Here is a 115343-nt window from a genome sequence, read left to right on the forward strand (position 1 = left end):
GCACCCGGGAGGGTGTGGGAGAGTAGGTCACCGCCGGAACATCATTCAGGTCGAGAGCCTCCAACCACCAGGTTGGAGGCTCTCCCACTTTAACCACCCAACCACTTCTGAGCGAGCACGGGGTGGGAATGCGCCGGAGGTGGGGGAGCGTCAGGGCTGCGGAACAGTTGGCGCGCCGCCGGCGTTGATTACCCTTGAGTAGTTTGACCGAAGAGCGTGAACCCCACCGGCCCAGGGAGGCCCTTATGACTGCACGGACCATCATCATCACCGGCGCCAGCGACGGGATCGGCGCCTCCGCTGCCCGGACCCTGGCCGCGCGAGGTGAGCGCGTCGTCGTCGTCGGGCGATCCGCGGAGAAAACCGAACGCATCGCCAAGGAGACAGGCGCCGACTTCTTTGTGGCCGACTTTGCCGACCTTTCGCAGGTACGGCGTCTGGCCGCTCAGTTGAAGGAGCAGTACCCGCGGATCGATGTGCTGGCGAACAACGCCGGCGGGATCATGGGTGCCCGCGAGCTCACGGTCGACGGCCACGAGAAGACCTTCCAGGTCAACCACCTTGCACCTTTCCTGCTGACGAACGAGCTGCTGGATGTCCTGACAGCCAGCAACGCGACGGTCATCAATACCTCCAGCGTCGCCAACTCGATCTTCGCGAAGTTCGACATCAGCGACCTCGACGCGGAGCAGGGCTATTCCACAAACCGCGCCTACGGGAACGCCAAGCTGGCGAACATCCTGTTTACGGCTGAGCTGCACCACCGCTTCCACGCCGCCGGCATCTCGACCGCGGCCTTCCACCCGGGCGGTGTGGCCACCAACTTCGCCGCAGAGTCGACCAGCCCCATGCGGCTGGCCTACAAGTCGTTCCTCAAACGCTTCATGCTGACCCCGGAGCAGGGCGCCGACACCCTCGTGTGGCTCGCTACGGCCGTCCCGGGGCAGGGCTGGACCTCCGGGGGCTACTACGCGAAACGGAAGCTCTCCAAGGCCAACAAGCAGGCCTACGACGCTGCCCTGGCCCGCGAGCTGTGGGAGCGCAGCGCCGAAATGGTGGCGCAGGACTCCGACAGGCTCGACCCGCACGCCTGATCGTCGTCAGGTAAGGGGCGCAGTGACCGGCGGCCAAGGAGCCAGTTGGGACGCTCCTGCCCAGTTACTCGGCAGGGAAGTATGGGTAATCCGCGCCAGTCCGGGGATTATTGACCGAACCAGGGCTGCGAAGGGGCGGTAACTGGGCGGGAGCGTCCGCGGCGGGTTGCCGGATGTGAGGGAGCGTCCGGGGCGGGTTGCCGGATGTGAGGGAGCGTCCGGGGGGTTAGCCGGCGGCTTCGACCTTGTCGATGGCGTTCAGGGCGCTCTCCATGGTCCCGGCGAGGTCACTGGCCGGGGCGGGCTTGGCGAAGAGGTAGCCCTGCAGCGAATCGCAGCCGAGGTCCATCAGGTACTTGGCCTGAGCCGGGGTCTCAATGCCTTCCGCCGTGACCCTCAGGCCCAGGTCTTGCGCGGCGCGGATCATCGTGCGGAAGAACGGCAGGTGTTCCTTGCCGGTCTTGATCATCGCCACGAAGGACCGGTCGATCTTGACCTTATCCAGCGGCAGCTCCTTGAGCCGGCCCAGCGTCGAGTACCCGGTCCCGAAGTCGTCCATCGCGATCCGCACCCCCGCCTCGCGCAGCTGCGCCAGCTGCCGGAGCACGTCCGAGTCGGCGTCGAAGAACACGCTCTCGGTCAGCTCGAGCATGAGCTGGCGCGGGTCCACCCCGGTGGAGGCGACGATCCCGAGCACGTCCGTGGCGAAGTCGCGGTGCTGGAACTGCAAGCCAGAGACATTCACGGCCACGCTGTACGCGGCGTCGCCGGCCAGCCACGGGCGGATTTCGGCGCAGGCGCGGCGCATCACCTCGTCGCCGATCTCACGGATCAGGCCGCTCTGTTCGGCCACCGGCAGGAACTGGTTCGGCGGGACGAGCTTGCCGTACCGCTCCCAGCGGGCAAAGGCCTCGAACTGGACGACGGCGCCCAGGCCGGGGGAGACCACGGGCTGGTAGTGCACGGAGATCTGACCCAGTTCCACGGCCTGCCGCAGGCCAGTCTCGCCCTGCGGGGTGTTGACGGCGACGCTGAGCATCTCCGGCCGGAACTCCAGCCAGGTGTTCTTCCCGGCCGCCTTGGCCGCCGACATGGCCGAATCCGCCTGCCGCAGCAGTTCCGCGCCGTCCTGCGTGGCCGCGGTCCGGGCCGCCAGGCCCATGCTCACCCCGGGCCGGACCAGCGACCCGCCGATCCGCGCGGGCACGTACAGCGAATCGGAGATCCGCTTCGCAACCGCCCCGGCGTTGAGGCATTCGGTCAGCAGGACAGCGAATTCATCCCCGCCCAGCCGGGCGACCGTGTCGTGCGGCCGGACGCAGTTCCGCAGCCGGCTGGCCACCTCCACCAACAGTTCGTCCGCGGCGGAGCGGCCCAGCATGTCGTTGTAGCTCTTGAAATCGTCCACATTCAGCAGCAGCACATCGACCGGGTCCGGCCGGCGCAGCGCCGCGGCGAGCCGCTCGTTGAACAGCGTCCCGTTCGGCAGCCCGGTCAGCGTGTCCCGCAGCACGGCCGCCTTGAGCTGGTCGTCATGTTCGGCCGGGCTCAGGCGGGGGAGGACGCCGGTGGTGCCGGGCACCAGGTCCGCCTCCAGTGCGCTGAATGTACGACGCCGGGCGGTCGCCGTCGTGCCCGCGGTGCCGGCCGCCGGGCTGCCTGGTGCAGCGGGCAGGGTGTCAGTCGCGGCGCCGCCGTCGTGCGGGGCAACTCTGGGCGGGGCCGGCCGCACAGCGACAGCGACGCTGCCGGCACCGCCGGACGCCGGCGGCAGGGCCGCGCAGGTGATCTCCAGCGGAATCTCCGAGGCGTCTCCGCGCCGGCCGACGCCGGTGAAGGGGCGCCGCGCAGGCCCGGCGGCAGGCCCGGCGGCAGGCCCGGCCGCGCGGGGAGTGCCAGCCGGGGCGGCGAAGCTGGAGAGGAACTGGTGGAACGCTTCCCGGGAGGACTCGGCGAGCAGCAGGCTGTAGTCCGCGCCAAGCAGTTGCGCCCGTGGGTAGCCGAAGAGCTGTTCGGCGGCGGCGTTTAGGAATGAAACGGACCAGTCCGGTCCGAGCAGCACGAGTGCGTCGGGGCTGTGCTCCAGCACGAGCTGAGCGAATGCTGCGTCCATAACGTGTACTGCCCCCAAAGCGGTGAATCGGTGGAAAGAAAGACCTGTACCGTCCGGCCCGTGCAGGGGGACTCGCGGCGCACGGCGCGGGCCGTGTGTTCTGAAATCATATGTGTTCGGCCGCACAGTTCCGTTCCGTGCGGGCACCGGACACGAAAGCGTCGAAACACGTCGGCGGCTGGACCTGCAGGCGTGCCACAAAGGGCCCTGCGCTGCGGTGCCCGGTCCTGCCAGGAACCCAAGCGCCGGGACCGCCTACAGCACCCCCACCGGCTCCTGCAGCGCCTCGATGGCTTCCGCCGACTGGACCTCGGCGGCGGCCCGGCCGGCCTCCGGGACCGGGCGGGAGAAGAAGTAGCCCTGCAGGGCGTCGCACTCGTGGTCCATCAGGTAGCGGGCCTGCACCGGCGTCTCGATCCCCTCGGCCGTCACGCGCAGGCCGAGGCTGTGCGCCATGTGGATCATCGAGGTGAGGATCGGCAGGCGTTCCTCGCCGGTGTGCAGCATCGACACGAACGACTTGTCGATCTTCACCGCATCCACCGGCAGCTCCTGCAGCCGGCCCAGCGAGGAGTAGCCGGTGCCGAAGTCGTCCAGCGCCACCCGGATGCCGGCCGCGCGCAGCGTGATCAGCTGCTGGATTACGTGCGAGTCGGCGTCGAAGAACACGCTCTCGGTGACCTCCAGTACCAGCTGGTGCGGGTCCACCCGGCTCCACGCCGCGATATCCAGCACCCGCTCGGCGAAGTCCTTGTGCTGCAGCTGCACCCCGGAGACGTTCACCGCGAGGGTCCGGCCCGGGTCCTCAGCCAGCCAGGACTGCAGGGCGGCGCAGCTCTGCCGCAGCACCTCGGCGCCGATCTCGCGGATCAGGCCGCTGCGTTCGGCGGTCTGGATGAACGCATCCGGCGCCATCAGCAGGCCGTCGCGCTCCCAGCGGGCCAGCGCCTCGTACTGCACCACTTCGCGCCGGTTGGTGGAGACCACGGGCTGGTAGAAGACGGTGATCTGGCCGAGTTCGACGGCGCGGCGCAGCCCCGCGGTCAGCTGGGTGCGTTCCAGCAGGCTCGCCAGCATCTCCGGCTGGAAGTGCACGTAGCAGTTCTTCCCGGCCTCCTTGGCCGCGTACATGGCCACGTCCGCCTGCCGGAGCAGCTCGGAGGAGGACATCCCGGCCGTGTCGCGGGTCGCGACGCCCAGGCTCAGGCCCGGCCGCATCAGGGTTCCCTCGATCGAGACCGGGGCGTTCAGGGTGGACACGATCCGCTGCGCCACGCCGTCGGAGTCGTTGCAGCCCACCAGCAGCACCACGAACTCGTCGCCGCCGAGCCGGGCGACGGTGCCGTGCGGGCCCACGCAGTTTTGCAGCCGGCGCGAGATCTCCACCAGCATCTGGTCCCCGGCGTGGTGGCCGAGGATGTCGTTGACTTCCTTGAAGTCGTCCAGGTCCAGCAGCAGCACCGCCACCGGGCCGGGGTTCTCCAGCGCGGCCGTGGCGCGGTCGTTAAAGAACATCCGGTTGGCCAGCCCGGTCAACGGATCCTGGAAGGCCAGGGCCTTCAGCTGCTCGGCCTGCTGGGCGAGCTCATCGAGCGCGCGCCTCGCTTGGTCCTGCGCCACGGTGCGGGAGGTGACGTCACGGAAGTTCCAGATCCGGCCCACCACTTCATCCGCGACCTTCTGCGGCCGTGAATACAGTTCCACCGTGCGGCCGTCCTGGAACTCGAGCAGGTCGTGGCTGTGCAGCTCGCGGTTGGCGTACAGCTCGGCGACTTTGGCCTTGAAGCAGTCCGGGGCAACCAGTTGCTTGGCGATGAACTTCACCAGCGCGTAGGCGTCGTCCTCAGCCAGGATCTCCCGGGGCATGCCCCAGAGCCGGAGGTACTGATCGTTGACCCCCGTGATCTGCCCGGTATTGGACACCACCAAAATGCCGTCCGCCGTCGTCTCCAGTGTTGCGTCGAGGAGCGAAGCAGCGTGGCGGCGGCCGGCGTCGTCGTCCTGGCGGTGGGTGGTGTCCCGCACCGCGACCGCCATGGACGTCTGGGCGCCGGTGCTCACCAGCGAGCAGGTGAGTTCCAGCGGGATTTCACTGCCGTTCCGGTGCAGCCCGACGGCGGGGAACGGCCTGGTGCCGAAGGTCCCGGCCCGGCCCAGGCGGCTCAGGACGCGCAGGAAGCCGCCGCGGTCATCCTCGACCAGCAGCCGGTGGTGCGAGGCGCCGAGCAGCTGCTCGCGCGGGTACCCGAAGAGGCGCTCGGCGGCCGGGTTGAGGTAGGAGATGGTCCCCTCGATGGTGAGCAGCAGCAACGCGTCAGGACCCTGTGACAGCAGGGTTTCCGCCAATCCTTGTTCCACGTCGATGCCAGCCCCCAGGCGCTCGGTACTCGAAGCCACCGGCAGGGCGGTGGTCACTGAACTTCAAGAATCATAGGGCCATGAGACCCAAATCACAGCACCGGCTGCGTTTGGGCCTCGGTGTCGGCGCGTAGGCCCCCGATCATGCGGCCGGACGCGGCGACAGCCTCGGGCAGGGCGGCCGCCGGCTGGGGCCGGGAGAAGAGGTAGCCCTGGAGCGAATCGCAGCCGTGCTCGATCAGGTATTCGGCCTGCTCCAAGGTCTCGACGCCCTCGGCGGTGACGGTCAGGCCCAGCCCGTGGGCCATGGCGATCATGCAGTTCAGGATGGGCAGGTGCTCGGCGCCGCTGCGGATCATGCCCACAAACGACTGGTCGATCTTGAGTGTGTCCACTGGCAGGTCCTGCAGCCGGCCCAGCGAGGAGTAGCCGGTCCCGAAGTCGTCCAGCGCGACCCGGACGCCGGCGCTGCGAAGCTGCACCAGCTGGCGCCGGATCTGGCAGTCGTCGTCGAAGAAGACGCTTTCGGTGACCTCGACGACCAGCTGGTGCGGATCGACGCCGCAGGCCTCGGCGGTCGCGAAGAGCAGCTCCGGGAAATTCCCCTGCTGCAGCTGCACGCCGGAGACGTTCACCGCCAGCGACCGCACCGGGTCGGCGGCGAGCCAGGGTGCCAGTTCGGTGCAGCCACGCAGCAGGACCTCGGTGCCGATCTCCACGATGAGGCCGCTGCGTTCGGCCGCGGGAATGAAGTGCTGCGGCGCCACCAGGACTCCGTCGCGTTCCCAGCGGGCCAGCGCCTCGACCTTAACCACCCTGCCCAGCGAGGCGGAGACGATCGGCTGGTAGTGCACGGTGATCTCGCCGTTGTCGACGGCGGCGCGGAGCCCGGCGTCGAGGTCGGTGCGCTCCAGCAGGGCGCGCATCATTTCCGGCTGGAAGCGCAGGTAGCGGTTTTTGCCCGCCGCCTTCGCCGCGTACATGGCGATGTCGGCCCGGCGGAGCAACTCGGAGGCGTCGACGGCGTCCTCGCTGATGGAGGCCAGGCCCAGGCTGAGGCTGGGCCGCAGCATGGTGCCGTCGATCCACACGGGAGCCTTGAGCGATTCGACGATCCGTTCGGCGGCGGCGTCGGCGTCGAGGGAGCCGACCAGAAGCACCACGAACTCGTCACCGCCCAGGCGTGCTACAACGTCCCCGGGCCGCACGCAGGCGCGCAGCCGGCGGCCCACCTCGATCAGCATCTGGTCGCCGGCGTGGTGGCCGTGGATGTCGTTGACTTCCTTGAAGTCGTCCAAATCCAGCAGCAGCACGTCGACGGCGGTCCCGCAGGGCCCTGCCAGTGCGTAGGCCAGCCGGTCGTTGAAAAGCTGCCGGTTGGATAGTCCGGTCAGCGGGTCCTGGAAGGCGAGGGTCTTGAGCTGGTTCGCCTGCTGGGCCAGGTCCGCCATCGCCCGGCTGATCTGGTCCTGGGCGAGCCTGGCCTCGGTCACGTCGCGGAAACTCCAGACCCGGCCCACCACGTGCTCGTCCACCGTCTGCGGGCGTGAATACCGTTCAAAGGTCCGGCCGTCGCGGAAGTGCAGCACGTCGTGGCTTTCGGCGTCCGGGTCCGCGTAGAGGGCGGTGACCTTCTCGAGGAACTGCCCCGGGTCCGCCAGCTGGTCCAGGACGGAATTCATCACGGCCTCATCGTCCCCGGTGTCCACGAGGTCGCGCGGGATGCCCCACATGGAAAGGAACTGGTTGTTCACCAGGGCGATGCGGCCCTCGGCGCTGACCACCAGGATCCCGTCGGCGGTTGATTCGAGGGTGGCCGAGAGCAGGGACGTGGCTTCGCGGAGCCGTGCATCCTCGTCGGCGCGCGCTGAAGTGCTCACGCGGCCGGAACCGGATGAAGCTGAGACCTGTGTCGGTGCATGATGAATCCTCCCCTCAGGAATCATAGGGTGCGCGTCCGGCCCCGGCCGCCACCGGCGCGCGCCGTGCGGGCTGGTCTGCCGACGGTGACCGGTCAGCTCGCCGGACCTGCCGGTCAGCCGGCGGTGGCCGGTCCGCGCGCCGGGGATGGCCGCGGGGCCGGCGCGTGCGGGACGGCCGGGGAACTCGGCCGGCCGGGTCCGTGTACCGTCCAGCCGGCCGCGGACCAGGCCGCGGCGTCGACCGCGTTCCGGGCATCGAGCATGACCCGGCGCCGGACCAGGTCCCCGGCTGCCGTGGGGGAGAGTGTGCGGTAGGCGTCCCATTCGGTCAGCAGCAGCACCAGTTCGGCGCCCTCGAGCGCCTGCTCGGTGCAGGCCTCAAAGCGCAGCTGCGGGTACCGCAGCCAGGCGTTGTTGATCGCGGCAGGGTCCGTGACGGTGACGTGCGCACCGGCGGCGGCCAGCTGAGCGGCCACATCCAGGGCGGGGGAATCCCGGATGTCGTCGGTGTCGGGTTTGAACGCCGCGCCCAGCACGGTCACCCGCCGTCCGCCGAGCCTGCCGCCGCAGAGCTGCCGCGCGGCGTCGACTGTGCGGGAGCGCCGGCCCTGGTTGATGCTGTCCACCGTGGCCATCCAGGTCTCGACGGAGTCCACCCCCAGCGCGGCTGCCTGCACCCGGAGGGAACGGATGTCCTTGGGCAGGCAGCCACCGCCGAAGCCGAGACCCGCGTGCAGGTAGCGGCCGCCGATCCGCGGGTCCAGGCCCATCGCCTCGCCCAGTTCGGTGATGTCGGCACCGGAGGCTTCGCACAGTTCGGCCACCGCGTTGATGAAGCTCAGCTTGGTGGCCAGGTACGCGTTCGACGCCGACTTGATCAGCTCCGCCGTCGCGAAGTTGCACACCAGCCGGGGAATGCCGGCGGCCAGCAGCGGCGCGTAGGCCGCGTCGAGGACGGCGGTGACCGCCGCGCCGTCGGCCTCCGCCCCGGAGCCGCCGCCGGGGGTGCTGCCCGAGTTCTTGCCGGCGGGCGCGCCGCTGGCGCGGCCGCCGGGCACGCCGTAGACCAGCCGGTCGGGGACCAGGGAATCCTTGACCGCCGTGCCCTGCCGCAGGAACTCCGGGTTCCAGCCCAGCAGCACATCGGGCCGGTCCGCGAGTATCCCACGGAGCATGTCCACCGTTCCCACCGGCACGGTCGACTTGCCCACGACGGCGGCGCCCGGCGCCAGGAAGGGGAGCAGGGCCTCGATCGCGGCAACCAGGTAGCTGAGGTCGGCGTCGTTCGATGTCTTGGACTGCGGCGTGCCGACGCAAAGGAAGTGCAGCTGAGCCCCGGCGGCGTCGGCGAAGTTCGTGGTGAAGCTGAGCCGGCCGCCGGCGCGGCCGTCGCGGAGCAGCTCGTCGAGACCGGGTTCGTGGAACGGTGCGGCACCGCGGTCCAGGTGCGCGACCTTGGCGGCGTCGACGTCGATCCCCACGACGGTGTGGCCCATCGAGGCCAGAGTGGCGGCGTGGACCGCGCCGAGGTAGCCGCAGCCGATGACCGAAATCTTCACAGCGCCGCTCCCCGTGCGGCGACGGTGCCTACCGCTTCGTAGTGCCGGACCAGCTCCTCGCCGAGGGCGTGCCAGGTCCGGCCCTGGACCGAGGCGTGGGCGGCGGCGGCGAAGGCGCGGCGCTTGGCGTCGTCGCCGGTCAGGTCCATCACCCGGGACCGCAGCGCGCCGAGGTCCCCCGGTTCATAGAGCCAGCCGGTCCGGGAGTTCTCCACCAGATCCAGCGGGCCGCCGCGGCCGGTGGCGACGACCGGGACTCCGGACGCCATGGCTTCCTGGATCGTCTGGCAGAAGGTTTCGAACTCGCCGGGGTGGACGAACAGGTCGAAGGATGCGACGGCGCGGGCCAGGTCCTCGCCGCCGAGGAACCCGGTGAACACCGCCGTCGGGAGCGCTGCCTCGAGGGCCCCACGCTGCGGGCCGTCGCCGACAATCACCAGCCTCGTGCCCGGCACGTCAGCGAGGACGGCCAGGTCCTCGACCTGCTTTTCCACGGCGAGCCGGCCGACGTAGCCGATGATGCGCTCGCCGCCCGGGGCCACCGTGGCCCGCCACGCGTCGTCGCGCTTTGCCGGGTTGAACCGCAGGGTGTCCACACCGCGCCGCCACATCCGCACCCGCGGAATGCCCCGGCCGCGGAACTGGTGCAGGGCGAAACTGGACGGGACCAGGGTGCGCGAGGCCAGCAGGTGGATCTGCTCCACCCGGTTCCACGCCCAGTTTTCGAGGAAGGGGACGCCGTACCGCGCGGCGTAGCCGGGGACCTCGGTCTGGTAGACGGCGACGGTCGGGATGCCCAGCTGGTGCGCCGCCTGCGCCGCCCGCCAGCCGAGTACGAACGGCGAGGCAAGGTGGACGACGTCGGGGGCGTAGCCGGCAAGGATGCGCTTGACCCGGGCCACACCTCCCAGCGCCACCCGCACGTTGGTGTAGCCGGCGAGCGGTACGGACGGCAGCCGGTGGACCCGCGCACCGTGGACCTCGTCCGGGACACCGGTGTCCTGGGTGGATGGGGCGATTACGAGCACCTCGTCGCCGCGGCCCTGCAAATGCTCCAGGACCCGCAGGATGGAGTGCGTGACCCCGTTCATCTGGGGAAGGAATGATTCGGCGACTAGTGCGATCCTCACGCCTCCACCGTGGCCGCGGCGACTGACGGGCCGGCGTCACGGATGTGGCGGCCGGGGGAAGCGTAGGTGAACAGGCGGGGCCCCGGGTGCGGGGAGTGGGGCCGAGGCGCGGGAGCTGGGCTGCCTTCGCCGCCGTGCTGGCGGATGCCCATTTGCCGCAGATGGTCGCTAAGCCGGGTCTCGAAACAGCCACCTACGGCAAACCGACGACTAAACGAACGACCCCGCCGGTTGGAGTGGGCCGCAGCGGCGGGTCTGGCCGGGCATGCCCAGCGGCCAGCCCGAGGGCTGGGCATAATCCGTTATGCCCAGCCTTCGGCGGCACGAATGAGCATGTCCAAGTCCGCCGGGCGACGCGCCCCCACGGCGGGGCGAGCCGCCGTCGTCGTGCAGGCCTAAGAAGCCCGGGCAAAAGGAAGCTGGCGCGGAGCCCGCAAGCAGGCGCCCGCACCAGCAGGTAGTACGAATTGTTGGATTGCTATGAAACGTTCCTCATTCGCGGCTCCCTTTTCCCGGTGTTCGCTTACCGGGTTTGTGCGTCATCGGCCAGGTGCCTCGATAGCAGCCAGCCGGCGCCAATCATGGCCACGCCCAGCACCATGTGCGTCCAGTTGTCCATGGTGTTGAACGCCAGGAAATTGGCCGCCGACCCCACGCCGACGATCAGCCCGTAAACGCTAAAGACGATGTACAACAGGCCGAAGCCCATCAAGAAGTTCCGGGCCCCCATGCCGCTGCGGGACATGGTCAGGCCGGTCGCGCCGATGGCCAGCTGAACAATGTTCAGCAGCATGGACACCTGGAACAGGCCGAGGAACAGGGCTCCGGAATCAGGTCCGAAGAACCTCAGTTCGCTGTACTGCGTGGTGATGCCCGGAATGAATCCCAGGACGCCCACGACAATTAGGACGATACCCACACCCATGCCGACGTTTTGGACATCAGTCCGTCCGAAATGTACGCCGTGCGCATGTGGGGATGCGGTAGTCATTTTCTGCCTCCAACCACTGATTGCGGACACTTAAAATTTTACGGCGGGGCGGGCCAAAAAGCGCCGCCGCGGAGCCTCCGGACGCCCGGCTGGTCCGGGGTCAAAACGCGGGGCCAAGCCTGTCGGAACCCGGCAGCCGCCCCGGCCCGTGGCACGATGGAAGGCGATGAAACTGCGCGCTGATCAGACCGGAAACCGTGGCCTCCCCATGCCCTTGTGGCTGCAGGGGGCCCTCGAGTCCGCTCAGGCCGCCGTGATCTCCGCGCTCGCGGTGATCGTCCCGATCGTCGCAGTCTGGGCGACGGCGGGCTTCGGGGAGGGCGGCTTTGAATTCCTGGCCCGGCTGGCCGGCCAAGCGTGGCTGCTGATTCACGGTGTCCCGCTGCTGCTCGAGACCGTCGGCCCCGGCGGCGCGGGCCGGGCCGAATCCGGCACCTTGTCGTTGATCCCGCTCGGACTGACCCTCATCCCGTTTCTGCTCGCTTGGCGGGCCGGCCGCCGGCTGGCACGCGCGTCCTACACGGACCAGCTCTGGCAGGCGCTCCTGGGCTCCTGGCTGATGTACGGCGCCTTCGGGCTCGCCACCGGGTTCGTCTGCCGCACCTCCGACGTCGGGGTCAGCCTCTGGGCCGCCTCCTTCATCCCGCTGATTCCCTTCGCCCTGGGGATGGTCATCGGCGCCCGCCGCGAGGCCGGTTCCTGGAGCCGGCTGATCGGGGTCGACGCCGTCGCCTGGCTCTCGCGCACCAGCCAGCATTCGCGCTGGGCCGGGTCCTACCTCGGCTCCGCCGCCAAGGCCGGCTTCGTCGCCGCGATGGCCAGCCTTGCCATGGCCTCGGGCCTGCTCGCGGTGGACCTGATCATCCACTGGAACCTCATCATCGCCGTCTATGAGGCGCTCGACGCCGGTCCGGTCGGCGGTGCGGCGCTCACCCTGGCCCAGCTGGGCTACCTTCCCAACCTTGTCGTCTTCGCGCTGGCCTGGACCTCCGGGGCCGGCGTCGCGCTCGGCGTCGGGTCGCAGGCGGGGGCGCTCGGCACCGCCGTCGGACCGCTGCCTTCCATCCCGGTGTTTGCCGCGCTGCCGTCCGGGGTTCTGGACTACGGGTTCGTGGCGCTCGTGGTGCCGGTGCTCGCCGGGCTCCTGGCCGGCTGGTGGTTCCTGCGCGAGGGCGAGAACCACTTCGACGAATGGCTCTCCATCAAGGTCAAGGCCCGCTGGTTCACCGCCGCCGTCTCCACCCTGGTCCTTGGGGCGATGGTCGGCGCCGTCGCCGGGCTGCTCGCGGCGGGGCTGGCGTGGCTGGCGCGGGGCTCAGCGGGCATCGGCCGGCTGACGGACATCGGTCCTGACCCGCTGCGGACCGCGGTGTTCGTCGCGGTGGAGACGGGCATCGGCGTCGTGATCGGCTACGCCGCAGGGCCGTGGCTGGAACGCCGGCAGAAGCTGCACGAGGTGCAGCTGGAAACCGCCGCCGACGCCGACTAACGCCCCGGCAGGCCCGCGTGAAGCGAGCCGGCGTCGAGAGGCCTACCGCAGCTGAGCGGGCAGCGACCTTTCCAGCTGCGTCCGGCAGGCTGAGGAGGCCTGCTCGGTGAGCGCGTGCCGGGAGCACTGCTGGTAGTCCCGGATCTGGGTGAAGAAGGCGGTAGAGGCGAGGATCATCAGGACCATCACCGCCGAGACGACCAGGCCGGAGATGGTCCCGAACAGCACCAGGCGGGATTCCTTGAGCCTGATGGCGCGCACCAGCAGCGTGACGCCCAGCGCCACCCCGGCCGCGGTGAGGATGGCGGCGAGCCAGAGGTAGTTGACGTCCAGCTGGAACACGAAGAATGCCCCGAGGACGGCCACGATGAAGGCCCGGAACAGAATGTGTGTCCGGAGCAGCGACGCTTTGGCCGCTTCGCTGCGCGGATTCTGCTGCCGCGGGCTGCCGCCGGGGTCCTGGGGGGAGTTCATGTTTTCCAGCGTACGCGAGCCGCACCTTAAGCTAGGGCAATGCGCATCGTTGTCCTCGTCTCCGGCACCGGCTCCAACCTCCAAGCCGTCATCGACGCCGTCCGGGCCGGCGAGCTCGACGTGGAACTGGCCGCGGTCGGCGCCGACCGGCCCGACACCTACGGCGTGGAGCGCGCCGCGGCCGCCGGCATCCCGACCTTCGTGGTCGACTTCAAGGCCTACCCGGACCGGACAGCCTGGAACGCAGCCCTCACCGACGCCGTCGCCGCGTACCGGCCCGACGTCGTCGTATCCTCAGGGTTCATGCGGATCGTCAGCGCGGACTTCATCGACGCGTTCGGCGGCAGGTACCTGAACACCCACCCGGCCCTGTTGCCGGCCTTCCCCGGTGCGCACGGGGTCCGCGATGCCCTGGCCTACGGCGTCAAGGTCACGGGCTGCACGGTGCACTGGGCCGACGCCGGGGTGGACACCGGGCCGATCATCGCCCAGGAAGCCGTGACTGTGGCCGACGACGACACCGAGGAGACCCTGCACGAACGGATCAAGACCGTTGAACGCCGCCTGCTGGTCGCCACATTGGCCTCCCTCGCCGCTGCCGACTCCCGCGCCGCAGCAACCACACCCAACTGACTCCCGTCGGCTGCCTCGCGGAGGCCGCTGACGGTGACAAGTGCCAGATGATCCGGAACGGGTCCGCCCCCGTGGGAGACCGGGTCGTCCGGGACATTCCGGGGGACCAAGTAGTCCGTTCGGCGAAACTGAGTACTCGACCGAAAAGTCGGGTACTCGAGGGCCAAAGTCGAGTATTCCGGCGCCGGTTTTACAGGCTCTGGGGGCCATAGTCTGGCGCAGTCTCATTCGTCTCATGCGCCCCGGGGGGTCCAACGTGTCTCACTTCAGCTTTGCCAAAACCAGTCCCAAGATCCTCGGCCTGACCGCCGCCCTGGTTCTCGGTACCGGAGCCATCTCCGCCGCCTACGCCGTCTCGGCCACGTCCGGCACCGGAGAAATCAACGGCTGCTACAACATCAACAACGGCGGTCAACTGAGGGTCCTCGCCGCCGGCGGATCGTGCGATTCCAAGAAGGAAACGGCGATCTCGTGGAACATGCAGGGTATCCAGGGGCTGCAGGGCATCGCCGGCCCGCAGGGCATCCAGGGCATCCAGGGGGAGAAGGGTGACACCGGGGAGACCGGTGCGACCGGCGCCCAGGGCGAGAAGGGCGATACCGGGGAGACCGGTGCGACCGGTGCCCAGGGGGAGAAGGGTGACACCGGGGAGACCGGTGCGACCGGTGCCCAGGGCGAGAAGGGCGATACCGGGGAGACCGGTGCGACGGGCGCCCAGGGCGAGACTGGAGCAACCGGTGCGGCCGGTGCCCAAGGCGAGAAGGGCGAGACCGGAGCCACCGGTGCGGCCGGACCGCAGGGTGAGAAGGGCGAAAGGGGCGCCACCGGAGCCACCGGCCCGGTTGGACCGGCCGGAGCCACCGGGGCAACCGGCGCCACAGGAGCTCCCGGTGCGGCTGCGTCCACGAGCGTGACCGTAGCCTCCGCCAGCGGAACGACGGCACTGACCGTCTCGGCGTCGTGCCCCGCGGGCAAGACGGCCGTTTCCGGCGGCTACTCGCTGGGCTCGACCACGGCCAACAACGCAGCAACGGCGAGCCAGCCGATCACGGACGCCAACGGCACACCCACCGGCTGGACCGTCACCCAGAAGACCGCGACGGCCATGACGGTCTACGTCACCTGCATCCAGTAGCGAACGCCCGGATGCTCTCTCACTTATGGCGCTATTGAGGACCTCAAAGCAGCCATAGGTGAGAGAGCATTTTGGGGTGGCCGGGGCGCCGGCGGGCTGGACCGGGCGGACCGGGCTGAGCGGCGGGAACGGTGGCACGGCCCACGGAAGCCCGCGCGGCACTACTCCAGGCGGCGCTGTTTGGTCTCCGGGGCGAAGAACGCCATCCACAGGACCGAGACCAGCACGAGGCCGCCGGCCAGGGCGAACGACGTCGCCAGCCCGAGCTCGGGCCACAGGAACGCGGCGAAGACCAGCGGCCCGAAACCGGCGCCCAGCCGGGAGAACGTGGAGGCCCAGCCGAAGCCCGAGCCGCGCAGCTCCGTGGGGTACAGCTCCGAGACGTACGCGTAAAGCACCGGGATGGCCACCTGGACCACAAAGCCGAACACCAGCAGCCAGAACACGGCCGCCGTCGGGATATCCACGACGACGGCGACAATCACCAGCGTCAGCGCCGACAGCGGCCCGGTGACGGCCAGGATCCATTTCCGGCCGGTGCGCTCCACCAGCAGCGCCGCGACCACCACGCCGAGCAGCCCGACGGCGGCCATCGACGCCGTCGTCAGGAATGCCTTGTACTCGGCAAAGCCGGCCCCGATCAGGATCCGCGGCATCCAGGTCAGCGACAGGTAGTAGACCAGCAGGATGCTGAAGAACAGGGCCCAGGCCGCCGTCGTAATCTTCCAGTCGAACTGCCAGAGCGCGCGCAGCTGCGTCCACGCGCTGCCGGCGGAGAGCCTTGGTGCGTCCTTGGGCTCGGGCAGGCTGTAGACCCGGGGTTCGGCGCCGGTGGCCGCGACCAGATCATCGATCACCTTCGCGGCCTCCTCGCGGCGGCCCTTGCGGATCAGGAACAGCGGCGACTCCGGGACGCTGCGGCGGACCCAGAACACCAGCAGCGCGGGCAGCACCATGACCAGCATGGTCAGCTGCCAGTCCGCGAAGGCAGCAACCAGCCCGGCGGAGACAAAGCCGCACAGTGCCGCGCCGATCGGCCACCAGCCGTCCATCGCGGTGAGGACCTTGCCGCGCTGGCGCCGCGGGGTGAATTCGCCGACCAGCGCGTAGTCCACCGGGATGCAGCCGCCCAGCCCGAAGCCGGCCAGGAAGCGGAAGACCACGAACCAGCCGAAGTCGGGGGAGACCGCACCGAGGACGGTGAAGATGGAGAAGATCAGCAGCGTGGCGGTGAACGCCTTCTTGCGCCCGATCGTGTCCGCGATGGTGCCCCAGATGAAGGCACCCAGGGCCATGCCGATCAGGTTCGACGTGCCGATCCAGGCGGCGTCGGCCGGGGTCAGGGACCAATGCTTGGACAGCAGCGGAATGAGGATGCCGTTGAGCGTGACATCCCAGGCATCGAACATGAAGCCCAGCCCGCCGATCAGGAAGATCCTGCCCTGGACCTTCCACCGCCACGGCAGTTCCTGGACCACCTGTTCGCCGCTGGGCACAGTGGTGTACGTATTCATGTCGGCCTCCTGTGGCAACTCTACGTGCCGGGCGGCCGCGCGGGGACGCTTCACACTCCGGGGCGCTGGAACCGCTGACGGTGTGACGCGATAAACTGACCGCATCCCCACCACCCGCGGCCGCGCCGCGATATAAGACGGAGACTTTTGTGAGCTTTACGCAGCTTGACCGTGTATCCATCGACCGTGTTCCCATCCGCCGGGCCCTGATCTCGGTCTACGACAAGACCGGTCTGGAGGAGCTCGCGCAGGGCCTGCATGCAGCCGGCGTCAAGATCGTCTCCACCGGCTCCACGGCCAAGAAGATCGCCGCCGCGGGCATTCCGGTGCAGGAAGTCGAGGAAGTCACCGGTTCCCCGGAGATGCTGGATGGCCGCGTCAAGACCCTGCACCCGCGTGTTCACGGCGGCATCCTCGCCGACCGCCGCGTCCCGGCCCACATGAAGACCCTCGAGGACATGGAGATCGAGCCGTTCGATCTCGTCGTCGTGAACCTGTACCCCTTCGTGGAGACCGTGAAGTCGGGCGCCGCGCAGGACGACGTCGTCGAGCAGATCGACATCGGAGGCCCCGCCATGGTCCGCTCGGCCGCGAAGAACCACGCCGCCGTCGCGATCGTCGTGGACCCGGCGTCCTACGATTCGGTGGTGGAGGCCGCCTCCTCCGGCGGTTTTGACCTGAAGACCCGACGCCGGCTGGCCGCCAAGGCGTTCGCGCACACCGCCTCCTACGACACCGCGGTGGCGACCTGGACCGCCAGCCAGTTCCTCGACGAGGACGGCGACGGCGTCATCGACTGGCCCGCCTACGCCGGCCTGGCCCTGGAGCGCTCCGAGGTGCTGCGCTACGGCGAAAACCCGCACCAGCAGGCCGCCCTCTACGTGGACAAGGCCGCCCCGGCCGGCATCGCGCAGGCCGACCAGCTGCACGGCAAGGCGATGAGTTACAACAACTTCGTCGACGCCGACGCCGCCCTGCGCGCCGCCTTCGACTTCGCCGAGCCCGCCGTCGCGATCATCAAGCACGCCAACCCGTGCGGCGTAGCCGTCGGATCCGCCGACGCCGCGGACCCGATCGCCGACGCGCACGCCAAGGCCCACGCCTGCGACCCGGTCTCCGCCTTCGGCGGCGTCATCGCGGCCAACCGCACCGTCACCGCCGGCATGGCCCGGACCGTGGCGGGAATCTTCACCGAGGTCGTCATCGCCCCCGGATTCGAGGACGAGGCGGTGGAGATCCTGTCCAAGAAGAAGAACATCCGCCTCCTGACCCTGCCCGAGGGCTACGGCCGGTACCCGACCGAGTTCCGCCAGGTCTCCGGCGGCATGCTGGTCCAGGCCACGGACAAGGTCGACGCCGAGGGCGACAACCCGGCCAACTGGACCCTCGCCGCGGGTCAGGCCGCTGATGCCGGCACCCTGGCGGACCTGGCCTTCGCGTGGACGGCGTGCCGCGCGGCCAAGTCCAACGCCATCCTGCTGGCCGCCGACGGTGCGGCTGTGGGCATCGGCATGGGCCAGGTCAACCGGCTCGACTCGTGCCGGCTCGCCGTCGAACGGGCCAACACCCTTGGTGTGAGCGTGGAGTCCGGCAGTGCTAATGGGGGCGATGCCCCCGGCGGGGCGTCCAACGCTTCGGACGTCTCCGGGGCGCCGGAGCGTGCCCGCGGCGCCGTCGCGGCCTCGGACGCGTTCTTCCCGTTCGCCGACGGCCTGCAGATCCTGATCGACGCCGGTGTCCGTGCCGTCGTCCAGCCCGGCGGTTCCGTCCGGGACGACGAGGTCATTGCCGCAGCCAACGCCGCGGGGATCACGATGTACTTCACCGGCGCCCGGCACTTCTTCCACTAATCCACGCGGTAGCTGAAACCAAGAATGGACATGCCCACCCATGGGGGAGGGCATGTCCATTCTTGTGTGGTGTCCGGGGCTGTCCTCGGGCTGAACAGATCAGCCTCAACCGGACATGCTCATTCTTTGGTGCGAGGAGTGGGCATCACGGGTTATGCCCAGCCGCCGGGCTTCAGGACGGGCATGTCCGGTCCAGCCCGGGCTTGGGGGATAGCCAGGAAGAGTCCCACCGGCGGGCATGCTCAGTGCTTGGTGTGAGGAGTGGGCATAGCGGGTTATGCCCACCCGTCAGGCCGCAGGACGGGCATGTCCATTTGCGAGCCGGGCACGCGGAAACGCGGGGTCGCTGGGCCGCCCTGTCGAGGGGTTGGGCGGCCAGCGGCCCCGCGTTTTGTTCCTTCGGGGATGGGTTTCCTTTCTGGAGTGGGGATTCTTTTGGTGGGGTTCTGAAACCGGGGATCCTCGTCGGGGGGTGCCGAGGATCCCCGGGCGGGGAAGCCTAGGAGGCTGCGGCGGTGGTGTACGTCTGCTGGATGACCGAGCCCCAGTAGGGTCCGTACATCACGGTGGAGCGGGTGCCGTAGCCGTAGCTGTTGATCGAGTTCTGGTAGCCGGAGGAGCTGGTACCGATGAACCAGGGGCCGCCCGAGGAGCCGCCGGTCATGTCGCAGGGGATGCCCTGGGAGTTGAACTGCGGGTTGTTGGGGTCATTGGAGGCCGGACCGGTGCAGCTGATCAGCGACTGCCCGTCGAACGGGGATGCTGCCGGGTAGCCGTAGGACTTGTAGGTCAGGCCGCGGGCGGCGTTGAACTGGACGCCGGAAGCACCGACGACGTCGGACAGGTTCTGGCCGTTCAGCGGGGACACCACGGCGAAGCCCGTGTCGTACTGCATGTCGCCGGCGGAGCTCCACTGGGTCGGGGTGTAGAGGGCGTTGGCCGCCCACTTCCCGTACGGCGCGGTGCCGTTAAGGTAGGCCGGGACGAAGACGAAGTTGGTGGCGAACGCTCCCGGGCCCTCGTTGACGCAGTGGCCCGCGGTGGAGACGGTGCTCTTGTTGGTCGAGCTGACCGAGTTGCCGGAGCAGACGTAGTTGCTGCCGCCCATCGTGAAGAAGACCTTGCCGATATGGGACACCGGCGACTCCGAGGCGTGCAGGGTGGTCTTACCCTTGGCCGCCTTGCCGGAGATCTGGGTGTTCGCGCCCTTCTCGACGGCGGCCGCCGGCGACTTGTTCCCGCGGGCCAGGGCACGGTCGGCCAGCACGTCGCCGGGGATCGCGGCCTTCATGCGCTCGGGGGTCCAGTAGTCGGCGGCCCGGGAGCCGTCGACTGCCTGGCTGGCCACCTGCGGAGACTCCTTGCCCTGGGCGGCGGCGGGCGAGGCGGTGGCCCCGCCGGCCGCGGTGACCGCCAAAAGCGCGGCGGCCGACAGGCTAAGGAAGCTGGTAACCAGAGTCTTGGGTGTTCTCATGGGTGTCCTAACCGGAAGATGCGGAGCGGCGGAACGGCCGCTGTGATGGAAAGAAACTACGTCAAGTTGACGGACGTGTAAAGACTTCTGTCAAAACCTGTCACGAGGCGTGATGACTGCCCGGCGGCCAGGCGTCGGGAACCCCCGCAGTGCCCGACGTCGGTCGGGTGCAGGCGCCGACGCCGGCCCGGCGCAGGCGGCGGCGATGTCGCACAGCGGCCTTTGGAGGTCCCGGATAGGCGCCGGGGCGGCCACCTCGGGTAAGTTAGAGCCGTTGAGATAACACAAGATTTCCGGATATCCGCAGACTTTCAGGGAGACGCCCGAGCAATGGCCAAGATTATCTATACCCACACCGACGAAGCGCCGATGCTGGCCACCTATTCGTTCTTGCCGATTATCGAAGCGTTCGCCTCGACGGCCGGTGTGGAAGTGGAGACCCGCGACATCTCGCTGGCCGGCCGCATCATCGCCGCTTTCGGCGACTACCTCACCGAAGAGCAGCACATCAGCGACGCCCTGGCCGAACTGGGCGAGCTGGCCAAGACGCCCGAGGCGAACATCATCAAGCTGCCCAACATCAGCGCCTCCGTGCCGCAGCTGAAGGCCGCCATCGCCGAACTCCAGGGCCAGGGCTACGCCCTGCCGGACTACCCGGACAACCCGGCCTCGGACGAGGAAACGGACATCCGCTCCCGTTACGACAAGATCAAGGGCTCCGCCGTCAACCCGGTGCTGCGCGAAGGCAACTCGGACCGCCGTGCGCCGCTGTCGGTGAAGAACTACGCCCGCCAGAACCCGCACAGCATGGGTGCCTGGACCCCGGAGTCCAAGACCAACGTCGCTCACATGGACGCCGATGACTTCCGCTCCAACGAGAAGTCCGTGGTGATCCCCGCAGACACCAACCTCAAGATCCAGCTGGTCAAGGAAGACGGCACGGTCAAGGTCCTCAAGCGCGCCTTCCCGGTCCTCGCCGGCGAGGTCATCGACGGCACCGTGATGCGTGCCGCTGCCCTCGATGAGTTCCTGAAGGCCCAGGTCGCCCGCGCGAAGGAAGAGGGCGTGCTCTTCTCCGCCCACCTGAAGGCCACCATGATGAAGGTCTCCGACCCGATCATCTTCGGCCACGTGGTCAAGGCCTACTTCGCCGACCTCTTCGCCACCTACGGCGAGCAGATCGCCGCGGCCGGCCTAAGCCCGAACAACGGCCTCGCCTCCATCCTCAACGGCCTGGAAGACCTGCCGGAGGAGATCCGCGGCGACGTCGAAGCCGCGATCCAGAAGGGCCTCAACGAGGGCCCCGAGCTGGCCATGGTCGATTCGGACAAGGGCATCACCAACCTCCACGTCCCCTCCGATGTGATCGTGGATGCCTCCATGCCGGCCATGATCCGCAGCTCCGGCCACATGTGGGGCCGCGACGGGCAGGAAGCCGACACCCTGGCGGTCCTCCCGGACAGCAGCTACGCCGGCATCTACCAGGTCGTCATCGACGATTGCCGCGCCAACGGCGCCTACGATCCGACCACCATGGGCACCGTCCCGAACGTCGGCCTGATGGCCCAGGCGGCTGAGGAATACGGCAGTCACGACAAGACCTTCGAGATCGCCTCCGCCGGCACCGTCCAGGTGGTCGACGACGAGGGCACCGTGCTGATCGAACACCAGGTCTCCCCGGGTGACATCTGGCGCGCCTGCCAGACCAAGGACGTACCGATTCGCGACTGGGTCAAGCTGGCCGTCACCCGCGCCCGTGCCTCCGCCACCCCGGCCGTCTTCTGGCTGGACAAGACCCGCGCCCACGACGCCCGGATGATCGCCAAGGTCGAGGAATACCTCAAGGACCACGACACCGAGGGCCTGCAGCTCGAAATCATGTCCCCGGAGGAGGCCACGGCCTTCACCCTGGAACGGATCCGCAAGGGCGAGGACACGATTTCCGTCACCGGCAACGTGCTCCGCGACTACCTCACGGACCTGTTCCCGATCCTCGAGCTGGGCACCAGCGCCAAGATGCTCTCGATCGTTCCGCTGATCAACGGCGGCGGCCTGTTCGAGACCGGCGCCGGCGGCTCCGCCCCGAAGCACGTCCAGCAGCTGCTGAAGGAAAACCACCTGCGCTGGGACAGCCTGGGTGAATTCCTGGCCCTCGCCGTGAGCTTCGAGCACCTCGCCACCTCCACCGGCAACGCCCGCGCGCAGGTCCTCGCGGACACGCTGGACCGCGCCACCGGCACCTTCCTGCTCGAGGACAAGTCCCCGAAGCGCAAGGCTGGCGAGCTGGACAACCGCGGCAGCCACTTCTACCTGGCCAAGTTCTGGGCCGACGAACTGGCCCGCCAGAGCGAGGACGCCGAGCTGGCCAAGGCCTTCACGGCCGTCTCCGAGGCCCTGTCCGCCAACGAGGAGACCATCACCGGCGAACTGCTGTCCGTCCAGGGCTCCCCGGCCGACATCGGCGGCTACTACCGCCCGGACGAGGCCAAGGCCTCCGCTGTAATGCGCCCCTCCGCCAAGTTCAGCGAAGTGCTGTCCCTGCTGGGCTAGCCTGCACAACGCGAACGCCGCACCGGGATCTCCCGGTGCGGCGTTCGTTGGTTAAGGCCCCGCAGTGCAGGGCAGCGGCGGCGGGACGACGACGGCGGCAGGGGAGCGCCGCCGTCGGACCCCGGCGGGTCAGCGGTCGGAGACCGGGAGACCCTCCGGCGCGTCCGCGCTGCCGGCTTCGCTGGCCGGCTCGGTAGCCAGGTCCGGGTCCGCGTTCACCGGCGCACCGGTTCCCACGACGTCGTACTCCGGATCCGAGACCGGCGTCAGGCCCCCGGACGCGGCGGCGCCGGACGCGGCGCCGGCCGCGGTGGCAGCCCCCGGCCCGGCGGCCTGCCCGCCGGTGACGCGGTCGCGCCACGCTCCGGTCTCAAAGTCCCGGCCCTCAATGAAGTCCTTGAAACGCTTCAGGTCGGCCGCGACCTGGCGCGAGTCCAGGCCCACGGCGGCGCCGATCTTCTCGGTTGCCGATCCCGGCTCCCAGCTGAGTTCGACGTCGACCCTGGTCTCCGCCGGGCCGAGCTCCGCGAAGCGCACGGTGCCGGCGTTGCGCGGGGCGTCCAGGCTCTCCCAAGAGACCTGCCGGTCCGGCTCCTGGCTGGTGATCCGGGCGTCGTAGTCGCGTTTGACCCCGCCGACGCTGGTCTGGAAGTGGACGGTGGTGTCATCGAGCTGCCGGACGGCGTCGACACCGCTCATGAACTGCGGGAAGTCCTCGAACTGGGTCCACTGGTTGTAGGCCTGGCTCAGGGGGACGTTCACGGCAATGGATTCCTGGACTGTTGCCATCGTGCATTTACTCCTTCGGCCGGCAGACGGACCTGCGCATCGCGGACGGGACAGGGCGGTACAAGCTCGGACAACGTTTCGTGCCGAGGCACAAAACGCCAGACCGTTTCCGGCCTGACTGACCAAGCTAGCCCGAACGCCGGGATAGTGAAAGCCGGTGGACCCCGGTTGCCCGCCGCCGGTATCTCCCCTAGGGTGCTAAGCAAGCTTAGTTTCGGTCTCGGGAGGCCGCCTTGCCCCCGGACGGCCGGGCCAAGACTGCCTATCCCAAGGAGTAATCCCATGCGCGAAGACAAGATCAGCATTCCGGGCGCCGCCGCCGTCGAGCCTCCGGAGGTTAAAGAACCCACGGTCCCGCGCGAACCATTGCCGCCCAAGCCGGACCAGCAGGGACCCGAGGCCGTATCCCCGACCGGCACCCCCACCGGCGCCCCGGTCCACTCGCGCGCCCAGTCCGGTCCCTACCTGACCACCGCCCAGGGGCTCCGGCTCTCCGACACGGACCACTCGCTCAAGGCCGGCCGCCGCGGGCCCGTGCTGCTGCAGGACCACCACCTGCGCGAGAAGATCACGCACTTTGACCACGAGCGGATCCCGGAACGCGTCGTGCACGCCCGCGGTGCCGGCGCACACGGCGTCTTCCGCTCCTATGGCACGGCCGCGGACATCAGCCGCGCCGGGTTCCTCGCCAAGGACGTCGAAACCCCCGTATTCGTCCGCTTCTCCACCGTGCTCGGCTCGCGCGGGTCGGCGGACACCGTCCGGGACACCCGGGGGTTTGCCACAAAGTTCTACACCGACGAGGGAACCTTCGATCTGGTCGGGAACAACATCCCGGTCTTCTTCATCCAGGACGGGATCAAGTTCCCCGACATCATCCACGCCGGAAAACCCCACCCGGACCGCGAGATCCCGCAGGCCCAAAGCGCCCACGACACCTTCTGGGACTTCGTCTCGCTGCACACCGAGGCGCAGGCTCACACCATGTGGAACATGTCGGACCGCGCACTGCCCCGCTCCTACCGCACCATGGAGGGCTTCGGCGTCCACACCTTCCGGTTCGTCAATGCCGAGGGCAAGACCAGCCTGGTGAAATTCCACTGGAAGCCCAAGCAGGGCGTCCACTCGCTGGTCTGGGAAGAGGCGCAGCTGATCAACGGTATGGACCCGGACTTCCACCGGCGCGACCTGGCGGACGCGATCGAGGCCGGCGCGTTCCCGGAATGGGAACTGGGTGTGCAGGTCTTCCCCGACACCGAGGAGGAGTTCTTCGAGGGGATCGACCTGCTGGATCCCACCAAGTTCATCCCCGAAGAGCTCGCCCCGGTGCAGCCGATCGGCCTGATGACCCTCAACGCCAACCCGGTGAACTATTTCGCCGAAACCGAGCAGGTGGCCTTCCACCCCGGCCACCTGGTGCCCGGCATCGACGTCACCAACGACCCGCTGCTGCAGGTGCGGCTGTTCTCCTACATCGACACGCAGATCTCCCGGCTGGGCGGCCCGAACTTCAGCCAGCTGCCGATCAACCGCCCGCACGCGCCGGTGAATGACATGCTCCGGGACGGCATGCACCAGACCGCCGTGCACGGCGGCACCGCCCCGTACCACCCGAACTCGCTCGACGGCGGCTGCCCCTTCATGGCCGGCGCCGACGTCGGAGCCCTCATCGACGTGCCGGAAGAACTTGCCGCGGCCGTGAAGGAGCGGAAGTCCCCGGCGTCCTTCGACGACCACTACAGCCAGGCGCGGCTGTTCTTCCGCAGCCTGGCCCCGGTGGAGCAGGACCACGTCATCCAGGCCTACACCTTCGAACTCGGCAAATGCCGCGAGCAGGCGATCCGGGAACGCCAGCTGCAGGCCCTGGCGAACATCGACGCCGGACTCTGCGCCGCCGTCGCCGCCGGACTGGGCATGGCGGCCCCGGAAGCGGCCGAGGAGGTGTCCAACGCGGCCCCGAGCCCCGCCGTTTCGCAGCTCGGCGGGACCTGGCCGGTGGCGGGCCGGGTCGTGGGCATCGTCGCGGATGCGGACAGTGATCTGGCCGCGGTCCAGGCCGCGCGGGAGGCTTTGGATGCGGCTGGCATCGTCCCGCTGGTGATCGCCCCCGCGGGCGGCACCCTCGGTGGGCCCGACGGCGGCATCCCGGTCCAGCGCACCTACCTCAACGCGCGCTCCACCGAGTTCGACGCCGTGCTGGTGGCGGGCTCCGGAGCGCCGGCACCCGACGCGCAGCCCGGCCGAGACGCGAAGGCGGGCCAGCCCGGCTCCGCCGTCGATCCCCGCCTGGTACTGCTCCTGACCGAACTGTTCCGGCATGCCAAGGCCATCGGCGGCTGGGACGCGGCGGCCGGGTGCCTCGAAGCCGCAGGCATCCCGCAGGACGCCGCCGGCCTCGCGCTGGGCGATGCGCCGGCGAACGTGGTGCCCAAACTGACCGAGTTCCTCGCCGCGCACCGGGCCTGGGACCGCTTTCCGGCCACCGGCGCGTAGGCAGGCGGCCGGCCGGGCAGCTGGGCAGGCGCCGGGCTGACCCCGCGCCCGGCCGGCTAGGCCGGCTGGCTGGGCCGCCGGCCTAGCCGGGAGTTAGCAACAACACCTGCGGCAGGGGCGGGGGCGCTTAGCCCCCGCCCTTACCCTTGCCCTTGGGCTTCTTGGCCGGTTCGGACTTGGCTGCCGCGGCCGCAGCGGCGGCAGCGGCCGCCTGGGCCGCGGCCTGGTCGGCCGCCGCTTTGTCGGCGGCAGCTTTGTCGGCGGCTGCCTTCTCGGCGGCCGCCTTGTCCGCCGCGGCCTTGTCGGCGGCGGCCTTCTTCGCGGCGGCGTCGCGGGCAGCCTTTGCGGCCGCGGCCGCCTTGGCCACGAGGTCGGCGCGGACGGCGTCGATGGCGGTTTTGATGCTTTGGTGCCGCCGGAATGAGACCTTGCCGTCCGCCGCGGCGGCATCGAGCTTGGGAACCAACTCATCGAGCAGTTTCAGGGCGCCGGCGGTGTCGTTCGCGGCAGCGGCGCGGGTGACGGCAAGGACCTGCGCCTGAAGTTGCTGCGCTGCGGCTCCGTCCAGTTCCGGGGCCGGTGAGGCGCATGCGGACAGGCTGCCCACGGCCAGGGCGGCGCTGAGGGCGGCGCCGGCCAAGGTCCGGCGCCAGCGGCGGGTCACGGTGGCGATCATGGCTGGACGCTCTTCTGGAGTTGCTGCAGGTGCTCGCCCAGGTCACCGCTCACGGCCGGATAGGGAACGGCAGGGGAAGGCTGCGGGACGGCGAGGGTTGCGACGACGGCGACTGCCGCCAGGAGCGCCACGACGGTGAGCGCGAGGGCGATCTTGGTGCCGCGCCGGGCCGCGCGGAACCGTGCGGCGGCACGGTTGGTTGTCCCGGCCAGCCCCCGGCCCTGGCCTGTGGTCCGGCCGTGGCCGCGGCCTCTCCGGCCGGCGTTCCGGCGGGGCCGGCGCGGGTCCATGCCTGCCGCGGTGCCTGGGGCCATGGCCGCCGCCGTGCCCGATGGGGCGCCGGGCTGCGGCGCCGGGTTCACGCCGGGGGCGTGGTCCTCGGCGGTGTTTTGGGCGGTATTCCGCAGCGGTTCCTGCCCGGTATCGAGGTCGCCGGCCAGCGCTGAGCGCGGCGGGCGCGCCGGGGGAGCCGGCAGCACCCGGGTCCGTTCCTCGGCGAGGGCGCCCGGCAACGAGTCGGGGGAGACCAGCGCCTGGCGCAGCGCGGCTTCCACATCGGCAGCGGCGGGGCGGTCAAGCGGGTCCAAAGCGGTCATGGCCCTGATCACGGCGGCCCATTCGGTCGGGACGTGGTCGGGGATGGCGGGCGCACGGTGTAGGCGGGCTACGGCGGACTCGACCGCGCTGCCCGGGTACTCGACGCTGCCCTTGATGCACTCGAGCAGGACCAGCCCCAGGGAGTAAATGTCGCTGGCCGGGCCCATGTCGGCGCCGCGGGCCTGCTCCGGGCTCAGGTAGGCGGCGGTGCCCACCATGGTTCCGGTAGCGGTGAGCCTGGTTCCATCGACGATCCGGGCGATCCCGAAGTCGGTCAGCTTTGGCCGCAGCGGCTCACCAGGCCGGACCCGGACCAGCAGGACGTTGGCCGGCTTGATGTCGCGGTGGATGATGCCCAGGGAATGGACGTAGGCGAGGGCGTCGGCCAGCCCCGCGCCGATGACGGCCAGCTCGTCGAGCGGCACCGGGCTGTGCCGGATCCGGCTGCGCAGGTCCTGGCCGTCCACCAGTTCCATGGTCAGGAACGGGCGGGGTTCGGACGGCACCCGGGTGTCGGTGCCGGCGTCGAACAGCGTCACCAGGCTCGGGTGGTTCAGGGTGGCCAGCAGCTCGATCTCGGCCTGCTGGCGCTTCAGTTCGTCGGCGTCAGCGGACTGCGGGGCGAAGAGCTTCAGCGCCACATCCCGGCCGAGGTTTTCGTCCCGGGCACAGTACACGGAGGCCATGCCGCCCCGGCCGATGACCTCGCCCAGGCGGTAACGGCCGCTCAGGAGCTCGGTCGTGACCCCACTTGGCGAAGCGTCCACGATGTTCCCCATCTATTGTCGGCGCCGCGGTGGCACCCCCTAGAGAATAATACGGGCATGGGTATCCGCTTCCCGCATGGAGTACCCCGGGCTAGGTGTAGATGAAGTGGCTGACCGCCTTTCGGTCGTGCGGACGGGCGGCCGCCGGAGCCGGCGGAGCCGTTGAATCCCCCAGCGGACCCAACGACTTCGCTCCGGCGGTGAATGGACCTGGACGGAGCGGCCGCGCGTTACGGCGGCCGTTCCGTGGGCGCCGCCCCCGGCGCGGTGGGGCGCCGGCGTGGCGTGCTCCGGCGCGCAGGCCGCCGGCAGGCAGTCAGTACTGCCGGGGAAGGGGTTTCGGGTGGAGTAGTCGGGCCGGAGTGCCGGGCGGGGACGGGGGTGTCCATGGTGAAATCTCCTGATTGACTGGCGACGGGCGCCGAGGGCAGCCCGGAGGACCGTGCTCTGCGCAGCAAAGTGGCAGAGGACGGCCCTGCTAGTCAGGGGAAGACCCGGGGTCCGCGGATACAGCGGGGTGGACGCGCTGCAGCGGGCCGCTGATCGGGTCGGTGCCCATCAGGGGAATGAAGAGGTAGTTGGATGGCGCCCAGGCTGCGGCCCCGGAGGGGCCGCCGGGCGCTGAACCGTTGCCGGACCCCGAACCGGGGGTGGGCGGCAGGGCGCTGGGGGCCGGGAGGCCAGTGTCTCCGCCGCGCGGACGGGGGGTCTCGTTGCCGCCGGCAGGTGCGGCAGGGCTTCCCGCTCCGCCGGGACCGGCGCCGCCGCGCACCGGAGCGGTGGCCGGAACAGCCGGCGCGTTTCCGGAGACCTGGGGCTGGGGCATGGAGTTGAACAGTTCGGGCACGAAAGCGCCCGAGGATGGTGCAAACGTGGCAGGCGCGTCGCCGCGGACGGCGGGACTGGTCAGCGCCGCCAACGGGCGGCCCTGAACCGCGGCCGCCGCTTGGCGCGCCTGGGCGTGGCCGGTCGTGGAGGACGCGGCAGGGGCGGGTATGGGTGTCCCGGCGAGTGTGCCGTGGCCGGCCTGGATCGGCGCCGACGACGCCGGGGTCCCGGGGGGCAGGACCGGCGCCGGTACCGCAGGCGGGACGGTGGCGGGCGCGGGTCCGCCGGCCGGGACCTGCGGCGCAGTGCCGGGCACGGCATCCGCACCCGTACCCGTACCCGGAGCCTGGCCGGTGAGGGGCGGCGCGGGATCGATGGCCGGGGGCGCCGGATCGGCGTCCGTGGCCGGCGGAAGTGCGCCCGGGTCGGCGGCCTCGACCGCAGGCTCAGTCGGATCGGTCGGCGCCGGGACGGACGACGGCGCGGGGTCGGAGGGCGTCGCGGTGACGGGGACGGGGGCCGGGCTGGGCGCCGGAACCGTGGCCGGTGGGATGAGGGGGAGAGGGGCAGTCACAGCCACGACGGGCTCCAGCGCCACGGGCGTCGCCGGCTCGGGGGCCGGTGCCGGCAGCGGCGCCGGTTCGGGATCGGGAGCCGGCGCGGGGACGGGAACCGGTGCCGGTTGCGGCGGGGGTGACGGAAGCAGCGCATCCGGATAGGGGTCGGGGGCGGGAGCGGCGGGGGCCGGAACAACGGTTGCCGGGGCCTCCGGTGCGACGCTTTCGGAGCCCACCGGGTCATCGGCCCGGGGCAGCTGGATCATGGTTTCCACGGACGATCCGACGGCGGTCGTTCCGACGCCGGATGTCCCGAGGGCGGAGCGTCCGGCCTCGGCGACCGTGACGGACGGGATCGCCTGGACCACCCTGACTTCCTCGGCGCTGGCGCCCGCCGCAGAGAGTGTCAGCCACGCCACGCCGGCCCCGAAGGCCAGGAGCCCGCGCCGAAGAAGGCCGCGCACGCGGGGAGAGAGGGTTGCAGATTCCATGCGCAACACACCTCCCCGAAAGACTTCGACGATTGGCCTACAGGGTACTTCCGTGCGCCGCGGTGAGTCCAGAGTTTACGGCTTCTTCAGCCCGGTCCGGCCCGGAAATCCGGGGTTAAATAGGCCGCCGGCGGCGCACGGTCAGTGCACGTCGTTCGGGTAGCTCACGCCCAACTGGGCGCGGACGCCGTCGAACAACCGCATGGTGTCCAGGGAGGCTTCCAGCGGCATCACCGGGCTTTCGGTGAGGCCCTGCTGGATGCACCGGGTGACCTCCCGCAGCTCGTAGCAGTAGCCCCGGCCGACCACGCTGAACTGCTCGGTGCGCGGCTCGTCGAAGCCGATCCGCACCACGAGTTCCTTGGGGTTGTTGATCGAGCCCACGCTCTGCAGGAACCCCGCGCTGCCGGCCACCGTGGCGATCCGGGGGCCGTGCGCCAGCAGCGAGGAGGTCAGTTGCGCCTGGGCGCCGTGGTGGTAGCCCAGGGTGAGCGCATTCTGGGCGTCCACGCCGTCGTCGTTGATCGAACCGGTGGCACTGACGGTCTGCGGGAAGCCCAGCGTGCCGAGCGCCCAGAGCAGGGGGTAGATGGTGATGTCGAGCAGCGCGCCGCCGCCGTCCTTCGGGGCCCAGAGCCGGGAGGTGGGGGAGTAGGGGGCCGGGAAGCCCAGGTCGGCGCCCACCCATTTGACCTCGCCCAGCTCTCCGGAGGCGGCGATCTCGAAGGCCCGCTGCATGCTGGGCAGGAACCGGCTCCACATGGCTTCCATCAGGAACAGGCCCTTGTCCCGAGCCAGCGCCACGAGGTCGGCGGCCTCCCGGGCGTTGACCGTGAGGGCCTTCTCGCACAGGACGTGCTTGCCGGCCAGCAGCGCCGCGCGCGCAATCGCGTGGTGCTGGGCGTGCGGGGTCGCGACGTAGACGACGTCCACGGCGTCGTCGGCCAGCAGCCGCTCATAGCCGGCGTCGCCGTCGAGGTCCCCGTAGGCCCGGCTGAAACCGTAGTCGGCCGCGAACGCGTCGGCCGCCGCCTGGGTGCGGGAGCTGACCGCGTACAGCTGCGCGTCCGGCAGCAGTTCCAGGTCGCGGGTCACGGCGGCGGCGATGGCTCCGGTCGCGATCACGCCCCACCGCAGCCTGGTGCCGGTGGCCGTCCGAGGGTCCTGGTCGGGTTGGCTGGACAGCCAGGGCCTGGCGATGGGTGTACTCATGCTGCCATCCTCTCACCCGGGCCGCCGCCGTCGAGCCTTCCCGCTGCCGTCCCGGACCAGCGCTGCGCTCCCGGACCAGCGCACCACTTCCGGACCAGCGCGCCCCGGGCCCGGGCCGCCGTCGTCCGTAACCGCCGCGGAAATCCGTAACCGCCGCGGAGCCCCGAACCCGCCGCGGAAATCCGGACCAGCGCTGCGGTTCCGGACCAGCGCTGCCGTTCCGGACCAGCGCGCCCCGGGCCCGGGCCGCCGTCGTCCGAAACCGCCGCGGAAATCCGGAACCGCCGCGGAAGTCCGGACCAGCGCTGCGCTCCCGGACCAGGGCTGCGGTTCCGGACCAGCGCTGCGGTTCCGGACCAGCGCACCCCGGGCCCGGGCCGCCGTCGTCCGAAACCGCCGCGGAAATCCGGACGCGCCGCGGGAACAACGCAAAAAAGAGCTCCGGCCCTCCCGCGAGAACAAGTTCATGCGGGAGGACCGGAGCCAAGGTGAAGCGCGAAGGCTACTTCGTCAGCGGTCCGAGTACCGGATCGTCGACGTAAGCGGTCTTGACGTTCTCCTTGGTCACGATGACCGGCTCCAGCAGGTAGGCCGGGACGGTCTTGACCTTGTTGTTGTAGGACTTGTCGTCGTTGATCTCAGGCTTCTTGCCGGCCTGGATGTCCTTGACCATGGTGATCGCGTGCTCAACGAGCTTGCGGGTGTCCTTGTTGATGGTGGAGTACTGCTCGCCAGCCATGATCGACTTGACGGACTCAACCTCGGAGTCCTGGCCGGTGATGACGGGCAGCGGCTTGCCGGCAGCCTTGACCGAGGTCAGGACCGCGCGGGCCAGGGTGTCGTTCGGGGACAGCACGCCGTCGAGGGGTGCGCTGCCGTAGCTGCCGGTCAGCAGGGTGTCGGCACGACGCTGGGCGTTCTCTGCCTTCCAGCCCTGGGTGACAGCCTGTTCGAAGGACTTCTGGCCGGACTTGACCACGAGCGTGCCGTCGTCGATCTTCGGCTGCAGCACCTTCATGGCGCCGTCGAAGAAGACCTTGGCGTTGGCGTCGTCGGGGGAACCGGCGAACAGCTCGATGTTGTACGGGCCTTCGGGCTTCTTGGCCTTCATGCCGTCCAGCAGGGCCTGGCCCTGCAGCTCGCCGACCTTGAAGTTGTCGTAGGCGACGTAGTAGTCGACGTTCTCGGTGTTCAGCAGCAGACGGTCGTACGCGATGATGGTCGCGCCGGCGTCCTTGGCCTGCTTGAGCTGGGTGCCCAGCTGGGCGCCATCGATGGCACCGACGATGATGACCTTGGCACCCTTGGTGACCATGGCGCTGATCTGGTTCTGCTGCTCCGAGACGCCGCCGTTGGCGAACTGCACGTCAGCCTTGAAGCCGGCGCCCTTGAGGCCGTCGTTGAACAGCTTCTCTGCCAGCACCCAGTTTTCACTGGTCTTCTGCGGGAGCGCGACGCCGATCGAGGAGTCCTTGGGGAACGCCTCGCCGCCGCCGCTCGCGCCGCCGGAAGTGCCGCTGTCGGAACGGCCGCAGGCTGTCAGCGCCAGTGCCGCAATAGCAGCGATTGCTGCTGCCTTTCCTGCTTTACCAATCATTTGCATTGCTTGGTTCACTTTCTATAGATGGTGTTCGGAGAAAGATGGAGTGGGGAGCATCAGGAGCTTGTGGCGCCGTGGGGCGGTCAGGACTCCTTGGCAATGACCTCTTTGGTCGACGTCGTCTCGTCCGGCTTGTTCTCGCTGCTGCGGCCGAAGTTCTTCATCATCATGCCGATGATCGACTTCTTGCCCTGGGACTTGTTGTAGACATCGAAGGCGACGGCAATCAGGAGCACCAGGCCCTTGATGATCTGGGTCAGGTCGGCGCCGACGCCGAGCAGCTGCAGGCCGTTGTTCAGCACGGCCATCACGAGACCGCCGACGATCGAGCCGATCACGGTGCCGACGCCGCCGGTCACCGCGGCGCCGCCGATGAAGACGGCCGCGATCGCGTCCAGTTCCCAGCCGACGCCGTCGAACGGGCCCGAAGCGGTGGAACGGCCGACGAAGATCATGCCGGCCAGGCCAGCGAGGATGGACATGTTCATCATCACCAGGAAGTTGACCTTCTTGGACTGAACCCCGGAGAGTTCGGCCGCGTGGCGGTTGCCGCCGACGGCGTAGACGTGGCGGCCGACGATGGTCTTGGAGGAGATGAAGCCGTAGACCAGGACCAGGACGGCCAGGATCAGGCCCGGGATCGGGAACGAGGTGCCGGGGCGGCCGGTGGCGAACAGGTACGTCGCGTACAGGATGGCGGCGCAGATCAGGACCAGCTTGGTGACGGTCACCCAGGTCTCAGGCACCTCGGCGCCCAGTTCCTTGGCCTTGCGGCGGGAACGGAGTTCGCTGACGACGACGAAGGCGACGCCGGCCAGGCCGAGCAGCAGGGTCAGGTTGTTGTAGCCGGTGTTCGGGCCGAACTCGGGCAGGTAGCCGGAACCGATGTACTGGAAGTCGTTGGGCACCGGGATGGTGTTGGACTTACCGACGAACTGGTTGAAGCCGCGGAAGAGGAGCATGCCGGCCAGGGTCACGATGAAGGCCGGGATGCCCACGTAGGCGGTCCAGAAGCCCTGCCAGGCTCCGATCACGGCGCCGAGCAGCAGGCCGAACAGGATGCCGAGGTACCAGGGGATGCCCCAGTCCTGGATCATCAGCGCCACGCTGACGCCGACGAACGCCGCGACCGAGCCGACGGAGAGGTCGATGTGGCCGGCGATGATGACCAGCACCATGCCGATCGCGAGGATCAGGATGTAGGAGTTGCCGTTGAAGAGGTTGATGACGTTGCCCGGGGTGAGCGTGCGGCCCTCGGTGAAAATCTGGAAGAAGATAATCAGTGCAACCAGGGCGAAGATCATGCCGAATTGGCGGGTATTGCCGCCAAAGAGCTTCTTGAGCGCGTTCATTGTGTCAGTCCTTGTTGTCCGGAATGTTCTGGATGGCCCGGCCGTCAGGCCGTCTTGCGGGCGGAAGTCATGAGCTTCATCAGGCTCTCCTGGCTGGCTTCCTCTTTGTTCAGCACGCCCGTGATGGCGCCTTCGAAGATGGTGTAGATGCGGTCGGACAGGCCCAGCAGCTCGGGCAGCTCGGAGGAAATCACGATCACGCCCTTGCCCTGGTTGGCCAGCTGCTGGATGATGCCGTAGATCTCGTACTTGGCGCCGACGTCGATGCCGCGGGTGGGCTCGTCCAGGATCAGCAGGTCCGGGTCGGTGAACATCCACTTCGCCAGCACCACCTTCTGCTGGTTGCCGCCGGAGAGCTTGGCGACGCCCTCCTCCACGGACGGGGTCTTGGTGCGCAGCGACTTCCGGTACTGCTCTGCGACCGTGAACTCCTTGTCGGCGTCGACGACGTTGTGCTTACTGATCTTCTTCAGGGCCGCGGAGACCGTGGTGGCCTTGATGTCGTCCAGCAGGTTCAGGCCGAGGGACTTACGGTCCTCGGTGACGTAGCCCAGGCCGGCGTCGATGGCCTGCTTGACCGTCTTCAGCTGCAGCGGCTTGCCGTCCTTGTAGACCTCGCCGGAGATGAACCGGCCATAGGAGCGGCCGAAGAGGGAGCGGGCGAGTTCGGTGCGGCCGGCGCCCATCAGCCCGGCGAAGCCGACGATCTCGCCGCGACGGACGAAGAAGCTGGAGTTCTTGCAGACCATGCGGTCCTGGATCTGCGGGTGGCCTACGGTCCAGTTCTTGACCTCGAAGAACGTCTCGCCGATCTTGGGCTCGTGGTCCGGGAACCGGGATTCGAGCGTCCGGCCGACCATGCCCTTGATGATGCGGTCCTCGTCGACGCCGTCGGCCTTGACGTCGAGCGTCTCGATTGACTTGCCGTCGCGGATGATGGTGATCGAGTCGGCGATCTGCTCGATCTCGTTGAGCTTGTGCGAAATGATGATCGAGGTGATGCCGCGGCCCTTCAGGCCCAGGATCAGGTCCAGCAGGTGCTGGGAGTCGGATTCGTTCAGGGCGGCGGTCGGCTCGTCCAGGATGAGCAGCTTGACCTTCTTGTTCAGCGCCTTGGCGATTTCCACCAGCTGCTGCTTGCCGACGCCGATCTCCTTGACCGGGGTGTCGGGGTCCTCGCGGAGGCCCACGCGGGCCAGCAGCTCGGTGGAGCGGATCCGGGCCTCGGCCCAGTCGATCACGCCGCGCCTGGTCGGTTCGTTGCCCAGGAAGATGTTCTCCATGATGGACAGTTCCGGGATCAGCGCCAATTCCTGGTGGATGATCACGATGCCCGCGTGCTCGCTGGCCCGGATGTCCTTGAACTGCTGGACCTCGCTCTGGTAGACGATGTCGCCGGTGTAGCTCCCGTAGGGGTACACGCCCGAGAGGACCTTCATGAGGGTGGATTTCCCTGCGCCGTTTTCACCGCAGATGGCGTGGATCTCGCCGGCCTTCACCCGCAGGTTCACCTCGGCCAATGCTTTAACGCCGGGGAACTCTTTGGTGATGGAGCGCATCTCGAGAATTATCGGATCGCTGTGCGTGTTGAGGGACGTCATCTGCCCTTACGCCTCCAATGCATGACTTCGTTGTCCGCCCCTGCAAACCGCAGGGCCGTCTGATGGAAAAGTAAACTGGATCACGCCATTGTCGTCAAGTCTTTAACGCAACGGCCTGATAACGGCTGACTTAGTTACGCCGGATTCCGGCGTGCTGGAAGACCAGCGCGGTGGCGCCCAGCGCCTCGGCCCGGTCGCCCAGCGAGGACATGGTCAGGGTCGTGGTTTCGCCGATGACCGGGACGGCGTGGCGTACCAGGCCGCGCCGGATGGGGTCCAGGAGCAGCTCGCCCAGGCCGGCCAGCGGTCCGCCGACGACGATCACCTCGGGATTGATCAGGTTCGCGACATTGCCCAGCGCGCGGCCCGCGGCGAGCCCGGCGTCGTCAATCACCCGCAGGGTTGCCGAGTCCCGGGCAAGGGCCTTGCGGACGATGTCCTCGGGGGTCAGCGGCCGGTCGTCCCCACGGCTGAGCAGCTCGATCATGGTGGTGGTGGAGGCGATCGTTTCCAGGCAGCCGCGGTTGCCGCAGCGGCAGACCAGGCCGTGTTCGTGGATGGTCGCGTGGCCGATTTCGCCGGTGATGCCGACGTTGCCGTAGTAGGGCATGCCGTTGAGGATCAGCCCGGCGCCGATGCCGGAGCCGATCTTCAGGAACAGTAGGTTGCTGATACCGGTGTGCGGGCCCCAGGTCACCTCGGACAGGGCGCCGAGATTGGCGTCGTTGTCGACCCAGACCGGCAGATCAAGGGCCTCCTCGAGGCGCTGGAGGATGTTGATGCCCACCCACTCGGGCAGGATCGCGCCCTGCGCCACGGTGCCCGTGCGGCGGTCAATCGGCCCCGGGATGCCGACGCCGGCGCCCACCAGGGCGCTGCGTTCGACGCCGCTGTCGGCCAGCAGCCGGTCCAACACGCCGACGGCGGCGGTGATGCCTTCCTCGGCGTGGTGGCCCAGCGGCAGGAGGACGGATTCCTCTGCGACCACGTGGTAGCTGAGCGAGGCGAGAACCACCCTGAGGTGGCGGCGGCCGAAGTCGATGCCGACCGCGACGGCGCCGTTGCTGTTGAGCCGGACGTTGAGGGCGCGCCGGCCGGAGCTGGTGGTCGGTTCGGTGGAGGCCAGCCCGGCGTCCTGCATGATCCTGACGATGTTTGAGACCGTCGCGGTCGAGAGCCCGGTCTGCCGGGCCAGTTCCGCCTGGGTGGACGGGCCGGCCAGCAGGCATTCGATGATGCGTTGCTGGTTCAGGTGCCGGAGGGCGGACTGCGATCCGGGGTTTTTGGTGCGGCTCCTCGTTGAGCGCGTTGGTGAGGGCATGCAATGAAGAGTGCCCCATCAACGTCTTGTAGTCAAGAAGTTAACGCAACCGCTCCTCGGCGCCGTCGGCGGTCAGCCGTGCAGTTCGCGGTGGGCGCGGGCCAGCTCCCGGTAGTGGGCGGCGTTGTGCTTGACGCTCTCGAACTCCTCGTCGCTCAGTTCACGGCGGACCTTGGCCGGAACCCCGGCCACCAGCGAGCGGGGCGGGATCACGGTGCCCTCGAGGACGACGGCGCCCGCGGCCACGAGGGAGCCGCTGCCGATCACCGCGCCGTTGAGGATGGTGGCGCTCATGCCGATCAGGCAGTCGTCCTCGACGGTGCAGCCGTGGACGACGGCACTGTGCCCGACGCTGACCCGGGCGCCGATGGTGCAAGGGAAATCCGGGTCGGCGTGCAGCACCACGTTGTCCTGCAGGTTGGTGCCGGCCCCCACGCTGATGGCCGCGGTATCGGCCCGGACGGAGACGCCGTAGAAGGCGCTGGAGTCTTCCGCAAGCGTGGCCTGCCCGATGATCGAGGCGGTGGGAGCGACGAAAGCGGTCTCATGGACGGCCGGGCTGTCGCCGGCGAAAGCGTAAACGGGAGTCATGCAACCAGCCTAGGACACCGGCCTCTTGCGGGTCCCGGGGCGCTGAGTAGGATCATGGCCATTCCCACGCACATCCCGGAGGCGGCCGATATGTTCCTGGATCTGATGAAACGGCTGGAACGGGCGGAGGCACTCGACCCCGCCGCCCGCGCCGCGGCGCCCGTGGCGGAACGGCTGATCGCCCGGCCCGGCCCCCGGCGCTTTTTCCACGGCGATGCCACGGGCATCCCGCCGCACGTAATCCTCACCGATGTGCCGTTCGGGGCATGGTTCATGGCGATCTTCCTGGACTTCTTTCCGGATGAAAGCAGCCGGATCGCCGCCCGTCGGCTGGTAGGCCTGGGCCTGCTCGCGGCGGCGCCCACCGGACTCAGCGGCTGGGCGGAGTGGGCCCGGGCCGACCGCGCGACCCGCCGCGTCGGCGTCGTGCACGCCTGCGCCAACCTCGCCGCGACGCTGGTCTTCCTGGCCTCGTGGCGCGCTCGCCGCAAGGAACGCCACCGGCTGGGCGCGAACCTGGCGCGGGCCGGCGCCGTGCTGCTGATCGTGGGCGGATTCCTCGGCGGCTACATGCGCGCCGCCCGCCGCCCCTGACCCGATGCTGCACCCCGATGCCCTATCACTTTTGGCTGCTTTGGGTCCCGGATGGCAACCAGAAGTGATAGGGCATCCGGGGGTAGTTGGGGTGGCGGGTCTTCAGCCCGGGGAGCGGAGGACCGTGTAGCCCGGCCCCGGGTCGGGGAGGACGACGGCGATCGGGGCGCCGGGCGCGGCCACGCGCCTGAGTTCACGCACGACGGCGTCGGCCGCCCGAGGCCCGAGCCCCGCCAGCGCGTCCACCGCCCAGACGGCGGCGAACGCGCCGTCGGCAAACGGCAGGGACGCGCCCGTGGCCACCGACGCGGACAGGCCCCGCGCCCTGGCGGCGTGGATGTTCTCCTCCGACGGGTCGACCCCCGTGAAGTGGATGCCGGCCCGGACGAAGGCCAGCCCGTCCTCGCCGGTGCCGCAGTCCAGGCCCAGCACCCCGTGCCGGCCCTCGGCCTTGAGCAGGGCGAGGAAGCCGGCCAGCTGCGCCGTCCGCGTGGTTGCCATGGGACCAGTTAAGGACCGGAGGATGCCGAAGACAAGCCCCCGGCCCGCGGGGCCCTAGCTGAAGACGACCGTCCGGTTTCCGTCCAGCAGTACCCGGTGCTCGGCGTGCCACTGCACGGCCTGGGCGAGCGTGCGGCCCTCGACGTCGCGGCCCATCTGGACGAACTGTTCGGCGGTACGCCGGTGGTCCACCCGGATGACTTCCTGCTCGATGATCGGGCCCTCGTCCAGGGCCGCGGTGACGTAGTGCGCGGTGGCGCCGATGAGCTTCACGCCGCGGGCGTGCGCCTGGTGGTACGGCTTGGCGCCCTTGAAGGAGGGCAGGAAGGAGTGGTGGATGTTGATCGCCTTGCCGGCCAGGTCCGTACACAGCTCGTCGGAGAGGATCTGCATGTAGCGGGCCAGCACGGTCAGCTCGATGTCGTGTTCGGCCATGAGGCCGCGCAGCGCGTCCTCCGCCTCGGTCTTGGTGTCCTTCGTGACCGGAATGTGGTGGAAGGGGATGCCGTAGAACTCGGCCAGCCCGGCGAGGTCGCGGTGGTTGGAAACGATGGCCGGGATCTCAATCGGCAGGGTGCCGGAGCGCTGCAGGAACAGCAGGTCGTTGAGGCAGTGCGCGGAGGTGCTCGCCATCAGCAGGGTGCGGACCTTCCGGCCTGCCGGGTTAAGGCTCCACTGCATGCCGAAGGCCTGGGCCACCGGCTCCAGCGCCGCCTGCAGTTCCGCCGCCGGAGCCGCCGTCGTGGCTTCGACCCGCATGAAGAACGTCCCCGTCCCCTGGCTGCCGTATTGCTGGGAATCCGTAATGTTGCAGCCGGCCACCAGGAGGGCGCCGGCCACGGCGTGCACGATTCCGGGCCGGTCCGGGCAGGAAAGGGTGAGGATATAGGAGGCAGTCAGCTGGTCGTCAGTCACGAAAGAACAGCCTACCCGCGGCTGGGATAGTCTTGATCTGTCGCAACTGGCGTTGGGTGGCTAACCACCAGGGAGCGGCACGCACGCAGACCACGGATCGTACGCCTGGGCCGAGGGTCACGTTTTTCCGGTCGGCAGCCCCCGCTGCCGTCCCGCCGTCGGCCCCCTCGCGGGTGCCGCGCCGCGCTACGGATCCCCGCTTCGGGGTGCCGTAATTTAGCGGCGCCGCGGCGGGCCAGCCGGTAACCTGACCTTAAAGCAGTGACCGTTGCCAAGCCAGGAGTTCTTCGTGACTACTTCCCTTCGCCTTTCCTCAGCAGCCGTAAGCAACCAGCCGCTCGCTGAACTCGATCCCGAAATCGCCGCCGTCCTGGACCAGGAGCTCGGCCGCCAGCGCGGCACCCTGGAAATGATCGCCTCCGAAAACTTCGCGCCGCGCGCCGTGATGGAAGCCCAGGGTTCGGTCCTGACCAACAAGTACGCCGAGGGCTACCCCGGACGCCGCTACTACGGCGGCTGCGAGTACGTCGACGTCGCCGAGCAGCTCGCGATCGACCGGGTCAAGGCCCTCTTCGGCGCCGAGTTCGCCAACGTCCAGCCGCACTCCGGGGCGCAGGCCAACGCCGCCGCACTGTCGGCGATGATCACCCCGGGGGACAAGATCCTGGGCCTCTCGCTCGCGCACGGCGGCCACCTCACCCACGGCATGAAGCTGAACTTCTCCGGCAAGCTCTACGACGTCGCCGCCTACCAGGTCGAGGAAGACAACTTCCGGATCGACATGGACAAGCTGCGCGAGCAGGCGCTCGCCGAGAAGCCGCAGGTCATCATCGCTGGCTGGTCCGCGTACCCCCGCCACCTGGACTTCGCCGCCTTCCGCTCGATCGCCGACGAGGTCGGCGCGCTGCTGTGGACCGACATGGCGCACTTCGCCGGGCTCGTCGCCGCCGGGCTGCACCCCTCCCCGGTCCCGCACTCCGACGTCGTCACCTCCACCGTGCACAAGACGCTCGCCGGCCCCCGCTCCGGCGTGATCCTGGCCAAGCAGGAGTGGGCCAAGAAGATCAACTCCAACGTGTTCCCCGGCCAGCAGGGCGGCCCGCTGATGCACGTCATCGCCGCGAAGGCCGTCGCGTTCAAGATTGCCGGCACCGAGGAATTCAAGGAGCGCCAGGAGCGCGTGCTGGAAGGCGCCCGGATCATCGCCGACCGGCTCAACCAGTCGGACCTCTCCGACGCCGGTGTCTCCGTCCTGACCGGCGGCACCGATGTGCACCTGGTCCTGGTGGACCTCCGCAACTCCCAGCTGGACGGCCAGCAGGCCGAAGACCTGCTGCACTCGGTCGGCATCACGGTCAACCGCAACGCCGTCCCGTTCGACCCGCGCCCGCCGATGGTCACCTCCGGCCTGCGGATCGGCACCCCGGCCCTGGCCACCCGGGGCTTCGGCGCCGAGGAGTTCACCGAGGTCGCGGAGATCATCGCCACCGCCCTGAAGGCGGGCACCGCCGCCGACGTCGAGTCGCTCCAGGCCCGCGTGGACAAGCTCGCCGCCGACTTCCCGCTGTACCCGCAGCACGAGCAGTGGTGATTCGATGACTGCCACTGACTCCGTAACCTCCCACACCGCACGGATCCTCGACGGCAAGGCCACCGCGGCCACCATCAAGGCCGAACTGACCGAACGCGTCGCCGCGCTCAAGGCCCGCGGCATCGTCCCGGGCCTGGGCACCATCCTCGTCGGCTCCGACCCGGGCAGCACCTGGTACGTCGGCGGCAAGCACAAGGACTGCGCCGAGGTCGGCATCACCTCGATCCGCCGCGACCTCCCGGAGGAGACCACCCAGGAGGAACTGCTGGCCGTGGTCCGGGAACTGAACGAGAACCCGGAGTGCACCGGCTACATCGTCCAGCTGCCGCTGCCGAAGCACATCGACCAGGACGTCATCCTGGAGGCGATGGATCCGGAGAAGGACGCCGACGGCCTGCACCCGATGAACCTCGGCCGGCTGGTGGCCAACGTCAGCGGACCGATGAAGTCCCCGCTGCCCTGCACGCCCAAGGGCTGCGTGGAACTGCTGACCCGGCACGGGATCGACCTCAAGGGCAAGCGCGTCCTGGTGGTCGGCCGCGGCGTCACCATCGGCCGCCCGGTCGGCCTGCTGCTGACCCGCAAGGACGTCAACGCCACGGTGATCCTGGCGCACACCGGAACGGTGGACCTGCCCGCCGAACTCCGGCAGGCCGACGTCGTGATCGCCGCGGCCGGACAGCCGCACATGATCAAGGCCGCGGACCTCAAGCCGGGCGCCGTCGTGCTCGACGTCGGCGTCAGCCGCGTCGACGACGGCTCGGGCAAGGCCGTGGTCACCGGCGACGTCGAACCCGCTGCGGCCGACGTCGCGGCCTGGCTCTCGCCGAACCCCGGGGGAGTAGGCCCGATGACCCGCGCCATGCTGCTGGCGAACGTGGTGGAAACCGCCGAGCGCCAGCTCGAAAACGCGCACCCCGCCTAGTCCGCGAACCCCTTCGGGGCGCCCCTCCCTCCGGAGCGGGCGCCCTTGGTGGTTAACCGGCCAACCAGTGCCCCGCGGCCCCGGCCCTGCGCGCGGGAAAGGTGGATTGGCAAATGACTGGAATTTTTTACGAAAAGACTCTTTCATAGTTTGCCGGGATCGAGTACCGTGTTCCGGGTGTCTGAACTTGTCTCGAAAGAATCTCCTGTGAGCAGCCCCGCCGGAACCGGCGAACCGCAGTACGTCATCACCGCCGAAAACCTGACCAAAAGCTACGGCGAGGTCACCGCCGTCGACGGCATTTCCTTCCGCGTGCCCGCCGGCGAGGCCTTCGGCCTGCTGGGCCCGAACGGCGCCGGAAAATCCACCACCATGAAGATGATCGGCGGGGTCTCCCAGCGCACCTCCGGCAGCCTGAGCATCATGGGGCTCGACCCGGAGCAGCACGGCCCCGAGGTCCGCGCCCACCTGGGCGTCGTCCCGCAGCAGGACAACCTGGACGAAGAGCTCAAGGTCCGCGACAACCTGCTGGTCTACGGCCGCTACTTCGGCCTGCCGATGAGCTACCTGAAACCCAAGGCCGACGAGCTGCTGGAGTTCGCGCAGCTGACCGACAAGGCCAAGTCCAAGGTGGACGCGCTCTCCGGCGGCATGAAGCGCCGCCTGACGATCGCCCGCTCGCTGATCAACGAACCGCGGATCCTGCTGCTGGACGAACCCACCACGGGCCTGGACCCGCAGGCCCGGCACATCCTCTGGGACCGGCTCTTCCGGCTCAAGGAACAGGGAGTCACCCTGATCCTCACCACCCACTACATGGACGAGGCCGAGCAGCTCTGCGATCGGCTGATTGTGGTGGACAAGGGCAAGATCATGGCCGAGGGTTCCCCAGCGAGCCTGATCCGCGATTACTCCACCCGCGAGGTCCTGGAGCTGCGCTTCGGGTCCGAGCGCAACGCCACCGTCGGCACCGAACTCGAGGGGATCGGCGAGCGGATCGAAACGCTCCCGGACCGGGTGCTCATCTACGCCCACGACGGCGAGGCCGCCCTGGAGCAGGTCTCCGCCCGCGGGCTGCACCCGCTCACCTCGCTGGTGCGCCGCTCCTCGCTGGAGGACGTCTTCCTGCGCCTGACCGGTAGGAGCCTTGTTGACTAAGGAAGCAGCGTTGACCGGGTCGGCACCGACGACGGCGGCGGCCGCCCCGCGCGCCCACTCGCCGGCCGTCTCGGCCGCCCGCGCCCGCCGCTGGGGGGCGTTCTACTACGCCGAACAGGTCCTGCGGGTGATGAAGGGCTACGGCTGGACCATCGTCATGTACGGCGTCGGCCAGCCTGTCGCCTACCTCTTCGCCATGGGCGTCGGCCTGGCCACCCTGGTGGACACCGGTTCCAATGCGGCCTTCGGCGGGGTCAGCTACCTGGCCTTCATCGCCCCCGCGCTGCTGATCTCCGCCGCGGTGATGACCGCCGCCAACGAGTTCACCTTCCCGGTGATGGACGGCTTCAAATGGCGCCGGGTCTACTACGGCCCGCACGCCTCGCCGCTGACCCCGGAGCAGATCGCGGCCGGGCAGATCATCGCCGTCACGGTCCGGTTCGTGCTGCAGTCCGCCATCTACTTCGGCGTCGTCGCGCTCTTCGGCGCCTCCCCGAGCGGCTGGGGCTGGGTCTCGATCCTGGTGGCCACGCTGGCCGGCCTGGCCTTCGGCCTGCCGCTGATGGCCTACGCCGCGACCATCAAGGACGACAGGGGCCAGTTCGCCATGGTGATGCGCTTCATCGTCATGCCGCTGTTCCTGTTCTCCGGAACCTTCTTCCCGCTGGACACCCTGCCCCTGGCGGTCCGCTGGATCGGCTGGATCTCGCCGATCTGGCACGGCACCGAACTGGGCCGGGTCTTCAGCTACGGCTACGAGGAAGCGCCGCTGCTCACCGTGGTCCACATCGTCTTCCTGCTTGGCCTCGCCGTCTTCGGCTGGGTCCTCACCCGGCGCCTGTTCGCCAAAAGGATGGCATCATGAGCGTGCTCGCCGGCCACCACGGTTCGGGAAACCAGGCAGCCGGCCTGAGCGTCGCCGACGCCGCCCGGAACCGCCGCTTCGGCCCGCTCTACTCGCGCAACGTGCGCGCCGTCGTCGCCCGCGGGCTGATGGCCACCAAGAGCAGCAACTGGATGGTCATGGTCTCCGGCTTCTTCGAACCCGTGCTGTACCTGATCTCGATGGGCGTGGGCCTGGGCGCGATCGTCGGAGCCGTGCAGGGCCCCGGCGGGCAGGAGATCTCCTACGCCGCCTACATCGCCCCGGCGCTGCTGGCGGTTTCTGCGATGAACGGCGCCGTGTACGACTCCACCTGGAACGTCTTCTTCAAGATGAACTTCGCCAAGCTCTACCAGGGCATGCTCTACACCTCGCTGGGCCCGATCGACGTCGCGATGGGCGAGATCTTCCTCGCCCTGCTCCGCGGGCTCATGTACGCCACAGGCTTCACCGCGGTGATGGGCGTGATGGGCCTGATCACCACGCCGTGGGCCATCCTGATGATCCCGGCCTCGGTGCTGATCGCGTTCGGGTTCGCCAGCTTCGGCATGGGCATCACCAGCTTCATGAAAACCTTCCAGCAGATGGACTGGATCAACTTCGTGATGCTGCCGATGTTCCTCTTCAGCGCCACGTTCTACCCGCTGAGCGTCTACCCGCAGTGGATCCAGTGGCTGATCCAGGCGATGCCGCTCTGGCACGGGGTGGAGCTGCTGCGCCAGATCAGCGTCGGGGTCTTCACGCCCGCCACCGCGGTGCACATCGGCTACTACCTGGTCATGATCGTGCTCGGCGTCGCCCTCACCACCGGCCGGCTGCGCCGCCTGTTCCTGAAGTAAAGTCCCGCACCCCGACGCCCTGAAGGAGCACCCCCATGATCGGTAAATGGCACGCCCTCGTCCTCGACTGCGAGGACCCGGACCGGCTGGCCGGCTTCTACCAGGAGTTGCTGGGCATGATCCGGGTGGAGGAGGATCCGGACTGGATCACCATCGGCGACGCCGCCGACCGCCCGGCCGTCGCGTTCCAGCGCGTTGACCGGCTGGTGAAGCCGCAGTGGCCGGACGCGGAGCACCCGCAGCAGATGCACGTCGACGTCATGGTTCCGGACCTCGACGCCGCCGAAGCCCGGGTGCTGGCGCTCGGCGCCGCCAGCCTTGGCGCCGGAACCGGGTCCTTCCGGGTCTACACCGACCCCGCCGGCCACCCGTTCTGCCTGGTGCTGTCCTAGCGCCGGCTAGCGCCGGCCGCGCCGTTCGCCGGGGGTGGAAGCGCCGCCGGCGCCCCGGACCGTTTGCGATAATGGGTCCATGCGATCCCTGGGTACCTCCTCGACCAAGCCGTCCGCGTTCAACGCCGCCACCGGAAAGTTCTCGATGTTCCGCATCGGCGGACTCGGGATGACGGTGTTCATCATCGCCTTCCTGGTGGCCGTCATCTTCGCGGCCAACCAGAACGACGTCGTGGGCTGGGTCGTCGCGGTGATCGCCGCCTTCTGGCTGGCGCTGGCGACGTTCGTGGTGTTCAGCATCCAGCGCGCCGCCAAGAAGGCCGGCGCCAAGCTGAACGAGGCCCAGAACGCGTTCAACTCCGCCGTCGGCCGGGCGCCGTCCGCCGGCAGCGCCGACCACGGCGGCACCCGGCTGGTCGCCGAACGCCGGGAGGGTGCGGAGATCCGCGACATGAAGCTGGACCACTCCTTCAAGATCGTCCAGGTGCAGGTCCGCGTCGTCGAGCAGGAGCGGGCCAAGGGCGAGGCGCAGGACCAGGACACCATCCGCCGCGCACTGGAAACCATCGAAATCACCGCCACCAACGCGCGGGACATGATCAAGTCCTCCGGCGGGACCGACGAGCCCGTCAGCGGAACCATCATCGACTAGAGTGGAACGGGTGAGCTTGGCATTGGAGAAGGACCACCTTCGCATCGCATCGGTCAACGTCAACGGCCTCCGCGCCGCCTACAAAAAGGGCATGGCGGAATGGCTGGCGCCCCGCGAAGTGGACATCCTCTGCCTGCAGGAAGTGCGCGCACCGGACGCGATCGTCCGCCAGCTGCTCGGCGAGGGCTGGCACATCCTCCACGCCGAGGCCGAGGCCAAGGGCCGCGCCGGCGTCGCCATCGCCTCCCGCGCCGAACCGCTGGCCACCCGCAACGGCATCGGCGACGACTATTTCGCCACGGCCGGCCGCTGGGTCGAAGCCGACTACCGGATTTACGACGCCGCGGGCCAGGCCTCCACGCTGACCGTGGCGAGCGCGTACGTGCACTCCGGCGAGGCCGGCACCCCGAAGCAGGACGACAAGTTCCGCTTCCTGGACGTGATGGCCACCCGGCTGCCGGAACTGGCGAAGCACAGCGACCACGCCCTGGTGGTGGGCGACCTCAACGTCGGCCACACCGAGCTGGACATCAAGAACTGGAAGGGCAACGTCAAACGTGCCGGCTTCCTGCCCGAGGAGCGCGCCTACTTTGACCGCTTCTTCGGGACGGAGATCGGCTGGAAGGATGTTCACAGGGGCCTGGCGGGTACCGTCAACGGCCCCTACACTTGGTGGTCGCAGAGGGGACAGGCGTTCGACAACGACACCGGCTGGCGCATTGACTACCACATGGCCACGCCCGCCTTCGCCGCAACCGCGGTCCAGGCAGTTGTCGACCGGGCGCCGTCCTGGGACACCCGCTTCTCCGACCATGCCCCGCTGGTAGTGGACTACCGGCTCTAGTTTTAAGGCTTCTCCCATGACCTCACCTTCCACCGCGTCCACCATGGCCGACGCCGGCGTGCCCACCGGCACTGCCCTCGCACCGGCCGCCCAGGCGCCGGCCGCGGCCGGCACCCGGAACCGCATCCTCTCCGGCATGCAGCCCTCCGCCGACTCGCTGCACCTGGGCAACTACCTCGGCGCGCTCGTGAACTGGGTCCGCATGCAGGACGAGTACGACGCCGTGTTCTTCATCCCGGACCTGCATGCCATCACCGTGCCCCAGGACCCGGCCGAGCTGGCCCACCGCACCCGCGTCACCGCCGCGCAGTACATCGCCGGCGGCGTCGACGTCGACAAGTGCACGCTGTTCGTCCAGTCCCAGGTCCCCGAGCACGCCCAGCTGGCCTGGGTGCTGAACTGCATCACCGGGTTCGGCGAAGCGTCCCGGATGACGCAGTTCAAGGACAAGGCCCTCAAGCAGGGGTCCGAGCAGGCCAGCGTCGGGCTGTTCACCTACCCGATCCTGCAGGCCGCGGACATCCTGCTGTACCAGCCGCACGGCGTGCCGGTCGGCGAGGACCAGCGGCAGCACGTGGAGCTGAGCCGGGACCTCGCCCAGCGCTTCAACTCCCGGTTCGGCGAGACCTTCACGGTGCCGCAGCCCTTCATCCAGAAGGAATCGGCCAAGATCTACGACCTGCAGAACCCGACGGCGAAGATGTCCAAGTCCGCCGAGTCCCCGGCCGGCCTGATCAACCTGCTGGACGAGCCGAAGGTCATCGCCAAGCGGATCAAGTCGGCCGTGACCGACGCCGAGACGGAGATCCGCTTCGACCGTGAGAACAAGCCCGGCGTTTCGAACCTGCTGACGATCTACTCGGCTATCACCGGACAGTCCGTGCAGCAGCTGGTCGCAGCCTACGAGGGCAAGATGTACGGCCACCTCAAAGTTGACCTGGCCGAGGTCGTGACGGCGCACCTGTCGCCGATCCGGGACCGCGCCAACGAACTGCTGGACGACCCGGCCGAGCTGGACCGGCTGCTGGCCCTGGGGGCGGATAAGGCCCGCGACATGGCCTCCGTGACGCTCCGGGACGTCTATTCGAAGGTCGGCTTCCTGCCCTACGCCGGAACGCGGGGGGTCCACTAGCGCGATGTCCTCCGCCAGCCGAGTCACCGCAAGCGGACGCGGGCATGCCGTCCGGAACGGTACCCGCCCCGGTCCGGGCGCCGCACCCCGCCAGGGTGCGGCACCCGGACCCGGGCAGACCCCGGAGGAGGGCATCAGCATCGGGGTCATCCTGCGGTTCCCGGCGGAGATCGCCACGGAACTGCGGCGCTGGCGGGCCTCGTTCGGTGACCCCATGGCCGCGACCGTCCCGGCTCACATCACCCTGGTGACCACCACCATGACCCAGGACTGGGAAGCGACGCTCGACCATGTCCGCGGGGTGGCCCGCAGCCAGGAGCCCTTCACGGTCACGATCGCCGGCACCGGGTCCTTCCGGCCAGTGTCGCCGGTGGTGTTCCTGAACGTCGAGGACGGCTTCGGTGAATGTGTCAGCCTGCACCGCCGGCTGCAGGCCGGCCCGCTGGAACGTGAACTGCCGTTCGCCTACCACCCGCACGTCACCGTGGCCCACGACGTGGCCCCGGAAAGCCTCGATGAAGCCGAAACGGCGCTGAAGGATTACAGGGCAAGTTTCCCGGTCGCTAGCATGGGACTTTACGAGCACGACGACAACGGCATCTGGCAGCTACGGGAAGAGCTTGACTTTGGCACCGAACCTGACGAACGGCGAGGCCCGGCAGCCCGCTGACCCTCCGCTTCCCACCGAACTGGCCCTGCTGCGGCGCGAAGCCATCCGCAAGCGCGTCGACTGGGGCAAGGCCCGCCGCTCCGCCGGCGGCCCCGCCGCGCTGGCGGCCCTGGTCCAGTGGCTGGTCGCCCGGCTGAACGTCGTCCGGCCGATGCGCGCCTTCCAGCACTACAACCTGCAGCACGGCCCGCTGATGAGCGCCGGCATCGGCTTCAACATGTTCTTCTCCATCACCGGCCTGCTCACCACCGGTTTCTCCGTCGCCGGCCTGCTGCTGCGCGGCCAGCCGGCCCTGCTGGACCGGGTGGTCCGCAGCGTCGCCACGAGCGCCCCGGGCCTGCTGAAGGTCGACGGCCGCGAGGGCCTGGTGGACCCGCAGGAGCTGTTGAACCCCAACGGCCTCGGCTGGACCGCCGCCGTCGCCGCCGTCGTCACAGTGGTGACCTCGCTGGGCTGGATCGCCGGGCTGCGCGACGGGCTGCGCGGCGTGCTGCGGCTCGGCCCGCTGAAGGTCAACCCGGTGCTGTTGAAGCTGCGTGACGCCGGGACGCTGCTGCTGCTCGGCGCCGCCCTGGTCATCAGCGCCGGCGCCTCCCTGGTGTTCGGCACCGCCGCGGGCTGGGTCGCCGAGCAACTCAAGCTGGATCCGCTGGTCGCCGGCCCGCTGACCACGTCCGTGAAGATCGCCGTGCCCCTGGTGCTCGGCTGGGTCACCGCGGTGGTGATGTTCCGGCTGGCCGGCGGCCTGAAGCTGCGGCGCCGGGCCCTGCTGGAGGGCACCATCCTGGCCGCCGTGGGCACCAGCGTGCTGCAGATCTTCAGCGCCGAGCTGCTCGCCAGCGCCGGCCGGAACCCCATCCTCGCGCCGTTCGCCATCATCATCGGCCTGCTGATCTGGTTCAACCTGGTCAGCCAGGTCTACCTGGTCTCGGCGGCCTGGTCCGCGGTGCGGGAAGCGGACCTCAAGGTCGCGCCGGCCGCCACCACGGCCGGCTGGGGCTCCCGCCAGGTGCAGCCGGGCCGGACTCCGGTGGATCAGCCGGAGGCGGCGGACCGCCGCCCGGTCAGTGTCCGGCGTCGAGGTATTGGTCGGCCCACGCCGAGATAATCTTCGCGGCCCGGGCGGCCTGGCCCTTGCCCGTGAGCAGGTGGTCCGAGCCCTCCAGCGAGACGAAGCTGCGCGGATGCCTGGCGGTCTGGAAGATGGTGCTGGCGTTCTCGATGCCGACCGTGTTGTCGGTGGGGGAGTGGAGCACCATCAGCGGCTTGTGGAGCCGCCGGATGCAATCGGTCAGGTCCGCGTGTTCAAGGTCCTCGACGAAATGCCGGCGGATCTCCACGCGTTTGCCGCCCAGGTCCACCTCGGCGCTGCCCTCGTTCAGGATGCGGTCCAGCGCGGCGTCGAAGACGTGCGCGACATGCTTGGGCGAAAACGGCGCGCCCACGGTGGCGACGGCGTCGAGCTCCGGGATGCTCGCGGCCGCCGCCAGCACCGCGGCGCCGCCGAAGGAGTGCCCCACGAGCAGCGACACCGGGCGGCCGGAGTCCCGCATGTATTCCGCCGCCTTGACCGTGTCCGCCACCTTGTGGCTGAACGACCCCTCGGACCACAGGCCCGCGGATTCGCCCAGGCCGAGGTTGTCGAAGCGGAGCATGCCCACGCCGTTGTCCGCCAGCGCCTTGCACATCCGTGACGCCGACGGGCTGTCCTTGCCCAGCGTGAAGCCGTGCGAGAACACGCCCCAGCCCTTCACCGGGCCTTCGGGCAGGTCGATGACGCCGGAGAGCAGCTCACCGGTGGATCCTTCGAAGGAGACTTTCTCGGAGCGGGACACGGGATCTTCTTTCGGTTGGTGGCAGATACGACGGCGGCGCCCCCACCAAGGGTGGGAGGCGCCGTCGTCGTTGGAGCGGAGGGGCGAAGCCGGTTAGACCTTGCGGGCCAGGATGGCCTGCTTGACCTCGGCGATGGCCTGCGTGACCTGGATGCCGCGGGGGCACGCCTCGGTGCAGTTGAAGGTGGTGCGGCAGCGCCACACGCCTTCCTTGTCGTTGAGGATCTCCAGGCGCATGTCGCCGGCGTCATCACGGGAATCGAAGATGAAGCGGTGCGCGTTGACGATCGCGGCCGGGCCGAAGTACTGCCCGTCGGTCCAGAACACCGGGCAGGACGAGGTGCACGCGGCGCAGAGGATGCACTTGGTGGTGTCGTCGAACCGCTCGCGGTCCTCGGCGGACTGCAGGCGTTCCTTGGTGGGCTCGTGGCCGCGGTTGATCAGGAAGGGCATGACTTCGCGGAAGGACTGGAAGAACGGCTCCATGTCCACGATCAGGTCCTTCTCGACCGGCAGGCCCTTGATCGGCTCGACCGTGATGGGCTTGGTGGTGTCCAGGTCCTTCAGCAGGGTCTTGCAGGCCAGGCGGTTGCGGCCGTTGATGCGCATGGCGTCGGAGCCGCATACACCGTGGGCGCAGGACCGGCGGAAGGAGACGCTGCCGTCGATTTCCCACTTGATCTTGTGCAGGGCGTCCAGGACACGGTCGGTGCCGTACATGGTGACCTTGAAGTCGTCCCAGGTGGCGTCCTCGGAGACCTCCGGGTTGTAGCGGCGCACGCGGAGCGTCACGTCGAAGGAGGGGATTTCCCCGCCCCCGCCGACGCCGGCGGGCAGTTCGATCTTGGAGGCTGGCTCAGCGAGTTCAGCGGTCATCTTAGTACTTCCTCACCATCGGCTCGTAGCGCGTGAAGACCACCGGTTTGGTAGCCAGCCGGATGCCGGCAATCGACTCGGCGGAACCATCCGCCGGTGCGTGCTCATCCTTGTACGCCATGGAGTGCTTCATGAATTTTTCGTCGTCGCGTTCGGGGAAGTCCTCGCGGAAGTGTCCGCCGCGGGATTCCTCGCGGTGCAGGGCCGCCACGGTCATGACCTTGGCGAGTTCGAGCAGGAAGCCCAGTTCCACGGCTTCGAGCAGGTCCAGGTTGAAGCGCTTGCCCTTGTCCTGGACGCTGATCCGCTGGTACCGCTCCTCGAAGGAGGCGATGTCCTTGAGGACTTGGTTCAGGGTCTCGGCGGTGCGGAACACCTGCATGTTGGCGTCCATGGTGTCCTGCAGTTCCTTGCGGATCTGGGCCACCTTCTCGGTGCCGTTGGCCGTGCGCACGTGCTCGAGCAGGTTCAGCGTGTAGGCCTCCGGATCCGCGGGCAGTTCCACGAAGTCGGCGGTCTTGGCGTATTCGGCCGCGGCGATGCCGGCGCGCTTGCCGAAGACGTTGATGTCCAGCAGCGAGTTGGTGCCCAGGCGGTTGGAACCGTGGACCGAGACGCAGGCGACCTCACCGGCGGCGTAGAGGCCCGGGACGACGGTGTCGTTGTCCTGCAGGACCTCGGCGCTGATGTTGGTGGGGATGCCGCCCATGGCGTAGTGCGCCGTCGGGAAGACCGGGACCGGCTCCGTGTACGGCTCCACACCCAGGTAGGTGCGGGCGAACTCGGTGATGTCCGGGAGCTTGGCGTCGATGTGCGCCGGCTCCAGGTGGGTCAGGTCCAGCAGGACGTAGTCCTTATTCGGGCCGCAGCCGCGGCCTTCACGGACTTCGTTGGCCATCGAGCGGGCCACGATGTCGCGCGGGGCGAGGTCCTTGATGGTGGGGGCGTAGCGCTCCATGAAGCGTTCACCCTCGGAGTTGCGCAGGATCGCGCCTTCGCCGCGGGCGGCCTCGGAGAGCAGGATGCCCAGGCCGGCCAGGCCGGTCGGGTGGAACTGGAAGAACTCCATGTCCTCCAGCGGGATGCCGCGGCGGAACGCGATGCCCATGCCGTCACCGGTCAGGGTGTGGGCGTTGGAGGTGGTCTTGAAGACCTTGCCGGCGCCGCCGGAGGCGAACACCACGGACTTGGCCTGGAAGACGTGCAGTTCACCGGAGGCAAGGTCGTAGGAGACGACGCCGGCGACGCGCTTCTGCTTGTACGGGGTGCCGTCCTCGCGGACCGCGTCTTCCTCGACGGTCAGCAGGTCCAGGACGTAGTACTCGTTGTAGAACTCCACGTTGTGCTTGACGCAGTTTTGGTAGAGCGTCTGCAGGATCATGTGGCCGGTGCGGTCCGCGGCGTAGCAGGCCCGGCGGACCGGGGCCTTGCCGTGGTCGCGGGTGTGGCCGCCGAAGCGGCGCTGGTCGATCCGGCCCTCGGGCGTGCGGTTGAACGGCAGGCCCATCTTCTCAAGGTCCAGGACGGCGTCGATCGCTTCCTTCGCCATGACCTCAGCGGCGTCCTGGTCCACCAGGTAGTCGCCGCCCTTGATCGTGTCGAAGGTGTGCCATTCCCAGTTGTCTTCCTCGACGTTGGCCAGGGCTGCGCACATGCCGCCCTGGGCCGCGCCGGTGTGGGAGCGCGTGGGGTAAAGCTTGGTCAGTACCGCTGTTCGCGCGCGCTGACCGGATTCGATCGCGGCGCGCATGCCAGCGCCACCGGCACCGACGATGACGACGTCGTACTTATGGACCTGCATACCAGATGCTCTTTCTCTCAAAATTCACTGTTTACCACCGCCGGCGGGGCCGGTGCGGTGAAATCTCGGGACCCGGGCCCGCGCGGGCAGGCAGGGATCAACGCCCTGGGGCGTGTGCCGCTACGGGGCGGGGCAGAACCCGCCGGGGAGCTGGACGCCGTCGACGACGGGGCACGGGTTGAAGGTGAAGATCACCAGCGTGCCGAGGATGATGATGGCCGCGGCGGCCGCGTACAGCACGATCTTGAGCCACATCCGCGTGGCGTCCTTCTCGGCGTAGTCGTTGATGATCGTGCGGACGCCGTTGGTGCCGTGCAGCATGGCCAGCCACAGCATGGCCAGGTCCCAGACCTGCCAGAACGGGTCGGCCCACTTGCCGGCGACGAAACCGAAGTCGATGGCGTGGATGCCTTCGCCGACCAGCAGGTTCACGGTCAGGTGGCCGAAGATCAGGACGACCAGGACGACGCCGGAAAGCCGCATGAACAGCCAGGCGAGCATTTCGAAGTTGCCCTTGGAGGAACCGCTGCGGCGGTACTGCGGGGAGATCCGTCCGCTGCGCGGGGGCTGAATCGTTGCAGTCATGGCTTAGTGACCTCCGAGGGCGAGGGACAGGTGGCGGATGGAGAAGCCGACCATGACGACGACCCAGAGGGCCAAGACCGTCCACAGCATCTGGCGCTGGTACTTCGCGCCCTTCTTCCAGAAGTCGACGGCGATGATCCGCAGGCCGTTGAAGGCGTGGAACACGATCGCTGCGACGAGGCCCGTTTCACCCAGGGCCATGAGGGGGTTCTTGTAGGCACCGATCACGGCGGTGTAAGCCTCGGGCGACACACGCACCAGTGAGGTGTCCAGCACGTGGACCAACAAGAAGAAAAAGATCACTACACCGGTAACGCGGTGTCCAACCCAGGACCACATGCCTTCACGGCCGCGGTACAAGGTGCCAGCTGGTTTTGTCGGCACTGAATAAACCTCCCTGCAACACAGCGGCGCTGGCATGGGATCCACGCGGGGGGAACGCCTGCTGCGAGAGCACTCGTAAGCTCAAGCCTAAATCTAGGCTTCGCTCTTAGCTTATTCAATTCAGCGGAGCGTCGGTGACGGCGCCCTGCTGGGTTTTTGGGCAGTTTTGAGACGAACGCCACATTCGCGTGGTGCCGGGACCCGCGCCGCGCGCCCGCTCCGGGGCGCCAGGCCGCGGACCGGCTAAAGTAAGCCCTGATGACTACAGACGATATGACCAGCCTCGATTCCCCCCTCGGCACCGCGGCGGGCTCCCCGCTGGACCGCTTTATTGCGGTCATCCCGGCCGGCGGCGTGGGGACCAGGCTCTGGCCGCTCTCCCGGGCGGCGGCGCCCAAGTTCCTGCACGACCTCACCGGGTCCGGCAGTACCTTGCTGCGTGCCACCTACGACCGGCTCGAACCGCTGGCCGGCAGCAGGGTGCTGGTCGTGACCGGCACCGCGCACCGTGAAGCCGTCTGCGGGCAGCTGCCCGAGGTGAGCGAAGCGGACCTGGTGCTGGAGAGCGAACCGAAGGACTCCGGCGCGGCCATCGGCCTCGCCGCGGCCATCCTGCACGAGCGCGATCCGGAGACCATCATGGGCTCCTTCGCCGCGGACCAGGTCATCAGCCCCGACTCGCTGTTCCAGGACGCCGTCCGCGAGGCCATCCACACCGCGGCCGCCGGCAAGATCGTCACCATCGGCATCCGCCCCACGCACCCGTCGACCGGCTTCGGCTACATCCGGGCCGGCGAGGCGCTCAGCGTCCCGGGCGCCCCCAGCGCGCACACCGTCGTGGAATTCGTCGAAAAGCCCAGCGAGGAAGTCGCGCAGCAGTACCTCGACAGCGGCGACTACGCCTGGAACGCGGGCATGTTCGTCGCGCCGGTCTCGCTGATGCTCAAGCACCTCGAAGCCAACCAGCCCGAGCTGTTCGCCGGCCTGCAGGAGATCGCCAAGGCCTGGGACACCCCGCTGCGCGACGAGGTCACCGCCCGGGTCTGGCCCACGCTGCCCAAGATCGCTATCGACTACGCGGTCGCCGAGCCTGCCGCGGCTGCCGGGGACGTCGCCGTCGTGCCCGGCACCTTCCGCTGGGACGACGTCGGGGACTTCGCCTCCGTGGGCCGGCTCAACAGCGCCAAAGAGGTCGACGACGTCACCGTGATCGGCGAGGGCGCCCGGGTGTTCACCGAAAACGCCAGCGGCGTCGTGGTCACCGACACCAAGCGGGTCATCGCCCTGATCGGCATCGAGGACGTCGTGATCGTGGACACCCCGGACGCCCTGCTGGTCACCACCAAGGCGAACTCGCAGCGGGTCAAAGCCGCCGTGGACGCACTCAAGGCCAGCGGCGACACCGACGTGCTCTAGCTAAGGGTGCGCCGGCCTGGCCGGACCTTTCGGCGGCCGGTGCTCGCGCCCGGGTTACCCGGGCGTAACCCTGCGTTCGCGATGCCGGTATTTTAAGGACTCTCGCTACAGTGAATGTGTGCGCAATTACACGACTGAAGCAGAGCCAACAACGCTGGTGGGGCCGTGGCTGGAACCCCTCCTGCCGGAACTCATCGACTTCCGCCGGGACCTGCACGCGCACCCCGAGCTGTCCTTCAAGGAATTCCGCACCACGGACAAGCTGGCCCAGCGGCTCGAGGCCGCCGGCCTTGCACCGCGCCGGCTCGAGGGCACCGGGCTGACCGTCGACATCGGCGAAGGGCCCATCGCCACCGCGCTCCGCGGCGACATCGACGCCCTGCCGATCATCGAAGAGACCGGGCTGCCGTTCGCCTCGAAGAACCACGGCGTCACCCATGCCTGCGGCCACGACGTGCACACCACCACCATGCTGGGCATCGCACTGGTCCTGCAGCGGATGCACGAATCCACCCCGCTGGGCGGCACCGTGCGGATCATCTTCCAGCCGGCCGAGGAGACGATGCCCGGCGGCGCGCACGCCTGCATCGAACAGGGCGTCCTGGACGGTGTCCCGCGGATCCTCGCGCTGCACTGCGACCCGCGCATCGAGGTCGGCAAGATCGGCACCCGGATCGGGGCCATCACGTCCGCCTCGGACACCATCAAGATCGAGCTCAGTGGCCGCGGCGGCCATACGTCCCGGCCGCACCTGACCGAGGAGCTCGTCTTCGCGCTCGCCCAGATCGCCATCAACGTCCCGGCAGTGCTTTCCCGCCGGGTCGACGTACGCAGCGGCGTGTCCGTGGTCTGGGGCCACATCTCCGCCGGTTCCGCCCCCAACGCCATTCCCGCCAGCGGCTACATGGCCGGCACCATGCGCTGCCTGGACCGGGACGCCTGGCACAGTGCCGGCGAGATTCTCGACGAGGTGGTGCAGCAGATCGCCGCGCCGTACGGCGTCGACGTCCACCTCGAACACACCCGCGGCGTGCCGCCGGTGGTGAACTCCGAGCATGAGACGGCGCTGATCGAAGCCGCGGCCCGCGCCGAAATCGGCGAGAACTCCGTGGTGCTGACACCCCAGTCGATGGGCGGGGAGGACTTCGCCTGGTTCCTGGCCGACCTGCCCGGGGCCATGATGCGGCTGGGCACGAAGACCCCCGGCGGCGAGGAGTACGACCTGCACCGCGGCGACTACATCCTCGACGAGCGGGCCCTCGGCCTCGGCATCAAGGTGCTCACCGCCGCGGCCCTCCGCACCCTCCGCGACCTCTAACCCCCCCAGCGCGAACGGACACTTCGCGCCCCTTTTTGAGGCCGAACGGACACTTCGCGCCCCTTTTTGAGACCGAACGGACACTTGGCGCCCTCATCCAAGGGCCTCAAGTGTCCGTTCGCGCGTTCCAGCCCGAGTAATTAAGTTGTGCACAATTGAATTGCGGGTTACCGTTTATAGATGGCTACCAACGAACCCCTGCAAACGCTCCGGCTCGATGCGCCCCGCCTGGACCGGCAGGTGTGTTTCGCCATGTACGCGGCGTCACGGGCCGCTACGGCCGCCTACCGGCCCATGCTCGACGGGCTCGGCCTGACCTACCCGCAGTACCTCGTGATGCTGGTGCTCTGGGAGGACCAGCCGCGCAGCGTCCGGGAGCTGGGCGCCGAACTCGGGCTGGACTCCGGCACGCTGTCGCCGCTGCTCAAGCGGCTGGAGTCGCTGGGCTTCGTCGAACGACGGCGGTCGGCCGCGGACGAGCGGCGGGTGGAGGTCTTCCTCACCGACGCCGGGGCGGCGCTGAGCGCCCGAGCCACCGGCATCCCGCAACAGCTCGCCGACGCGGCCGGACTCTCCGCCGCCGAGCTTGACCAGCTTCGCGAAACCCTCAGCCGGTTGACCGCCGCCCTGCAGTCCGGCCGGTGAGCACCGGCCGGTGAGCACCGGCCCGTAAGCACAGACCGTGAGGTCCGCGGCCGGCCCGCGCCGCCACAGAACTTTCCTGACTCCCCAACAGATCGGAACCCCATGAAGACCCTCTACACGGCCGAGGCCCTGGCCTCCGGCGAAGGCCGCGACGGCACCGCGCAGACGCCCGACGGCAAACTCAACGTCGCACTGGCCAGCCCGGTGGAACTGGGCGGCAGCGGCAACGGAACGAACCCGGAGCAGCTCTTCGCCGCCGGCTACGCAGCGTGCTTCCACTCGGCGCTGCGGCTCGTCGGCCGCCAGCAGAAGGCGGACCTGACCGATTCCGCCGTCGCCGCCCGCATCCACCTGGGCGCCCTGGACGGCGGCGCGGGCTTCGGCATCGCCGCGGAACTCGAAATCGCCCTGCCGGCCGTGGACCGGACCACCGCCGAGGCGCTCGTGGCCAAGGCCCACGAGGTCTGCCCCTACTCCAACGCCACCCGGGGCAACATCACCGTAGACATCAAGATCCTGGAGGTCGCCGCATGAGCACCGAAACCACCACCCTTCCCGACGCCACCCGCGAAATCCGGCTCGCCTCCCGGCCGCACGGACGGCCCGTCCCGGAGAACTTCCAGCTCGCCGAGTCCGCGCTGCCCGAGCTGCAGGACGGCCAGGTCCTGGTCCGCAACCAGTTCATCTCGGTCGACCCCTACATGCGCGGCCGGATGAACGACGTCAAGTCCTACTCCGCCCCCTTCGAGCTGAACCGTGCCATGGAGGGCGGCGCCGTCGGTGAGGTCATCGCGAGCCGCTCGGCCGAGCGCAAGGTGGGCGACGCCGTCGTGCACTCCCTGGGCTGGCGCGAGTACGCGGTCCTGGACGCCGCCGCGACCTCGCCCATCCGCACCGACCTGGCGCCGGCGTCGGCCTTCCTTGGCGCTCTCGGCATGACCGGCCTGACCGCCTGGGCCGGCCTGCTTAAGGTGGCCGAGTTCAAGCCCGGCGAGGTTGTCTTCGTCTCCGGCGCCGCCGGGGCTGTGGGGTCGCTGGTTGGCCAGATCGCCAAGGCCATGGGCGCGTCCCGCGTGATCGGCAGCGCCGGCACCCCGGAAAAGGTCGCCCGCCTGCTGGAACTGGGCTTCGATGCCGCGTTCAACTACCACGACGGCCCGGTCAGCGAGCTGCTGCAGAACGCGGCGGGGGAGCGGGGCATCGACGTGTACTTCGACAACGTCGGCGGCGAACACCTCGAAGCGGCCCTGTCGGCGCTGACCGTCGGCGGCCGGGTGGCCATGTGCGGCGCGATCGCCCAGTACAACTCCACCGAGCCGACGCCGGCGCCGCGGAACCTCATGCAGGCCATCGGCAAGCAGCTGACGCTCAAGGGCTTCCTGGTCGGCGGCTACTGGCAGCACATGGCCGAGTTCGTCGAGTCCATGGCCGGCTGGCTGGCCGACGGCACGGTCCGCTACGACGAGACGGTGGTGGATGGCCTGGAGAACGCGCCGCAGGCATTCATGGATCTGCTCGACGGCGCCAACACCGGCAAGATGCTCGTCCGGCTCTAACCCCGCCGTCCCCGCGTTCCGCCCCGCCCCCGGCGGAAGCAGCGCGAACGTACAGTTGAGGCCCCGAATCGTCGCAGATTCGGGGCCTCAACTGTACGTTCGCGCCGGGGGAGGGTGGGCGGGCGTACCGCTTGGTAACAAGTTCTCAACAATCTGGGAAACGCCCGGGGAGTGTGTTACCGGACGTGGCGCAGGACACTAAAGTAACTTCCATCAGTGCGCCTCGGCGCAGTGCTGCGAATCCGTCAGTGACAACAGTGTTTCGGGGGAAAACCGGAAGCAGACACTCATTGAACTCCCGTCGTAGCGCCTATCACTTTCTTCCTGGAGGAACTTTGAAGAACTCCCTGCGCGCAACCTTCAAGCGCGGTTCAATGGCCGGTGTCGCCACCGCGGGTGCGGCCGCCCTGCTGCTCACCGGCTGCGGTGCTGCCCCGACCGCCAGCAGCAGCGCCAGCGCCACTGCCAGCGACTACACCGGCTGCATCGTCTCCGACTCCGGTGGATTCGATGACCAGTCGTTCAACCAGTCCTCCTACGAGGGCCTGAAGAAGGCTGAAAAGGACCTGGGCATCAAGGTCAACCAGGTCGAGTCGAAGACCAACAACGACTTCGAGCCGAACCTCCGCGCCATGGTCACCGCCGGCTGCGACCTGACCGTCACGGTCGGCTTCCTGCTCGGCGACGCCACCAAGGCCCAGGCCACCGCCAACCCGGACAAGCACTTCGCGATCATCGACTTCGGTTACGACAAGCCGATCGCCAACGTCAAGCCGATCATCTACGACACGGCCCAGGCCGCGTTCCTGGCCGGCTACCTGGCCGCCGGAACCACCAAGACCGGCACCGTCGCCACCTTCGGCGGCATCAAGATCCCCACCGTCACCATCTTCATGGACGGCTACGCCGACGGCGTGAAGTACTACAACGAGAAGAAGGGCAAGAACGTCAAGGTTCTTGGCTGGGACAAGGCCAAGCAGGACGGCTCCTTCACCGGTGACTTCGAGAAGCAGGACAAGGGCAAGCAGTTCACCCAGAACTTCCTGGACCAGGGCGCGGACATCGTCATGCCCGTCGCCGGCCCGGTCGGCAAGGGCGCCGGCGCGGCCCTGAAGGAAGCGAAGGCGGCCGGCAAGGACGTCAAGCTCATCTGGGTTGACTCCGACGGCTTCCTCACCGCCCCGGACTACAAGGACATCATGCTCTCCTCTGTCATGAAGCAGATGGGCGAGGCCGTGGAGACCGTCGTGAAGGAAGACAAGGACGGCAAGTTCACCAACGCCCCGTACGTCGGCACCCTCGCGAACGACGGCGTGCAGCTGGCTCCGTTCCACGACCTGGATTCCCAGGTTCCGGCCGAACTGAAGTCCGAACTGGACCAGATCAAGAAGGACATCGCCGACGGCAAGCTGAAGGTTGAATCCGCAGCCAGCCCGAAGGCCTAACTTCCGCCGCTAAGCGCCACGGCCCGGACGGTCCCCGACCGCACGGGCTGTGGCGCTTTTCGTTGCGGCCCCGCCTGCGCCGGAAGCGCAGGCACTAGGCTGGTGCTGCAGCCCCATCACCCCGTCCGGGCCGTGCCCCGGACATACTTCGAGATTGGTCAGAGTTTTGAAACTTGAACTCAAGGGGATCACCAAACGCTTCGGCTCCCTGGTAGCCAACGACCACATTGATGTGGTCGTTGAACCCGGGCAGATCCACTGCCTGCTGGGCGAGAACGGCGCCGGCAAGTCCACGCTGATGAACGTCCTGTACGGGCTCTACGAACCCACCGAGGGCGAGATCCTCATCGACGACAAGCCGGTCAGCTTCCGCGGCCCCGGCGACGCCATGGCGGCAGGGATCGGCATGGTGCACCAGCACTTCATGCTCGTCCCGGTCTTCACCGTGGCGGAGAACGTGGCGCTGGGAGCGGAAACCACCAAGGCCGGCGGCTTCCTCAACCTCGACGACACCCGCCGGAAGATCAAGGAGATCTCCGACCGGTACGGGTTCGACGTCGACCCTGACGCCCTGATCGAGGACCTGCCGGTCGGTGTCCAGCAGCGTGTGGAGATCATCAAGGCCCTGGTCCGCGACGCCAAGGTGCTGATCCTGGACGAGCCCACCGCGGTGCTGACCCCGCAGGACACGGACGAGCTGCTGGACATCATGCGCCAGCTCAAGAGCCACGGCACCTCGATCGTGTTCATCTCGCACAAGCTGCGCGAGGTCAAGGCCGTCTCGGACACCATCACGGTGATCCGGCGCGGCAAGGTTGTCGGCACGGCCAGCCCGGAGGCCTCGACGACGGAACTCGCCTCGATGATGGTGGGACGGGCCGTCAGCCTGACCCTGGACAAGGCCCCCGCCACGCCGCAGGAAACCACCTTCGAAGTCAAGGACCTCACGGTGATCGCGCCCAGCGGCCAGCACGTCGTGGACGGCATCAGCTTCGACATCGCCCGCGGCGAGATCCTCGCCGTCGCCGGCGTCCAGGGCAACGGCCAGACCGAGCTCACCGAAGCCATCCTCGGCCTGCAGGACCGGGTCCACGGCTCGATCCTGCTCGACGGCGAGGAGCTCCTGGGCCGCAGCGTCAAGGACGTGCTCAAGGCCGGCGTCGGCTTCGTGCCCGAGGACCGGTCGGTGGACGGGCTGATTGGGACCTTCTCGATCGCCGAAAACCTGATCCTGGACCGCTACGACCAGGAGCCGTTCGCCAAGGGCATCAGCATGAGCCCGGCCAAGGTGCTGGAAAACGCGAAGACCCGGATCGACGAGTTCGACGTGCGCACCCCCTCCGGCTCGCTCGCGGCCGGCACGCTCTCCGGCGGAAACCAGCAGAAGGTCGTCATGGCGCGGGAACTCTCGCGCCCGCTGCGCCTCTTCATCGCCTCCCAGCCCACCCGCGGCGTCGACGTCGGATCCATCGAGTTCCTGCACAAGCGGATCGTGGCCGAGCGCGACCACGGCACCCCGGTGATGATCGTCTCCACCGAGCTCGACGAAGTGATCGAACTCGCGGACCGGATTGCCGTGCTGTACAAGGGCAGGCTCGTCGGCATCGTCCCGGCCGGCACCGGGCGTGACGTCCTGGGCCTGATGATGGCCGGCCTGCCGCCCGAGGACGCGAACCCCGACACCAAGACCCCGGCGGCAGCGGCCGCCGCCCCGGCGCCCGCCGCCCAGCCCGCGCAGGAGACCAGCTCCGGCGCCGTAGGAGAGCACCATGACTGAATCACGCCAGCCCCGCCACGCGGCTGAGCCGGACCCGGCCGAAACCCCGGCAACCCCGGCCGAAACCCCGGCAACCCCGGCAACCCCGGGCAACGAAACCCCGGCAACCCAAACCCAGGACGCCGCCGACGCCGAGCTCCAGGCCGCCGACGCGGCCACCGCCACCTCGCTCGACACCGCCGGCGGGGCCATGCGCCCCTCCGCCGTCCCGGTCTCGGGCCAGAGCGGCACCGTCCCGGGCGGCCCGGACTCCCTGATGCGCAAGATCTTCACCGGCAGCGGCATGGTTTCCGTCCTGGCCGTGCTGCTCGCCCTGATCCTCGGCGGCCTGCTGATCGCCAGCACGGACAAGGCCGTCAGCACCTCCGCGGGCTACCTGTTCGCCCGGCCCAGCGACTTCTTCAGCGCCGTCTGGTCCGCCGCCACCCGCTCCTACGTGGCGCTCTTCCAGGGCGCGGTCTTCAACCCCCGCGGCAGCGGTGCGGCCGGGCAGTTCGCCCCGCTGATGGAAACCCTCACCATCGCCACCCCGCTGATCACCGCCGGCCTGGGTGTGGCCCTGGCTTTCCGCGCCGGTCTCTTCAACATCGGCGCGCAGGGCCAGATCATCATGTCCGGCATCCTCGCCGCCTGGGTCGGCTTCGCCCTGCACCTGCCGGTCGGCCTGCACCTGCTGCTGGTCCTCGTCGCCGGCGTCGTCGGCGGCGCCCTCTGGGCCGGGCTGGTCGGCTTCCTCAAGGCTCGCACCGGAGCCCACGAGGTCATCCTGACCATCATGTTCAACTACATCGCGCTGTACTTCCTGCGCTACCTGCTGAACACCCCGGCGTTCCAGCGTCCCGGCGAAACGAACCCGATCTCGCCGATCCTGGACCCCAACGCCGTCTACCCGCAGATCCTCGGCAGCCAGTACCGGCTGCACCTGGGCTTCCTGCTGGCAATCGCCGCCACGGTCTTCGTCTGGTGGGTGCTGAACCGCTCCACCATCGGCTTCGAGTTCCGCGCCGTCGGCGCCAACCCGAAGGCCGCGCTGACCGCAGGCATCAACGTACCGCGCGCCACCATCCTGGTGATGGCGATCGCCGGCGCCCTCGCCGGCATGTCCGGCGTCGCGCAGGTGGCCGGCACCGAGAAGGTCCTCACCGACGGCGTTGCAGCCACCTACGGCTTCGACGCCATCACCGTCGCGCTGCTGGGACGTTCGACGCCGTGGGGCACCTTCGCCGCCGGCCTGCTGTTCGGCGCCTTCCGCGCCGGCGCCGTCCAGATGCAGATCCAGACCGGCACCCCGATCGACATCGTGCTCGTGGTCCAGTCGCTGATCGTGCTCTTCATCGCGGCCCCACCGCTGGTCCGCGCGGTCTTCGGCCTGAACCCGCGCAAGAAGAAGGCCACCACGTCCAAGAAGGCAGCAACCACCGGAGCAGCAGCATGAGCACAACAGCAACCTCGCCCCAGCCGGGCCAGCCGCAGCCTGCCCCCAGCGAAACCCCGACAGCCGCGGGCCAGCGGACCGCCGTGACGGCCAAACCCGTCACCTGGAAGGTCCCCGTCACCCTGGGCGTGCTCGGTGTCGTGGCGTTCATCTTCTTCGGCCTGATGGGCCCGCACCAGACGGCCAAATTCGGCATCTCCACCGGCAGCGACTTCTTCCAGCTGCCGGCCCTCGAGGTCAACGCGTTCATCGGCGGTATCGTGCTCTCGGTGCTCATGCTGGCGCTGGCCGCCTACTCCGTCGTGCTCAAGACCCGGGACCGCAAGGCCCCGGGCTGGGTCCCGGTCCTCTTCATCGTCCTGTTCGTCGCCGCGTTCCTGATCTGGGTGGTCGGCGGCGCCCGCACCACCAACATCTCCCTCGCCGGCCTCATCGCCGGGTCGGTGACCCTCGCCGTTCCGCTGGTGTTCGGCTCCCTCTCCGGCGTGCTCTGCGAGCGGGTCGGCGTCGTCAACATCGCCATCGAAGGCCAGCTGCTCGGCGGCGCCTTCACGGCGGCGATCATCGCCACGCTCACGCACAACCCCTTCCTCGGGCTGCTCGCGGCCGCCGTCGCCGGTGCTCTGGTGTCCATGGTGCTGGCCCTGTTCAGCATCAAGTACGTGGTCAACCAGATCATCGTCGGCGTCGTGCTCAACGTCCTCGTCTCCGGCGTCACCGGCTTCCTCTTCAGCACGGTGATGCAGGCGGACAAGGACAAGTTCAACTCCCCGGCACACCTGGACCCGATCACCATCCCGATCCTGGGCGACATTCCGCTGATCGGGCCGATCCTGTTCAAGCAGTCCCTGATCGGCTACCTGATGTACATCGCCGTGATCGTCGTCTGGGTCGGCCTGTTCAAGACCAAGTGGGGCCTGCGCGTCCGCGCCGTCGGTGAACACCCCCAGGCCGCCGACACCATGGGCATCAAGGTCAACGCCACCCGCTTCTGGAACGTCACCCTGGGCGGGGCGATCGCCGGCATCGGCGGGTCCTTCTTCACCCTCGTCGCGATCGACAGCTTTACCAAGGAGATCTCCGGCGGCCGCGGCTTCATCGCCCTGGCCGCGCTGATCTTCGGCCGCTGGAACCCGATCGGCGCGTTCTTCGCCGCCCTGCTCTTCGGCTTCGCCGACAACCTGCAGAGCATCGTGACCATCATCGGCACCCCGGTGCCGAGCCAGTTCATGGCCATGCTGCCCTACCTCGTGACGGTCCTCGCCGTCGCCGGACTCGTGGGACGCTCGCGGCCGCCGGCCGCCAGCGGCATCCCCTACGTGAAGGGCTGAGCATGGCACAGAACGTAGCCCCGTCCGACGCCGGTGCAGGTTCCGGCGTCGACTGGGCGGCCCTGGAAGCCGCGGCCGTGGCCGCAATGCGCAACGCCTACGCCCCGTACTCGAAGTTCCCGGTGGGGGCGGCCGCGCTCACCGCGGATGGCCGGATCGTCAGCGGCTGCAACGTCGAAAACGCCAGCTACGGGCTGACCCTGTGCGCTGAGTGCGCGCTGGTGGGCAACCTGCACATGAGCGGCGGCGGCCTGCTGCGCGCCTTTTACTGCGTGGACGCGGACGGGACCGTGCTGATGCCGTGCGGTCGCTGCCGCCAGCTTCTGTACGAATTCCGGGCCCCGGACATGGAACTCATGACCACACAGGGCATCAAGACGATGGACCAGGTGCTTCCCGATGCATTTGGTCCCCAACACCTGGAGGAAACCCGGTGAGCCAGACCACCAGCACCACCGGCGGGAACGCTGCAAGCAACGCTGAAGCGTTTGACGCCGTCGACATCATCCGCACCAAGCGGGACAAGGGCGTCCTCAGCGCCGCCCAGATCGACTGGACGATCGACGCGTACACCCGCGGCGCGATCGCCGACGAGCAGATGGCCGCCCTGAACATGGCGATCCTGCTCAACGGGATGAACCGTGAAGAGATCTCCCGCTGGACCGCGGCGATGATCGCCTCCGGCGAGCGGATGGACTTCTCCAGCCTGCGCCGGCCCGACGGCGGCGTGAAGGCCACCTCGGACAAGCACTCCACCGGCGGCGTGGGGGACAAGATCACCCTGCCGCTGGCACCCCTGGTGGCCGTGTTCGGCGTCGCCGTCCCGCAGCTGTCCGGCCGCGGCCTGGGCCACACCGGCGGCACCCTGGACAAGCTGGAGGCCATCCCGGGCTGGCGCGCGGACCTGAGCAACGAGGAAATGCTGGCCCAGCTGCAGGACGTCGGCGCGGTCATCTGCGCCGCCGGCGCTGGCCTGGCACCGGCGGACAAGAAGCTCTACGCGCTGCGCGACGTCACCGGCACGGTCGAGGCCATCCCCCTGATCGCCTCCTCGATCATGAGTAAGAAGATCGCCGAGGGCACCGGCTCGCTGGTCCTGGACGTCAAGGTCGGCAGCGGCGCGTTCATGAAGGACGAGGCCCGGGCCCGGGAGCTCGCCGAGACCATGGTGGCCCTGGGCAAGGACGCCGGCGTCAACACCGTCGCGCTGCTGACCAACATGAACACCCCGCTCGGGCTGACCGCGGGCAATGCGATCGAAGTTGAGGAATCCGTCGAGGTGCTCGCCGGCGGCGGTCCGGAAGACGTCGTCGAACTCACCGTCCGGCTGGCCGAAGAGATGCTGGCCTGCGCCGGCGTCCACGACGCCGACCCGCGCGCCGCGCTCCGCGACGGCCGGGCCATGGACGTCTGGAACCGGATGATCGAGGCCCAGGGCGGCGACCCCCGCGCGAAGCTGCCGGTCGCCAAGGAATCCGAAACCATCTACGCGCCGGCCGACGGCGTGCTGGTGGAGCTCGACGCGATGGCCGTCGGCGTCGCGGCGTGGCGCCTCGGCGCCGGGCGTGCCCGCAAGGAGGACCAGGTCCAGGCCGGCGCCGGGGTGCGGATGCACGCCAAGCCGGGTGCCACGGTCCGCGCCGGAGAGCCGCTGATGACCCTGCTGACCGACACCCCGGAGAAGTTCGACCGGGCGAAGGAAGCCCTCGAGCACGCCGCGGTGATCGCCCCGGAGGGATCCCGCCCGGCCCAGCAGCTCATCATCGACCGGATCGCCTAGCACCCGCCGGTTGCTCTCTCACTTTCGGTCCTTAAACCCCCGGGTTAGGGACCATAAGTGAGAGAGCAACCGGGACGGGGCCGGGCAGTACACTGGCACCACAGCAGTCCGGGAGAAACCGGGCGCCGCCGTGCGTTAGGAAACCGTGCAGGCTATCAACGACTTCATCCTGGCAGCCGCAGGCCAACCGTGGGTCCTGCTGCTGGTGTTTGCCTGCTGCCTGATCGACGGGTTCTTCCCGCCGGTACCCAGCGAATCCGTCGTGGTAGGCCTGGCCGCCGTCGCCGCCACCGCCGACGTCCCCAACGCGCTGGTCCTGATGCTGGCCGCGGCCGCCGGGGCCTTCGCCGGGGACAACATTGCCTACCTGATCGGCCGCGCCACCGGTACCAGCCGCTGGGCCTGGATGCGCAACCACCGGATGCAACGCGCCTTCCTCTGGGCCGGCGGCGAACTGCGCAAACGTCCGGCGTCGTTGATCATGGTGGCGCGCTTTGTGCCGATCGGCCGGGTGGCCGTCAACCTCACCGCCGGGGCCACCAATTACCCGCACGCCCGCTTCGTGGGCCTGACGGTGCTGTCCGCGGCCCTGTGGTCCGGCTACTCGGTGGGCATCGGCCTGTTCTTCGGCCAGTGGTTCGAGGACAACCACCTGCTGGGGGCGACCATCGCGATCATCTGCGCGGTCCTGCTCGGCATCGCCGTCGACATTGTCCTGAGCAGGTTGCGCGGCAGCTCGCCCGCGCGCCTGCGCCCTGACGCGCCCGGCCAGGCCGCGCCGCCGGCCGACGGCTAGGCCGGCCGCCCCTAGCGCGCGCCCCAGACGCCCGGCGCAGGCGCCGAAGCCCGCCCGGCCGACGTCCCGGACCAGTCCCGGAACACAGCCGGAACCGCCTGGCACTGCGGTCCGATTTGATGCCCAAACGCGTAGCGCGGGACGCCCTGCGCATGGGACACTTAGGTGCGATTCACGTCACGTTGGTGCCGTGACGTTCTTGTCCGCCCCTGGTCCTTTCCGCCCGTCCAGTTTCTAGGAGCACAGCCCGCGTGGAGTTCATTAATGAGGCCGTCCTCCATGCAGCCGGCCAATGGTGGATTTACCCCCTGCTGCTGGTGTTCTTCTTCATCGACGGCTTCGCCATGGTGGTCCCCAGCGAGACGCTGATCGTGGCCCTCGCCGCGTACTCCCGCCACAGCGGGCAGCCCAACCTCTGGATCCTCGGGCTCACCGCCCTTATCGGCGCCATCGCCGGCGACAACATGGCCTACATGCTCGGCCGGCGCATCGGCCTGGAACGCTTCCGCTGGATGCGCAAGCCCAAGGTCCAGCGGGTCTTCGCCTGGGCCCGGTACGAGCTGGAAAAGCGGGGCGCCGTCCTGATCTTCACCGCACGGTACATCCCCTGGGGCCGGGTGGCCGTGAACTACGTTGCCGGCACCACCGGTTTCCCGCACCGCACGTTCTTCTTCCTGGACGCGTTCGCCTGCGTCACCTGGGTCCTCTACTCGATCGGCATCGGCCTCCTGGCCAGCTCCTTCCCGTGGCTGCACCACAACCCGCTGCTGAGCGCCGGGATCGCCGTCGTCTTCGCCATCGTCCTGGGCGTGCTGGTGGACCACGTGCTGCGCTGGTGGCACAAACGCCTGGCCCGGCACGACGAGCCGGCTGACGGGGAGCGCGACGGCGGGGCCCGCGCCGCCGCGTCGCCGGCCACTCCCGTGCTCGCAGCCGGCCCGGTGCAGTCCGACGCCGCCCGCAAATAGGGCCGCTGCCAACGGCGCCGGCGGCGAGTAGCGCCTGGGCCCGTCCGACCCTAAGGTGGGAACCGTGACTGAGACTATTCTTGACGCTGCCCCTGACCTCGAATTCGACCTGAAGGGCCTTCCCAAGGTTTCCCTTCACGACCACCTGGACGGCGGACTGCGTCCGGCCACCATCATCGAACTTGCCGAGAAAGTCGGCCACACCCTTCCCTCCACCGACCCGGTTGCGCTGGGGGAGTGGTTCCGCGAATCCGCCGACTCCGGCTCGCTGGTCCGCTACCTTGAAACGTTCGACCACACCATCGCCGTCATGCAGACCAAGGAAGGCCTGTTCCGGGTCGCCAAGGAGTTCGTCGAGGACCTCGCGGACGACGGCGTCGTCTACGGTGAGGTGCGCTGGGCGCCGGAGCAGCACCTCCAGCAGGGACTGAGCCTGGACGAGGTTGTCGAGGCCGTCCAGGCCGGGCTCGAGGCCGGCGTCGACGCCGTCTCCGAAACCGGCCGGGAGATCCAGGTCGGCCAGCTGATCACGGCCATGCGCCACGCGGACCGCGGCCAGGAGATCGCCGAGCTGGCCGTCCGCCACCGCTACAAGGGTGCGGTCGGCTTCGACATCGCCGGCGCCGAGGACGGCTTCCTGCCCTCGCGCTTCAAGGACGCCTTCACCTACCTGGCCGAGCACAACTTCCCGGCCACCATCCACGCCGGTGAAGCCGCCGGCCTGGAGAGCATCCAGTCCGCCCTGGTGGACGGCCGCGCGCTGCGCCTCGGCCACGGCGTGCGGATCGCCGAGGACGTCAGCGTCGAGTTCGAGGAAGCCGACGACGCCGGCAGCGATGTCTCCGATATCAACGCAGACAGCGACGAGGTCGACGACAACATCGGCCTGGTCACCCTCGGCGAACTCTCCTCCTGGGTCCGTGACCGCGGCATCGCCCTGGAAATCTGCCCGTCCTCAAACCTGCAGACCGGCGCGATCGCCGGCTTCGGCGAGGGCATCGAAAGCCACCCGGTGGACATGCTCTACCAGCTGGGCTTCAACGTCACGATCAACACCGACAACCGGCTGATGAGCGGCGTGAGCCTCACCGACGAGTTCGAACTGCTCGTGGAGACGTTCGACTACGACCTGGACGACCTGCTGGAGCTGACCCTGAACGCAGCCGAGGCCGCCTTCCTGCCCCTGGAGGAGAAGGAAGCCCTGGTCGAATACATCAACGAGGCCTACGCCGACCTTGGCTAAAGACTCCAACCCTGTGGACGCGCCGCTCGGGGACTTGGTGCGAACCATCGCCGAGCTGCGCGTCCACTGCCCGTGGATGGGCGCCCTCAGCCACGAATCCCTCGTGGAGTACCTCCTCGAGGAGGCCTACGAGGTCGCGGAAACCATCGAAGCCGGCGGTGGCGACGCCGAGCTGCGGGCGGAACTCGGTGACGTGCTGCTGCAGGTGGTATTGCACGCCCGGCTCGCCGAGGAGCGCGGCGCCTTCGACTTCGACGACGTCGCCCGCGGCCTGCGGGGGAAGATGATCCGCCGCAATCCGCACGTCTTCCGCGCCGACGGCTCCCTGCAGGACTCCTTCCCGGCCACGGTGGAGGAGATCGTGCAGACCTGGGACACCGTCAAGAAGGCCGAAAAGCCCGGAAGGGCCCACGCCTTCGAGGGCGTCCCGGCCGCGCTGCCGGCGCTTGCCCGGGCGCAGAAGCTGCTGGACCGGGCGGACCGCGCCGGGCTCGCGCCGGACCCGGCGCCGCCCGGGGCCGCCGCCCCGGCTATCCCGGCCGCCCCGGCGACCGAGGAGGAGCTGGGCGACCTGCTGTTCGGCATCGTCGCGGAGGCCCGCCGCGCCGGGCTCGACGCCGAACGCGCCCTCCGCGCTGCGAACCGCCGGTTCATCGATGCGGCGTCCGGCGCCGCGCCCGGACCGCGTCCGGACGCTGGATAGCTTTCCGTAACTTAGCCCACTCTCGACTAGGCTAGGGGCGACGAGGACGTCGGTTTTTAGCTTGATCCACCGCTTACTTCCCAGCTGTCAGAATCCCAGCAGACCGCTTCACCCAAAGGAGCATATTCATGGCGCTTATCGATGCCATCCACGCCCGCGAGATCCTCGATTCCCGCGGCAACCCGACCGTAGAAGTTGAAGTCCTGCTCTCGGACGGCCAGATCGGCCGCGCAGCAGTCCCCTCCGGCGCGTCCACCGGCGAGCACGAAGCCGTGGAACTCCGTGACGGCGACAAGGGCCGCTACCTCGGCAAGGGCGTCCAGAAGGCCGTCGACGCCGTCATCGACCAGATTGCCCCGGCCCTGATCGGCTTCGACGCCACCGACCAGCGCAGCATCGACCAGGCCATGATCGACCTGGACGGCACCGCCAACAAGAGCAAGCTCGGCGCCAACGCCATCCTGGGCGTCTCCCTGGCCGTCGCCAACGCCGCGGCCGCCTCCGCCGACCTGCCGCTCTACAAGTACCTGGGCGGCCCGAACGCGCACGTCCTGCCGGTGCCGCTGATGAACATCCTCAACGGCGGCTCGCACGCCGACTCCGACGTCGACATCCAGGAATTCATGGTTGTCCCGCTCGGCGCCGAGACCTTCTCCGAGGGCCTGCGCTGGGGCGTGGAGGTCTACCACGCGCTCAAGGCCGTGCTGCAGTCCAAGGGCCTGGCCACCGGCCTCGGCGACGAGGGCGGCTTCGCCCCGAACCTGCCCTCCAACCGAGCGGCGCTGGACCTGATCCAGGAAGCGATCAAGAACGCCGGCTACACCCCGGGCAAGGACGTGGCGCTGGCCCTGGACGTCGCCTCCTCCGAGTTCTTCAAGGACGGCGCCTACCAGTTCGAGGGCAAGTCCCTGAGCTCCGCCGAGATGAGCGCCTACTACGCCGAACTCGTCGCCGACTACCCGCTGGTCTCCATCGAAGACCCGCTGGACGAGAACGACTGGGACGGCTGGAAGACCCTGACCGACACGATCGGCGACAAGGTCCAGATCGTGGGCGACGACCTGTTCGTCACCAACCCGGAGCGCCTGCAGACCGGCATCGATGCCACGACCGCCAACTCGCTGCTGGTCAAGGTCAACCAGATCGGTTCCCTGACCGAAACGCTCGACGCAGTGTCCCTGGCCCAGCGCAACGGGTACACCACCATCACCTCGCACCGCTCCGGCGAGACCGAGGACACGACCATCGCCGACATCGCGGTGGCCACCAACGCCGGCCAGATCAAGACCGGCGCCCCGGCACGCTCCGAGCGCGTCGCCAAGTACAACCAGCTGCTCCGCATCGAAGAGGAACTCGACGACGCCGCACGCTACGCCGGGCGCAGCGCGTTCCCGCGTTTCAAGGGCTAGTACCTGCGAAAACCCGGAACCGGTGGCTATGGTGGAAGAACCATGGCCACCGGTTCTCTTTTTTGGCCGGCTCTCTTTTTGGCCGGTCCTTTGTGGTCAGTTTGAAGGAGTGACATGGCAACCCGTCGTCCCAAGGTCCCCCGGGCCGCTGCCGGGACCCCGAAGGCTGCGGACCCCCAGCACGCGGACCCCGCCGGCGGCGACGTGATCCGTGCCGATTTCGGCGCCCCGCGGCACGCCCCCGGCGCAGCAGGCCCGACCCACGACGGCGGACACAGCGCCGGCCACGACGGCGGACCCCGTGGTGCCGAACCGCCCGCCCGGACGCCCGGCCGGCCAGCTGCCGCCCCGCACGGCGCCGCCCGCGCCGTCGCCGGCTCCGCTGGGGCTTTCAGCACCGCCCCCGGGGCGTCCGGAGCCGCGTCCGGCCCCCGCGCCGGCACAGCCACCGCCGCCCCGGCGGAACCCGGGACCGCCGACGAGCTGGACCCGGTCCCGGCCAAAGCGTTCTCCGGACGGTTGCTGGCTCTTGGCCTGGTCATGATCGCCATCACCATCATGCTGGCCCCCACGGTCCGGATCTTCGTCGAGAAACGGGCCGAGATCGCCGAGTTGCAGGCCGATATCGAGGCCCGGCAGGCCCAGCAGACGGACCTGAAACGGCAGGTCTCGCGCTGGCAGGACCCCAACTACGTCAAGCAGCAGGCGCGCGACCGGATTAACATGGTTATGCCCGGCGAGACCGGCTACTGGGTTTACGGCAGCGATCTGCCCGCCGCCACCTCCGGTGCCGGCGCCGCAGCCGGCTCAGCACAGGACCCGGCCAACCTGCCCTGGGTGGATTCCCTCTGGGACTCCATCCGGCGGTCGGCCACAGACTAGGAGCGGCGCCCGCCGCCGGACTGCCGCGCCCCGGCAGTCCCAACAGGGCAGGAAGGTGCCGCGCCAGTGGACGAGAACCGAATGGATGACCCCCGTACCGTGAAGCCCGCCGAGGCGGGGTCCGGCCCGACAACAGGGGAGTCCCGCCAGCCGTCGGCCCGCGACCTGGACGTGCTCAGCCGCCAGCTGGGCCGGCCGGTGCGCGACGTCGTCGAAATCCCGGCCCGCTGCGTCTGCGGCAACCCCCTGGTCGCGGCCACCTCGCCGCGGCTGAGCAACGGCACGCCGTTTCCCACCACCTACTACCTGACCCATCCGGTCATCACCTCCGCGGTCTCGCGGCTGGAAGCGGACGGGCTGATGAACGCGATGAACGACCGGCTTGGCGCGGACACGGCGCTGGCGGCGGACTACCGTGCCGCCCACGAGGCCTACCTGCAGGCCCGCGCCGAGATCGGCGCCCGCGCCGGCGTCGGGGCCGTACCCGAAATCGACGGGATCTCCGCCGGCGGGATGCCGTCCCGGGTCAAGTGCCTGCACGTGCTCGTCGGCCATTCCCTTGCCGCCGGACCGGGCGTCAACCCGCTCGGCGACGAGGCCATCGCCGGCATCAGCGAATGGTGGACCCGCGACCGCTGCTACTGCGACGGCGCGTGGGACACCGCCGGGGAAGCCCCCTCGCGGGACCTGAGCCGGCACGGCCCGCAGGGGCTGCCGGAGATCGTCGGCCGGCCCGCGCCGGTCCGGAAAAACCGCGCAGCCGACGGCGCCGCCGGCACCAAAGGGAGCGGCCAGTGACCCGCGTGGCCGCGATCGACTGCGGCACCAACTCCATCCGCCTGCTCATTGCCGACGTCGACGCCGGCGGGGACAGCCCGAAGCTCACGGACATCGTCCGCGAAATGCGGGTGGTCCGCCTGGGCCAGGGCGTCGACGCCACCGGCGAGTTCGCCCCGGAGGCGTTGGACCGCACCCTGGCGGCCACCGCCGACTACGCCGAACTGATCCGCCGGCACGGCGCCGAGCGGGTACGCTTCGTCGCGACCTCCGCCACCCGGGATGCCAGCAACCGTCAGGTCTTCATCGACGGCGTCCGCGGACTGCTCGGCGTCGAGCCCGAGGTGATCAGCGGCGATGAGGAAGCGGCCCTCTCCTTCGCCGGGGCCAGCAGCGTGCTGCCCTCCCGCGGCAAGGACCCGGTGCTCGTCGTGGACCTTGGCGGCGGCAGCACCGAATTCGTCCTCGGCGACGCGGACGGCGTGATCGCCGCGAAATCGGTCGACGTCGGCTGCGTCCGGATGACCGAACGGCACCTCAGGACGGACCCGCCGACGGCGGAGCAGATCGCCGCCGCCGAGGCCGACGTCGACGCCGCCATCGGCGAGGCCGCGCAGACGGTCCCGCTCGAGCGCGCCACCGCCGTCGTCGGCGTCGCAGGCTCCGTCACCACCATCACCGCCCACGCCCTGGGCCTGGACGAATACTCCGCCGCGGCCATCCACGGCACCGAACTGGACCTCGCCACCGCCCGGGCGGCCTGCACCTCACTGCTGCACCTGCGCCGGGACGAACGGGCCGCGCTGCCCTACATGCATCCCGGACGGGTGGACGTGATCGGTGCCGGCGGGCTCGTCTGGCGGCGGGTGCTGGAGCGCCTGGCCGACGTCACGCAGGGCCGCATCGCGACCGCCGTGACGAGCGAACACGATATTCTTGACGGGATTGCCCTGAGCATCAGCTGACCCTGCGCCCGCACCGGGCGTCTCCGGCGCCGCCCCGCGGCGCCACGGGAGAACTCCGTCGGCACTCCTGCCAGGGGCCTGCCGGCACGCCTCACCCGGCTCCGGGCCGCCTGCCGACCGCTCCCACGCCATACCGCCGATTGGACCCGAATGACCAGAGCAACAGCCCGGTACCGCCGGACCGCCTCCGCGCTGATGGCCCTCGCCCTGACCGGCACCTTCGCGGTGGGCTCCCTGCCCGCTGCGCCCGCAGCCCACGCCGACAGCACCCGGGACAAGGAATACTGGCTGGCCGGATCCGGCATCAAGAAAGCCTGGGAGGTGTCCAAGGGCGCCAACGTCAAGGTCGCCGTCATCGACAGCGGGGTGGACGGCAAACACCCCGACCTCAAGGGCGTGGTCTCCGGCGGCACCGACGTGTCCGGCGCCGGGGCCGCCGACGGGCAGAAGAGCATCGGCGGCACCCCCGAGCACGGCACCCTGGTCGCCACCATGCTGGCCGGCCGCGGGCACCAGCCGAAGAAGTCGAAGTCCAAGTCCGCCACCGGCCCTGACGGGATCATCGGCGTCGCGCCCGAGGCCCAGATCCTCTCCGTTTCGACCTGGCTGGGCTCGGCCAACCCCGGCGGTAAAAGCGACCTGGACCAGATTCCCGAGGCGGTCCGCTGGGCCGTGGACAGCGGCGCCCAGGTCATCAACATCTCGCTCGGCAGCACCTCGCCGGAATGGCCGCAAAGCTGGGACGCGGCCTTCCTGTATGCCGAGCAGAAGGACGTGGTCATTGTCTGCGCGGCCGGCAACCGGCTGGGCGGCAACATCCAGGTCGGCGCCCCGGCCACCATCCCGGGCGTGCTGACGGTCGCCGGCCTGAACCGTAAGGGCGTGGCGAGTATCGACTCCTCGTCCCAGGGCATCAGCATCGGCGTTGCCGCACCGGCCGAGGACCTGGTCGGCGGGCTGCCTGGCGGCGGCTACGCCGAATGGGCCGGCACCTCGGGCGCCACCCCGATCGTCGCCGGCGTCGCGGCCCTGATCCGGTCCAAGTGGCCGGACATGCCCGCGAGCCAGGTCATCAACCGCATCGTCAGCACCGCCAAGGACGCCGGAGCCCCCGGCAAGGACCCGCTGTACGGCTACGGTGTGCTCAATGCCGAAGCCGCGCTGAAGGACGACGTGCCCGAAACCAAGGTCAACCCGCTGGGAACGATCTCCGACTGGATCCGCGTCCACCGCCGGGGCAACCCCGTCGGCAGTACCGCCACCCCCGCGCCCGCACCCTCCAGCGCGGCGCCCACACTGCCCGAGGCCACAGTGCCGGTCGCGCAGGCGCCCTCGCCGGCCGACAGCGCGGTCCCGGCCATGGTCGTCCTCGGTTTCGGCGCCCTGTTCGTCTGCATCATCGCCGGCGCCGCCATCCAGCTCCGGCGGGTGGTCCGCGGGGCCGCGGGCCCGGCCGGCGGCGACCCGGAAGCTGGCCCGGAGGACGGCGGCGCGGACGGTCCGGCACCCGGTCCGGCAGCCAACGGAACGGACGGGCCGGAACCGGGCCCCGCAGCCGGACACACCACTGTTACGGCGAAAAGTCCCACACCGGGCAGTTAGTGAAGGTTTTCACAAACTGCGGTATTCTTGAGCCATGGCATCCACTCCTCAGCTCCAGGACCGTCCCAGGGTACTCGTCGTCGGCGGCGGGTACGTCGGCCTGTACGTAGCCCTCAAACTGCAGAAGAAGATCGCTAACGCCGGTGGCATCGTCACCGTCGTTGATCCGCTGCCCTACATGACCTACCAGCCCTTCCTCCCCGAAGTGGCCGGCGGCAACATCGAGGCACGCCACGCCGTGGTCTCGCACCGCCAGCACCTCAAGCAGACCGAACTGATCCAGGGCCGCGTCCTGTCGATCGACCACGAGAACCGCAAGGCTGTGGTCGCCCCGACCGACGGCGGCCAGAACTTCGAGGTTCCCTACTTCGACGTCGTCCTGGCAGCCGGCGCCATCACCCGCACCTTCCCGATCAAGGGCCTCGCGGACAAGGGCATCGGCCTGAAGACCATCGAGGAAGCCGTTGCGCTGCGCAACAGCGTGCTCGAACGCATCGAAGCCGGTTCGCTGATGACCGACCCGGCCGAGCGCGCCCGTGCCCTGACGTTCGTCGTCGTCGGCGGCGGCTTCGCCGGCATCGAATGCATCACCGAAATGGAAGACCTGGCCCGCGCCGCGGTCAAGAACAACCCGCGCGTCACGCAGGAGGAAGTCCGCTTCGTCCTGGTCGAGGCGATGGGCCGGATCATGCCCGAGGTCACCGCGCAGCAGGCCGAATGGGTGGTGGAACACCTGCGCAGCCGTGGCATCGAGGTGCTGCTGAACACCTCGCTGGACAGCGCCGAGGGCTCCCTCAAGCTCATCAACCTGCCGGACAAGACCCCGGCGCAGGAATTCGAGTCCGACACCCTGGTCTGGACTGCCGGCGTACAGGCCAACCCGATGGTGCGCTCCACCGACTTCCCGCTCGAACCGCGCGGCCGCGTCCGGGTCCTCCCGGACCTGCGGATCGCCGGTGACGAGGGCATCGTCGAGAACGCCTGGGCCGCCGGTGACATCGCCGCCGTTCCGGACCTCTCGGGCGGCGGACTGCCCGACGGAACCTGCGTCCCGAACGCCCAGCACGCGCTGCGCCAGGCCAAGCGCCTTGCCAAGAACCTGTGGGCCTCCCGCTGGGACAAGGAACTCAAGGACTACAAGCACAAGAACCTGGGCGCCGTCGCCGGCTTCGGCGAATGGAAGGGCGTCGCGAACATCAACCTGCTCGGACGCATTGGCCTCAAGGGCCCGCTGGCCTGGCTCGCGCACCGCGGCTACCACGGCCTGGCCATGCCGACCTTCGAGCGCAAGATCCGCGTCATCACCGGCTGGTTCTGGCAGCTCTTCCTGGGCCGCGACACCACCCAGTTGATGGACCTGGACAACCCCCGCGGAGCCTTCGTGGCCGCGGCCACCCCGGCCCCGAAGCCCGCCGCGGCTCCCGAGGCCGGCAAGCCGGCCGCGGCTCCCGCCAAGGAACCGGTCAAGGTGGACGCCAAGTAGCACCCTGCACCACCGACGACGGCGGCCGTTCCCTTCGGGGAGCGGCCGCCGTCGTCGTTGGCGCGGACCGCCCGCCTAGACTGGGGCCATGACTGGCGCTGAAAAGGACCTGAACACCCTGCTGGCGGCGATGCGGCCGACGATCCGCGAGGGCGAGTACGTCTACGCCGTCTGGCCGGAGGGCAAGCCACTGGCCGGACACGTCGCCGCCGCCGTCCGGGAGTCCGAGGGGCTGACGGTGGTGCTGCCGCGGGCGGACGCCGACGCCCTGGGCCTGCATTACGACTACGTGGCGGCCTGGATCACCCTGCAGGTCCATTCGGCGCTGGAAGCCATCGGTCTGACCGCCGCCGTCAGCGCCGCCCTCGCCGAAGCGAAAATCAGCTGCAACGTCCTCGCCGGGTTCCACCACGACCATTTGCTGGTGCCGGTGGCCGACGCCGCGCGGGCCGTGGAGGCGCTGCACGAACTCTCCGACCGCAGCCGCTCCGCCAATGGCGCCGGGCAGCCTGCCGCGCCCCGCCTGGTGCTGCGCAGCGAAGAGCCGGCGGACCGGGCGGAGCTCCTGGCCCTCACGGCGGCCGCGTTCACGATCTCGCCGGTGACCGGCGAGCGGGTCGAGGGGGAGCCGGAGGAAGTGGAGCTGCTGCGCCGGCTCTTCAACTGCCCGGAGTACCTGCCGGAGTTCAGCATCGTCGCCGAGCTCGACGGCGAGCTGGTAGGGCACGTGATCAGCACCCGCGGCCGGGCGGGCGAGCTGGAACTCCTGGGCCTCGGCCCGATCGGCGTGCTGCCCAGGCTGCAGCGGCACGGCATCGGCTCGGCCCTGATGCAGGAAACCATCGACCGGGCGAACGCCGCAGGGGAGCGCGGCATCGCCCTGCTCGGCAGCCCCGACTACTACGCCCGCTTCGGCTTCGTCCCCTCCACCTCGCTCGGCGTCCAGGCCCCGGACCCTGCCTGGGGTGAGCACTTCCAGATCCTGCCGCTCGCGCTCTGGCCCGGCGGCGCGAGCGGGGTCTTCCAGTACGCGCAGCCCTTCGACGGGCCGCCGTCGGCCTAACGCCGTCGGCCCGGCCGCGCCGTCCGTGTGGGCCGCGCCGTCGAACCGTCCGTGAGGGGCCGCCCGGCCAGGTGGCCGCACCGCGGCGGCCATAACGCGGCGGTGGAAGCACCGCCGGCGGCGCAGGGCCGGGATACCATTGACCGGGCGCCCCAGTAGCCCAATTGGCAGAGGCAGCGGACTTAAAATCCGCGTGTTCAGGGTTCGAGTCCCTGCTGGGGCACAATTTCTCCGGCGGCTTTGGGCTGCCCGGATTTGGGTGGACCGGGTCCCGGATTTCCTCTATGCAACGAGTGTTATAAGGATGTGACCCTAGTCACTTATGTTCGGCCTGAAATTGCATTAGCTTGAATCTAAATCAGGAACACCTGATCTTTCGCATCAAAGGCCGTTCGCACCTTTAGATCGAGGAGACTTCTCTATGACTTCAGTCCCCCAGGTGGCGCCGCGCATTGCTAAGCTCACAGCGCTCAGCATCGGCGTCGCCCTTCTGGCTACGGCTTGTGGTGGTTCGTCCAACACGCCGTCGGCAACCGGTTCGGCATCCGCCCAGGCCGCTGGCATCGCCTGCCCGGCCCCGAGCGCAACCGGCGGTGCCACCAGCTCGGCCAGCGCCGAGGGTTCCGTGCCCGCGTCCTCGACCACGACGGACACTCCGCTCAAGATTGGTTCGCTGCTGCCGACCACCGGCTCCCTGGCCTTCCTCGGCCCGCCGGAAATCGCGGGCGTTAACCTCGGCATCAAGGAAGTCAACGACGCCGGCGGCGTCCTCGGCAAGCCTGTCCAGGTCATCCACCGCGACTCCGGCGATACCAAGACCGACATCGCCACCCAGTCCACCACCGCGCTGCTCGGCCAGGGCGTGAGCGCCATCATCGGTGCCGCCTCCTCGGGCGTCTCGAAGACCGTGATCAACCAGATCACCGGTGCGGGTGTCATCCAGTTCTCGCCGGCCAACACCTCGCCGGACTTCACCTCGTGGGACGACAAGGGCCTCTACTGGCGCACCGCCCCCTCGGATGTCCTGCAGGGCAAGGTCCTCGGCAACTACATGGCCACCTGTGGCGCCCAGACCGTTGGCATGATCGTACTGAACGACGCTTACGGCACGGGCCTGGCCAAGAATGTGAAGTCGGCCGTTGAAGCCGCCGGCGGCAAGGTTGTCGCGGAGGAGCTCTTCAACGAAGGCGACTCCCAGTTCAGCAGCCAGGTGGACAAGGTCCTCGCGGCCAAGCCGGATGCGATCGCCCTGATCACCTTCGACCAGGCCAAGAGCATCGTTCCGCTGATGACCGGCAAGGGCATCAAGCCCACGCAGATCTTCATGGTGGACGGCAACATGTCCGACTACAGCAAGGACTTCAAGGCCGGCACCCTGAAGGGGGCCCAGGGCACCATCCCGGGCACCTTCGCGAAGGACGACTTCAAGAAGAAGCTGCTCGCCATCGATCCGGCGCTGAAGGACTACAGCTACGCCGGTGAGTCTTACGACGCCGTCAACCTGATTGCGCTGGCCTCCGAAGCGGCAAAGAGCACGAAGGGTGCCGACATCGCAAAGCAGCTCAAGGCAGTCTCCGAAGGCGGCGAGAAGTGCAACAACTTCGCCTCCTGCGTCACCCTGCTCCGCAACGGCAAGGACATCGACTACGACGGCCAGTCCGGCCCCGTATCGTTCTCCGACGCCGGTGACCCGACGGAAGCCTACATCGGCATCTACGAGTACCAGGATGACAACAGCTACAAGCCCGTCAAGGAAGAATTCGGCAAGCTCTAAGGCCGCCTAGCTCCTCGACAGCAAGAGACCCCCGTCCGGCCGGACGGGGGTCTCTTTGCGTCCAGGCCCGCGGGAGCGCCGGCCGCCAGCCTCGTGGGGCTGGGGAACCGGATTTTCGCTGCGGTTCCGGACCAGGGCTGCGCGGGCCCGGGGTGCGCCGGTCCGATACCGGCGCGGAAACGAGAGGAGCGGGTGATGGCGGGGGCTCCGGTGGGGCGGGGGCTGTGGAACCCGCACGCAGCCGCAGGAGGGCGCCGCGAGCCACGTGGAGGCGGGGGAACCGGATTCTCGCTGGGGTTCCGGACCAGGGCTGCGCGGGCCCGGGGTGCGCCGGTCCGAAACCGGCGCGGAAACGAAAGGAGCGGACACTGCCGGGGCTCCGGTGGGCGGGGCGGTGGGACCCGCACGCAGCCGCAGTAGGGCGCCGCGAGCCGCATGGGGGCTGGGGAACCGGATTCTCGCTGCGGTTCCGGACGAGGGCTGCGCGGGCCCGGGGTGCGCCGGTCCGAAACCGGCGCGGAAACGAGAGGAGCGGACGCTGGCGGGGGCTCCGGTGGGCGGGGTGCGCCGGTCCGAAACCGCCGCGAAAACGTGGCTCAGAAGGAAGGGCGACGGAGGCAGGCGCTTGCGAAAGCGCCGTTGTCGCGTTGGGCACGGCGGCAGGGTTCCGTGCCCGAGCTTGCGAGGGGAGGGGGCCGCCGGGGAGGAACGAGCGCAGGCGCCGAGCAAGTGGCTGCGGAGGCGCCCGTGCGCCGCACGTGGACGGCACACGTCCCGGGCACGCAGAAGGGCCGCCACCGGTGAGGTGACGGCCCTTCGAAGCGCCCGGACGGGGCTGGCCGGCCGGGAGACCTGACCTTACTCGACGGTGTCGGCCAGGGTGCCCAGGTAGAGCTGGATGACCTTGGGATCCTTCATCAGTTCCCGGCCGGTACCTGTGTACGCGTCCTTGCCCTGGTCCAGGACATAGCCGCGGTCACAGATCTGCAGGCAGCGGCGCGCGTTCTGCTCGACCATGATCACCGAGACGCCGGCCCGGTTGATCTCGTGCACCCGCAGAAAGGTCTCGTCCTGTTTGACGGGGGAGAGGCCTGCGGAGGGCTCGTCGAGCAGGAGCACGGCGGGATCCATCATCAGCGCCCGGCCCATGGCAACCATCTGGCGCTCGCCGCCGGAGAGCGATCCGGCCCGCTGCGCCCGGCGCTTGGCCAGCTCCGGGAACAGCCCGGCGACGAAGTCGAACCGCTCGGCGAAGTCCTTGGGCCGCTGGAACATGCCCATCTGGAGGTTCTCCTCGATGGTCAGCGCCGCGAACACGTTGTTCGTCTGCGGGACGAAGCCGACGCCCTTGGTCACCAGCTTGTTCGCCTTCAGCCCGGTGATGTCCTGGCCCCGGACCACCACGGACCCGGAGTGGACCTTGACCAGCCCGAACATGGCCTTGAGCAGGGTCGACTTGCCGGCGCCGTTGGGGCCGATGATGCCGATCAGCTCGCCCTTACGGGCCTCGATGCTGCAGCCGTTGAGGATGTTGACGCCCGGAAGGTAGCCGGCCACCAGGTCGGTGACCTTGACCACTGAATCGCCGTCGTAGGCATTTTTCGCGGCCGGGGCCGCACTGGTGGCGCTCATTCGGTGTCCTTCACTGTCCGGGGCGGCTGTTCGCTGCTCGTGGGCTCCTCGGCGCTGTGCCGCCCGTGTGCCGTCCCGGGCGCGGTGCCGGGTCCGGTCTCGGGGCCGGCCTCGGCGACCAGGACGTCGGAGGAGATGATGCCGGCGCTCTCGGTACCGACGATCGATTCCTCGTCGGCTTCGAGCTCGGCGGCGAGCTCCTTGATGCCCTCGGAATCGCCCAGGTCTACGTCGTGGTGGGCGCCGAGGTAGGCGTCGATCACGGCAGGGTTCTTCATAACGTCCGCCGGCGGCCCCTCGGCCACGATCTTGCCCTCGGCCATCACCACGACCCAGTCGGCGATGTGGCGGACCATGTGCATGTCGTGTTCGACGAACAACACGGTCATGCCCTCGGCCTTGAGGTTCTTGATGTGGTCCAGCAGGGACTGGGTCAGCGCCGGGTTGACGCCTGCCATCGGCTCGTCGAGCATGACGAGCTTCGGGCGGACCATCAGCGAGCGGGCCATCTCCAGGAGCTTGCGCTGGCCGCCGGAGAGGGACGCGGCGTAGTCGTCCTTCTTGGCGTCGAGCTTGAACTTCTGCAGCAGCACGTTGGCTTCTTCGGTGATCTTCTTTTCCTGGCCGCCCCAGATGCCCTTGAACAAAGCCTTGTAGAGCTTCTCGCCGGACTGGTTGGATGCGCCCAGGCGCATGTTCTCCATGACGGTCAGCTTGCCCATGACCTTGGTCAGCTGGAAGGTGCGCACCATGCCCATGCGCGCCACCTTGTAGGAGGAGACGCCGGCCAGGCTGTTGCCCTCGAACTGCCACTTGCCCGTGTTGGGGGTGTCGAAGCCGGTCAGCAGGTTGAACAGGGTGGTCTTGCCGGCACCGTTCGGCCCGATCAGGGCGGTGATCTTGTGCCGGGGGATTTCCAGGTATTCAACGTCGACGGCGTTGATGCCGCCGAAGCTGCGGGTGACGTTCTCCGCCACCACGATCGGATCCCGTTTCTTGCAGCCGGGTGCAATCTCCCCGGCGGCAATCGGGCGGGTGTCCGTCATGTAGTCGATGGTTTCGGCGCCGGTGCTCCCGCCGCCTGTCTGGGGTGTTTCGCTGTGCATGCTCATGCGAACGCCAGCTCCTTCTTGTTGCCGAAGACGCCCTGGGGCCTGAAGATCATCAGCAGCATCAGTGCGATGCCGACCAGGATGTAGCGCAGCTGGCCGGCCTGGACCGTGTTCAGCCACGTGACGGCTCCCGATTCGATCAGGCCGTAGAGCACGCCCTGGGTGAGGGAGAGCACCACCCAGAAGATCATTGCCCCGACGACGGGTCCCAGCACGGTGCCGAGGCCGCCGAGCAGCAGGCAGGTGTAGAGGAAGAAGGTCAGCTCCGTGCCGTAGTTGGCTGGCTGCACCGCGCCGCGGGGGAGGGTGAAGACCATCCCGGCCAGGGCGCCGAGCACGCCGCCGATGACGAGGGCCTGCATCTTGTAGGAGTAGACGTTCTTGCCCAGCGAGCGGACCGCGTTCTCGTCCTCGCGGATGCCCTTCAGGACGCGGCCCCAGGGGCTGCGCATCAGGAGCCAGACGAGCACGCAGCAGACGATGACGAGCCCCCAGCCGACCACGCGGATGAAGAAGTCGCGGTTGTTCATGCCGAAGTAGTCCCCGTTCGGGAACGGGTTCATGGCGTAGAAGTCGCCCTCGAACGCCGCCAGGCCGTTGGCCGAGCCGGTGACCGAGGTCAGCTGGTTGGTGGTGACGATGTAACGGACGATTTCGGCCGCCGCGATCGTGACAATGGCCAGGTAGTCCGCCCGGAGCCGAAGCGTCGGGATGCCGAGCAGCAGGGCGAAGATTGCCGAGCAGACGACGGCGATCAGCAGGCCCACGAAGAACGGCACGTGGAAGGTCAGGGTGGAGATGGCGAAGCCGTAGGCACCGACCGCCATGAATCCGGCCTGGCCGAAGTTCAGCAGGCCCGAGTAGCCGAAGTGCACCGCGAGGCCGAGCGCGGCAAGCGCGTACGCCGCCGTCGTCGGGCTGAGCAGTTCACCGGCAGCGCTGGAAAGGATGAATCCGAAGTCCATGTTTGTCTCCTAACCCACGCGCTCGCGGCGGCCCAGGATGCCCTGGGGCCGGAACAAGAGGACAACGATCATGATGAACAGTGCTCCCACGTACTTGAGGTCGGCGGCGAGGCCGAAGACGGTGGTCAGCTCCACGAAGATGCCGACGATGATGGAACCGAACAGGGCGCCCCAGACTGTGCCGAGGCCGCCGAGGGTCACGCCGGCGAAGATGAGCAGCAGGATCTGCGAACCCATGTCGAACGTGACACCGGGCCGGTAGTACGCCCACAGGATGCCGCCGAGGGAGGCGAGCATGCCGCCGGTGACCCAGACGATGCGGATCACCGAGTCGACGTCGATGCCGGAGGCAGCCGCCAGGGCCGGGTTGTCGGCAACCGCGCGGGTGGCCTTGCCCAGCCGGGTCTTGAGCAGAATGACGCCGAGCACCGCGATGACGACGACGCTGATCAGCAGGGACCACAGGTTGTTCGGGGAGATCGAGACCGGGCCGATCTGGATCTCCGCGCTCTGCGCGTAGGGCAGCTGCTGGGTGGCGCCGCCGAAGTAGAACTGGATGACGTAGCGGACGGCGAGGGCGAGGCCGATGCTGACGATCATCATCGGGACCAGTCCGGTGCCGCGGCGCCGCAGCGGCTTCCACAGCCCGGCGTCCTGCGCGTAGCCGAAGAGGCCGCCGCCGAGCAGCGCCAGCAGGATGGCCAGCCAGAACGGCAGGTTCATCGCGTTGAACGCAAAGACCAGGACGGCGCCGAGGGTGACCATCTCACCGTGGGCGAAGTTGGTCAGGCCGGTGGTGCCGAAGATCAGCGACAGGCCGACCGAGGCCAGCGCCAGGAGCAGGCCGAAGCTCAGGCCCGCCACGAGGCGGTTGAGCAGGTTCTGGCCGAAGTCCTGTTCCTGGACGACGATGCCCTTGCCGAAAGCGAAGATCACCGACAGGTTGGAGGTCTGGCTGAAGGTGACCTTGCGGGGGTTCTCCTGGCCATCGGCCAGCTTGATGCCCTCGGGGAGGGTATTAACGTCCAGTTCGACCTCGTAGGTGCCCTGCGTGGGGACGCCGATCGTCCAGGAGCCGTTGGCACCCGATTTGGCCGTCCCGGTAAAGTCGCCGCTCTTGGCGGTGATGGTCACATCGGCGAGCGGGGCGCGGTCATCGCCGCGCAGGAAGCCGCTGATGCTGTTCTGGAACGTGGTGCTCGACGGGGATGGTGTCGGCGAGGGGGTCGCGGCCTGGGATGCCGGGGCGACGATGAGCAGAAGGGCTGCCACGGCGGCGAAGACGGCCCCCACAGCTTTCAGCAGTCTGCCCCGCCGCCGCTGCGACAGGCCTCTCGGTGTGCTTCTCAAATTGAAAACCTCCACATGGGGGTGGTGCGAGTTGCGCCATTGCAACCGCTGCGAACGGTGAGGTGACGGGCGGGCCGCAAGGCTGTGATGTCCGTCACCCTGTGGCCCAATGCTACAGGCCGGAGAAGGTGAAAAAGACCGCTCCCGACGGCGGAAACATCGCGATCCCGTAACAACCGTGAAGCGCGGCCGCCGAAGAGGTTTAGACGCACTTAAGAAAACTTTTGTTGTTCCGGGAGCCTTCTAAACAGTTCCCGGGCCGGGCTCCCTGCGGTTGCCCGCAGCGGCGCGGCGCTCCGGCCGGGGGCAGGTCACGGTTGGGTTGCGGCCCGGTGCCCGGGGAACTTTCCCTGCCCGCGGGACGTGGGAGTTGGTAGCGTGGGTCTTATCGATCCGCATGACCGATCATCACTTACCCCCTTACTTGGAGGACACCAGCAATGGCACTAGGCGGAAACCCGATCTTCAACGGAAAGAACTTCCGTGGAGCCACCCAGGCGCCGCCGGCCCCGCATGCACCCTACGGGCAGGGCCAGTACGGCTACGGCCAGCAGCCGTACGGCCAGGCGCCATACGGCCAGAACGGCTTCGGCCAGGCCCAGGCCGGCTGGAACCCGGCGCAGCAGGCCATGAGCAGCGACCAGCTGCAGGACATGTACAACCGTCCTGCTGCCGGACCCGCCGACACCGGCCGGATGACCTTCGACGACGTCATCATGAAGACCGCGGCCTGCCTCGGCGCCGTGATCGCCGGCGCAGCCGTCACCCTCGTGGTGGCGCAGGGCCTGGCCTCCATGCTGATGATTGTCGGCGCCCTCGGCGGCTTTGTGCTGGCCCTGGTCAACACCTTCAAGAAGCAGCCCTCGCCGGCCCTGATCCTGGCTTACGCCGCCCTTGAGGGCCTCTTCCTCGGCGGCCTGACCCGGATCCTCGACGGCATGTTCCCCGGCGTCGGACTGCAGGCCGTCATCGGCACGCTCTCGGTCTTCGCCGTGACCCTGATGCTGTTCAAGAGCGGCAAGGTCCGGGCCACCCCGAAGGCCATGCGCTTCTTCATGATCGCCCTGATCGGCTACGCCGTCTTCGCGCTGATCAACATGGTGATGATGTGGACCGGCGCGGTTGACTCCCCGTTCGGCCTGCGCACCGAGGTGGAAATCATGGGCATTCCGCTGGGCGTCTTCATCGGCCTGCTCGCGATCGGCCTGGCCGCCTTCTCGCTGATCATGGACTTCACCAGCATCGAGGCGGGCGTCCGCGCCGGTGCCCCGCAGCGCTTCTCCTGGACCGCGGCCTTCGGCCTGACGGTGACCCTGGTGTGGCTCTACGTGGAGATCATCCGGCTGCTGGCCATCCTGCGCGGCGACGACTAACAGCCCCGGCCTAAGGGCCGGGCAGTACCACCGCGGCGGGCCCCGCCGGACCGAACCCGATTCGGCCGGCGGGGCCCGCTGCTGTGTCTGCGGAACGCGCCTGGGTCAGGCGAGCCGCTCCAGCACCAGGGCCATGCCCTGGCCGCCGCCGACGCACAACGTGGCCAGGCCCAGGCTGCCGTCGCGTTGGCGCAGCCCGTTCAGCAGCGTGGCGGTCATCCGGGCGCCGGTCATGCCGAACGGGTGCCCCAGGGCGATGGCGCCGCCGTGGACGTTCAGCCGGTCCGGGTCGATCCCCAGTTCCCTGGCGCTGGCCACCACCTGGACCGCGAACGCCTCATTCAGTTCCACCAGGTCGATGTCGCCGATCGACAGCCCCGCGGCCTGCAGGGCACGGCGGGTCGCCTCGACCGGGCCCATGCCCATCAGTTCGGGGGAGAGGGCACTGACGCCGGTGGAGACGATCCGGGCCAGCGGCTGCAGTCCGAGTTCCTTGGCACGGGTGTCACTCATGACGACGACGGCGGCGGCGCCGTCGTTGAGCGGGCAGGCATTGCCCGCCGTGACGGTCCCAGCACTGCGGAACACCGGCTGCAGGGCCGCCACCGCCTCCAGGGTCACGCCCGCCCGCGGCGAGTCGTCCCGGTCGATCACCGTTCCGTCGCGGCGCGTGTATGGCGTGATTTCGCGGGCGTAGAAGCCGGAGGCGATCGCCGCCTCGGCCCGGTTCTGGCTCTGCACCGCCCAGGCGTCCTGGTCGGCGCGGCTGACGCCGTAGCTGGTGGCGACGTTCTCGGCGGTCTGGCCCATGGAGATGTAGATGTCCGGCATCCGTCCGCCCAGCCGGGGGTCGGTCCACGGAGTGTTGGACGCGGCACGGGCCGCCGTCCGCTTTCCGGCCGCCTCGAACAACGGATTGTGGGTGCCCGCGTCGGTCTCCCCGGCCCCGGCCCAGTTGCGGTAGCGGGAGACCGCCTCGACGCCGGCGGCGACAAAGGCCGACCCCTCGCCGGCCTTGATGGCGTGGAACGCCATCCGCAGGGTCTGCAGGCTGGAGGCGCAAAAGCGGTTGATGGTTGCGGCAGGCACGTTGTCGAGCCCGGCGAGGATCGTCACGACCCGGGCCATGTTCGAGCCGGCCTCGCCGCTGGGTTCGGCGCAGCCCAGGTACAGGTCGTCGAGGCCGCGCCCGGCGTCGTTCGGGTCGAACCCGGGCAGCTTCGCCAGGGCGGCGGTGACCATGGCCGCGGCCAGGTCGTCGGGCCGCTCGTCTTTCAAGGAGCCCTTGAAGGCGCGGCCGATGGGGCTTCGGGCAGTGGCGACAATGACAGCTTCCGGCATGCGGCCCAGCCTACTCCCGGCCCGGAGCGGCCGGTCAGGCCAGCCGGCGCGCGCCGGGCGCGGGACGGACCGGGAACACCGTGGGGGCGCCGTAGCCGGCGCGCGCGAACGCCCGGCCGACGTCGGCCCGCACCGCCTGCTCGTCCTGCACCGGCACGAGGGCGATCGCGGAGCCGCCGAAGCCGCCGCCGGTCATCCGGGCCCCGATCGCGCCCGCGGCGCGCGCCGTGTCGACCGCGAGGTCCAGTTCGGGGCAGGAAATCTCGAAGTCGTCCCGCATCGAGGCGTGCGAGGCGTCCAGCAGCGCGCCGATCGCCCGCGGCCCGGCGTGCTCGAGCAGCTCCACGGCCTGCAGTACCCGGTCGTTCTCGGTCACGACGTGCCGGACCCGGCGGAAGGTCTCCGCGTCCAGCAGCCCGGCCGCCTCCGCCAGGTCGGAGAGCGCCACGTCGCGCAGCGCCCGGACTCCCAGCACGTCCGCACCCAGCTCGCAGGAGGCCCGCCGGGCCGCGTAGTCGCCGCCGGCATGCGAATGGGTCACGCCGGTGTCGATCACCAGCAGCACCAGCCCCGCGGCCCCGGCGTCGAAGGGCACCAGGCGGGCGCTTTGGTCCCGGCAGTCCAGGAACACGGCCCGGCCCTCGGCGCCCCGGAGCGAAGCGGACTGGTCCATGATGCCGGTAGGGGCACCGACAAACTCATTCTCTGCGCGCTGCGTGGCCAGCACCAGGTCGGCGGTGCCAAGGCCGGCCGCGGTGAGGTCGTTGAGGGCCAGGGCGACGGCGCACTCGATGGCGTGCGAGGAGGACAGCCCGGCGCCCCGGGGCACGTCCGAGTCGAGCAGCAGGTCAAGGCCCGGGACCTCCACGCCGCGCTGCTGCAGGGCCCACATGACGCCGAGCGGATACTTGGTCCAGCCCTTGGCCGTAGCCGGATCCAGCGCCGCCGCATCCGCCGTCGTCAGGCCCTGGTTGCCGAAGGTGGAGAGCATCCGCACGGTGGAATCGGTCCGGAGCCGGACCGCCACCCGGGCTGCCCGGTCGATCGCGAACGGCAGCACGAAGCCCTCGTTGTAGTCCGTGTGTTCGCCGATCAGGTTGACCCGGCCGGGGGCCTGCCAGAGGCCGTCGGGGGCGGCGCCGAAGGTCGCTTCGAACCGTGAGCGCAGTTCAGCGGTGCCCAGGGGAGTGTTCATCGGGTGCTGCCTTCCGTGCCGGCGGAGGAGGAGTCCGGGTCCGCGGCGCGCAGCCGGGCCGCGACGGCCTCCGGGGTGGTGTCGTTGATGAAGGCCCCCATGGCGGCTTCGGAGCCGGCCAGGTATTTCAGCTTGTCCGCGGCGCGGCGGGGCGAGGTCAGCTGCAGGTGCAGGTGGCCGGCGGCGCGGGCCGCCGTCTCCAGCGGGGCCTGCTGCCAGGCGGCAATGTACGGCGTCGGCGTGGGGTACAGGGCGTCAAGCCGGCGCAGCAGCGCCAGGTACAGCACGGCCAGTTCGTCCCGTTCGCCGCCGTCGAGCGCGGCAAGGTCCGGGACCTGCCGGTGCGGCACGAGGTGGACTTCCAGCGGCCAGCGCGCGGCGAAGGGCACGTAGGCGCTGAAGTGCCGTCCCTCCAGCACCATCCGGCTGCCGTCCCGGCTCTCCGCGCGCAGCAGTGAGCCGGTGAGCGTCTCCCGGCCGCCGGCGGCGTCGTAATGCCGCTGCGCCGCGGCGGACAACACCGCGGCCCTTGGCGGCAGGTAGGGGTAGGCATAGATCTGCCCGTGCGGGTGGTGGAGCGTGACGCCGATGTCCGCGCCGCGGTTCTCGAACGGGAACACCTGGCGGACCCCGGGCAGCGCGCTGAGCGCGGCAGTGCGGGCCGCCCACGCCTCCACCACGGTGCGGGCCCGCGCTTCGCCGAGGCCGGCGAAGGATCCGGTGTGTTCCGGGGTGAAGCAGATGACCTCGCAACGGCCATAGGCGGGCGTGCTGGTTCCCCAGCCGGGCTGCTCCGGGAGCTGTCCGACGTCGGGCCCAAGCGACGGGAAGCGGTTCTCGAACACCGCGACGTCGTAGTCCGGGGCCGGGATTTCCGAGGGGCGCTCCGGGGTGCTGGGGCAGAGCGGGCACTCGGCGGCGGGCGGGAGGTGGGTGCGGGACTGGCGGTGCGCGGCGATGGCCACCCATTCGCCGGTGAGCGCATCGAAGCGCAGCTCCCCGGCGCCGCCGCGGGCTTCCGGTGCCCGGCGGTCCGCGGCCTCCCGGGGGTCGGGGCGTGCCGGCCCGCCGGTCCTGCCCGCGTCAGCGAAGTAGAAGAGCTCCCGGCCATCGGCGAGGGTGACGGGGGTGATGCTGTCGGCGCGCATGCCATCATTCGATCAGACTTCGGAGAAATCCGGTAAAGCCCCGCGTGTACGGCCGCGGACGCGGTTCGGTACCGTGGTGCCCATGGACTCCACCGCCGACCCGGCTGCGCCCGCTACCGCCTCCGACCCCGACGCCTCCGCCCGGCGCTATGCGACCGGCCGGCAATACGAGCTGCGCCGTGGCGACGCGCTCGCCGTCGTGACTGAACTGGCCGCCGGCCTGCGGCTCTACGCCCGGGCCGGGACCCAGCTGACGGAGACGTACGCGGACGCGGAGATCGCTCCCGGCGCCGCCGGCATCACCCTCGCGCCGTGGGCGAACCGGGTGGAGGACGGCGTCTGGACCCTCAACGGGAAGAAGCAGCAGCTGGACATCACCGAGGTGGGGCGGAACAACGCCAGCCACGGACTGCTGCGGAACTCTCCCTACGAACTGGTGGACGAGTCCGAATTCTCGGTCACCCTGGAGGCGGCAATCTTCCCGCAGCACGGCTACCCGTTCCTGCTCCGGCACCGGGTGCGGTACACGCTCGGGGAGGACCTGGGCCTGGACGTCCGGCAGACGCTGGTCAATGACTCCCAGGAGCCGGCCCCCTTTGTCCTCGGCGCGCACCCCTACCTGCGCCTCGGCGAGGTCCCGAGCGAGGACCTCACCCTGACCGTCAGCGGGCGGACCCGGCTGGTGACGGACGAGCGGCTCATTCCCCGCGGCACCGGGCCGGCCGACGGCGGGTTCGACCTGCGGGCCGGCCGCCGGGTGGGCGGAATGGACCTGGACTGCGCCTACACGGACTTGGACTTCGACGGCGGGACAGCCCGCAGCACGCTGCGCGCGGACGACGGCCGCAGCGTGAGCCTCTGGCAGGACACCTCCTGCGGCTACGTCCACGTCTTCGTGACGGACAAATTCCCCGGCAGGGCCACGGCGGTGGCCCTGGAACCGATGACCGGGCCCGCGAACGCCTTCAACAGCGGCGACGGCCTGCGCTGGCTGCCGGCCGGGGAGTCGTTCAGCATGGAGTGGGGAATCACAGCCGAGCTGGGCAGCTAAGGCACCGCAGGCAGGCCCTGCCCGGCACCGGCGGGCCGTGTCCGTTTCCTTTCCCAGCCGCACTGCGGAATTATGGGGCTATGACGCCAGCTGAGGACGCCGCCAACCGACCCGATTCCGCGCTGCCCGGCTACGCCGCCCCGGAACTTTCCGCCCCCTCCGCCGCTGCCACCGCCGTCCCCGGCGGGGAGGCCGCCGCGGCCTTGCCGGGTGCCGCGCCGACGCCCGGCGCCCGGCGGGTCCGCAGCGACCGGGACCTGGACGAGGACATCCCCTACGGCGTCCGGATCGCGGCGTCGTGGGCGTGGCGGATCGGCCTGATCCTGCTGGTGACCGGGGCGCTGGTCTGGCTGCTGAGCAAAATCAGTTTCCTGATCATCCCGGTGATGGTCGCGGCGTTGCTGGCCGGGCTGCTCAGCCCCGTCAAGCGCTGGCTGCACCGCCACCGGGTGCCCAACGGCGCCGCGGTGGCGATCACCCTGCTCGGCTTCCTGGGCCTGATCGCCGGTGCGCTGGCCCTCGTGGGCCGTCAGCTCTTCACCGGCTTCGGCGAGCTCTGGGGCCAGGCGCTGGCCGGCGTCCAACAGGTCCAGACCTGGCTCGCGGAGGGCCCGCTGCACCTGACCGCGGCCCAGATCGACACGTACATCAAGGACGCCACCGACGCGCTGCAGAACAACAGCAGCAGCATCCTCAGCGGGGCGCTGACCTTCGGCAGCACCGCCGGCCACTTCGCCGCCGGGTTGCTGATCGCCCTGTTCGTGACCATCTTCTTCCTGCTGGAGGGCGAACGGATCTGGAGCTTCCTGGTCCGGCTGATGCCCCGCAAGGCCCGGCCCGCCGTCGACGGCGCGGGCCGGCGCGGCTGGACCTCGATGGTCAGCTACACCCGCATACAGCTCTTCGTCGCGTTCGTCGACGCCGTCGGGATCGGTGTCGGCGCGGCCATCATCGGCGTGCCCCTGGCGCTGCCGCTGGGCGTGCTGGTCTTCATCGGCTCCTTCATCCCCGTGGTCGGCGCGCTCGTGACCGGCGCCATCGCCGTGCTGCTGGCCCTGGTGGCCAACGGCCTGGTCAACGCCCTGATCATGCTCGGCATCGTGCTCCTGGTCCAGCAACTGGAGAGCCACATCCTGCAGCCCCTCGTCATGGGCAAGGCGGTGTCCCTGCACCCCGTGGCCGTCATTTTGTCCGTGGCCGCCGGGTCCTACCTGGCCGGCATCCCGGGTGCGCTGTTCTCCGTGCCGGTCCTCGCCGTAGCAAACTCGGCCGTTCGGTACATTGCGGGCAGAACGTGGGAACATGATGGAAAGATGGCAGCCGCGTACGGGCACGGAGCCCCGGCAGCTGCCGGCGCCGGCGAGGATCCGGGCTTCAGGGAGGCCCGCGTCCCCGGCGCCGACGCCGGAACCCCCTAAGGAGATTAGTTCGTGAATACCCCCGAGAGCCTGCCCGTCACGCTGGACGATGTCCTGGAGGCGCAGAAGCTGCTCGACGGGATTATTACCCGCACCCCGGTGGAATCCTCCCGCGCCCTCGGCGGCCTGGCCGGCGGCGAGGTCTATTTCAAGTGCGAGAACCTGCAGCGCGCCGGCTCCTTCAAGGTCCGCGGCGCCTACGTCCGGATGGCCAAGCTCTCCGAGGCGGAGAAAAAGCGCGGCGTCGTCGCGGCCTCGGCCGGCAACCACGCCCAGGGCGTGGCCGTCGCGGCGAAGGCCCTCGGCATCAAGGCCCGGATCTACATGCCGCTCGGAGTGGCGCTGCCCAAGCTCGCCGCCACCCGCAGCCACGGCGCCGAGGTGGTGCTGCACGGCCACAACGTGGACGAGGCCCTCGCCGAGGCCAAGCGCTACGCGGATGAGACCGGCGCGGTTTTCGTCCACCCGTTCGATGACGTCGACGTCGTCGCCGGCCAGGGCACCGTCGGCCTGGAGATCCTCGAACAGGTACCGAACGTGGACACCATCCTGATGGGTGTCGGCGGCGGCGGCCTGCTGGCCGGCGTCGCCGTGGCCGTGAAGGCGCGGGCAAAGGAACTCGGCCGGGAGATCCGGATCATCGGCGTGCAGGCCGAAAACGCCGCCGCCTACCCGCCCTCGCTCGCCGCGGACGCCCTCGTGCCGCTGAAGCGGGTCTCCACCATGGCCGACGGCATCGCCGTGGGCCGGCCGGGGCAGTTGCCGTTCAGCATCATCCGCGAACTTGTCGACGACGTCGTCACGGTCAGCGAGGACGCCCTGGCCCGGGCCCTGATCTTCCTGCTGGAACGGGCCAAGATGGTCGTCGAACCCGCCGGCGCCGTGGGCGTCGCGGCGCTGATGGAAGGCAAGATCGAAAACCCCGGGACCACCGCCATCGTGCTCTCCGGCGGCAACATCGACCCGATGCTGATGCTCAAGGTCATCCAGCGCGGCCTCTCCGCCGCCGGACGCTACATGACCGTCCGGATGATGCTCGATGACCGGCCCGGTTCGCTCGCGACCATCGCCCGGATCATCGCCGAGAACGACGCCAACGTCACCGGACTGGACCACACCCGGGTGGGCGGCTCCATCAGCATGGGCGACGTCTCCATCACCGTCAACCTCGAAACCAAGGGCCACGAACACTGCGAGCAGGTCCTGGGCGCGCTCCGGGCCGAGGGCTTCCAGCCGATCGTGGTGCACTAGGGGAGCGGCGGTGCTGCAGGCGTCCGGTGGCCAGCGGCGGGTCACGGCCGCGGCCCGGGCGCGGCAGGGCCTGCTGGTGGTGGGGTCCTTCGTGCTGCTGCTCTATGCCATCGAGTTCCTCAACGCCCTGCTGTTCCACTCGCTCAACGGCACCTTCGGGCTGCGGCCCCGCTCGGCGGACGGGCTGCTGGACATCCTGACATTTCCGCTGCTGCACGCCAACCTCGCCCATCTGGCCTCGAACACCCTGCCGCTGATCATCTTCGGCTTCCTGGTGTTCCTCTCCGGCGTCCGGGTCTTCGCCACGGCGCTGGCCTCCAGCTGGCTGGGTTCGGGGGCCGCGGTGTGGCTGATCGGCGGCTACAACATCACGGTCGGGGCCTCCGGGCTGGTCTTCGGCCTGTTCGCCTTCCTGCTGGTGCGCGGCTTCGTCAACCGGCACTGGGGCCAGATCCTGCTCTCGGTGGTGCTGTTCCTGGCCTACGGCGGAATCCTGTTCGGTGTCCTGCCCACCGTGGCCGGCTACGTTTCCTGGCAGGCCCACCTGGGCGGTGCCGCGGGCGGCGTGGCCGCCGCCCTGCTGCTGGGCCGGCGCCGGGCGCGGCCGGCCGGGGACAGCGGTTAAACGCCGACGCCGGCCCGCCGCGGAAGCGGGGGCCGGCGTCGTGGCGGGAAGTTAGCCTGCGTACGGCTTGGCGGAGATGATCTCCACCGCGATGTCCTTGCCGTTGGGGGCGGTGTAGCTGAGCTTGTCGCCCTCCTTGTGGCCGACGATCGCGGACCCCAACGGGGACTTTTCGCTGAAGACGTCCAGGTCCGAGTCGCCGGCGATTTCGCGGGAGCCCAGCAGGAAGCGCTCCTCGTCACCGGCAATCTTGGCGACAACAAGCATGCCCGGCTCGACGATTCCGTCGTCGGCAGGGGCCTCGCCCACGTGCGCGTCGCGGAGCAGCTCGGTCAGCTGGCGGATGCGGGCCTCGATCTTGCCCTGCTCCTCCTTGGCGGCGTGGTAGCCGCCGTTCTCCTTGAGGTCGCCTTCCTGGCGGGCAGCTTCGATCTTCTGAACGATGTCTGCACGCCCGGCGCCGGAGAGGTGGTCCAGCTCTGCCTTCAGGCGGTCAAAAGCTTCCTGGGTAAGCCAAGCTGCAGTTGCGCTGTTGGTGGTCGACACGGACTTCTCCTTTTGATGGTCAAACAAGCTGGTCAAACAAGCAAAGACCCCGCCACGGTGGCCACTTATGGATCTCAGTAACCAGCTCAGCGGGGTAGAGGTATTGATCCATTGTAGTCAATGCTGTGGATAAACCCAAGAACCCCTGCGTCGCAGGTCACACAGTGTTACTTCGCCGTTACTTCGCGGCGTCCGGGATCCAGCAGCTGTCGACGACGGCGGAGACGGCCTGCGACTCGGTGCGGACGGTCGCCCGGTGCACGGTGGTCCGGCCCCCGTCGCTGCCGGCGTCGGCCGCGTTGGGTCCGATGTCAACGACCTTCCAGCCGACTACGGCGAACTTGGCGTCAAGGGCCTTGACCGCGCACTTGGCGGCGGTGCCGGGGTTCTTGGTGACCTGGAAGTCCAGCTCGGTCAGGGTGGCGTCGGTGGTGCTGTAGCCGATGTCCTTGAAGCTGACGGACTCGGTGGCCGCCGACGTCGAAATCCAGGCCGCCACGCCGATTCCGAAGGCGAGCGCGAGGACCAGGATGATGCGCTTGGCCTTCCCGCCGAGGGCGCGCTTTTGGGCACCGTAGCGATTGGCTACGCTGTTAGGTGCCGGCACGGTCGCCGCGGGCTGCTCCTCGGAAGTCACCCGTCCAGTTTAGTGTGGATCGGGCGGGGGAATTTCCGCGCCGCCGCTGCGCGTTACTCCGGGCGTGGTCCCGGCGTCCGGCGCCCAAGCGCCCGTACCGCCCCGCAGCAGAATTTCCGCACAAGAAAGAGGAGCCGTCCCGCCATGACAGCGTCCCCCAGCCCGTCAGCCCCGCTTCGGCTGCTCGCCGTCCACGCGCACCCCGACGACGAATCGAGCAAGGGCGCCGCGACGATGGCCAGGTACGCCGCCGCCGGCGTCGACGTCCTTGTGGCGACCTGCACCGACGGGTCCCGCGGCGACATCCAGAACCCGGCGATGGAAAGCGCGCCGCATCCCAAGCGCGACATGGCCGGCGCCCGGCGGCTGGAGATGGCGAACGCGGCCAAGGTCCTGGGCATCCGCCAGCACTGGCTGGGCTTCGTCGATTCCGGGCTGCCCGAGGGCGACCCGCTGCCGCCGCTGCCCGCCGGCTCCTTCGCCACCCTGCCGCTGGAACGCGCGGCCGCCCCGCTGGTGCGGCTGGTCCGCCGGTTCAAGCCGCAGGTCATCCTCAGCTACGACGAGAACGGCGGCTACCCGCACCCGGACCACATCATGGCCCACCGGGTCGCCGTGGAGGCGTTCGACGCCGCCGGCGACCCGGAACGGTACCCGGGCACCGGCGAGCCCTGGCAGCCCAGCAAGCTCTACTACGACCGCGCCTTCAGCCCCGAACGGTTCCGGGCGCTGCACTATGCGCTGGAGGAAGCCGGTCTGCAGTCGCCGTACGCCGAGCGGATCGCGGCCTGGCTGGAGGCCGACGCCGAGGGGCACACCCCGCCCGCCCCGACGCATCCGACCACCACGCAGATCGAGTGCGGCGACTTCTTTGAGGCCCGCGACGACGCCCTGCGCGCCCACCGGACGCAGATCGATCCCGAGGGATTCTTCTTTGCGGTCTCGCCCGCGATGCAGCGCCAGACCTGGCCGTGGGAGGACTACTCCCTGATCCAGTCCAAGGTCCCGGCGGACCTGCCCGAAACGGACTTTTTCGCCGGGCTAAGATAGACCACGCAGGGACTTCTATGCCACGTAGAAATGGCGGCCGGGTCCCGCAGACGACAATCCCCACAGAAGGTTCCTGCCGTGCACTCCTTGCTCATCGCCCTGGCGACCGCCCCGGCGCCCGCGCCGTCGCCGTCGCTGCGTCCCGGGCTCACCCAGGACCAGGTCACACCGGGCCTGCTGGGCTTCCTGCTCACCGCCTTTATCGTGGTGCTCACGGCGCTGTTGATCGTGGACATGGTCCGCCGGATCCGCCGGGTCCGCTACCGGGCGCAGGTCGAAGAGGAGCGCGCCGCCGAGGCCGCCTCCGGCCGGCCGGAGACCGACGGTGACGCAGGACCCGGCAGCCGCTGACCGCGGCCGCCCCGCCGGAGCCGGCGGCGGCACCCCCGGGGCGTCCAACGCCCTGGGAGCGGAGCCGTCCGCCTATTTGCGCCAGCACGCCGGCAACCCGGTCCACTGGCGGCCGTTCGGGGATGAGGCCTTCGCCTTCGCGGCGGCCCGTGACGTCCCGGTCTTCCTCTCGATCGGGTACGCGGCCTGCCACTGGTGCCACGTCATGGCGGGGGAGTCCTTCGAGGACCAGGACACCGCCGACTACCTGAACGCCCACTTCGTGCCCGTCAAGGTGGACCGGGAGGAACGCCCCGACGTCGACGCGGTCTACATGGCCGCCACCCAGGCCATTAGCGGTGAGGGCGGCTGGCCGATGTCCGTCTTCCTGCTGCCCGACGGCCGGGCCTTCCACGCCGGGACCTACTATCCGCCCCGCCCAATGCCCGGCAGGCCCTCGTTCCGCCAGGTGCTGGAAGCGGTCCAGGAGGCCTGGCGGGAACGCCGCGCCGCCGTCGAACAGAACGCCGCCACCCTGGCCCGCGGCCTCGCCGCCGCCCAGGCTGCCTCCGCCGTCCGGCTGGACGCCCCCGCCCCCGAGCTCCGCCCGGACCTGCTGGCCGACGCGGTGCGTGCCCTCGCCCGCGCCGAAGACGCCGACGGCGGGTTCGGCGCCGCCCCGAAGTTCCCGCCGTCCTCCGTCCTGGAATTCCTGCTCCGGCACGCGGCGGTACCCTCGGACACGGCGGCCACGGCCCGCGACCTCGCCGGCCGCACGCTCGCCGCGATGGCCCGCTCGGCCCTCTACGACCGGGTGGAGGGCGGCTTCGCCCGCTATTCGGTGACCCGGGACTGGTCCGTTCCGCACTTCGAGAAGATGCTCTACGACAACGCCCAGCTGCTGCGCTGCTACCTCCACTGGGTCCGGCTGGGCGGGACGGCGGGCTTCCCGGCCGCGGAGGCGGCGGACGCGGCCGGCAGCACCGCTGACTGGATGCTGGGCGCGCTGGGGCTCGCCGGCCCCCGCGGCCCCGAGGCGCTGGCGTCCTCGCTCGACGCCGACACCGTGGTGGACGGGGAACACGTCGAAGGCGGCAGCTACCTGTGGACCCCCGCGGAGCTGGCGGAGCTGCTGGGCGCGGAGGACGGCGAACGCACCGCGGCCCTGATGGGGGTGCACGGGCACGGCAGCGTCCCGGAGACCGGGGCGCCGCTGCACCCGGGCCGGGCGCTCGACGCCGACGAGGCAGCGCTGTGGCAGCGGGTGCGCCCGGCGCTCCGCCGCGCCCGCGCGGCGCGGCCGCAGCCGGCCCGGGACGACAAGGTCGTGGCGGGCTGGAACGGTCTGGCCGTCGCAGCCCTCGCCGAGGCCGGTGCCCTGCTGGAACGGCCCGAGCTGCTGGCGGCCGCCGAGCGGATCGCCGCCTACCTGGAGCGGGTGCACTGGACCCCCGGCGGCGCGCCCGGTGCCGGCCGGCTGGTCCGCGTCTCCCACCATGGCGCCGGCCGCGGCATCGAGGGCCTGCTGGAGGACTACGCGTTCTGCGCCGAGGGCCTGCTCGCGCTCTACGCGGTCACCGGCCGGACCCGCTGGTACGCCTTCGCCGGGGACCTCCTGGCCGCCGCCCGCGGGCGGTTCGCCGCCGGCGGTGCACTGCGTGACACGGTGGGGGAGTCGGTGCAGCTGGCCAACGCCCAGGGCGGCGGCGCCGGGGCGGAGCCGTTCGATGACGCCACCCCCAGCGGAGCAGCCGCCTTCGCCGGCGCCCTGCTGTCCCACGCCGCGCTGTCCGGCTCCGCCGACGACCGCGCCCTCGCCGGCACCATCCTGTCCCTGCTTCCGCCGCTGGCGGCCCGCGCGCCCCGGGCGGCCGGCTGGCTGCTGGCGACGGCACAGGCGGCCCTCGCCGGGCCGCTGGAAGCCGCCGTCGTCGGTGCGGACACACCGCAGCGCGCTGCCCTGCACCGCGCCCTGCTGCACTCGCCCAGCCCGGGACTGGTGATTGCGCTGGCTGCAGAGGAGGCAGCCCCCGGCGTGGACGTGCCCCTGCTGCGCGGCCGGACGGCCGCGCCCGACGGGACGCCCCGGGTCTACCTCTGCCGCAACATGGTGTGCGCCCTTCCGGTGGGTTCCGTCGCGGCGCTCGGCGAGCAACTGGCTAGCATGGCTGAATGACTCCGACGTCCCCTCCTTCGCCGCCGGCCCGGGAACCCTTCGAATTGGTGGTTTTTGACTGCGACGGTGTCCTGGTGGACTCGGAGGTGATCTCCGTCCAGGTGGACCAGCGGGTGCTGGCCGACCTTGGCTGGGAGCTGGAGATCGAGGACATCGTGCGGGGCTTCGTGGGCAAGAGCGAAGCCAACTTCATCGCCGGCATCGAAGACCATCTGGGCATCGAACTTGCCGAGGGCTGGGACCGGGACTACCAGCGCTGGTACGACGAGGCCTTCGAACGGGACCTCACGGCGGTCGACGGCGTGGAGGACGCCCTGGACCGGATCCTGCTTCCGCACTGCGTGGCCTCCAGCGGCAGCCACGCGAAGATGCAGCGGACGCTGGGCCGGACCGGGTTGCTGCAGCGCTTCGCCGGCCGCATCTTCAGCGCCACGGAGGTTGCCAACGGCAAGCCGGCCCCCGACCTGTTCCTGCACGCGGCCGGGACGCTGGGCACGGCGCCGAAGGCCTGCGCCGTCGTCGAGGACAGCGCCTACGGGGTGCAGGCGGCGCGGGCAGCGGGGATGCATGTCTTCGCCTATGCGGGCGGGGTGACTCCGGCGGAACGGCTGGCGGGACCGGGGACCACGGTCTTCCACGACATGCGCCGACTCCCGGAGCTGATCGCCGCGGGCCGGCCGGGCTGACGGTCAGCCCAGGACGGCGATGGCGATGGCGGTGTAGTGCGCCGCAAAGGCGAAGACCGTGAAGGCGTGGAAGAGCTCGTGGAAGCCGAAGTGCTCGTAGCTGAAATTCGGCTTTTTGAGCGCATAGAAGACGGCGCCGGCGATGTAGAGCGCGCCGCCGACGCAGATCAGCACCGCGGCGGGCACGCTGGCGGCGAAGAAGTCCGGCAGGTAGAACAAGGCCCCGCAGCCCAGGGCGATGTAGATCGGCACGTACAGCCAGCGCGGGGCGTGCGTCCACATCAGGCGGAAGAGCACGCCGAGCACCGCGCCGGACCAGATCACCCACAGCAGCAGGACCGCCTTCGGCCGCTCCAGCAGCGCCCAGGCCAGCGGCGTGTAGCTGCCGGCGATCACCAGCATGATGTTGGTGTGGTCCAGCCGCTTGAGCACCATCTTCACGCCGGGGGACCAGTTGCCGCGGTGGTAGACGGCGCTGACACCGAAGAGCAGCACCCCGGTCACGGCGTAGACCGCCGACGCGGTCTTCAGCTCGGCCGTCGGGGCCAGCAGCACCAGCACCAGGCCCGCGGCGAAGGCCAGCGGCGCCGTGACGGTGTGGATCCAGCCCCGCCATTTCGGCTTGATCATCAGCAGTTCGGCGATTTTGACCGCCGCATCGTCCACGGGGCTGGTGCCGCCGGACGGTGACGTGTTGCGCTGCGCGGACCGCTCGGGCCCGGGCTCCGGACTGGTTCCTTCCATCCGGCCATAATAACCTACGGAGCGGTAAGTTACCGAGGAGTAACAAGCCGTGCGGGCGGCGCTCCGACGGTGGCGTGCACCACCCGGGCCGTCCGGCGGGTAGCCTAGGAATGCACTGCCGTCAGAGCCCAAGGAAGCCAGGTGAATGTCCGGATGGAACTGCCCGGATTCCTGTATGGCTTCTACGAGCGCAGCCTCCAGCGGTCCCTCGACCCGGAGCGGGTGCCCAAGCACATCGGCGTCATGGTCGACGGCAACCGGCGCTGGGCGCGGCAGTTCAATGCCCCCACGAGCCAGGGCCACCAGGCCGGCGCGGACAAGATCCACGAGTTCCTCGGCTGGTGCCAGGAGCTGGGGATCAAGGTGGTCACCCTGTACATGCTGTCCACGGACAACATGAACCGATCCGGCGAAGAGCTCGATCTGCTGATGGGGATCATCGCCAATACCCTGGACCGGCTTGACGAGGACGAAGACATCTCAGTGCACGCCATGGGCGCCCCGGAGCTCCTGCCCGACTACCTCGCCGAGCGGCTCAACAAACTCACCGCACGCACGCCGGTACACGAGAAGATCCACGTCAATGTCGCCGTCGGCTACGGCGGCCGCCGGGAAATCGTCGACGCCGTCCGCGAACTGCTGCACGACGCCGTCGCCCGCGGCGCGGACATCGGCAAGCTGGCCGATGAGCTCAGCGTCGATGACATCTCCCGCTTCCTGTACACCCGCGGCCAGCCCGACCCCGACCTGGTGATCCGCACCTCCGGCGAGCAGCGGTTGTCCGGGTTTTTGATGTGGCAGAGCGCGTACAGCGAGTTTTATTTCTGCGAGGCGCTGTGGCCGGCGTTCCGCAAGGTCGACTTCCTCCGGGCGCTGCGCGACTACGCCGGCCGGCAGCGCCGCTTCGGTTCCTGAGGCTGTTTACCCGGGCTTCACCTGATGGCCGGAAGAATCGCCGACAGATTACCCGGCAATGGGCCCGGCGCGGACGTACGTTAATCCCATCAGCGGGCAAACCGCCGGCTGATCGGGGAGGCCAGTACATGGAGCGGAACTTCGCACCGGATGTATGGGAGGCCGCGTCCGGCCTCCGGGCCGAGCCGCCTCACCACTAACATTTCCGGGCCGGCGGCCCGGGGCTGGAGTCGATGTGGCTATTTCTGCAGCACTGCCCGGTGTCCCTTCCGACCAGGGCACCCACGCTACCTCTCGCGCCACGCGGGACACCTCACAGACCGGCACGGCGCCGTTGGACGCCGCGGCCGGTCCTGCTGTTTCCGGGGCAGGAACAGCGGAGGAAACCGCCCGAAGCTACGTCATCGACACCTCCGTGCTGCTCTCGGACCCGCGCGCACTGCTGCGCTTCGCCGAGCACGAGGTCATCCTGCCGATCGTGGTCATTACCGAACTCGAGGCCAAACGGCACGACCCGGAACTGGGCTACTTCGCCCGCAAGGCGCTGCGGCTGCTCGACGACCTCCGCGTGGAGCACGGCGGCCTGGACCGGCCCATCCCGCTCGGCCACCACGGCGGCACCCTGATGGTGGAAATGAACCACATCTCCGCCGAGGTGCTGCCGGCGGGGTTCCGCGGCGGCGACAACGACAGCCGGATCCTCGCCGTGGCCAAGAACCTAGCCAACGAGGGCCGGGATGTCACCGTGGTCTCCAAGGACCTTCCGATGCGGGTCAAGGCCTCCGCCATGGGGCTGCTGGCCGACGAATACCGCAACGAGCTGGTCAAGGATTCCGGCTGGACCGGCCTCGCCGAGCTCGACGCCGGCGAGGAGGACGTGGCCGCGCTGTACGGCCACGAGGCGGTCTTCATTCCCGCCGCCGCGGAACTGCCGGCCAACACCGGGCTGGTGCTGCTCTCCGGCCGGGGTTCCGCCCTGGGCAGGGTAGGCGCCGACAAGCAGGTCCGCCTGGTCAAGGGCGACCGCGATGTCTTTGGCCTGCACGGCCGGTCGGCGGAGCAGCGGCTCGCGATCGACCTGCTGATGGACCCGTCCGTCGGGATCGTGTCCTTGGGCGGCCGGGCCGGGACCGGCAAATCCGCGCTGGCGCTGTGCGCCGGGCTCGAAGCCGTCCTGGAGCGCCGGGAGCACCGCAAGGTGGTGGTCTTCCGCCCGCTTTACGCCGTCGGCGGCCAGGAGCTCGGCTACCTGCCCGGTTCCGAGTCGGAGAAGATGAACCCCTGGGCCCAGGCCGTCTTCGACACCCTCGGCGCGCTGGTCAGCCAGGAGGTCGTGGAGGAAGTCATGGACCGGGGCATGCTTGAGGTGCTGCCGCTGACCCACATCCGCGGCCGGTCCCTGCACGACGCGTTCGTGATCGTGGACGAGGCGCAGTCGCTGGAGAAGAACGTCCTGCTCACGGTGATGAGCCGGATCGGCCAGAACTCCAAGATCGTCCTCACCCACGACGTCGCCCAGCGGGACAACCTCCGGGTCGGGCGGCACGACGGCGTTGCCGCCGTCGTCGAAACCCTCAAGGGCCACCCGCTCTTCGGCCACATCACCCTCACCCGCTCCGAGCGCTCGCCGATCGCGGCGCTCGTGACGGAGATGCTCGAGGGGGCGGAGATCTAAGCCCGGATGCCCAGGTACTTCGCGGTGGGTTCGTGGCCCTGGACTTTGAGGGTCCAGTCGGGGCGGTTGAAACCGGCAGGGGTGAGCCGGACTCTTTGGGAGTCCTGCACCGTGCCGCCCCAGTTGGCCCGGGTGACGCCGTTCAGGTCGTAGCCGAGGGACCGGGAGACGCCCAGGGACTGCCGGTTCCAGGCCGCCGCCTCGGACTCGGCCACCTCGGCGCCGAGCCAGTCGAACGCGTACAGGGCGACGGCGGCGCGCATCTCCTTGCCCAGCCCGCGGCCCTGCACGCGCCGGGTGAGCCAGGAGCCGGTGCTGACGGTCTTCAGGGTGGCGAAGTCCTTCGCCGCGATGTCCTGGCAGCCGACGAACTCGCCGCCGTGCCAGATGCCGAGCAGCAGGGTCCAGTCCTCCGGCGACATGGTGCCCCGGCAGCGCCAGTACCACTGCGCCATGTTCGGGCCGAGCTCCTCGGCCGGGGCCTCGGCCCAGGGCTGGCTGAACGGGTTCCGGCCGGGTTCGTGCACGCCGTCCAGGGCCGCCTGCACCGCCGCCGGGATGTCCTCATCCCGGATCGGCCGCAGCGTCAGCCGGGGCGTCTCCAGGCTCAGGGCGAATGGGGGCCAGTACGATCCGGGCGCGGTCATCCCGGAAGCCTAACGGCGCCGGGCGTGCGGGCGCCAGTCACGTCCCACGGCGCCGGAAGCGGCGCACTCGGGTCGGAATCCAGTAGCATCCGAGGGTGATCGATCGTCTCGGCGAACTCGGGGGAGCCGCCCCGCCGGCCTTCTGGCTGGTGCTGCTGGCGTGCGCCTACTTCGCGGTCATGGCCGCTCGGCTGAGCATCATCGACATCAGGCACCACCTGTTGCCCAACCGGATCATCTTCCCGTCCTACGCCGTCGCCGGAGTGCTGCTGCTCGGCGCCGCCGGGCTCAGGGCGCTGGCTCCGGCCGGCGGCGAGGGCAGCGCCGCGCTGTTCGGGATCCCGGGGCTCCGCATCGTGGCCGGCGGCGCGGCCCTGTGGCTGTTCTACTTCCTGCTGCGCGCCGCCTACCCGCCGGGGATGGGATTCGGTGACGTCAAGCTCGCCGGGGTGCTGGGCATGTACCTCGGGTTCCTCGGCTGGGGGCACGTCTTTGCCGGCACGTTCGCCGCTTTCCTGTTCGGCGGACTCTGGAGCCTTGCCCTGCTGGTCTCGCGGCGCGGAACGCTCAAGTCCGACATCCCGTTCGGACCGTTCATGCTCGCCGGCACTACCGCTGCGATGCTGCTGCTGCCCGCGGGTTAGGCTGGCGGGATGGCCACCCCGGACTTCATCCTGAAACTGCGCGAGAAAATCGGCCACGAGAGCCTGTGGATCCCCGGCGCCCGCGCCGTGGTGTTCGATGACGCCGGCCGGGTCCTGCTGGGCCAGCGGGCCGACAACGGCCAGTGGGGGCTGATCACCGGAATCCTCGAACCGGGTGAGGAGCCGGCGCCCGGCCTGCTGCGGGAGGTGTTGGAGGAAACCGGTGTGGTGGCCGTCGCCGAGAGGCTGGTCTCGGTGGACGCTGTGGGACCCACCGTCTACCCCAACGGGGACGTCTGCCACTTCCTCACCCTGGTGTTCCGCTGCCGCTACGTCTCCGGGGAGGCCCGGGTCAACGACGACGAATCGCTCGCCGTGGGCTGGTTCCGGCCCGGGGAGTTTCCGGCGCTGATGCCGGGCCACCTCGAATCGATCGAGCAGGCCCGGAACCCCGACGGCGCTGCGCACTTCCGGAGCTGACAGCCCCTCCCGGCGGGACCGGGACGCGGCGCCCGGAAAGCCCCGCGGGGACCGGAACACCCGGTGGCACCGGGGCGCGGGGATTAGTGTCGGTGCTCCGCGTTAGCCTGCGGTCATCCAGCCTGAGCGCTGGCTGACAGTGGTCCGGAGCCATCCGGACCGGAAACGGGGAAGCATGACAGATTCAGCGCTGACGCACGTGTATGTCCTCCTGGACCGCTCCGGCTCCATGAGCTCCATCGCCGACGACACCGTCGGCGGTTTCGCCGCTTTCGTCCGGGAGCAGCAGGCGGTTGCCGGCCGCTGCCGGCTGTCGCTGGCCCAGTTCGACGATGTCTATGAGCGGGTCTACGCTGCGGTGGACATCGCCGAGGTCCCGCCGCTGCGGTTGCAGCCCCGCGGCAGCACGGCCCTGCACGACGCGATGGTCCGGCTGATCGGCGAGGCCGGCGCGGAACTGGCGGCGCTGCCGGAGGAGGAGCGGCCCGGCACGGTGTTGGTGGCGGTGCTCACCGACGGGCACGAAAACGCCTCCCGGGAGGCCAGCGGTGCCGCGGTCAAGGCCCTCGTGGAGCGCCAGCAGAGCCAGTGGGGCTGGCAGTTCACCTATCTGGGCGCGAACCAGGACGCCGTCCTGACCGCAGGCGGCCTCGGCATCCGGGCCGAGGACGCGCTGACCTACGCTGCCGGCAACGTGGACGCCGCCTTCTCCGGCCAGTCCGCGAAGACCCGCCGGCTGCGCGAGGCCCGGCTCGCCGGAGCCAGCCTGGACGAGGCGGCAGCGTACTCGGCCTACACCCCGGAGGAGCGCCGGGCCGCCGGCGGGGCGCAGTAGCCCACTGCGGCCAGTGCCGGGGAGCGGGCGCCGGAACAGCCGCCGGCCCGCTGCCACTGCCGCGACCAACGACGGCGGCCGGCGCCTTCCGCTGGAAGGTGCCGGCCGCCGTCGGACGCCGCTGACGGTGCCCTCCGCTGGGAGGGCACCGGGTTGTAACTAGGCCTTGTGCGGCGGACGCGTCATGGACATGACGTCCAGCGCGGTGTCCAGCTGCTCTTCGGTCAGTTCGCCGCGCTCGAGGAAGCCCATGGCCACGACGGTCTCACGAATGGTCAGGCCCTCCGCGACGGCCTTCTTGGCGATCTTGGCGGCGTTCTCGTAGCCGATGAACTTGTTCAGCGGCGTGACGATCGAGGGGGAGGCCTCGGCGAGGAAGCGGGCGCGCTCGACGTTGGCGGTGATCCCGTCAATCATCTTGTCGGCCATGACGCGGCTGGTGTTGGCCAGCAGCCGCACCGACTCCAGCAGGTTGGCCGCCATGACCGGGATGCCGACGTTGAGTTCGAAGGCGCCGTTCGTGCCGGACCAGGCGATGGCGGTGTCGTTGCCGATGACCTGGGCGCAGACCATGATGGAGGCCTCGCAGATGACCGGGTTGACCTTGCCGGGCATGATCGAGGAGCCGGGCTGGAGGTCCGGGATGGCGAGTTCGCCGAGACCGGTGTTGGGGCCGGACCCCATCCAGCGCAGGTCGTTGTTGATCTTCATGAAGGAGATTGCGATGTTGCGCAGCTGGCTGGAAGCCTCGATCAGGCCGTCGCGGTTGGCCTGGGCCTCGAAGTGGTCGCGGGCCTCGGTCAGCGGCAGGCCGGTGTCCGCGGCGAGCAGTTCGATCACACGCTCCGGGAAGCCGGCGGGGGTGTTGATGCCGGTGCCGACGGCGGTGCCGCCGAGCGGGACCTCGGCGACGCGGGGGAGGGAGGCGTTGATGCGTTCGATCCCGTACCGGACCTGCGCCGCGTAGCCGCCGAACTCCTGGCCGAGCGTGACCGGGGTGGCGTCCATCAGGTGGGTGCGGCCGGACTTCACGACGTCCTTGAACTCGGCGGCCTTGCGCTCCAGCGACTCGGCGAGGTAGCCCAGCGCGGGGATCAGGTCGTTGATCAGGGCCGACGTGGCCGCAACGTGCACGGAGGTCGGGAACACGTCGTTGGAGGACTGCGAGGCGTTGACGTGGTCGTTGGGGTGGACGACCTTGTCGCTGCCGGCGGCCTTCAGCGCCCGGGAGGCGAGTTCGGCGAGGACCTCGTTGGTGTTCATGTTCGAGGAGGTACCGGAACCGGTCTGGAACACGTCGATCGGGAAGTCGCCGTCGTACTTGCCGGCGGCCACTTCGTCGGCGGCGTCGGCGATCGCCTGGGCCAGCTCGCCGTCGAGCACCCCCAGCTCCGCGTTGGCCTGCGCCGCGGCCTTCTTCACGCGGGCGAGGGCTTCGATGTGGGCGCGCTCGAGGGTCTTGCCGGAGATCGGGAAGTTCTCGACCGCGCGCTGCGTCTGGGCGCGGTAGAGGGCGTTCACGGGGACGCGGACTTCGCCCATCGTGTCGTGTTCAATCCGGAATTCTTCAGAGTTCAAGTCTGCTGTGGAAGTCATGGGGCTAGCTTATTGGCCCGGGGCGTTCCACCGAAAACCGTGAACCGGGGTCCCGGCCGGGCTAGAGCTCGCCGATGCCCGACACCAGGTCCGCGCGGCCCTCCGCCAGCCGGTAGGCGAGCCCGATCACTGCGGTCTGGCCACTTGCGACGGCGTCGGAGATCACCCGGGAGCTGTCCACGAGGCGCTGCGAGGTCTGCTTGACGTTCTCGACGACCATGTCGTTGACGTCCGGCTGCTCGTTGCGCAGCGACGTCAGCACGGCGGGGGTGATGCGCTCGACCAGGCTGCGGATGAAGCCTGCGGGCATCTGGCCGGTCTCCACCGCCTCCTTGGTGGCGATGACCGCGCCGCAGCTGTCGTGGCCCAGGACGACGATCAGCGGCACGCCGAGGACGCCGATGCTGTACTCGAGCGAGCCGAGCACCGCGTCGTCGATCACCTGCCCGGCGGTGCGGACGACGAAGGCGTCCCCGAGGCCGAGGTCGAAGATGATCTCGGCGGCGAGGCGGGAATCGGCGCAGCCGAAGATGACGGCAAAGGGGTTCTGGGTCTCCACCAGCGAGGACCGCCGCGAGGCGTCCTGGTTGGGGTGGGAGGATTCACCGGCGACGAAGCGTTCGTTGCCTTCGCGCAGTCGGCGCCAGGCCAGGGCGGGAGTCAGCGTAGTAGTCACCCTGCTTACTTTACGGCGCCGTCGTGGCCTTCGGGGAACTTGTTGCCGCCGGATTACGTTCCAGCGACGCCACCACGGCCGCGGCCAGGACGGAGAACTCCTCCAGGGAGGCGGGGCCGGTCAGGACCACCGTGGTTCCGCGGTAGTCCAGCACCATGGACTTCTCGCCCTTTCCGGTATCCCGGAGCTCCCACTCGCGTCCGCCCGCGGCCCGCGTGCCGGTTACCGGCGCGTTGCCGGTCTGCTGCAGCAGCCACGTGGGGTTCGCCTGCCGGGTCTGCACCAGGCCGATGAAGGAGTCCTTGGGTGTCAGGTAGCCGACCTCCCAGGTGGCCACCCCGCTGCTGGAACCGGACTCCCAGCGGGCGTAATTGGGCCGGAATGTGTCGCCCGTGTCCGGGGCGGCCGGTGTGAATCCCGCCACACCAGCTGCGTTCCGGGCGACGGCGGTGACGTTGACGTCGGGCCGGTAGCCGCCGGTGTCCGGCGTCGGGTTCATGAGGAGCACCGGCAGGAACGCCGCGATGCTGACCATCAGGGCGATGATCATGCCGATCACCGAGGCGTTGGCCCGCTTCGCCGCGGCGGCGCGGATGACGGGCTTGACGGGCGGCTGGTCGGCTGGCTGCTGTGCCGCGGGACCCGCGCTGCCGGGCGGCGGTCCAGGGGTTCCGGGCGGGGTGTCCTGCAATTCGTTCACCCTTCTATAGTCGCCCATTCCGGGCCGATCTCACATTCGGCCGGGGACCGCCGGCGGGGGACAGTCCGGGTCACGGAACGGTCATGCCATGACCGATGGAGGCCGCCGCGACTATGATCGGAAACAGACGAATCACCGCGGCCGCCGCAGACCGGGGGCCGCGGGTTCAATGATCGCCACTCGAAGAAGAGGTTCACGTGTCACCAGCGTCCATGACCCAGAAGTACTCCACGCTTTCCCCGTCGCTCGCCGTCGGCATTGATGAGCCCGACCGCAACCTTGCCCTGGAACTGGTCCGCGTCACCGAGGCCGCGGCCATCGCCGGCGGCCACTGGGTCGGTTTCGGCGACAAGAACAAGGCCGACGGCGCCGCTGTCGACGCCATGCGCTCCTTCCTCCAGACCGTCCACTTCAACGGCGTCGTGGTCATCGGTGAAGGCGAGAAGGACGAAGCGCCCATGCTGTTCAACGGCGAGCGGGTGGGTGACGGCACCGGACCCGAGGTCGACGTCGCCGTCGACCCGATCGACGGGACGCGGCTGACCGCCCTCGGCATCAACAACGCCCTCGCCGTGCTGGCCGTCGCCGAGCGCGGCTCCATGTTCGACCCCTCCGCGGTGTTCTACATGGAAAAGCTCGTCACCGGCCCGGAAGCCGCCGACATGGTGGACCTGCGCCTGCCGGTCAAGCAGAACCTGCACCTGATCGCCAAGGCCAAGGGCGTCAAGGTCAACCAGCTCAACGTGATGATCCTGGACCGCGACCGGCACCGCCCGCTGGTCGAGGAAATCCGGGAGGCCGGTGCCCGCACCAAGTTCATCATGGACGGCGACGTCGCCGGCGCCATCGCGGCGGCCCGTGCAGGGACCGGCGTCGACGCCCTGATGGGCATCGGCGGGACCCCGGAAGGCATCGTCGCGGCCTGCGCGATCAAGTCCCTGGGCGGCGTCATCCAGGGCCGCCTCTGGCCCACGAGCGATGAGGAAAAGCAGAAGGCGATCGACGCCGGCCACGACTTGGACCGGGTGCTCTCCACCAACGACCTGGTCTCCAGCGACAACTGCTACTTCGCCGCCACCGGCATCACCGACGGCGACCTGCTCAGGGGTGTGCGCTACTCCAAGGACAAGGTCCTGACCCAGTCGATCGTGATGCGCTCGAAGTCCGGCACCATCCGCTTCGTCGACGGCGAGCACCAGGCCAGCAAGTGGGAAGGCTACGCCCGCCCGAGCTAGCCCTCACACCGCGCGAACGTACACTTGAGGCCCCGAATCCGCATGGTTCGGGGCCTCAAGTGTCCGTTCGCGGGGCCCGGGACGGCCTGAGGCAGCCCGAACTTTCTCGACGACAAAAGGCCTGTCGCCGTCGAGGTCCTCCTTGAAGACCCGGATTTCCTTCCACCCCAGCGCTTCGGTGACCGCCCGACGCCGTTCATCCGCCGTCTGCTGGCTCGGGTCGGCATGATGTGCGCCGTCGTATTGCAGCGCGACGCGCCGGTCCGGGTAGGCGGCGTCGGGCCAGACGAGGGCGCGGCCCCAGGTGTCGCGGAGGATGCGGTTGAGCTCCGGCTCGCCCAACCCGGCGCGGCAGAGGATCAGCCGCATTTTTGTTTCCTGCGGCGAGTCCGCGCCAACCCGGATGTCCGGCAGCGCGGCCCGGGCGGTGCGAACCCCGCGCATGCCCGGATGCGCGGCCACGATCCGCTGAAGGTCACCCAGGGTGGCCAGGGGTTTGCGGGGAACCGGGAATTCCGGTCCGTGCGCGACCACGATCGAGTCACCGGCGGCCACGAGCTCGTCCATGGACAGCAGGGCGGCGAGGTCCAGCCAGGTCCGTGCCGGGGAAGTCACCCGCAGCCCTCCCACATCGACCACTTCGCCCGGAAGGAACGTGAGCCGGTGGCCGACGACGTTCCGCCGCCGGGGCTTGCTGCCGTCACGACGCCGGGCCACGTGAACCCGCCAGTCCTCCTGGAGCCACCCCGGCAGGCCCACATTCCAGAAGGCTCCGCCGGAGTGGTGGGTGATGACCGAAGCTTCGTCGAGGTCTGAATAGGCGTGCAGGCTGGCGGCCGGGCCGCCGTCCCCGGCCGCCAGCGTCGCGGGGACCCTGATCCCGCGGGAGGGCACGTAGATATCGGGCCGTCGAAGCCGTTTGCGGGATACGCCGGCCAGATCAGCAGCCTGGGCGGTGAAGGATCCTGTGAGCAGCTCCGGCGGCAGCGGACGTCTGGACATGCTTCAGTCTGCTCCGGCGCGGGGTCACCAAAGCGGTTATCCACAGGTCCGGCCCGTTCAGCCGCGCGAACGTACACTTGGCGCCCTAAATCCACTCCACGCGAGGGCGCGAAGTGTACGTTCGCGCTCTGTGGAGGGCGCGAAGTGTACGTTCGCGCTATTTGCGGAGCTTGGAGCGCAGGGCTTTCAGCAGTTGGACGGCCTTGCGGGCGGACTGGTAGGCGCCGTAGCGGAGCTTCTTGACCGGAAGGTCCCACGTGCCCGGGTAGGCCACCTCGCGGCCGCCGAAGGATTTCTTGAACGCCGTGAAGCCGGCCCATTTGTGGTCCGGCTGGTCCGCCGGGGCCACGCCCCAGAGGTCGACGTGCGCCAGGCCCTTTTCTTTGGCGTCGGCCATCAGGGTCACCAGCAGCGGGATGCCGGCGCTGAGCTTGCGGTGCGTGTCGTCGAGGGCGGCGTGGGCGTAGGTGCGGGTGTCCGCGGAGTCGTATGCCAGGGCCGCGGCGATCGGCGTGCCCTCCAGTTCGGCGATAAACAGGGTCGCCGCGCCGGCCGGCATCAGCGACTTCGCCACCTGGGCCAGGTACTCGTCGCTCTGGGGCTTGAAGCCGTTGCGTGCCGCGGTCTGGTGCAGGAACTCCAGCAGCACCGGGATCTCGGCGGGGTCCTGGCTGGACCGGAAGCTCACGCCCTTCTTGTGGATGTTGCGGTACAGGTTCCGGTTGACCGGCTTCATGTCCGCCAGCACATCCTTGAAGTCCCGGTCCAGGTCCACGATCCAGCTCAGTTCCGGCTGCAGGTTCGCCGGCGCGGGCCGCAGGCCGCGGCTGCCGAGTACGGTGCCGGCCTCGGCGGCGGTAAATCCGGCGCTGACCGGCTCCAGCCGGATAAACACCGCCCCGCAGGACCGGGCCAACGACGTCAGGGACGCCAGTGCGGCGTCGAAGGCGGCAACCGACTCGGCGAGCGGGCCGTACGGGACGTACAGCAGCTTGCCGGCCGGGTTGCTCTCCTCAACGGCCAGGTAGCGCCAGCCCTCGCCGGCCTGCTCGTGCACGGTGCGGCCGAGGGCGCGCTGGACGTCGGCCCAGTGCGGGCCCTGCAGGAAATGATCCACGGTTCAGCCTTTCAATCCGGTGGTGACGGCAAACGCCACGGCGGGCCCGGCCGCGTCGGCGACGGGGTGGACGTTGACGGGGGCCTCGGCCGCCGGCAGGAAGGCAGAGGCCCCGCGCTGCAGCTGCAGGTCGCCCTTGGGAGAGTCCAGCAGCACCGCGCCGGAGACGACGATGATGACGGCGGCGCCGGACTGGGCCAGCGGCACGGGATCGCCGCCGGGCAGCAGTTCCACGCGCTGGAGCTGGAATTCCTTGAACGGCGGCCGGTAGAGCTCCTGGCCCAGCAGGGTGGTCTCGGCTTCGAGCGACGGCACGCCGACGGCCTCGAACGCGATCGTCTTCAGCAGTTCCGGCACGTCGACGAATTTCGGGGTCAGGCCGCCGCGGAGCACGTTGTCCGAGGAGGCCATCACCTCGATACCCAGGCCGTGCAGGTAGGCGTGCACGTTACCGGCCGGCAGGTACACGGCCTCGCCGGGCGCCAGCGAGATCCGGTTCAGTAGCAGCGAAATCAGCACGCCGGGGTCCCCGGGGTACTCCCGGCCCAGCTCGACGACGGTGGCCAGGGCCGCCGCCGGCTCTCCGGAGCCCGGTTCCCCGGAGGCCAGCGCCGCGACGACGGCGTCCGTGGCGGCGGCCACCTCGGGGCCGCCGGCGATCAGCCGCTCGAAGGCGGCGCGCAGGGCCGCGGGCTCCCCGGGCGTGGCGAGGTCCGCCGCCAGCTGCCGGAGCAACTCCGGGACCTCGAGTCCGGCCAGCTCCAGGACCCCCACCAGATGCCCGACCACGGCGAGGGATTCTGCCGCCGGCCGGAAACCGCAGAGCGCCTCGAAGGGCGTCAGGGCGAAGATCATTTCGGGCTTGTGGTTGTCGTCCTTGTAGTTCCGCTCCGCGGCGGCCCGGTCGACGCCGGCAGCCTCCTCCCGGGCGAAGCCGGCCCGGGCCTGCTCCAGCGTCGGGTGGACCTGCAGCGAGAGCGGGTGCTCGGCGGCCAGGACCTTGAGCAGGAAGGGCAGCCGCGGACCGAATTCGGCCACGCTGTCGCCGCCGAGGTGGTGGGCCGGGTCCCCGGCGATCAGCTCGTCCAGCGCCAGCTGTCCGCCGTCGTCGTGGGCGAGCGAGGGGGAGTCCGGGTGGGCGCCGATCCACAGCTCCGCCTCCGGGCCGCCGGACGCCGGACGGCCGAGCAGCCCGGCGATCGCGGTGGACGAGCCCCAGGCGTAAGGCCGGAGGACGTTCTCAAGTTCGTACACGGAATACCTATCTGCTCAGGGGAAAACGGCGGTGGGCCGGCCGGCGGGACGGGGTTCCGGCGCTACAGCGGGGCGCACTGGCCGTTGGTGGCCACGAGGTTGCGGATGGACTGTTCGTCACCGTTGCGCTTGAAGTCGTTGAGCATCTTTTCCGTGATCGGTTCGCCCTCGGGCGTGGTGGTCACGGGTGTGAAGTCCGCCGACGGCGACGGCGCGGGCTGCGTTGCGGGCAGCGCGCCGGGCGCACCTGCCGCGGACAGCGGCCCAGGCGCAGCGGCCGTCCCGCGGAGCGGGTCGCCGGCGGCACCCGCCGTGGGGGCGGGGGCCAGCAGCTTGTCCACGGCCTGGTGGATCTTCGCGAAGTCCGGCACGGTCGAGAAGGACGCGTCGAAATCCGGCGGCCCGATCGTGAGCCGGCTGACCGGCTGGGACTTGGACTTCATCGCAAGGTCCACGAAGCTGCCGAGCTGGCTGGAGGAGACGTTGGAGTCCACCACCTTGGTGCCGGCCTTGACGATGTCTTCGAACTTCGAGAGCAGCGTCGCCGGGTCCAGCTGCTTGAGCATGGCCTGCTGGACGCACTGCTGGCGGGCGATCCGGGCGTAGTCGTCGACGAATTCCCGCGAGCGGCCGTACCAGAGCGCGTGGTAGCCGTCGAGCTTGTTCTCGCCGGCCGGAATCCAGCCCAGCGGCATGCCGTGGATGCCGTTGGCCTCATCCACCGTTTCGCCGCTGATCGGGACCCAGCCGCCGGCCTTGATCCGGATGCCGCCCATCGCGTCGATGAGCTTCGCGAAGCCGTCCATGTCCACCAGCACGTAGGCCTGGACCTTGATGCCGAGGGTGCCGGAGACCGCCTCCAGCGTCGCCTGCGCCCCGGGGTCCTCGACGCCGGGGTAGAGGTCCTGGTACTTGTTCGTGACCTCGGTGTTGATGGCGTTGATGAGGCATTCGTTGCCGCAGTCGTAGCCGTCCGGGTAGATCTTCCGCATCGGGGATCCCTCGCTGAACTGGGCGTTCTGGAGGTTGCGGGGGATGGAGATGATGGCGGACTTGCCGGTCTTGGCGTCGACGCTGATCACCGAGAGGCTGTCCGGACGGCGTCCGGTGCGGTCCGAGCCGGCGTCGCCGCCCATCATCAGGAAGTTGTACCGGCCTTCGGAGGGCTCCATGGCCGGGCCGTTGGAGAAAATGGTGCCGATCGCTGCCCGGCCGACGTTCAGCAGGTAGGCCGCGTAGCCCAGGCTGCCGCTGCTGAGCAGCATGGCCAGGACCAGGGCGGCGACGACGGCGGCGCGCACCCGGGGGGCCAGCAGCACCGGGCGGATCAGCCGCAGGGTGTTCAGGAACAGCGCCGCCCAGCCGAGCGCGAGCACCGCCAGCACGATCACGAGCAGCAAAGCGGTGACGGGGTTGGCGACCAGGTTGATCAGCGTCGGGCGGGAGACCAGGAGCAGGACCAGGGCTGCAGCCCCGAGCAGCCAGGCGGTGAGGGTGATGCGGAGCGCGAAGCGGCCCAGCCGCCGGTTGCCTGCAACGACCTGGGCGCTGCCGGGGACCAGCAGGGTCAGGGCGATCAGCAGGAACGCGCGGCGGGCGAGGGTGCCCGGTCCGGCGCCGGCGGGGTGGCGGACCGGGTCCGTCAGGGAACCTTGCCGCGGCGTGTCCCGGGCAGTGGCAAGACTTTTGCTCATGAGGGCTTCCCTACCGGCCGCTCCGCGGCGCGCTGTTGTCCTCGGAGAAGACGTCGGCCACCTTGCTGCGCAGGCTGGCCCCCTTGCGGGTGGCGGTCTCGTTGAGCTCCCGGGCGAAATCCAACAGGTCGGACTGC

102 protein-coding genes and 1 tRNA gene (1 of these 103 running past the window's edge) are annotated in these 115343 nt (G+C 69.5%); 58 read left to right on the plus strand and 45 right to left on the minus strand.

The window, feature by feature from the left end:
* The first annotated feature begins 245 nt into the window (after positions 1 to 245).
* Positions 246 to 1094, plus strand: coding sequence for an SDR family NAD(P)-dependent oxidoreductase (locus tag ASG71_RS13130; RefSeq protein ID WP_056740032.1), 849 nt, complete (start codon positions 246 to 248; stop codon positions 1092 to 1094).
* A 226-nt stretch (positions 1095 to 1320) separates the two neighbouring features.
* Here ASG71_RS13130 and ASG71_RS13135 read toward each other — a convergent pair whose 3' ends face one another.
* From ASG71_RS13135 to ASG71_RS13160, 6 genes are all read right to left on the minus strand, one after another.
* Positions 1321 to 3207 carry an EAL domain-containing protein gene (locus tag ASG71_RS13135; RefSeq protein ID WP_082575159.1) on the minus strand — a complete coding sequence of 629 codons (1887 nt, stop codon included), beginning with the start codon at positions 3205 to 3207 and terminating at the stop codon, positions 1321 to 1323.
* Positions 3208 to 3462: 255 nt separating this feature from the next.
* Positions 3463 to 5622: a putative bifunctional diguanylate cyclase/phosphodiesterase gene (locus ASG71_RS13140; RefSeq protein ID WP_235564091.1), complete on the minus strand. Its 2160-nt coding sequence runs from the start codon at positions 5620 to 5622 to the stop codon at positions 3463 to 3465.
* 35 nt (positions 5623 to 5657) lie between these two features.
* A complete protein-coding gene (locus ASG71_RS13145) occupies positions 5658 to 7445 on the minus strand; it encodes a putative bifunctional diguanylate cyclase/phosphodiesterase (protein ID WP_235564093.1) in 1788 nt (595 codons plus the stop codon).
* A 155-nt stretch (positions 7446 to 7600) separates the two neighbouring features.
* Positions 7601 to 9046: a UDP-glucose dehydrogenase family protein gene (locus tag ASG71_RS13150; protein ID WP_056740036.1), complete on the minus strand. Its 1446-nt coding sequence runs from the start codon at positions 9044 to 9046 to the stop codon at positions 7601 to 7603.
* A complete protein-coding gene (locus ASG71_RS13155; protein WP_082575163.1) occupies positions 9043 to 10176 on the minus strand; it encodes a glycosyltransferase family 4 protein in 1134 nt (377 codons plus the stop codon). The genes ASG71_RS13150 and ASG71_RS13155 overlap by 4 nt, the downstream gene beginning before the upstream one ends.
* Positions 10177 to 10699: 523 nt before the next feature.
* Complete coding sequence (locus ASG71_RS13160; protein WP_056740041.1) at positions 10700 to 11167, minus strand: DUF4383 domain-containing protein; 468 nt, start codon at positions 11165 to 11167, stop codon at positions 10700 to 10702.
* A 166-nt stretch (positions 11168 to 11333) separates the two neighbouring features.
* Between ASG71_RS13160 and ASG71_RS13165 the strand changes: the two genes are divergently transcribed.
* Positions 11334 to 12656: a DUF6350 family protein gene (locus ASG71_RS13165; RefSeq protein ID WP_056740043.1), complete on the plus strand. Its 1323-nt coding sequence runs from the start codon at positions 11334 to 11336 to the stop codon at positions 12654 to 12656.
* A 42-nt stretch (positions 12657 to 12698) separates the two neighbouring features.
* Here the strand turns inward: ASG71_RS13165 and ASG71_RS13170 are convergent, their stop codons facing one another.
* Positions 12699 to 13130: a hypothetical protein gene (locus ASG71_RS13170; RefSeq protein ID WP_056740045.1), complete on the minus strand. Its 432-nt coding sequence runs from the start codon at positions 13128 to 13130 to the stop codon at positions 12699 to 12701.
* A 39-nt stretch (positions 13131 to 13169) separates the two neighbouring features.
* Here ASG71_RS13170 and purN point away from each other — a divergent pair, with 39 nt between their 5' ends.
* Together purN and ASG71_RS13180 are read left to right on the plus strand one after the other, a co-directional pair.
* Positions 13170 to 13763 (plus strand): phosphoribosylglycinamide formyltransferase, encoded by a 594-nt coding sequence (purN, locus tag ASG71_RS13175; RefSeq protein ID WP_056740047.1) that lies wholly within the window; start codon positions 13170 to 13172, stop codon positions 13761 to 13763.
* A 256-nt stretch (positions 13764 to 14019) separates the two neighbouring features.
* Positions 14020 to 14898, plus strand: a complete 879-nt coding sequence (locus tag ASG71_RS13180; RefSeq protein ID WP_200947998.1) for a collagen-like protein — start codon at positions 14020 to 14022, stop codon at positions 14896 to 14898.
* Positions 14899 to 15059: 161 nt separating this feature from the next.
* Here the strand turns inward: ASG71_RS13180 and ASG71_RS13185 are convergent, their stop codons facing one another.
* Complete coding sequence (locus ASG71_RS13185; protein WP_056740052.1) at positions 15060 to 16412, minus strand: MFS transporter; 1353 nt, start codon at positions 16410 to 16412, stop codon at positions 15060 to 15062.
* 149 nt (positions 16413 to 16561) lie between these two features.
* Between ASG71_RS13185 and purH the strand changes: the two genes are divergently transcribed.
* On the plus strand, positions 16562 to 18262 hold the full coding sequence (purH, locus tag ASG71_RS13190; protein ID WP_056740054.1) for a bifunctional phosphoribosylaminoimidazolecarboxamide formyltransferase/IMP cyclohydrolase: 1701 nt from the start codon (positions 16562 to 16564) through the stop codon (positions 18260 to 18262).
* Positions 18263 to 18761: 499 nt separating this feature from the next.
* Here the strand turns inward: purH and ASG71_RS13195 are convergent, their stop codons facing one another.
* A complete protein-coding gene (locus ASG71_RS13195; protein WP_056740056.1) occupies positions 18762 to 19736 on the minus strand; it encodes a trypsin-like serine peptidase in 975 nt (324 codons plus the stop codon).
* 330 nt (positions 19737 to 20066) lie between these two features.
* On the opposite strand from ASG71_RS13195, the gene ASG71_RS13200 reads away from it, so the two are divergent.
* Positions 20067 to 22286 (plus strand): NADP-dependent isocitrate dehydrogenase, encoded by a 2220-nt coding sequence (locus ASG71_RS13200; RefSeq protein ID WP_056740058.1) that lies wholly within the window; start codon positions 20067 to 20069, stop codon positions 22284 to 22286.
* A 129-nt stretch (positions 22287 to 22415) separates the two neighbouring features.
* On the opposite strand, the gene ASG71_RS13205 is transcribed toward ASG71_RS13200, so the two are convergent.
* On the minus strand, positions 22416 to 23075 hold the full coding sequence (locus ASG71_RS13205; RefSeq protein ID WP_056740061.1) for an SRPBCC family protein: 660 nt from the start codon (positions 23073 to 23075) through the stop codon (positions 22416 to 22418).
* Positions 23076 to 23357: 282 nt separating this feature from the next.
* Here ASG71_RS13205 and ASG71_RS13210 point away from each other — a divergent pair, with 282 nt between their 5' ends.
* The gene (locus ASG71_RS13210; RefSeq protein WP_056740063.1) at positions 23358 to 25568 is read left to right on the plus strand and encodes a catalase; all 2211 of its coding nucleotides are present in this window, start codon (positions 23358 to 23360) and stop codon (positions 25566 to 25568) included.
* Between the two features lie 127 nt (positions 25569 to 25695).
* Here ASG71_RS13210 and ASG71_RS13215 read toward each other — a convergent pair whose 3' ends face one another.
* From ASG71_RS13215 to ASG71_RS13255, 9 genes are all read right to left on the minus strand, one after another.
* The gene (locus ASG71_RS13215) at positions 25696 to 26244 is read right to left on the minus strand and encodes a hypothetical protein (protein ID WP_056740065.1); all 549 of its coding nucleotides are present in this window, start codon (positions 26242 to 26244) and stop codon (positions 25696 to 25698) included.
* Positions 26241 to 27611, minus strand: coding sequence for a serine/threonine-protein kinase (locus ASG71_RS13220; protein ID WP_056740742.1), 1371 nt, complete (start codon positions 27609 to 27611; stop codon positions 26241 to 26243). Before ASG71_RS13220 ends, ASG71_RS13215 begins: the two co-directional genes overlap by 4 nt.
* A gap of 475 nt (positions 27612 to 28086) precedes the next feature.
* Positions 28087 to 29484 (minus strand): hypothetical protein, encoded by a 1398-nt coding sequence (locus ASG71_RS13225; protein WP_157366446.1) that lies wholly within the window; start codon positions 29482 to 29484, stop codon positions 28087 to 28089.
* Positions 29485 to 29625: 141 nt separating this feature from the next.
* Positions 29626 to 30696, minus strand: a complete 1071-nt coding sequence (locus ASG71_RS13230; RefSeq protein ID WP_056740069.1) for a Gfo/Idh/MocA family protein — start codon at positions 30694 to 30696, stop codon at positions 29626 to 29628.
* Between the two features lie 502 nt (positions 30697 to 31198).
* The gene (locus tag ASG71_RS13235; RefSeq protein ID WP_056740071.1) at positions 31199 to 32299 is read right to left on the minus strand and encodes a sugar-binding protein; all 1101 of its coding nucleotides are present in this window, start codon (positions 32297 to 32299) and stop codon (positions 31199 to 31201) included.
* 80 nt (positions 32300 to 32379) lie between these two features.
* Positions 32380 to 33648 (minus strand): multiple monosaccharide ABC transporter permease, encoded by a 1269-nt coding sequence (gene mmsB, locus ASG71_RS13240; RefSeq protein ID WP_056740073.1) that lies wholly within the window; start codon positions 33646 to 33648, stop codon positions 32380 to 32382.
* A 44-nt stretch (positions 33649 to 33692) separates the two neighbouring features.
* On the minus strand, positions 33693 to 35249 hold the full coding sequence (gene mmsA / locus ASG71_RS13245) for a multiple monosaccharide ABC transporter ATP-binding protein (protein ID WP_056740075.1): 1557 nt from the start codon (positions 35247 to 35249) through the stop codon (positions 33693 to 33695).
* A gap of 130 nt (positions 35250 to 35379) precedes the next feature.
* Positions 35380 to 36570: an ROK family transcriptional regulator gene (locus ASG71_RS13250; protein WP_056740077.1), complete on the minus strand. Its 1191-nt coding sequence runs from the start codon at positions 36568 to 36570 to the stop codon at positions 35380 to 35382.
* Positions 36571 to 36642: 72 nt separating this feature from the next.
* Positions 36643 to 37161: a gamma carbonic anhydrase family protein gene (locus ASG71_RS13255; RefSeq protein ID WP_056740079.1), complete on the minus strand. Its 519-nt coding sequence runs from the start codon at positions 37159 to 37161 to the stop codon at positions 36643 to 36645.
* A 54-nt stretch (positions 37162 to 37215) separates the two neighbouring features.
* On the opposite strand from ASG71_RS13255, the gene ASG71_RS13260 reads away from it, so the two are divergent.
* The gene (locus tag ASG71_RS13260; RefSeq protein ID WP_157366448.1) at positions 37216 to 37755 is read left to right on the plus strand and encodes a hypothetical protein; all 540 of its coding nucleotides are present in this window, start codon (positions 37216 to 37218) and stop codon (positions 37753 to 37755) included.
* Between the two features lie 102 nt (positions 37756 to 37857).
* Here the strand turns inward: ASG71_RS13260 and ASG71_RS13265 are convergent, their stop codons facing one another.
* Together ASG71_RS13265 and purU are read right to left on the minus strand one after the other, a co-directional pair.
* Positions 37858 to 38256: a class I SAM-dependent methyltransferase gene (locus ASG71_RS13265; protein ID WP_056740081.1), complete on the minus strand. Its 399-nt coding sequence runs from the start codon at positions 38254 to 38256 to the stop codon at positions 37858 to 37860.
* 54 nt (positions 38257 to 38310) lie between these two features.
* On the minus strand, positions 38311 to 39171 hold the full coding sequence (gene purU / locus ASG71_RS13270) for a formyltetrahydrofolate deformylase (protein ID WP_056740083.1): 861 nt from the start codon (positions 39169 to 39171) through the stop codon (positions 38311 to 38313).
* A 289-nt stretch (positions 39172 to 39460) separates the two neighbouring features.
* Between purU and glyA the strand changes: the two genes are divergently transcribed.
* The 11 genes from glyA (at position 39461) to ASG71_RS13325 (ending at position 49365) form a co-directional block, all read left to right on the plus strand.
* On the plus strand, positions 39461 to 40762 hold the full coding sequence (glyA, locus tag ASG71_RS13275) for a serine hydroxymethyltransferase (protein ID WP_056740085.1): 1302 nt from the start codon (positions 39461 to 39463) through the stop codon (positions 40760 to 40762).
* Between the two features lie 4 nt (positions 40763 to 40766).
* Positions 40767 to 41687, plus strand: coding sequence for a bifunctional methylenetetrahydrofolate dehydrogenase/methenyltetrahydrofolate cyclohydrolase (locus tag ASG71_RS13280; RefSeq protein ID WP_056740087.1), 921 nt, complete (start codon positions 40767 to 40769; stop codon positions 41685 to 41687).
* Positions 41688 to 41894: 207 nt separating this feature from the next.
* A complete protein-coding gene (locus ASG71_RS13285) occupies positions 41895 to 42845 on the plus strand; it encodes an ABC transporter ATP-binding protein (RefSeq protein ID WP_056740089.1) in 951 nt (316 codons plus the stop codon).
* A complete protein-coding gene (locus ASG71_RS13290; RefSeq protein WP_082575167.1) occupies positions 42838 to 43710 on the plus strand; it encodes an ABC transporter permease in 873 nt (290 codons plus the stop codon). Before ASG71_RS13285 ends, ASG71_RS13290 begins: the two co-directional genes overlap by 8 nt.
* Complete coding sequence (locus ASG71_RS13295) at positions 43707 to 44567, plus strand: ABC transporter permease (protein ID WP_056740093.1); 861 nt, start codon at positions 43707 to 43709, stop codon at positions 44565 to 44567. The genes ASG71_RS13290 and ASG71_RS13295 overlap by 4 nt, the downstream gene beginning before the upstream one ends.
* 35 nt (positions 44568 to 44602) lie before the next feature.
* Positions 44603 to 44959 (plus strand): VOC family protein, encoded by a 357-nt coding sequence (locus ASG71_RS13300; RefSeq protein WP_056740095.1) that lies wholly within the window; start codon positions 44603 to 44605, stop codon positions 44957 to 44959.
* Between the two features lie 79 nt (positions 44960 to 45038).
* The gene (locus ASG71_RS13305) at positions 45039 to 45611 is read left to right on the plus strand and encodes a hypothetical protein (RefSeq protein ID WP_056740097.1); all 573 of its coding nucleotides are present in this window, start codon (positions 45039 to 45041) and stop codon (positions 45609 to 45611) included.
* A 10-nt stretch (positions 45612 to 45621) separates the two neighbouring features.
* Positions 45622 to 46455 carry an exodeoxyribonuclease III gene (locus ASG71_RS13310; protein ID WP_056740746.1) on the plus strand — a complete coding sequence of 278 codons (834 nt, stop codon included), beginning with the start codon at positions 45622 to 45624 and terminating at the stop codon, positions 46453 to 46455.
* Positions 46456 to 46471: 16 nt separating this feature from the next.
* Positions 46472 to 47587 carry a tryptophan--tRNA ligase gene (gene trpS / locus ASG71_RS13315; protein ID WP_056740100.1) on the plus strand — a complete coding sequence of 372 codons (1116 nt, stop codon included), beginning with the start codon at positions 46472 to 46474 and terminating at the stop codon, positions 47585 to 47587.
* 4 nt (positions 47588 to 47591) lie between these two features.
* A complete protein-coding gene (locus tag ASG71_RS13320; protein ID WP_056740101.1) occupies positions 47592 to 48257 on the plus strand; it encodes a 2'-5' RNA ligase family protein in 666 nt (221 codons plus the stop codon).
* A complete protein-coding gene (locus ASG71_RS13325; RefSeq protein WP_082575169.1) occupies positions 48214 to 49365 on the plus strand; it encodes a YihY/virulence factor BrkB family protein in 1152 nt (383 codons plus the stop codon). The genes ASG71_RS13320 and ASG71_RS13325 overlap by 44 nt, the downstream gene beginning before the upstream one ends.
* On the opposite strand, the gene ASG71_RS13330 is transcribed toward ASG71_RS13325, so the two are convergent.
* The 5 genes from ASG71_RS13330 to sdhC form a co-directional block, all read right to left on the minus strand.
* Positions 49322 to 50092: an alpha/beta hydrolase family protein gene (locus tag ASG71_RS13330; RefSeq protein WP_056740104.1), complete on the minus strand. Its 771-nt coding sequence runs from the start codon at positions 50090 to 50092 to the stop codon at positions 49322 to 49324. The genes ASG71_RS13325 and ASG71_RS13330 overlap by 44 nt on opposite strands.
* 93 nt (positions 50093 to 50185) lie before the next feature.
* Positions 50186 to 50968, minus strand: coding sequence for a succinate dehydrogenase iron-sulfur subunit (locus ASG71_RS13335; protein ID WP_056740106.1), 783 nt, complete (start codon positions 50966 to 50968; stop codon positions 50186 to 50188).
* A 1-nt stretch (position 50969) separates the two neighbouring features.
* Entirely contained in the window at positions 50970 to 52769 is a 1800-nt protein-coding gene (gene sdhA / locus ASG71_RS13340; protein ID WP_056740107.1) for a succinate dehydrogenase flavoprotein subunit, read from the minus strand.
* Between the two features lie 120 nt (positions 52770 to 52889).
* Positions 52890 to 53354, minus strand: coding sequence for a succinate dehydrogenase hydrophobic membrane anchor subunit (locus tag ASG71_RS13345; protein ID WP_056740109.1), 465 nt, complete (start codon positions 53352 to 53354; stop codon positions 52890 to 52892).
* Between the two features lie 3 nt (positions 53355 to 53357).
* On the minus strand, positions 53358 to 53738 hold the full coding sequence (gene sdhC / locus ASG71_RS13350; protein WP_082575171.1) for a succinate dehydrogenase, cytochrome b556 subunit: 381 nt from the start codon (positions 53736 to 53738) through the stop codon (positions 53358 to 53360).
* A gap of 258 nt (positions 53739 to 53996) precedes the next feature.
* Between sdhC and ASG71_RS13355 the strand changes: the two genes are divergently transcribed.
* The 24 genes from ASG71_RS13355 (at position 53997) to ASG71_RS13470 (ending at position 80106) form a co-directional block, all read left to right on the plus strand.
* On the plus strand, positions 53997 to 55154 hold the full coding sequence (locus tag ASG71_RS13355; protein ID WP_056740113.1) for a mannose-1-phosphate guanylyltransferase: 1158 nt from the start codon (positions 53997 to 53999) through the stop codon (positions 55152 to 55154).
* 118 nt (positions 55155 to 55272) lie between these two features.
* Positions 55273 to 56472 carry an amidohydrolase gene (locus tag ASG71_RS13360; RefSeq protein ID WP_056740115.1) on the plus strand — a complete coding sequence of 400 codons (1200 nt, stop codon included), beginning with the start codon at positions 55273 to 55275 and terminating at the stop codon, positions 56470 to 56472.
* A 180-nt stretch (positions 56473 to 56652) separates the two neighbouring features.
* Complete coding sequence (locus tag ASG71_RS13365) at positions 56653 to 57117, plus strand: MarR family winged helix-turn-helix transcriptional regulator (protein WP_056740117.1); 465 nt, start codon at positions 56653 to 56655, stop codon at positions 57115 to 57117.
* A gap of 102 nt (positions 57118 to 57219) precedes the next feature.
* Positions 57220 to 57651 carry an organic hydroperoxide resistance protein gene (locus ASG71_RS13370; protein WP_056740118.1) on the plus strand — a complete coding sequence of 144 codons (432 nt, stop codon included), beginning with the start codon at positions 57220 to 57222 and terminating at the stop codon, positions 57649 to 57651.
* The gene (locus ASG71_RS13375; protein ID WP_056740120.1) at positions 57648 to 58673 is read left to right on the plus strand and encodes an NADP-dependent oxidoreductase; all 1026 of its coding nucleotides are present in this window, start codon (positions 57648 to 57650) and stop codon (positions 58671 to 58673) included. The genes ASG71_RS13370 and ASG71_RS13375 overlap by 4 nt, the downstream gene beginning before the upstream one ends.
* 335 nt (positions 58674 to 59008) lie before the next feature.
* Positions 59009 to 60118, plus strand: a complete 1110-nt coding sequence (locus ASG71_RS13380; RefSeq protein WP_414826677.1) for a BMP family lipoprotein — start codon at positions 59009 to 59011, stop codon at positions 60116 to 60118.
* Positions 60119 to 60284: 166 nt separating this feature from the next.
* The gene (locus ASG71_RS13385) at positions 60285 to 61895 is read left to right on the plus strand and encodes an ABC transporter ATP-binding protein (RefSeq protein ID WP_056740121.1); all 1611 of its coding nucleotides are present in this window, start codon (positions 60285 to 60287) and stop codon (positions 61893 to 61895) included.
* The gene (locus ASG71_RS13390; protein WP_056740123.1) at positions 61888 to 63330 is read left to right on the plus strand and encodes an ABC transporter permease; all 1443 of its coding nucleotides are present in this window, start codon (positions 61888 to 61890) and stop codon (positions 63328 to 63330) included. The genes ASG71_RS13385 and ASG71_RS13390 overlap by 8 nt, the downstream gene beginning before the upstream one ends.
* Positions 63327 to 64661 (plus strand): ABC transporter permease, encoded by a 1335-nt coding sequence (locus tag ASG71_RS13395; RefSeq protein WP_056740125.1) that lies wholly within the window; start codon positions 63327 to 63329, stop codon positions 64659 to 64661. Before ASG71_RS13390 ends, ASG71_RS13395 begins: the two co-directional genes overlap by 4 nt.
* A 2-nt stretch (positions 64662 to 64663) precedes the next feature.
* Positions 64664 to 65098 carry a cytidine deaminase gene (locus tag ASG71_RS13400; RefSeq protein ID WP_056740127.1) on the plus strand — a complete coding sequence of 145 codons (435 nt, stop codon included), beginning with the start codon at positions 64664 to 64666 and terminating at the stop codon, positions 65096 to 65098.
* Positions 65095 to 66441, plus strand: a complete 1347-nt coding sequence (locus tag ASG71_RS13405; protein WP_056740129.1) for a thymidine phosphorylase — start codon at positions 65095 to 65097, stop codon at positions 66439 to 66441. The genes ASG71_RS13400 and ASG71_RS13405 overlap by 4 nt, the downstream gene beginning before the upstream one ends.
* A gap of 145 nt (positions 66442 to 66586) precedes the next feature.
* On the plus strand, positions 66587 to 67237 hold the full coding sequence (locus tag ASG71_RS13410) for a DedA family protein (RefSeq protein ID WP_056740131.1): 651 nt from the start codon (positions 66587 to 66589) through the stop codon (positions 67235 to 67237).
* 251 nt (positions 67238 to 67488) lie between these two features.
* A complete protein-coding gene (locus tag ASG71_RS13415) occupies positions 67489 to 68205 on the plus strand; it encodes a DedA family protein (RefSeq protein WP_056740133.1) in 717 nt (238 codons plus the stop codon).
* 64 nt (positions 68206 to 68269) lie between these two features.
* Positions 68270 to 69448: an adenosine deaminase gene (locus ASG71_RS13420; RefSeq protein WP_056740135.1), complete on the plus strand. Its 1179-nt coding sequence runs from the start codon at positions 68270 to 68272 to the stop codon at positions 69446 to 69448.
* Between the two features lie 76 nt (positions 69449 to 69524).
* Entirely contained in the window at positions 69525 to 70151 is a 627-nt protein-coding gene (locus ASG71_RS13425; protein ID WP_082575228.1) for a MazG nucleotide pyrophosphohydrolase domain-containing protein, read from the plus strand.
* 128 nt (positions 70152 to 70279) lie between these two features.
* Positions 70280 to 71560 carry a phosphopyruvate hydratase gene (eno, locus tag ASG71_RS13430; protein WP_056740139.1) on the plus strand — a complete coding sequence of 427 codons (1281 nt, stop codon included), beginning with the start codon at positions 70280 to 70282 and terminating at the stop codon, positions 71558 to 71560.
* A 114-nt stretch (positions 71561 to 71674) separates the two neighbouring features.
* Positions 71675 to 72442 (plus strand): FtsB family cell division protein, encoded by a 768-nt coding sequence (locus ASG71_RS13435; protein WP_056740142.1) that lies wholly within the window; start codon positions 71675 to 71677, stop codon positions 72440 to 72442.
* An 81-nt stretch (positions 72443 to 72523) separates the two neighbouring features.
* A complete protein-coding gene (locus ASG71_RS13440; protein WP_056740144.1) occupies positions 72524 to 73240 on the plus strand; it encodes a DUF501 domain-containing protein in 717 nt (238 codons plus the stop codon).
* On the plus strand, positions 73237 to 74184 hold the full coding sequence (locus tag ASG71_RS13445; protein WP_056740146.1) for a Ppx/GppA phosphatase family protein: 948 nt from the start codon (positions 73237 to 73239) through the stop codon (positions 74182 to 74184). Before ASG71_RS13440 ends, ASG71_RS13445 begins: the two co-directional genes overlap by 4 nt.
* Positions 74185 to 74334: 150 nt before the next feature.
* Positions 74335 to 75786: a S8 family serine peptidase gene (locus ASG71_RS13450; protein ID WP_082575173.1), complete on the plus strand. Its 1452-nt coding sequence runs from the start codon at positions 74335 to 74337 to the stop codon at positions 75784 to 75786.
* A 34-nt stretch (positions 75787 to 75820) separates the two neighbouring features.
* Positions 75821 to 77269, plus strand: a complete 1449-nt coding sequence (locus ASG71_RS13455; protein WP_056740148.1) for an NAD(P)/FAD-dependent oxidoreductase — start codon at positions 75821 to 75823, stop codon at positions 77267 to 77269.
* Positions 77270 to 77357: 88 nt separating this feature from the next.
* On the plus strand, positions 77358 to 78332 hold the full coding sequence (locus ASG71_RS13460) for an N-acetyltransferase (RefSeq protein WP_056740149.1): 975 nt from the start codon (positions 77358 to 77360) through the stop codon (positions 78330 to 78332).
* Between the two features lie 149 nt (positions 78333 to 78481).
* Positions 78482 to 78555 (plus strand) — tRNA-Leu (locus ASG71_RS13465).
* A gap of 198 nt (positions 78556 to 78753) precedes the next feature.
* Complete coding sequence (locus ASG71_RS13470) at positions 78754 to 80106, plus strand: ABC transporter substrate-binding protein (protein WP_056740151.1); 1353 nt, start codon at positions 78754 to 78756, stop codon at positions 80104 to 80106.
* An 858-nt stretch (positions 80107 to 80964) separates the two neighbouring features.
* On the opposite strand, the gene ASG71_RS13475 is transcribed toward ASG71_RS13470, so the two are convergent.
* Genes ASG71_RS13475 through ASG71_RS13490 form a run of 4 tightly spaced genes read right to left on the minus strand, consistent with a single transcriptional unit; the run spans position 80965 to position 85108 of the window.
* Positions 80965 to 81738 (minus strand): ABC transporter ATP-binding protein, encoded by a 774-nt coding sequence (locus ASG71_RS13475; protein WP_056740153.1) that lies wholly within the window; start codon positions 81736 to 81738, stop codon positions 80965 to 80967.
* Positions 81735 to 82850: an ABC transporter ATP-binding protein gene (locus tag ASG71_RS13480; RefSeq protein WP_056740155.1), complete on the minus strand. Its 1116-nt coding sequence runs from the start codon at positions 82848 to 82850 to the stop codon at positions 81735 to 81737. Before ASG71_RS13480 ends, ASG71_RS13475 begins: the two co-directional genes overlap by 4 nt.
* Positions 82847 to 83815: a branched-chain amino acid ABC transporter permease gene (locus tag ASG71_RS13485; protein ID WP_056740158.1), complete on the minus strand. Its 969-nt coding sequence runs from the start codon at positions 83813 to 83815 to the stop codon at positions 82847 to 82849. The genes ASG71_RS13480 and ASG71_RS13485 overlap by 4 nt, the downstream gene beginning before the upstream one ends.
* A 9-nt stretch (positions 83816 to 83824) precedes the next feature.
* Positions 83825 to 85108: a branched-chain amino acid ABC transporter permease gene (locus ASG71_RS13490; protein ID WP_157366450.1), complete on the minus strand. Its 1284-nt coding sequence runs from the start codon at positions 85106 to 85108 to the stop codon at positions 83825 to 83827.
* A 497-nt stretch (positions 85109 to 85605) separates the two neighbouring features.
* On the opposite strand from ASG71_RS13490, the gene ASG71_RS13495 reads away from it, so the two are divergent.
* Entirely contained in the window at positions 85606 to 86538 is a 933-nt protein-coding gene (locus ASG71_RS13495) for a Bax inhibitor-1/YccA family membrane protein (protein WP_056740162.1), read from the plus strand.
* A gap of 105 nt (positions 86539 to 86643) precedes the next feature.
* On the opposite strand, the gene ASG71_RS13500 is transcribed toward ASG71_RS13495, so the two are convergent.
* From ASG71_RS13500 to galT, 3 genes are read right to left on the minus strand one after another with little or no spacing between them, the layout of a single operon-like run.
* The gene (locus ASG71_RS13500; protein WP_056740164.1) at positions 86644 to 87879 is read right to left on the minus strand and encodes an acetyl-CoA C-acetyltransferase; all 1236 of its coding nucleotides are present in this window, start codon (positions 87877 to 87879) and stop codon (positions 86644 to 86646) included.
* 34 nt (positions 87880 to 87913) lie between these two features.
* Positions 87914 to 89074 (minus strand): galactokinase, encoded by a 1161-nt coding sequence (galK, locus tag ASG71_RS13505; protein ID WP_056740165.1) that lies wholly within the window; start codon positions 89072 to 89074, stop codon positions 87914 to 87916.
* Positions 89071 to 90222 carry a galactose-1-phosphate uridylyltransferase gene (galT, locus tag ASG71_RS13510; protein WP_056740167.1) on the minus strand — a complete coding sequence of 384 codons (1152 nt, stop codon included), beginning with the start codon at positions 90220 to 90222 and terminating at the stop codon, positions 89071 to 89073. Before galT ends, galK begins: the two co-directional genes overlap by 4 nt.
* Positions 90223 to 90304: 82 nt before the next feature.
* Between galT and ASG71_RS13515 the strand changes: the two genes are divergently transcribed.
* The 4 genes from ASG71_RS13515 (at position 90305) to ASG71_RS13530 (ending at position 94567) form a co-directional block, all read left to right on the plus strand.
* On the plus strand, positions 90305 to 91273 hold the full coding sequence (locus tag ASG71_RS13515) for an aldose 1-epimerase family protein (protein ID WP_056740169.1): 969 nt from the start codon (positions 90305 to 90307) through the stop codon (positions 91271 to 91273).
* A gap of 80 nt (positions 91274 to 91353) precedes the next feature.
* Positions 91354 to 92691, plus strand: coding sequence for an AI-2E family transporter (locus ASG71_RS13520; protein WP_082575175.1), 1338 nt, complete (start codon positions 91354 to 91356; stop codon positions 92689 to 92691).
* 12 nt (positions 92692 to 92703) lie between these two features.
* The gene (gene ilvA / locus ASG71_RS13525; RefSeq protein WP_056740171.1) at positions 92704 to 93942 is read left to right on the plus strand and encodes a threonine ammonia-lyase; all 1239 of its coding nucleotides are present in this window, start codon (positions 92704 to 92706) and stop codon (positions 93940 to 93942) included.
* Between the two features lie 10 nt (positions 93943 to 93952).
* Positions 93953 to 94567, plus strand: a complete 615-nt coding sequence (locus ASG71_RS13530; protein WP_056740173.1) for a rhomboid family intramembrane serine protease — start codon at positions 93953 to 93955, stop codon at positions 94565 to 94567.
* Positions 94568 to 94618: 51 nt separating this feature from the next.
* Here ASG71_RS13530 and greA read toward each other — a convergent pair whose 3' ends face one another.
* The gene (gene greA / locus ASG71_RS13535; protein WP_056740175.1) at positions 94619 to 95113 is read right to left on the minus strand and encodes a transcription elongation factor GreA; all 495 of its coding nucleotides are present in this window, start codon (positions 95111 to 95113) and stop codon (positions 94619 to 94621) included.
* A 178-nt stretch (positions 95114 to 95291) separates the two neighbouring features.
* Positions 95292 to 95750 carry a DUF4307 domain-containing protein gene (locus tag ASG71_RS13540; protein ID WP_056740178.1) on the minus strand — a complete coding sequence of 153 codons (459 nt, stop codon included), beginning with the start codon at positions 95748 to 95750 and terminating at the stop codon, positions 95292 to 95294.
* 144 nt (positions 95751 to 95894) lie between these two features.
* Here ASG71_RS13540 and mca point away from each other — a divergent pair, with 144 nt between their 5' ends.
* The 4 genes from mca (at position 95895) to ASG71_RS13560 (ending at position 99992) form a co-directional block, all read left to right on the plus strand.
* Positions 95895 to 96800 carry a mycothiol conjugate amidase Mca gene (gene mca / locus ASG71_RS13545; RefSeq protein ID WP_056740180.1) on the plus strand — a complete coding sequence of 302 codons (906 nt, stop codon included), beginning with the start codon at positions 95895 to 95897 and terminating at the stop codon, positions 96798 to 96800.
* 78 nt (positions 96801 to 96878) lie between these two features.
* Positions 96879 to 97151 carry a hypothetical protein gene (locus ASG71_RS13550; RefSeq protein ID WP_056740181.1) on the plus strand — a complete coding sequence of 91 codons (273 nt, stop codon included), beginning with the start codon at positions 96879 to 96881 and terminating at the stop codon, positions 97149 to 97151.
* Positions 97126 to 99306 carry a thioredoxin domain-containing protein gene (locus tag ASG71_RS13555; RefSeq protein WP_056740183.1) on the plus strand — a complete coding sequence of 727 codons (2181 nt, stop codon included), beginning with the start codon at positions 97126 to 97128 and terminating at the stop codon, positions 99304 to 99306. Before ASG71_RS13550 ends, ASG71_RS13555 begins: the two co-directional genes overlap by 26 nt.
* Positions 99303 to 99992, plus strand: a complete 690-nt coding sequence (locus ASG71_RS13560; protein WP_056740185.1) for an HAD family hydrolase — start codon at positions 99303 to 99305, stop codon at positions 99990 to 99992. Before ASG71_RS13555 ends, ASG71_RS13560 begins: the two co-directional genes overlap by 4 nt.
* 3 nt (positions 99993 to 99995) lie before the next feature.
* On the opposite strand, the gene trhA is transcribed toward ASG71_RS13560, so the two are convergent.
* The gene (gene trhA / locus ASG71_RS13565; protein ID WP_056740754.1) at positions 99996 to 100637 is read right to left on the minus strand and encodes a PAQR family membrane homeostasis protein TrhA; all 642 of its coding nucleotides are present in this window, start codon (positions 100635 to 100637) and stop codon (positions 99996 to 99998) included.
* 252 nt (positions 100638 to 100889) lie between these two features.
* Here trhA and ASG71_RS13570 point away from each other — a divergent pair, with 252 nt between their 5' ends.
* Together ASG71_RS13570 and ASG71_RS13575 are read left to right on the plus strand one after the other, a co-directional pair.
* Positions 100890 to 101651 (plus strand): isoprenyl transferase, encoded by a 762-nt coding sequence (locus tag ASG71_RS13570; protein ID WP_056740756.1) that lies wholly within the window; start codon positions 100890 to 100892, stop codon positions 101649 to 101651.
* Between the two features lie 235 nt (positions 101652 to 101886).
* The gene (locus ASG71_RS13575; RefSeq protein ID WP_056740187.1) at positions 101887 to 103326 is read left to right on the plus strand and encodes a PhoH family protein; all 1440 of its coding nucleotides are present in this window, start codon (positions 101887 to 101889) and stop codon (positions 103324 to 103326) included.
* Here ASG71_RS13575 and ASG71_RS13580 read toward each other — a convergent pair.
* Positions 103323 to 103973, minus strand: coding sequence for a GNAT family N-acetyltransferase (locus ASG71_RS13580; RefSeq protein ID WP_056740189.1), 651 nt, complete (start codon positions 103971 to 103973; stop codon positions 103323 to 103325). The genes ASG71_RS13575 and ASG71_RS13580 overlap by 4 nt on opposite strands.
* Before the next feature lie 95 nt (positions 103974 to 104068).
* Here ASG71_RS13580 and ASG71_RS13585 point away from each other — a divergent pair, with 95 nt between their 5' ends.
* From ASG71_RS13585 to ASG71_RS13595, 3 genes are all read left to right on the plus strand, one after another.
* Positions 104069 to 104617 carry a prepilin peptidase gene (locus ASG71_RS13585; protein ID WP_056740191.1) on the plus strand — a complete coding sequence of 183 codons (549 nt, stop codon included), beginning with the start codon at positions 104069 to 104071 and terminating at the stop codon, positions 104615 to 104617.
* A gap of 9 nt (positions 104618 to 104626) precedes the next feature.
* Positions 104627 to 105097 (plus strand): NUDIX hydrolase, encoded by a 471-nt coding sequence (locus ASG71_RS13590; protein ID WP_056740194.1) that lies wholly within the window; start codon positions 104627 to 104629, stop codon positions 105095 to 105097.
* A gap of 175 nt (positions 105098 to 105272) precedes the next feature.
* Positions 105273 to 105932, plus strand: coding sequence for a vWA domain-containing protein (locus tag ASG71_RS13595; RefSeq protein WP_056740196.1), 660 nt, complete (start codon positions 105273 to 105275; stop codon positions 105930 to 105932).
* 159 nt (positions 105933 to 106091) lie between these two features.
* Here the strand turns inward: ASG71_RS13595 and ASG71_RS13600 are convergent, their stop codons facing one another.
* From ASG71_RS13600 to ASG71_RS13610, 3 genes are all read right to left on the minus strand, one after another.
* On the minus strand, positions 106092 to 107528 hold the full coding sequence (locus tag ASG71_RS13600; RefSeq protein WP_056740198.1) for a class II fumarate hydratase: 1437 nt from the start codon (positions 107526 to 107528) through the stop codon (positions 106092 to 106094).
* 61 nt (positions 107529 to 107589) lie between these two features.
* Positions 107590 to 108204, minus strand: coding sequence for a carbonic anhydrase (locus ASG71_RS13605; RefSeq protein WP_056740200.1), 615 nt, complete (start codon positions 108202 to 108204; stop codon positions 107590 to 107592).
* 10 nt (positions 108205 to 108214) lie between these two features.
* Positions 108215 to 108922: a DUF4245 domain-containing protein gene (locus ASG71_RS13610; protein ID WP_056740203.1), complete on the minus strand. Its 708-nt coding sequence runs from the start codon at positions 108920 to 108922 to the stop codon at positions 108215 to 108217.
* 194 nt (positions 108923 to 109116) lie between these two features.
* On the opposite strand from ASG71_RS13610, the gene glpX reads away from it, so the two are divergent.
* Positions 109117 to 110139 carry a class II fructose-bisphosphatase gene (gene glpX / locus ASG71_RS13615; protein WP_200948010.1) on the plus strand — a complete coding sequence of 341 codons (1023 nt, stop codon included), beginning with the start codon at positions 109117 to 109119 and terminating at the stop codon, positions 110137 to 110139.
* 3 nt (positions 110140 to 110142) lie between these two features.
* Here glpX and ASG71_RS13620 read toward each other — a convergent pair whose 3' ends face one another.
* From ASG71_RS13620 to purE, 5 genes are all read right to left on the minus strand, one after another.
* The gene (locus ASG71_RS13620; protein ID WP_200948000.1) at positions 110143 to 111141 is read right to left on the minus strand and encodes an endonuclease domain-containing protein; all 999 of its coding nucleotides are present in this window, start codon (positions 111139 to 111141) and stop codon (positions 110143 to 110145) included.
* A 157-nt stretch (positions 111142 to 111298) separates the two neighbouring features.
* A complete protein-coding gene (locus ASG71_RS13625) occupies positions 111299 to 112258 on the minus strand; it encodes a lipid II:glycine glycyltransferase FemX (RefSeq protein WP_056740206.1) in 960 nt (319 codons plus the stop codon).
* Positions 112259 to 112261: 3 nt separating this feature from the next.
* A complete protein-coding gene (gene manA / locus ASG71_RS13630; protein WP_056740208.1) occupies positions 112262 to 113512 on the minus strand; it encodes a mannose-6-phosphate isomerase, class I in 1251 nt (416 codons plus the stop codon).
* A 62-nt stretch (positions 113513 to 113574) separates the two neighbouring features.
* On the minus strand, positions 113575 to 115206 hold the full coding sequence (locus ASG71_RS13635; RefSeq protein ID WP_056740210.1) for an LCP family protein: 1632 nt from the start codon (positions 115204 to 115206) through the stop codon (positions 113575 to 113577).
* Positions 115207 to 115216: 10 nt separating this feature from the next.
* Positions 115217 to 115343 carry the 3' end of a 5-(carboxyamino)imidazole ribonucleotide mutase gene (purE, locus tag ASG71_RS13640; protein ID WP_056740758.1) on the minus strand. The gene runs 398 nt beyond the window's last position, so only the last 127 of its 525 coding nucleotides appear in the window; its start codon lies off the right edge, out of view — the gene reads right to left on this strand; it ends in the stop codon at positions 115217 to 115219.

The organism is Arthrobacter sp. Soil763 (genome assembly GCF_001428365.1).
GTDB lineage: Bacteria > Actinomycetota > Actinomycetes > Actinomycetales > Micrococcaceae > Arthrobacter.

Excerpts from the sequence above, each read along its gene's own strand:
- mmsB (WP_056740073.1), bottom strand. The coding sequence starts at position 33,648 with ATGAACGCGCTCAAGAAGCTCTTTGGCGGCAATACCCGCCAATTCGGC.
- ASG71_RS13300 (WP_056740095.1), top strand. The coding sequence starts at position 44,603 with ATGATCGGTAAATGGCACGCCCTCGTCCTCGACTGCGAGGACCCGGAC.
- ASG71_RS13200 (WP_056740058.1), top strand. The coding sequence starts at position 20,067 with ATGGCCAAGATTATCTATACCCACACCGACGAAGCGCCGATGCTGGCC.
- ASG71_RS13130 (WP_056740032.1), top strand. The coding sequence starts at position 246 with ATGACTGCACGGACCATCATCATCACCGGCGCCAGCGACGGGATCGGC.
- ASG71_RS13500 (WP_056740164.1), bottom strand. The coding sequence starts at position 87,879 with ATGCCGGAAGCTGTCATTGTCGCCACTGCCCGAAGCCCCATCGGCCGC.
- ASG71_RS13590 (WP_056740194.1), top strand. The coding sequence starts at position 104,627 with ATGGCCACCCCGGACTTCATCCTGAAACTGCGCGAGAAAATCGGCCAC.
- ASG71_RS13475 (WP_056740153.1), bottom strand. The coding sequence starts at position 81,738 with ATGAGCGCCACCAGTGCGGCCCCGGCCGCGAAAAATGCCTACGACGGC.
- ASG71_RS13485 (WP_056740158.1), bottom strand. The coding sequence starts at position 83,815 with ATGGACTTCGGATTCATCCTTTCCAGCGCTGCCGGTGAACTGCTCAGC.
- ASG71_RS13515 (WP_056740169.1), top strand. The coding sequence starts at position 90,305 with ATGGACTCCACCGCCGACCCGGCTGCGCCCGCTACCGCCTCCGACCCC.
- ASG71_RS13335 (WP_056740106.1), bottom strand. The coding sequence starts at position 50,968 with ATGACCGCTGAACTCGCTGAGCCAGCCTCCAAGATCGAACTGCCCGCC.
- ASG71_RS13295 (WP_056740093.1), top strand. The coding sequence starts at position 43,707 with ATGAGCGTGCTCGCCGGCCACCACGGTTCGGGAAACCAGGCAGCCGGC.
- ASG71_RS13235 (WP_056740071.1), bottom strand. The coding sequence starts at position 32,299 with ATGCAAATGATTGGTAAAGCAGGAAAGGCAGCAGCAATCGCTGCTATT.
- ASG71_RS13495 (WP_056740162.1), top strand. The coding sequence starts at position 85,606 with ATGGCACTAGGCGGAAACCCGATCTTCAACGGAAAGAACTTCCGTGGA.
- ASG71_RS13195 (WP_056740056.1), bottom strand. The coding sequence starts at position 19,736 with ATGAGAACACCCAAGACTCTGGTTACCAGCTTCCTTAGCCTGTCGGCC.
- ASG71_RS13305 (WP_056740097.1), top strand. The coding sequence starts at position 45,039 with ATGCGATCCCTGGGTACCTCCTCGACCAAGCCGTCCGCGTTCAACGCC.
- galT (WP_056740167.1), bottom strand. The coding sequence starts at position 90,222 with ATGCGCGCCGACAGCATCACCCCCGTCACCCTCGCCGATGGCCGGGAG.
- sdhA (WP_056740107.1), bottom strand. The coding sequence starts at position 52,769 with ATGCAGGTCCATAAGTACGACGTCGTCATCGTCGGTGCCGGTGGCGCT.
- trpS (WP_056740100.1), top strand. The coding sequence starts at position 46,472 with ATGACCTCACCTTCCACCGCGTCCACCATGGCCGACGCCGGCGTGCCC.
- ASG71_RS13560 (WP_056740185.1), top strand. The coding sequence starts at position 99,303 with ATGACTCCGACGTCCCCTCCTTCGCCGCCGGCCCGGGAACCCTTCGAA.
- ASG71_RS13355 (WP_056740113.1), top strand. The coding sequence starts at position 53,997 with ATGACTACAGACGATATGACCAGCCTCGATTCCCCCCTCGGCACCGCG.
- ASG71_RS13480 (WP_056740155.1), bottom strand. The coding sequence starts at position 82,850 with ATGAGCATGCACAGCGAAACACCCCAGACAGGCGGCGGGAGCACCGGC.
- ASG71_RS13365 (WP_056740117.1), top strand. The coding sequence starts at position 56,653 with ATGGCTACCAACGAACCCCTGCAAACGCTCCGGCTCGATGCGCCCCGC.
- ASG71_RS13600 (WP_056740198.1), bottom strand. The coding sequence starts at position 107,528 with ATGACTTCCACAGCAGACTTGAACTCTGAAGAATTCCGGATTGAACAC.
- ASG71_RS13260 (WP_157366448.1), top strand. The coding sequence starts at position 37,216 with ATGGCCATTCCCACGCACATCCCGGAGGCGGCCGATATGTTCCTGGAT.
- galK (WP_056740165.1), bottom strand. The coding sequence starts at position 89,074 with ATGAACACTCCCCTGGGCACCGCTGAACTGCGCTCACGGTTCGAAGCG.
- mmsA (WP_056740075.1), bottom strand. The coding sequence starts at position 35,249 with ATGACGTCCCTCAACACGCACAGCGATCCGATAATTCTCGAGATGCGC.
- ASG71_RS13230 (WP_056740069.1), bottom strand. The coding sequence starts at position 30,696 with ATGAGTACACCCATCGCCAGGCCCTGGCTGTCCAGCCAACCCGACCAG.
- ASG71_RS13210 (WP_056740063.1), top strand. The coding sequence starts at position 23,358 with ATGCGCGAAGACAAGATCAGCATTCCGGGCGCCGCCGCCGTCGAGCCT.
- mca (WP_056740180.1), top strand. The coding sequence starts at position 95,895 with ATGACAGCGTCCCCCAGCCCGTCAGCCCCGCTTCGGCTGCTCGCCGTC.
- ASG71_RS13450 (WP_082575173.1), top strand. The coding sequence starts at position 74,335 with ATGACCAGAGCAACAGCCCGGTACCGCCGGACCGCCTCCGCGCTGATG.
- ASG71_RS13265 (WP_056740081.1), bottom strand. The coding sequence starts at position 38,256 with ATGGCAACCACGCGGACGGCGCAGCTGGCCGGCTTCCTCGCCCTGCTC.
- ASG71_RS13255 (WP_056740079.1), bottom strand. The coding sequence starts at position 37,161 with ATGACTCCCGTTTACGCTTTCGCCGGCGACAGCCCGGCCGTCCATGAG.
- ASG71_RS13135 (WP_082575159.1), bottom strand. The coding sequence starts at position 3,207 with ATGGACGCAGCATTCGCTCAGCTCGTGCTGGAGCACAGCCCCGACGCA.
- ASG71_RS13595 (WP_056740196.1), top strand. The coding sequence starts at position 105,273 with ATGACAGATTCAGCGCTGACGCACGTGTATGTCCTCCTGGACCGCTCC.
- purN (WP_056740047.1), top strand. The coding sequence starts at position 13,170 with ATGCGCATCGTTGTCCTCGTCTCCGGCACCGGCTCCAACCTCCAAGCC.
- ASG71_RS13440 (WP_056740144.1), top strand. The coding sequence starts at position 72,524 with ATGGATGACCCCCGTACCGTGAAGCCCGCCGAGGCGGGGTCCGGCCCG.
- ASG71_RS13620 (WP_200948000.1), bottom strand. The coding sequence starts at position 111,141 with ATGTCCAGACGTCCGCTGCCGCCGGAGCTGCTCACAGGATCCTTCACC.
- glpX (WP_200948010.1), top strand. The coding sequence starts at position 109,117 with ATGACCCAGAAGTACTCCACGCTTTCCCCGTCGCTCGCCGTCGGCATT.
- ASG71_RS13170 (WP_056740045.1), bottom strand. The coding sequence starts at position 13,130 with ATGAACTCCCCCCAGGACCCCGGCGGCAGCCCGCGGCAGCAGAATCCG.
- ASG71_RS13455 (WP_056740148.1), top strand. The coding sequence starts at position 75,821 with ATGGCATCCACTCCTCAGCTCCAGGACCGTCCCAGGGTACTCGTCGTC.
- ASG71_RS13610 (WP_056740203.1), bottom strand. The coding sequence starts at position 108,922 with ATGGGCGACTATAGAAGGGTGAACGAATTGCAGGACACCCCGCCCGGA.
- ASG71_RS13425 (WP_082575228.1), top strand. The coding sequence starts at position 69,525 with ATGGGCGCCCTCAGCCACGAATCCCTCGTGGAGTACCTCCTCGAGGAG.
- ASG71_RS13570 (WP_056740756.1), top strand. The coding sequence starts at position 100,890 with ATGGAACTGCCCGGATTCCTGTATGGCTTCTACGAGCGCAGCCTCCAG.
- ASG71_RS13345 (WP_056740109.1), bottom strand. The coding sequence starts at position 53,354 with ATGACTGCAACGATTCAGCCCCCGCGCAGCGGACGGATCTCCCCGCAG.
- ASG71_RS13395 (WP_056740125.1), top strand. The coding sequence starts at position 63,327 with ATGAGCACAACAGCAACCTCGCCCCAGCCGGGCCAGCCGCAGCCTGCC.
- ASG71_RS13160 (WP_056740041.1), bottom strand. The coding sequence starts at position 11,167 with ATGACTACCGCATCCCCACATGCGCACGGCGTACATTTCGGACGGACT.
- ASG71_RS13215 (WP_056740065.1), bottom strand. The coding sequence starts at position 26,244 with ATGATCGCCACCGTGACCCGCCGCTGGCGCCGGACCTTGGCCGGCGCC.
- ASG71_RS13225 (WP_157366446.1), bottom strand. The coding sequence starts at position 29,484 with ATGGAATCTGCAACCCTCTCTCCCCGCGTGCGCGGCCTTCTTCGGCGC.
- ASG71_RS13435 (WP_056740142.1), top strand. The coding sequence starts at position 71,675 with ATGGCAACCCGTCGTCCCAAGGTCCCCCGGGCCGCTGCCGGGACCCCG.
- ASG71_RS13580 (WP_056740189.1), bottom strand. The coding sequence starts at position 103,973 with ATGACCGCGCCCGGATCGTACTGGCCCCCATTCGCCCTGAGCCTGGAG.
- eno (WP_056740139.1), top strand. The coding sequence starts at position 70,280 with ATGGCGCTTATCGATGCCATCCACGCCCGCGAGATCCTCGATTCCCGC.
- ASG71_RS13460 (WP_056740149.1), top strand. The coding sequence starts at position 77,358 with ATGACTGGCGCTGAAAAGGACCTGAACACCCTGCTGGCGGCGATGCGG.
- ASG71_RS13370 (WP_056740118.1), top strand. The coding sequence starts at position 57,220 with ATGAAGACCCTCTACACGGCCGAGGCCCTGGCCTCCGGCGAAGGCCGC.
- ASG71_RS13280 (WP_056740087.1), top strand. The coding sequence starts at position 40,767 with ATGACTGCCACTGACTCCGTAACCTCCCACACCGCACGGATCCTCGAC.
- ASG71_RS13635 (WP_056740210.1), bottom strand. The coding sequence starts at position 115,206 with ATGAGCAAAAGTCTTGCCACTGCCCGGGACACGCCGCGGCAAGGTTCC.
- ASG71_RS13375 (WP_056740120.1), top strand. The coding sequence starts at position 57,648 with ATGAGCACCGAAACCACCACCCTTCCCGACGCCACCCGCGAAATCCGG.
- ASG71_RS13205 (WP_056740061.1), bottom strand. The coding sequence starts at position 23,075 with ATGGCAACAGTCCAGGAATCCATTGCCGTGAACGTCCCCCTGAGCCAG.
- ASG71_RS13185 (WP_056740052.1), bottom strand. The coding sequence starts at position 16,412 with ATGAATACGTACACCACTGTGCCCAGCGGCGAACAGGTGGTCCAGGAA.
- ASG71_RS13250 (WP_056740077.1), bottom strand. The coding sequence starts at position 36,570 with ATGCCCTCACCAACGCGCTCAACGAGGAGCCGCACCAAAAACCCCGGA.
- ASG71_RS13400 (WP_056740127.1), top strand. The coding sequence starts at position 64,664 with ATGGCACAGAACGTAGCCCCGTCCGACGCCGGTGCAGGTTCCGGCGTC.
- ASG71_RS13470 (WP_056740151.1), top strand. The coding sequence starts at position 78,754 with ATGACTTCAGTCCCCCAGGTGGCGCCGCGCATTGCTAAGCTCACAGCG.
- ASG71_RS13390 (WP_056740123.1), top strand. The coding sequence starts at position 61,888 with ATGACTGAATCACGCCAGCCCCGCCACGCGGCTGAGCCGGACCCGGCC.
- ASG71_RS13165 (WP_056740043.1), top strand. The coding sequence starts at position 11,334 with ATGAAACTGCGCGCTGATCAGACCGGAAACCGTGGCCTCCCCATGCCC.
- ASG71_RS13520 (WP_082575175.1), top strand. The coding sequence starts at position 91,354 with ATGACGCCAGCTGAGGACGCCGCCAACCGACCCGATTCCGCGCTGCCC.
- ASG71_RS13320 (WP_056740101.1), top strand. The coding sequence starts at position 47,592 with ATGTCCTCCGCCAGCCGAGTCACCGCAAGCGGACGCGGGCATGCCGTC.